General features: G+C 65.3%; 105 protein-coding genes and 3 pseudogenes (1 of these 108 only partly in view). 61 read left to right on the forward strand and 47 right to left on the reverse strand.

Annotated elements, in window-relative coordinates:
• Positions 1-104, forward strand: a pseudogene (locus tag AC3EDY_RS02305) (IS630 family transposase); the annotation flags it as partial.
• Between the two features lie 526 nt (positions 105-630).
• Entirely contained in the window at positions 631-1,356 is a 726-nt protein-coding gene (locus tag AC3EDY_RS02310) for a helix-turn-helix domain-containing protein (RefSeq protein ID WP_488571207.1), read from the forward strand.
• A gap of 151 nt (positions 1,357-1,507) precedes the next feature.
• Here the strand turns inward: AC3EDY_RS02310 and AC3EDY_RS02315 are convergent, their stop codons facing one another.
• The 5 genes from AC3EDY_RS02315 to AC3EDY_RS02335 all read right to left on the reverse strand — a co-directional run bounded on the left by AC3EDY_RS02315 (position 1,508) and on the right by AC3EDY_RS02335 (position 5,256).
• Entirely contained in the window at positions 1,508-2,809 is a 1,302-nt protein-coding gene (locus tag AC3EDY_RS02315; protein WP_488570856.1) for an epoxide hydrolase family protein, read from the reverse strand.
• 63 nt (positions 2,810-2,872) lie between these two features.
• Positions 2,873-3,319 carry a DUF6130 family protein gene (locus AC3EDY_RS02320; RefSeq protein WP_488570857.1) on the reverse strand — a complete coding sequence of 149 codons (447 nt, stop codon included), beginning with the start codon at positions 3,317-3,319 and terminating at the stop codon, positions 2,873-2,875.
• Positions 3,320-3,442: 123 nt separating this feature from the next.
• Positions 3,443-3,859, reverse strand: a complete 417-nt coding sequence (locus tag AC3EDY_RS02325; RefSeq protein ID WP_488570858.1) for an organic hydroperoxide resistance protein — start codon at positions 3,857-3,859, stop codon at positions 3,443-3,445.
• Positions 3,860-3,952: 93 nt separating this feature from the next.
• Entirely contained in the window at positions 3,953-4,591 is a 639-nt protein-coding gene (locus AC3EDY_RS02330; protein WP_488570859.1) for a DUF1109 domain-containing protein, read from the reverse strand.
• Positions 4,592-4,671: 80 nt separating this feature from the next.
• A complete protein-coding gene (locus AC3EDY_RS02335) occupies positions 4,672-5,256 on the reverse strand; it encodes a sigma-70 family RNA polymerase sigma factor (protein ID WP_488570860.1) in 585 nt (194 codons plus the stop codon).
• Positions 5,257-5,602: 346 nt separating this feature from the next.
• Here AC3EDY_RS02335 and AC3EDY_RS02340 point away from each other — a divergent pair.
• Positions 5,603-6,355, forward strand: a pseudogene (locus tag AC3EDY_RS02340) (Tn3 family transposase); the annotation flags it as partial.
• Positions 6,356-6,456: 101 nt separating this feature from the next.
• Here AC3EDY_RS02340 and AC3EDY_RS02345 read toward each other — a convergent pair.
• The 9 genes from AC3EDY_RS02345 to AC3EDY_RS02385 form a co-directional block, all read right to left on the reverse strand.
• Positions 6,457-7,380, reverse strand: coding sequence for an ornithine cyclodeaminase family protein (locus AC3EDY_RS02345; protein WP_488570861.1), 924 nt, complete (start codon positions 7,378-7,380; stop codon positions 6,457-6,459).
• A 9-nt stretch (positions 7,381-7,389) separates the two neighbouring features.
• Positions 7,390-8,514: an alanine racemase gene (locus tag AC3EDY_RS02350; RefSeq protein WP_488570862.1), complete on the reverse strand. Its 1,125-nt coding sequence runs from the start codon at positions 8,512-8,514 to the stop codon at positions 7,390-7,392.
• 17 nt (positions 8,515-8,531) lie between these two features.
• Positions 8,532-10,172, reverse strand: a complete 1,641-nt coding sequence (locus AC3EDY_RS02355) for a class I adenylate-forming enzyme family protein (protein ID WP_488570863.1) — start codon at positions 10,170-10,172, stop codon at positions 8,532-8,534.
• The gene (locus AC3EDY_RS02360; RefSeq protein ID WP_488570864.1) at positions 10,169-10,636 is read right to left on the reverse strand and encodes a MaoC/PaaZ C-terminal domain-containing protein; all 468 of its coding nucleotides are present in this window, start codon (positions 10,634-10,636) and stop codon (positions 10,169-10,171) included. Before AC3EDY_RS02360 ends, AC3EDY_RS02355 begins: the two co-directional genes overlap by 4 nt.
• 58 nt (positions 10,637-10,694) lie before the next feature.
• Positions 10,695-12,044, reverse strand: coding sequence for an MFS transporter (locus tag AC3EDY_RS02365; RefSeq protein ID WP_488571208.1), 1,350 nt, complete (start codon positions 12,042-12,044; stop codon positions 10,695-10,697).
• A complete protein-coding gene (locus AC3EDY_RS02370) occupies positions 12,044-13,912 on the reverse strand; it encodes a serine hydrolase domain-containing protein (RefSeq protein WP_488570865.1) in 1,869 nt (622 codons plus the stop codon). The genes AC3EDY_RS02365 and AC3EDY_RS02370 overlap by 1 nt, the downstream gene beginning before the upstream one ends.
• Positions 13,909-14,934, reverse strand: a complete 1,026-nt coding sequence (locus AC3EDY_RS02375) for a threonine ammonia-lyase (protein WP_488570866.1) — start codon at positions 14,932-14,934, stop codon at positions 13,909-13,911. The genes AC3EDY_RS02370 and AC3EDY_RS02375 overlap by 4 nt, the downstream gene beginning before the upstream one ends.
• A 6-nt stretch (positions 14,935-14,940) precedes the next feature.
• The gene (locus AC3EDY_RS02380; RefSeq protein WP_488570867.1) at positions 14,941-17,292 is read right to left on the reverse strand and encodes a TonB-dependent receptor; all 2,352 of its coding nucleotides are present in this window, start codon (positions 17,290-17,292) and stop codon (positions 14,941-14,943) included.
• Between the two features lie 100 nt (positions 17,293-17,392).
• Positions 17,393-18,169 (reverse strand): TetR/AcrR family transcriptional regulator, encoded by a 777-nt coding sequence (locus tag AC3EDY_RS02385; RefSeq protein ID WP_488570868.1) that lies wholly within the window; start codon positions 18,167-18,169, stop codon positions 17,393-17,395.
• Between the two features lie 137 nt (positions 18,170-18,306).
• On the opposite strand from AC3EDY_RS02385, the gene AC3EDY_RS02390 reads away from it, so the two are divergent.
• The 3 genes from AC3EDY_RS02390 to AC3EDY_RS02400 are packed head-to-tail and all read left to right on the forward strand — an operon-like array spanning position 18,307 to position 20,421.
• The gene (locus tag AC3EDY_RS02390) at positions 18,307-19,536 is read left to right on the forward strand and encodes an alanine racemase (protein WP_488570869.1); all 1,230 of its coding nucleotides are present in this window, start codon (positions 18,307-18,309) and stop codon (positions 19,534-19,536) included.
• A complete protein-coding gene (locus tag AC3EDY_RS02395; protein ID WP_488571223.1) occupies positions 19,533-20,132 on the forward strand; it encodes an EamA family transporter in 600 nt (199 codons plus the stop codon). The genes AC3EDY_RS02390 and AC3EDY_RS02395 overlap by 4 nt, the downstream gene beginning before the upstream one ends.
• Positions 20,041-20,421, forward strand: a complete 381-nt coding sequence (locus AC3EDY_RS02400) for an EamA family transporter (RefSeq protein WP_488570870.1) — start codon at positions 20,041-20,043, stop codon at positions 20,419-20,421. The genes AC3EDY_RS02395 and AC3EDY_RS02400 overlap by 92 nt, the downstream gene beginning before the upstream one ends.
• 33 nt (positions 20,422-20,454) lie before the next feature.
• On the opposite strand, the gene AC3EDY_RS02405 is transcribed toward AC3EDY_RS02400, so the two are convergent.
• The gene (locus AC3EDY_RS02405; protein WP_488570871.1) at positions 20,455-21,354 is read right to left on the reverse strand and encodes a CPBP family intramembrane glutamic endopeptidase; all 900 of its coding nucleotides are present in this window, start codon (positions 21,352-21,354) and stop codon (positions 20,455-20,457) included.
• Between the two features lie 328 nt (positions 21,355-21,682).
• On the opposite strand from AC3EDY_RS02405, the gene AC3EDY_RS02410 reads away from it, so the two are divergent.
• Genes AC3EDY_RS02410 through AC3EDY_RS02420 form a run of 3 tightly spaced genes read left to right on the forward strand, consistent with a single transcriptional unit; the run spans position 21,683 to position 24,449 of the window.
• Positions 21,683-22,900 (forward strand): serine hydrolase domain-containing protein, encoded by a 1,218-nt coding sequence (locus AC3EDY_RS02410; RefSeq protein WP_488570872.1) that lies wholly within the window; start codon positions 21,683-21,685, stop codon positions 22,898-22,900.
• Complete coding sequence (locus AC3EDY_RS02415; RefSeq protein ID WP_488570873.1) at positions 22,897-23,376, forward strand: thiamine pyrophosphate-binding protein; 480 nt, start codon at positions 22,897-22,899, stop codon at positions 23,374-23,376. Before AC3EDY_RS02410 ends, AC3EDY_RS02415 begins: the two co-directional genes overlap by 4 nt.
• Complete coding sequence (locus AC3EDY_RS02420; protein ID WP_488571209.1) at positions 23,334-24,449, forward strand: acetolactate synthase large subunit; 1,116 nt, start codon at positions 23,334-23,336, stop codon at positions 24,447-24,449. Before AC3EDY_RS02415 ends, AC3EDY_RS02420 begins: the two co-directional genes overlap by 43 nt.
• Before the next feature lie 158 nt (positions 24,450-24,607).
• Here AC3EDY_RS02420 and AC3EDY_RS02425 read toward each other — a convergent pair.
• A pseudogene (locus tag AC3EDY_RS02425) lies at positions 24,608-26,143 on the reverse strand (integrase catalytic domain-containing protein).
• 498 nt (positions 26,144-26,641) lie between these two features.
• On the opposite strand from AC3EDY_RS02425, the gene AC3EDY_RS02430 reads away from it, so the two are divergent.
• Genes AC3EDY_RS02430 through AC3EDY_RS02460 form a run of 7 tightly spaced genes read left to right on the forward strand, consistent with a single transcriptional unit; the run spans position 26,642 to position 34,898 of the window.
• Positions 26,642-29,236 carry a TonB-dependent receptor gene (locus AC3EDY_RS02430; RefSeq protein ID WP_488570874.1) on the forward strand — a complete coding sequence of 865 codons (2,595 nt, stop codon included), beginning with the start codon at positions 26,642-26,644 and terminating at the stop codon, positions 29,234-29,236.
• Between the two features lie 24 nt (positions 29,237-29,260).
• Positions 29,261-29,521 carry a hypothetical protein gene (locus AC3EDY_RS02435; protein WP_488570875.1) on the forward strand — a complete coding sequence of 87 codons (261 nt, stop codon included), beginning with the start codon at positions 29,261-29,263 and terminating at the stop codon, positions 29,519-29,521.
• Positions 29,518-30,318 carry a phosphate/phosphite/phosphonate ABC transporter substrate-binding protein gene (locus tag AC3EDY_RS02440; protein WP_488570876.1) on the forward strand — a complete coding sequence of 267 codons (801 nt, stop codon included), beginning with the start codon at positions 29,518-29,520 and terminating at the stop codon, positions 30,316-30,318. Before AC3EDY_RS02435 ends, AC3EDY_RS02440 begins: the two co-directional genes overlap by 4 nt.
• Positions 30,315-31,253, forward strand: a complete 939-nt coding sequence (locus tag AC3EDY_RS02445; RefSeq protein WP_488570877.1) for a fatty acid desaturase — start codon at positions 30,315-30,317, stop codon at positions 31,251-31,253. The genes AC3EDY_RS02440 and AC3EDY_RS02445 overlap by 4 nt, the downstream gene beginning before the upstream one ends.
• Entirely contained in the window at positions 31,250-33,268 is a 2,019-nt protein-coding gene (locus tag AC3EDY_RS02450) for a tetratricopeptide repeat-containing sulfotransferase family protein (protein WP_488570878.1), read from the forward strand. The genes AC3EDY_RS02445 and AC3EDY_RS02450 overlap by 4 nt, the downstream gene beginning before the upstream one ends.
• Positions 33,269-33,303: 35 nt before the next feature.
• Positions 33,304-34,521 (forward strand): SorA family sulfite dehydrogenase catalytic subunit, encoded by a 1,218-nt coding sequence (gene sorA / locus AC3EDY_RS02455; protein ID WP_488571210.1) that lies wholly within the window; start codon positions 33,304-33,306, stop codon positions 34,519-34,521.
• A complete protein-coding gene (locus tag AC3EDY_RS02460) occupies positions 34,521-34,898 on the forward strand; it encodes a cytochrome C (RefSeq protein WP_488570879.1) in 378 nt (125 codons plus the stop codon). The genes sorA and AC3EDY_RS02460 overlap by 1 nt, the downstream gene beginning before the upstream one ends.
• Before the next feature lie 28 nt (positions 34,899-34,926).
• Here the strand turns inward: AC3EDY_RS02460 and AC3EDY_RS02465 are convergent, their stop codons facing one another.
• A complete protein-coding gene (locus AC3EDY_RS02465; RefSeq protein WP_488570880.1) occupies positions 34,927-36,018 on the reverse strand; it encodes a PepSY-associated TM helix domain-containing protein in 1,092 nt (363 codons plus the stop codon).
• Between the two features lie 388 nt (positions 36,019-36,406).
• Positions 36,407-36,787 (reverse strand): hypothetical protein, encoded by a 381-nt coding sequence (locus AC3EDY_RS02470; protein ID WP_488570881.1) that lies wholly within the window; start codon positions 36,785-36,787, stop codon positions 36,407-36,409.
• Positions 36,788-36,929: 142 nt separating this feature from the next.
• Between AC3EDY_RS02470 and AC3EDY_RS02475 the strand changes: the two genes are divergently transcribed.
• From AC3EDY_RS02475 to AC3EDY_RS02485, 3 genes are all read left to right on the forward strand, one after another.
• Positions 36,930-37,466 carry a TetR/AcrR family transcriptional regulator gene (locus AC3EDY_RS02475; protein ID WP_488570882.1) on the forward strand — a complete coding sequence of 179 codons (537 nt, stop codon included), beginning with the start codon at positions 36,930-36,932 and terminating at the stop codon, positions 37,464-37,466.
• A 185-nt stretch (positions 37,467-37,651) separates the two neighbouring features.
• Positions 37,652-38,965: a chromate efflux transporter gene (gene chrA, locus AC3EDY_RS02480; RefSeq protein ID WP_488570883.1), complete on the forward strand. Its 1,314-nt coding sequence runs from the start codon at positions 37,652-37,654 to the stop codon at positions 38,963-38,965.
• A gap of 16 nt (positions 38,966-38,981) precedes the next feature.
• Complete coding sequence (locus AC3EDY_RS02485) at positions 38,982-39,701, forward strand: superoxide dismutase (RefSeq protein ID WP_488570884.1); 720 nt, start codon at positions 38,982-38,984, stop codon at positions 39,699-39,701.
• 2 nt (positions 39,702-39,703) lie between these two features.
• Here AC3EDY_RS02485 and AC3EDY_RS02490 read toward each other — a convergent pair whose 3' ends face one another.
• Positions 39,704-40,678: a GlxA family transcriptional regulator gene (locus tag AC3EDY_RS02490; protein ID WP_488570885.1), complete on the reverse strand. Its 975-nt coding sequence runs from the start codon at positions 40,676-40,678 to the stop codon at positions 39,704-39,706.
• 81 nt (positions 40,679-40,759) lie between these two features.
• On the opposite strand from AC3EDY_RS02490, the gene AC3EDY_RS02495 reads away from it, so the two are divergent.
• The 4 genes from AC3EDY_RS02495 to AC3EDY_RS02510 all read left to right on the forward strand — a co-directional run bounded on the left by AC3EDY_RS02495 (position 40,760) and on the right by AC3EDY_RS02510 (position 44,680).
• Positions 40,760-41,479, forward strand: coding sequence for a DJ-1/PfpI family protein (locus tag AC3EDY_RS02495; protein WP_488570886.1), 720 nt, complete (start codon positions 40,760-40,762; stop codon positions 41,477-41,479).
• A gap of 101 nt (positions 41,480-41,580) precedes the next feature.
• Positions 41,581-42,489 (forward strand): CDP-alcohol phosphatidyltransferase family protein, encoded by a 909-nt coding sequence (locus AC3EDY_RS02500; RefSeq protein ID WP_488570887.1) that lies wholly within the window; start codon positions 41,581-41,583, stop codon positions 42,487-42,489.
• A 296-nt stretch (positions 42,490-42,785) separates the two neighbouring features.
• Positions 42,786-43,886: an inositol-3-phosphate synthase gene (locus AC3EDY_RS02505; RefSeq protein WP_488570888.1), complete on the forward strand. Its 1,101-nt coding sequence runs from the start codon at positions 42,786-42,788 to the stop codon at positions 43,884-43,886.
• 38 nt (positions 43,887-43,924) lie between these two features.
• Positions 43,925-44,680 (forward strand): phosphocholine cytidylyltransferase family protein, encoded by a 756-nt coding sequence (locus AC3EDY_RS02510; protein ID WP_488570889.1) that lies wholly within the window; start codon positions 43,925-43,927, stop codon positions 44,678-44,680.
• A gap of 69 nt (positions 44,681-44,749) precedes the next feature.
• Here the strand turns inward: AC3EDY_RS02510 and AC3EDY_RS02515 are convergent, their stop codons facing one another.
• Positions 44,750-46,018: an HD-GYP domain-containing protein gene (locus AC3EDY_RS02515; RefSeq protein WP_488570890.1), complete on the reverse strand. Its 1,269-nt coding sequence runs from the start codon at positions 46,016-46,018 to the stop codon at positions 44,750-44,752.
• Between the two features lie 617 nt (positions 46,019-46,635).
• Here AC3EDY_RS02515 and AC3EDY_RS02520 point away from each other — a divergent pair.
• From AC3EDY_RS02520 to AC3EDY_RS02620, 21 genes are all read left to right on the forward strand, one after another.
• Positions 46,636-47,046, forward strand: a complete 411-nt coding sequence (locus AC3EDY_RS02520) for a hypothetical protein (RefSeq protein ID WP_488570891.1) — start codon at positions 46,636-46,638, stop codon at positions 47,044-47,046.
• The gene (locus AC3EDY_RS02525; RefSeq protein WP_488570892.1) at positions 47,046-47,495 is read left to right on the forward strand and encodes a terminase small subunit-like protein; all 450 of its coding nucleotides are present in this window, start codon (positions 47,046-47,048) and stop codon (positions 47,493-47,495) included. The genes AC3EDY_RS02520 and AC3EDY_RS02525 overlap by 1 nt, the downstream gene beginning before the upstream one ends.
• Complete coding sequence (locus AC3EDY_RS02530; protein WP_488570893.1) at positions 47,496-49,004, forward strand: terminase; 1,509 nt, start codon at positions 47,496-47,498, stop codon at positions 49,002-49,004.
• A gap of 131 nt (positions 49,005-49,135) precedes the next feature.
• Positions 49,136-49,351, forward strand: a complete 216-nt coding sequence (locus tag AC3EDY_RS02535; RefSeq protein WP_488570894.1) for a hypothetical protein — start codon at positions 49,136-49,138, stop codon at positions 49,349-49,351.
• Positions 49,344-51,017 (forward strand): portal protein, encoded by a 1,674-nt coding sequence (locus AC3EDY_RS02540; protein WP_488570895.1) that lies wholly within the window; start codon positions 49,344-49,346, stop codon positions 51,015-51,017. Before AC3EDY_RS02535 ends, AC3EDY_RS02540 begins: the two co-directional genes overlap by 8 nt.
• Before the next feature lie 2 nt (positions 51,018-51,019).
• The gene (locus tag AC3EDY_RS02545; RefSeq protein ID WP_488570896.1) at positions 51,020-51,433 is read left to right on the forward strand and encodes a hypothetical protein; all 414 of its coding nucleotides are present in this window, start codon (positions 51,020-51,022) and stop codon (positions 51,431-51,433) included.
• A gap of 13 nt (positions 51,434-51,446) precedes the next feature.
• Positions 51,447-51,950 (forward strand): hypothetical protein, encoded by a 504-nt coding sequence (locus tag AC3EDY_RS02550; protein ID WP_488570897.1) that lies wholly within the window; start codon positions 51,447-51,449, stop codon positions 51,948-51,950.
• 12 nt (positions 51,951-51,962) lie between these two features.
• On the forward strand, positions 51,963-52,979 hold the full coding sequence (locus tag AC3EDY_RS02555; protein ID WP_488570898.1) for a major capsid protein: 1,017 nt from the start codon (positions 51,963-51,965) through the stop codon (positions 52,977-52,979).
• Positions 52,980-53,012: 33 nt separating this feature from the next.
• On the forward strand, positions 53,013-53,456 hold the full coding sequence (locus tag AC3EDY_RS02560; RefSeq protein ID WP_488570899.1) for a Bbp16 family capsid cement protein: 444 nt from the start codon (positions 53,013-53,015) through the stop codon (positions 53,454-53,456).
• 88 nt (positions 53,457-53,544) lie between these two features.
• Entirely contained in the window at positions 53,545-54,450 is a 906-nt protein-coding gene (locus AC3EDY_RS02565; RefSeq protein WP_488570900.1) for a hypothetical protein, read from the forward strand.
• Between the two features lie 13 nt (positions 54,451-54,463).
• Complete coding sequence (locus AC3EDY_RS02570; RefSeq protein WP_488570901.1) at positions 54,464-54,631, forward strand: hypothetical protein; 168 nt, start codon at positions 54,464-54,466, stop codon at positions 54,629-54,631.
• A gap of 63 nt (positions 54,632-54,694) precedes the next feature.
• Positions 54,695-55,345 (forward strand): phage connector family protein, encoded by a 651-nt coding sequence (locus AC3EDY_RS02575; protein WP_488570902.1) that lies wholly within the window; start codon positions 54,695-54,697, stop codon positions 55,343-55,345.
• Complete coding sequence (locus tag AC3EDY_RS02580) at positions 55,342-55,992, forward strand: hypothetical protein (RefSeq protein WP_488570903.1); 651 nt, start codon at positions 55,342-55,344, stop codon at positions 55,990-55,992. The genes AC3EDY_RS02575 and AC3EDY_RS02580 overlap by 4 nt, the downstream gene beginning before the upstream one ends.
• Positions 55,992-57,800 (forward strand): phage tail protein, encoded by a 1,809-nt coding sequence (locus tag AC3EDY_RS02585; RefSeq protein ID WP_488570904.1) that lies wholly within the window; start codon positions 55,992-55,994, stop codon positions 57,798-57,800. The genes AC3EDY_RS02580 and AC3EDY_RS02585 overlap by 1 nt, the downstream gene beginning before the upstream one ends.
• Positions 57,797-58,300, forward strand: a complete 504-nt coding sequence (locus AC3EDY_RS02590) for a hypothetical protein (RefSeq protein ID WP_488570905.1) — start codon at positions 57,797-57,799, stop codon at positions 58,298-58,300. Before AC3EDY_RS02585 ends, AC3EDY_RS02590 begins: the two co-directional genes overlap by 4 nt.
• Positions 58,300-58,797 carry a hypothetical protein gene (locus tag AC3EDY_RS02595; RefSeq protein ID WP_488570906.1) on the forward strand — a complete coding sequence of 166 codons (498 nt, stop codon included), beginning with the start codon at positions 58,300-58,302 and terminating at the stop codon, positions 58,795-58,797. The genes AC3EDY_RS02590 and AC3EDY_RS02595 overlap by 1 nt, the downstream gene beginning before the upstream one ends.
• Before the next feature lie 89 nt (positions 58,798-58,886).
• Positions 58,887-61,022 carry a hypothetical protein gene (locus tag AC3EDY_RS02600; RefSeq protein WP_488570907.1) on the forward strand — a complete coding sequence of 712 codons (2,136 nt, stop codon included), beginning with the start codon at positions 58,887-58,889 and terminating at the stop codon, positions 61,020-61,022.
• Positions 61,023-61,076: 54 nt separating this feature from the next.
• Positions 61,077-61,526, forward strand: coding sequence for a hypothetical protein (locus tag AC3EDY_RS02605; protein WP_488570908.1), 450 nt, complete (start codon positions 61,077-61,079; stop codon positions 61,524-61,526).
• The gene (locus AC3EDY_RS02610; protein ID WP_488570909.1) at positions 61,523-61,753 is read left to right on the forward strand and encodes a hypothetical protein; all 231 of its coding nucleotides are present in this window, start codon (positions 61,523-61,525) and stop codon (positions 61,751-61,753) included. The genes AC3EDY_RS02605 and AC3EDY_RS02610 overlap by 4 nt, the downstream gene beginning before the upstream one ends.
• A 15-nt stretch (positions 61,754-61,768) precedes the next feature.
• On the forward strand, positions 61,769-62,383 hold the full coding sequence (locus tag AC3EDY_RS02615) for a glycoside hydrolase family 19 protein (RefSeq protein WP_488570910.1): 615 nt from the start codon (positions 61,769-61,771) through the stop codon (positions 62,381-62,383).
• Positions 62,380-62,640 carry a hypothetical protein gene (locus AC3EDY_RS02620; protein WP_488570911.1) on the forward strand — a complete coding sequence of 87 codons (261 nt, stop codon included), beginning with the start codon at positions 62,380-62,382 and terminating at the stop codon, positions 62,638-62,640. The genes AC3EDY_RS02615 and AC3EDY_RS02620 overlap by 4 nt, the downstream gene beginning before the upstream one ends.
• A 26-nt stretch (positions 62,641-62,666) precedes the next feature.
• Here AC3EDY_RS02620 and AC3EDY_RS02625 read toward each other — a convergent pair whose 3' ends face one another.
• Positions 62,667-63,095 carry a VOC family protein gene (locus AC3EDY_RS02625; RefSeq protein ID WP_488570912.1) on the reverse strand — a complete coding sequence of 143 codons (429 nt, stop codon included), beginning with the start codon at positions 63,093-63,095 and terminating at the stop codon, positions 62,667-62,669.
• A 90-nt stretch (positions 63,096-63,185) separates the two neighbouring features.
• Here AC3EDY_RS02625 and mtgA point away from each other — a divergent pair, with 90 nt between their 5' ends.
• Positions 63,186-63,902 carry a monofunctional biosynthetic peptidoglycan transglycosylase gene (mtgA, locus tag AC3EDY_RS02630; RefSeq protein ID WP_488570913.1) on the forward strand — a complete coding sequence of 239 codons (717 nt, stop codon included), beginning with the start codon at positions 63,186-63,188 and terminating at the stop codon, positions 63,900-63,902.
• Positions 63,903-64,259: 357 nt separating this feature from the next.
• On the opposite strand, the gene AC3EDY_RS02635 is transcribed toward mtgA, so the two are convergent.
• The 5 genes from AC3EDY_RS02635 to AC3EDY_RS02655 all read right to left on the reverse strand — a co-directional run bounded on the left by AC3EDY_RS02635 (position 64,260) and on the right by AC3EDY_RS02655 (position 74,245).
• The gene (locus AC3EDY_RS02635) at positions 64,260-66,884 is read right to left on the reverse strand and encodes a TonB-dependent receptor (RefSeq protein WP_488570914.1); all 2,625 of its coding nucleotides are present in this window, start codon (positions 66,882-66,884) and stop codon (positions 64,260-64,262) included.
• A gap of 421 nt (positions 66,885-67,305) precedes the next feature.
• Positions 67,306-68,109, reverse strand: a complete 804-nt coding sequence (locus tag AC3EDY_RS02640) for a metallophosphoesterase (protein ID WP_488570915.1) — start codon at positions 68,107-68,109, stop codon at positions 67,306-67,308.
• Positions 68,110-68,235: 126 nt separating this feature from the next.
• A complete protein-coding gene (locus AC3EDY_RS02645; RefSeq protein WP_488570916.1) occupies positions 68,236-69,801 on the reverse strand; it encodes an efflux transporter outer membrane subunit in 1,566 nt (521 codons plus the stop codon).
• The gene (locus tag AC3EDY_RS02650; protein ID WP_488570917.1) at positions 69,798-72,977 is read right to left on the reverse strand and encodes an efflux RND transporter permease subunit; all 3,180 of its coding nucleotides are present in this window, start codon (positions 72,975-72,977) and stop codon (positions 69,798-69,800) included. Before AC3EDY_RS02650 ends, AC3EDY_RS02645 begins: the two co-directional genes overlap by 4 nt.
• Positions 72,977-74,245, reverse strand: coding sequence for an efflux RND transporter periplasmic adaptor subunit (locus AC3EDY_RS02655; protein ID WP_488570918.1), 1,269 nt, complete (start codon positions 74,243-74,245; stop codon positions 72,977-72,979). The genes AC3EDY_RS02650 and AC3EDY_RS02655 overlap by 1 nt, the downstream gene beginning before the upstream one ends.
• Positions 74,246-74,522: 277 nt before the next feature.
• Between AC3EDY_RS02655 and AC3EDY_RS02660 the strand changes: the two genes are divergently transcribed.
• Complete coding sequence (locus AC3EDY_RS02660; protein ID WP_488570919.1) at positions 74,523-75,833, forward strand: dicarboxylate/amino acid:cation symporter; 1,311 nt, start codon at positions 74,523-74,525, stop codon at positions 75,831-75,833.
• Between the two features lie 55 nt (positions 75,834-75,888).
• Here the strand turns inward: AC3EDY_RS02660 and AC3EDY_RS02665 are convergent, their stop codons facing one another.
• The 3 genes from AC3EDY_RS02665 to dapB are packed head-to-tail and all read right to left on the reverse strand — an operon-like array spanning position 75,889 to position 77,761.
• Complete coding sequence (locus AC3EDY_RS02665; RefSeq protein ID WP_488570920.1) at positions 75,889-76,302, reverse strand: hypothetical protein; 414 nt, start codon at positions 76,300-76,302, stop codon at positions 75,889-75,891.
• A 29-nt stretch (positions 76,303-76,331) separates the two neighbouring features.
• Positions 76,332-77,021, reverse strand: coding sequence for an endonuclease III (gene nth / locus AC3EDY_RS02670; protein ID WP_488570921.1), 690 nt, complete (start codon positions 77,019-77,021; stop codon positions 76,332-76,334).
• Positions 77,018-77,761 (reverse strand): 4-hydroxy-tetrahydrodipicolinate reductase, encoded by a 744-nt coding sequence (dapB, locus tag AC3EDY_RS02675; protein WP_488570922.1) that lies wholly within the window; start codon positions 77,759-77,761, stop codon positions 77,018-77,020. The genes nth and dapB overlap by 4 nt, the downstream gene beginning before the upstream one ends.
• 137 nt (positions 77,762-77,898) lie before the next feature.
• Between dapB and AC3EDY_RS02680 the strand changes: the two genes are divergently transcribed.
• A complete protein-coding gene (locus AC3EDY_RS02680) occupies positions 77,899-78,630 on the forward strand; it encodes an NAD-dependent deacylase (RefSeq protein WP_488570923.1) in 732 nt (243 codons plus the stop codon).
• Between the two features lie 167 nt (positions 78,631-78,797).
• On the opposite strand, the gene AC3EDY_RS02685 is transcribed toward AC3EDY_RS02680, so the two are convergent.
• Positions 78,798-79,568, reverse strand: coding sequence for a HesA/MoeB/ThiF family protein (locus tag AC3EDY_RS02685; RefSeq protein WP_488570924.1), 771 nt, complete (start codon positions 79,566-79,568; stop codon positions 78,798-78,800).
• 79 nt (positions 79,569-79,647) lie between these two features.
• Here AC3EDY_RS02685 and AC3EDY_RS02690 point away from each other — a divergent pair, with 79 nt between their 5' ends.
• On the forward strand, positions 79,648-79,809 hold the full coding sequence (locus tag AC3EDY_RS02690; RefSeq protein ID WP_488570925.1) for a hypothetical protein: 162 nt from the start codon (positions 79,648-79,650) through the stop codon (positions 79,807-79,809).
• 63 nt (positions 79,810-79,872) lie between these two features.
• On the opposite strand, the gene dnaA is transcribed toward AC3EDY_RS02690, so the two are convergent.
• The 7 genes from dnaA to AC3EDY_RS02725 all read right to left on the reverse strand — a co-directional run bounded on the left by dnaA (position 79,873) and on the right by AC3EDY_RS02725 (position 88,030).
• A complete protein-coding gene (gene dnaA / locus AC3EDY_RS02695) occupies positions 79,873-81,303 on the reverse strand; it encodes a chromosomal replication initiator protein DnaA (RefSeq protein ID WP_488570926.1) in 1,431 nt (476 codons plus the stop codon).
• Positions 81,304-81,990: 687 nt separating this feature from the next.
• Entirely contained in the window at positions 81,991-82,251 is a 261-nt protein-coding gene (rpsT, locus tag AC3EDY_RS02700; RefSeq protein ID WP_488570927.1) for a 30S ribosomal protein S20, read from the reverse strand.
• 193 nt (positions 82,252-82,444) lie between these two features.
• A complete protein-coding gene (locus AC3EDY_RS02705) occupies positions 82,445-83,395 on the reverse strand; it encodes a cytochrome P450 (protein WP_488570928.1) in 951 nt (316 codons plus the stop codon).
• Positions 83,371-83,619, reverse strand: coding sequence for a hypothetical protein (locus AC3EDY_RS02710; protein ID WP_488570929.1), 249 nt, complete (start codon positions 83,617-83,619; stop codon positions 83,371-83,373). Before AC3EDY_RS02710 ends, AC3EDY_RS02705 begins: the two co-directional genes overlap by 25 nt.
• A 37-nt stretch (positions 83,620-83,656) precedes the next feature.
• On the reverse strand, positions 83,657-84,721 hold the full coding sequence (gene hemH, locus AC3EDY_RS02715; RefSeq protein WP_488570930.1) for a ferrochelatase: 1,065 nt from the start codon (positions 84,719-84,721) through the stop codon (positions 83,657-83,659).
• Positions 84,721-87,051, reverse strand: a complete 2,331-nt coding sequence (locus AC3EDY_RS02720; RefSeq protein WP_488570931.1) for a molybdopterin cofactor-binding domain-containing protein — start codon at positions 87,049-87,051, stop codon at positions 84,721-84,723. Before AC3EDY_RS02720 ends, hemH begins: the two co-directional genes overlap by 1 nt.
• A 10-nt stretch (positions 87,052-87,061) precedes the next feature.
• Entirely contained in the window at positions 87,062-88,030 is a 969-nt protein-coding gene (locus tag AC3EDY_RS02725; protein ID WP_488570932.1) for an Mrp/NBP35 family ATP-binding protein, read from the reverse strand.
• Between the two features lie 250 nt (positions 88,031-88,280).
• Between AC3EDY_RS02725 and hflK the strand changes: the two genes are divergently transcribed.
• The 3 genes from hflK to AC3EDY_RS02740 all read left to right on the forward strand — a co-directional run bounded on the left by hflK (position 88,281) and on the right by AC3EDY_RS02740 (position 92,033).
• Positions 88,281-89,522 (forward strand): protease modulator HflK, encoded by a 1,242-nt coding sequence (gene hflK, locus AC3EDY_RS02730; RefSeq protein ID WP_488570933.1) that lies wholly within the window; start codon positions 88,281-88,283, stop codon positions 89,520-89,522.
• Entirely contained in the window at positions 89,522-90,364 is an 843-nt protein-coding gene (gene hflC, locus AC3EDY_RS02735; protein ID WP_488570934.1) for a protease modulator HflC, read from the forward strand. The genes hflK and hflC overlap by 1 nt, the downstream gene beginning before the upstream one ends.
• 118 nt (positions 90,365-90,482) lie before the next feature.
• Complete coding sequence (locus AC3EDY_RS02740) at positions 90,483-92,033, forward strand: Do family serine endopeptidase (RefSeq protein WP_488570935.1); 1,551 nt, start codon at positions 90,483-90,485, stop codon at positions 92,031-92,033.
• Between the two features lie 90 nt (positions 92,034-92,123).
• On the opposite strand, the gene AC3EDY_RS02745 is transcribed toward AC3EDY_RS02740, so the two are convergent.
• From AC3EDY_RS02745 to msrB, 3 genes are all read right to left on the reverse strand, one after another.
• On the reverse strand, positions 92,124-92,351 hold the full coding sequence (locus AC3EDY_RS02745) for a hypothetical protein (RefSeq protein WP_488570936.1): 228 nt from the start codon (positions 92,349-92,351) through the stop codon (positions 92,124-92,126).
• A gap of 132 nt (positions 92,352-92,483) precedes the next feature.
• Complete coding sequence (locus tag AC3EDY_RS02750; protein WP_488570937.1) at positions 92,484-94,703, reverse strand: transglycosylase domain-containing protein; 2,220 nt, start codon at positions 94,701-94,703, stop codon at positions 92,484-92,486.
• A gap of 141 nt (positions 94,704-94,844) precedes the next feature.
• Complete coding sequence (msrB, locus tag AC3EDY_RS02755) at positions 94,845-95,243, reverse strand: peptide-methionine (R)-S-oxide reductase MsrB (RefSeq protein ID WP_488570938.1); 399 nt, start codon at positions 95,241-95,243, stop codon at positions 94,845-94,847.
• A gap of 173 nt (positions 95,244-95,416) precedes the next feature.
• Between msrB and AC3EDY_RS02760 the strand changes: the two genes are divergently transcribed.
• Positions 95,417-95,908, forward strand: a complete 492-nt coding sequence (locus AC3EDY_RS02760) for a winged helix-turn-helix transcriptional regulator (protein ID WP_488570939.1) — start codon at positions 95,417-95,419, stop codon at positions 95,906-95,908.
• Between the two features lie 164 nt (positions 95,909-96,072).
• On the opposite strand, the gene AC3EDY_RS02765 is transcribed toward AC3EDY_RS02760, so the two are convergent.
• Entirely contained in the window at positions 96,073-96,453 is a 381-nt protein-coding gene (locus AC3EDY_RS02765; RefSeq protein ID WP_488570940.1) for a UrcA family protein, read from the reverse strand.
• Between the two features lie 358 nt (positions 96,454-96,811).
• On the opposite strand from AC3EDY_RS02765, the gene AC3EDY_RS02770 reads away from it, so the two are divergent.
• From AC3EDY_RS02770 to AC3EDY_RS02785, 4 genes are all read left to right on the forward strand, one after another.
• Positions 96,812-97,078, forward strand: coding sequence for a hypothetical protein (locus tag AC3EDY_RS02770; protein WP_488570941.1), 267 nt, complete (start codon positions 96,812-96,814; stop codon positions 97,076-97,078).
• 66 nt (positions 97,079-97,144) lie between these two features.
• Positions 97,145-97,999 carry a diacylglycerol kinase family protein gene (locus AC3EDY_RS02775; protein ID WP_488570942.1) on the forward strand — a complete coding sequence of 285 codons (855 nt, stop codon included), beginning with the start codon at positions 97,145-97,147 and terminating at the stop codon, positions 97,997-97,999.
• A 56-nt stretch (positions 98,000-98,055) separates the two neighbouring features.
• On the forward strand, positions 98,056-98,904 hold the full coding sequence (locus AC3EDY_RS02780; RefSeq protein WP_488570943.1) for a metallophosphoesterase family protein: 849 nt from the start codon (positions 98,056-98,058) through the stop codon (positions 98,902-98,904).
• Between the two features lie 513 nt (positions 98,905-99,417).
• Positions 99,418-100,320 (forward strand): LysR substrate-binding domain-containing protein, encoded by a 903-nt coding sequence (locus AC3EDY_RS02785; protein WP_488570944.1) that lies wholly within the window; start codon positions 99,418-99,420, stop codon positions 100,318-100,320.
• Positions 100,321-100,469: 149 nt separating this feature from the next.
• Here the strand turns inward: AC3EDY_RS02785 and AC3EDY_RS02790 are convergent, their stop codons facing one another.
• From AC3EDY_RS02790 to secB, 4 genes are all read right to left on the reverse strand, one after another.
• Positions 100,470-101,147 (reverse strand): DUF4136 domain-containing protein, encoded by a 678-nt coding sequence (locus tag AC3EDY_RS02790; protein WP_488570945.1) that lies wholly within the window; start codon positions 101,145-101,147, stop codon positions 100,470-100,472.
• A 198-nt stretch (positions 101,148-101,345) separates the two neighbouring features.
• A complete protein-coding gene (gene trpS, locus AC3EDY_RS02795; protein WP_488570946.1) occupies positions 101,346-102,362 on the reverse strand; it encodes a tryptophan--tRNA ligase in 1,017 nt (338 codons plus the stop codon).
• 13 nt (positions 102,363-102,375) lie between these two features.
• Positions 102,376-103,962 carry a murein biosynthesis integral membrane protein MurJ gene (murJ, locus tag AC3EDY_RS02800; RefSeq protein WP_488570947.1) on the reverse strand — a complete coding sequence of 529 codons (1,587 nt, stop codon included), beginning with the start codon at positions 103,960-103,962 and terminating at the stop codon, positions 102,376-102,378.
• Positions 103,963-103,996: 34 nt separating this feature from the next.
• On the reverse strand, positions 103,997-104,524 hold the full coding sequence (gene secB, locus AC3EDY_RS02805; protein ID WP_488570948.1) for a protein-export chaperone SecB: 528 nt from the start codon (positions 104,522-104,524) through the stop codon (positions 103,997-103,999).
• Positions 104,525-104,908: 384 nt separating this feature from the next.
• Between secB and AC3EDY_RS02810 the strand changes: the two genes are divergently transcribed.
• The 4 genes from AC3EDY_RS02810 to AC3EDY_RS02825 all read left to right on the forward strand — a co-directional run bounded on the left by AC3EDY_RS02810 (position 104,909) and on the right by AC3EDY_RS02825 (position 111,210).
• The gene (locus tag AC3EDY_RS02810; protein WP_488571211.1) at positions 104,909-105,589 is read left to right on the forward strand and encodes a Tim44/TimA family putative adaptor protein; all 681 of its coding nucleotides are present in this window, start codon (positions 104,909-104,911) and stop codon (positions 105,587-105,589) included.
• 143 nt (positions 105,590-105,732) lie between these two features.
• A complete protein-coding gene (gene mltA, locus AC3EDY_RS02815; protein ID WP_488571212.1) occupies positions 105,733-106,923 on the forward strand; it encodes a murein transglycosylase A in 1,191 nt (396 codons plus the stop codon).
• On the forward strand, positions 106,920-107,540 hold the full coding sequence (locus AC3EDY_RS02820; RefSeq protein ID WP_488570949.1) for a Smr/MutS family protein: 621 nt from the start codon (positions 106,920-106,922) through the stop codon (positions 107,538-107,540). The genes mltA and AC3EDY_RS02820 overlap by 4 nt, the downstream gene beginning before the upstream one ends.
• 289 nt (positions 107,541-107,829) lie before the next feature.
• Positions 107,830-111,210 carry a trifunctional glycoside hydrolase family 18/polysaccharide deacetylase/glycosyltransferase family 2 protein gene (locus tag AC3EDY_RS02825; protein ID WP_488570950.1) on the forward strand — a complete coding sequence of 1,127 codons (3,381 nt, stop codon included), beginning with the start codon at positions 107,830-107,832 and terminating at the stop codon, positions 111,208-111,210.
• A 25-nt stretch (positions 111,211-111,235) separates the two neighbouring features.
• Here the strand turns inward: AC3EDY_RS02825 and AC3EDY_RS02830 are convergent, their stop codons facing one another.
• Both AC3EDY_RS02830 and AC3EDY_RS02835 read right to left on the reverse strand, forming a co-directional pair.
• A complete protein-coding gene (locus AC3EDY_RS02830; RefSeq protein ID WP_488570951.1) occupies positions 111,236-112,558 on the reverse strand; it encodes a HAMP domain-containing sensor histidine kinase in 1,323 nt (440 codons plus the stop codon).
• 44 nt (positions 112,559-112,602) lie between these two features.
• On the reverse strand, positions 112,603-113,289 hold the full coding sequence (locus tag AC3EDY_RS02835; protein WP_488570952.1) for a response regulator transcription factor: 687 nt from the start codon (positions 113,287-113,289) through the stop codon (positions 112,603-112,605).
• 74 nt (positions 113,290-113,363) lie between these two features.
• On the opposite strand from AC3EDY_RS02835, the gene AC3EDY_RS02840 reads away from it, so the two are divergent.
• Positions 113,364-113,922 carry the 5' portion of an AcvB/VirJ family lysyl-phosphatidylglycerol hydrolase gene (locus AC3EDY_RS02840; RefSeq protein ID WP_488570953.1) on the forward strand. The gene runs 182 nt beyond the window's last position, so 559 of the gene's 741 nt are visible here — the first part of the coding sequence; its start codon is at positions 113,364-113,366; its stop codon lies beyond the right edge, outside the window.

The raw sequence follows: 113,922 nt of genomic DNA on the forward strand, positions 1-113,922 counted from the left end.
GGACTGTCCCCGAACTCTGGGATGCCATTCGCGATGCGCTGCCACGCTTCACACCCCACGAATGCACAAATTACTTTATCGCAGCAGGTTATGAGCCAGAGTGATCGGAATCTGCTCTAGGTGGCGTGGACAGATTCCGCAACGCCACGGTTGCCCTGTAAAAGGCCCTGGCGAGGCGCGAGGACGCAGCAAGAGTGGGCCTCTTGCAAAGCCGAGCAACGCGGCCAGGGCCTTTTACAGGGCAACCCCTGCGGGGCTGGACCAGAAACCGCCATTTCCGCGTCGGCTCGGCGCGCCATATTCCCGATATGGCGCTAGCCTCTCCTCCTCGAACTGGCGGTTTCTGCCTCCAGCCGTGGCGCTGAGGAATCTGTCCACGCCGCCTAGCATGACCGCCTGAATTACGGTATTCTAAGCACTTCCCGGGTATAAGTTGGGAGCCGCTTCTTGCGTGAAGGTAGTGACAGCGAGCATGCGGGGTCCGTTCAGGCCATTGCCGCGATGGGGAACGTGCTGGATCAGCCTCCCGCAGTCGTAGGGCACGTCCTGGCCGGCGAAACGCGGCTTACCCAGCGATGGTCGCACGGGGAGATGCATGACAATCTGCCTGCGCTAGACACGCATGTGGTCATGACCTTCTACGGACCTGCTTCGCGAGAGCTTGTCTGGCTTACCGAAGGGCGACGGATGCTTTCGCGGACGAGGCCAGGCACCATTACGCTCATTCCCAGCGGGCATGACGGTTACTGGGACATCGACGGTGGCCTCGAGGTCAGTCATGTCTACCTTCCCGAAGCGCGCATCCAGGCAGCGGTCGAGCAACTCACGTCCGGTCGAACGATCGAATTGTTGGGCCGGGTGGCGTTCGAGGATCCTGTCGCCGCGCGTCTGCTGGAGATGCTGAGCCAGGAAGCAACGCTGGCCGATGCTTCATCACGGCTTTTCGTGGAGCAGGCGATAGACTTGCTGTGCACGCATCTCGTTCGCGGCCATTCGTCGTTCGGATCGCTCAAGGTCGCAACGCCAAATCGAGGGCTTGCCGATTGGCAGGTCAGGAAAGTGGCGGCGTTCATGAAGGAACACCTCGACGAAGAGATCGGCCTCGGCGATCTCGCCAACCTGGTGGCCCTGAGCCGCTTTCACTTTGTCACCGCGTTCCGTCAGGCAACCGGCCGCACCCCTCACGAATGGCTTGTGGGCGAGCGCATCCAGCGAGCCCAGGAGCTGCTGCGCAGCCCCGATCTGCCAGTTACGGAAATAGCTTTGGCGGTGGGATACCAGACGCCGTCCTCATTCGCGGCAGCATTTCGCAAGCTCCTCGGTGTCTCGCCAAGCGAATTTCGCCGCCGCCTTTAGACAATTCCCATCAACCGTGCATGGGCCAGCAGGACGCTGCGCAGGGCCCATCCGGTTCCAGCGCAGCGTCGCGTGCCACGTCAGCCGTGCTGATGCCTGGTACGACTGAAGCGGGTAATCCTTGAAGCAAGGTCCCCTCCACCTGGCCATGCTAGCGGACGGAACGGAATGCGGCCCGGAGTTCCTCGGCAAAGAGCTGCGGCTGTTCCCAAGCCGCGAAATGGCCCCCCTTGGCAGCGTGGTGATAGTAGATCAGCTTCGGGTACGCCCGCCTGGTCCAGCTCAATGGTGCCTCGTACTGTTCGTTGGGGAACACCGTGACGGCGACCGGGATCTTGACGCCCTTTGCGTTGAAGAAGCCGCCCCGATACTCCCAGTACAGCCGTGACGCCGACACGCCTGTGTTCGTCAGCCAGTAGAGCGTGATGTTGTCGAGAATGTCTTCGCGGGTCAGCTCGCCCTTATCGCTCGACGTCCGCGCAAGCCCGGCAAGGACGGCGCCCGCGGGTTGCCCTTCCGCATCATTGTGGTCCAGCAACCATGCCGCCAGCCCCACTGGGGAATCCGCGATCCCGTAAAGCGTCTGAGGCCGGGAGGCCATCAGCCGGGCATAGTCGACCTGCTTGAAGGTGCGGGCCAGCTGATCATATGCCCGCTTCTCGTCCGGAGCCAGATTGTCGGGAGCCGGTGCTCCGGCCCCGAGAGCCCTGTCGAGATCTGCAGGCACCGTCGCCGGCATGTTGGTGTGGATGGCAAGAAGTCCCTCAGGTGCCTGAAGCCCCATCTGATCCACCACGAACGCGCCCCAATCGCCACCTTGAGCGACGTAACGCGTGTAGCCCAGGCGCTTCATCAGTTCCGCCCAGGCGCGAGCCATGTGCTCAGGCCCCCATCCCGTGACCGTGGGTTTGCCCGAGAAACCATAGCCCGGCATGGACGGAATGATGACGTCGAAGGCGTCTTCGGATCTCCCGCCGTGAGCTTCGGGATTGGTCAGAAGGTCGACGAGCTTGATCTGCTCGAGCACGGATCCGGGCCAGCCGTGAGTGATGATGATCGGCAGCGCATTCTTGCGAGGAGAGCGGACCTGAATGAAATGAATGTCCAACCCGTCGATGCTCGTCACGAACTGCGGCAGCGCGTCAAGCTTTCGTTCTGCCCTGCGCCAATCGTAGTCGGTTGCCCAGTAGTGAGCGAGTCCCTGGAGGGTGGCGAGCGGAACGCCTTGAGACGTGTCGGATACCGTTTCCTTTTCAGGCCAGCGGGTGGAAAGAACCCGGCCGCGTAGATCGGCAAGCGCTTCTTCGCTTGCATGAAAATGAAACGGGCGGATAGCCACGTCTGCAGCCTGGCCGGCGCTGCCAGCATTGGCAAGGGCGGTGCCGGAAGAAGTGGCAAGAGCGAGCGCGAGGGTTGCCGACGCCGCGAGGCGCCGTGAACTGCCAGTAATCATGGGGGGTTCTCCGTGCTTGACGCTGTGCGAAGCTCGGGGGTTCGCTCAGCGCAGATTGCATTTCTAATGAGCGTGCGCGGCTATCTGCGGCACTGTGAACGTCACGGTCTGCCCCGTGATCACCTGGTGATCAGGGGTGGCCAGCTCGATCAGGATCTTGTGCTGGCCTGCCGGAAGCCCGACGACGACGACGGTTGCATTGTCCCCGGCATCAGCCCAGTGCCATGGCAAATCGTCGACCGTCACGTGCAAGTGACCCGCTCGCGGCGAAACATCGCGCGCTCCTGGACCAAAGATCGGGAGGATGCGGAAGTTCTCCGTCCGGTAGGGAATGACCGCAGCACCGCGAAGTGCCAGAGGTTCCGCCAAGGGTGGATCGACGTGCAGTTTCGCGGGCGCCTCGTTCGCGATGGGCAGGAAGGGCGTCGCCTTGTACGAAACCGCCTGCGCCGCCGTGCTTTCCTGCGCATTGGCGCTGGTGGCCAGCAGGCCCATGGCCGCCGCCATCATGAGTCGTGAAACCATGAGCCAGTTCCTTCTGTCTGGAAGATCTCGTGCCGCCTGCGACCGAAGCGTCGGCGGCCGATCAGACCCGCCCGCGCCTGAATGCGCGGGCAAGGTCCGGATGCGGGTTCAGACGAGCGTGATCTCGACCGAAATGTTTCCGCGGGTGGCTTTCGAATAGGGGCAAGTCTGATGAGCTGCCTCGACCAACCCCCGTGCCACGTCACGATCCAGACCAGGAAGCGTCACCTTGAGCCGCGCGCCAAGGAGATAGCCGCCTTCATTGGTACCCAGATCGACTTCGGCGTCGACCGCTACGTCCTGCGGCACCGCAATCTTCCGTTCGAAGGCTGCCGCCTGGATGGCCCCGATGAAGCAGGCCGACCAGCCGGCAGCGAACAGCTGCTCGGGGTTCGTGCCGGTGCCTTTGGTGCCGGGGGTCGAGAGCTTGACGTTGAGACGGTCGTCGTCCGTTCGCGACGATCCGTCGCGGCCACCGGTCGTGTGGGTGCGCCCGGTGTAGAGCAGCTTGCTGATCTGGTTCATGTCGAGTTTCCTTCTTTGAAAGGGTCACAGGGTGTGGCCGACATGAAGCTATTCGCCGGTTCTGCGAGGCGGGTTACTTGCTTGCCCCGCAGCTCACCATCTCAGCAGTCGTGGTCCCAGCCATGCACCCGCGACAGAAAATAGAGCGACCGGGACGGTGTAGCGTGTCAGGACGTAGGTTGGTGAAACCTGCTGGCAGTGAAGACAGTAAAGCGTTGCGGCAAATCCACCGGCGGCCAGTCCAGCCGCGGCTCCGGCTGCTCTGAGGCGGGTCGGGGCCAACTTGCGCAGACACCAGACCAGACCCGAGAAAATCGGCAGGCCGAGACCGAGGATCAGCGGCAAGCACGTCCACCCCGGGGCCAGGACGAGGCTGCTGCGATCGTCGGGCAGCGCGTGCCTCAATTCGAAGAGCGAAAGCGACAGCAGTGCCGCGATGGGCAGAACCGGCAACCACCAACCTCTGGTCTTGTCGCTGTCCGGCCTTGCAAGCTGCAAAGCCAGGAAAAGCCCGATGCTTCCAAGGGAACATGTGAAGGCGGCCTTCATCCAGAAGGCAGCCGTTTCTGCCGCCGCCGGCAGATCCGGCCGCGTGCCCAGCATCGTGACGACAACTGCGAACGCAGCGCACGATCCGATTGCCAGGCCAGCAGCAAAACGGCGCTCAAGTTGGCGGCGGCCGACGGGCCGTGCATCCTGCGCAAGCCTTTGAATCAGCAGATCCGTATCCATCCAAAACTCCTCTCGGCCGCTGCATTCGCAACCGACGCCTGATTGGTTACGCCGCAACTTCCTGCTCCGGCAGGACTGGCTTAATGGGAAACTGAGGCCATGAGGCTTTCGCTGAGCCGCTTCATGCCTCGATGTACGGAGATCTTGACGTCAGAGGCACTAATGCCCGCGCGTTCGGCAGCCTCCGAAATGCTCAGGCCCTCGATCTTCGTGTCGCGAATGGCGCGCGCCTGCTTCGGCGAAAGGACCTCGAACAAGCGCTCCACATCCATCGCTGCATCGCTGTTTTCCTGGAAGCCCTCGACGACAAGGATGTCTTCCAGAGATTCGATCGGAAAGTGGCGAACCCACCGGCGGTAGTGATCCACAAGCTTGTGCCGAGCGATGGAAAACAGCCACGGCGTGAAGCGCCGATCACGATCGAAGCTGCCCCGTCGCGTATGCACGGCGATCAGTGCTTCCTGCACAAGGTCTTCTATCTCGCTCCTGTTATCGTGGAGGCGCCGGGCGAAAAAAGCCCTGAGAAGCGGCGCGGAAGCCTGCAGCAGATCCGAGTATGCCTTCGCGTCGCCCTCAAGTCCTGCTAGCATGGCGGACTTCAGCCGTTCTTCCGTGGCGCGACGATTGGCATTGCGTGTGCTGGCACCAGCGGTCGTTGTAGTCATGTTTTGCTCCCATGGCGTTGGTCATGGGCTAAGTTTAGATAGGCTGCCGACTGTCCGCCGTCCGCCGCTTGCGCCGACTGTTCCGAAATTTTGGCGACGTGGGGTTGGGACTGCGAGGCAAGAACATGTCCGCTTCGTCAGATCTGCATTCAGAGTGTTCTAGACCAGCCCTTGTAGCATCGGCCTCCAGATGCTCGGCATCTCAGAATTCGCCAAAAATAGAAATTGGGCTCACCTGCTTGTGAGTCGTGCTCGACGTCTGCCATTGCGCCCACGGTCGATCCAGCCGGCAGCGTACGCCAGAAGCCGACGCTTAAAGTGGGGAAGTGAACGCGCGGGTCTGATCGGCTACGGGATCGAGCCCGCGACACACTACGCCGATACGGGCGGGGCTTCCGATCATGTCTTTGCCCTCGCGCATCTCCTTGGCTTCCGGTTCGTGCCGGGCCTTCGCGACCTGGCCGACCGCAAGCTGGGCGTGTTCGCCGGCATGACCCACCACCAGGCTCTGGCCACGCTGATCAGGCGACCGTTCAACATCGCTGCGATCCGGGAGAGCTGGGAAGAGATCATTCGGCTAGTCGCTTCGGTAAAGGCCGGGTTAGTGCTCCCGTCCGTCATGCTCCGCAAGTTTACCGCCCATCGTCGTCAGAACCGACTCGACTTCGCGCTCCAGGAGCTGGGCCGGATCGTGCGAACCCTGTTCACGCTCGACTGGCTGGAGTCCAAATCGCTCCGCCAGCAGTGTCAGGCGGGGCTGAACAAGGGCGAAGCGCGGCACACGCTCGCCCAGGCCGTGTTCGTCCAAAAGCAGGGGCGGCTGCGCGACCCGCAGTTCGACAACCAAGCGCTCAAAGCCTCCGGGTTGACCCTCATCACCGCCGCAATCGTGTACTGGAACACCCTATATATAGGTCGCGCAGTCGAGTACCTCCGCGCTCACGGCGAGCTCGCGCCTGACGAGCTGCTCGCCCATGTCGCGCCACTCGGGTGGCGGCACATTAGCCTGACCGGCGACTACTTGTGGCAGAACGCCGCGATCGATCTGGACCGCGACGGATACCGCGCGCTCAATCTCGGCCACGAGCCCGGCGTATGATTGGCCCAAAAGCGCCCGTTCCCCAAATGTCCAGCTCACCGCTATCCGTGTAACAAACCTTGAGGTGCCTCCCAGTAGAGCGGATCTCCCAAGCGTCACGATTATCTCGTCTGTGCGGTCTTCGACAGGATGGCGCTCGCCATGTAGAGATCCTGCAAGCAGAGGCCCGAGCTGTCGAAGACCGTTATCTGCTCCGCGGATTGCCGGCCGGGCGCGGCCGCGCGTAGCACGTCTCCGATGGCAACCAGCGGTGCACCGACCGGCGCGTGCTGAAATTCGCCGACGCGCCTTGACTGTGCGGGAAGGTCGCAGAAAAGGAGCGCGTGCTCCAGCAAAGCGGGTGGAAGCTCCTGCTTTCCGGGTGCATCGGACCCCATCGACGACACGTGCGTGCCGGGCTTGACCCAGGACGCGTCGAACAGCGGCTCGGTCGAAGTGGTGACAGTCACCACAATGTCGGCCAGCCGCACCGCCTCTTGCGCCGGCGCAGCCTCGGCAGGCAATCCTTTCTGGCGCAGGGTTTGGATCAGCCTATCCCTGCGTGGCACGTTCCTGCCGACGACGAGCACCCTCGCCAGCGTCCTGACGCGCGCTACCGCTTGGGCTTCGTACAACGCCTGATGACCAGTGCCGATAAGCGCGAGCGTTTCAGCGTCCTGCCTTGCTAAGGCATTGGTGGCCACCGCATCGGCGGCTGCCGTCCGGTAGCAATTGACCTCCGAACCCTCGATCACTGCACCGATCCGTCCGGAACTCTGATCGAGGAGCATGATGGTGGAGGCATGACGCGGGAGGCCCGATATGTCGTTTGACGGAAAGTACGACCCGACTTTCAATCCTGCCATGGCTGGGGCGGTGGCAGACTTTATCGTGAAGCGGTTATCGGGATCGCTGCCGTGTGCCGACACGACGGGAAACGTCTCCGCCTTGCCCTCGCATGCCGTAATGAAGGCCTGGAAAACGGCCTCGAACGCCAGAGCATGACTGACGAGTGCTGAGGACTGTGCTTCGGTTATGATCTGCATCGCTCGCCCCTACCAACCGCTTATCCGCTGCCAGATGGCGAGGGCGGTGTCGTCAACCGGAATCACGTCATAGAGATTGTGCCGCGAGCCTGTCGCGCAGGCGTGATATGGCAGGATGCGCAGCTTCGTGCCGACCGGGAGGAAGGGCAGCGGGCCGCAAGCGTCGGCACTGAGCCCGATGATGCCGTGCTCCTGATCAAGTTGGGCAACGAACAGGTCGGGGAGTCCGATTCCTTCAATGTCGCACACCAGCCCGTAGCCGACGCCTTGGCTGGCACCGCTCGCGGACCGGTCGGAAGACAGCGCACTCCAGCCGGCGTCCACAAGGATCCAGCCCCTGTCAGGCAGATGTCCGATGACCGTCGTCAGCACGGTGGTGGCAATGTCGTCCACCTGACACACGCCGAGCTCCGCCATCTGCAGATCGAAGAAAGCATAGACCCCTGCCCTGACTTCCGTGATCCCCGCGAAATCTCGTGCCACGTGGGCGGTTGGCGTCGAGCCGACGCTCAACACAGCGCAAGGATATCCTGCATCGCCCAGCAGGCGCGCTGCTTGCACGACGCTCTCGTGTTCACGTCTAGCGAAATCGGCATGAACCTCGGGCCCCGCAGCGGTATAGCTTTCTCCTGCGTGGGCCATCACCCCACGGAGCACGCCGCCCTCTGTCAGAATCCTGCCCACTTCGAGCAGCAACGGGTCGGCGAACTTCAGTCCGCCACGATGGCCATCGCAGTCGATCTCGATCAGCGCCGCAATGCCCGCCTTGGCGACAATGTGCGCCTGTTCCACGCTGTCGAGCGTGAGGATCAGGTCGCAACCGGCAGCTTTGAGTGCTTGCGCCCTTGCGATCTTCTGCGGAGCGATGCCGACCGCGTAGAGAAGATCGCTGTATCCTGCGCGAAAGAACGCCTCGGCCTCGGCCAGGGTCGAAACGGTAATCGGACCGGGCCGGCCGCCGGTCAACCGCATGGCCACTTCGATCGACTTGGCCGTCTTGAGATGCGGGCGGAGCGCTACGCCGAACCCTTCAGTCTTGCGCCCAAGCCTGGCGATGTTCCGCATCATCTTCGCTTCGTCGAGAAGCAGGGCGGGCGTGTAGAGGGCATGGAGAGCTTGGAGATCGGGCTGCATCTTGCGTCTTTCCGGCCTCAGGACCCGGCCTGTGCAGCCTTGGCTGCGGCTGTGCGCGCAAGGCTTGCCCGATCGACCTTTCCGATGGGCAGCATCGGCATGGAGCCAACGATTTCTATGGTCTTGGGGCACTTGTAATTGGCCAGATGGGCACGGACATGTGCCTGGAGATCGGCAAGGTCGATTGCCACGCCCTCGCGCGGCATGACAAAGCCATGGCCAACCTCATGGAACAGGGGGTCGCTTGTTGCGACCACGCAGGCGAGGGCAACCGATGGATGTGCTTCGAGCACATCTTCGATTTCGCGCGGATAGACGTTGTAGCCCCCCGATTTGAACATCTCCTTGGATCGCCCCCGCAGCACGTAGTTGCCGTCGGAGCGGCGCGCGGCCAGGTCGCCTGTCCGGAACCAGCCATCCGCCGTGAATGCGCTGCGGGTCGCCTCCGGCGCATTGAGATATTCCAGGAAGATGCCGGGCGACTTTACCTGGATCTCTCCCACATCGCCCGCTTCACAAGGCCGGTTGGTCGACGGATCGGCGATCCTCACGTCATAGCTCGCTTCCGGACGGCCGATGCAGTTGACGGCCGTCTCGAGATCGACGTCGGGATCGGTGAAGCAGATACTGCCGGTCGTCTCGGTCATCCCGTAGAAGTTGTGGACAGGCACTCCGAAGCTCGCCAGCCGCCGGGCAAGCGGCATAGGCATGGGTGCGCCGGACCAGAGCACCCTGCGGATCGTCGAGAAATCGGCATCGGCCGCCGCGGGATGATCCAGCATCATCTGGAACATGGTGGGCACTCCGCCCCAGGTGGCAATGCGTTCTGCGGCAAAGGCCCCGAGCAGAGCTGCCGGGTCGAATCGGGAGGCAAATACCAGCGTCCCACCCGTCACCAGGACGGTAGCGCAGGTATCGCAGATCCAGCCGACGTGGTTGATCGGCAGGGGATTGAGAGTCGCTCCCCCGGCAACGCCGTAATGATGGGCCTGAACCCGCGCCGAGGCAACGAGCCCGGCCTGTGACAGCAACGCTCCCTTGGGCTTGCCCGTGCTCCCCGATGTATAGACGAGCACCGCCGCCCGGGACGTATCGGTAGCCTCACGCTGCGCAGCTACCGCTTGAGCATCGATCTTGCGTCCATCGTCGAGGAAGGAACCGACGTTGTCTTCGCCAGCTTGTGGCTCGATCCACACCAGTGCCGGAAAATCGCCGCCTTCAGCTGCAAGATCCGCAAAATCGCTCGTGTAATCCCGTCCGTCCATCTCGCGGTGTGCGAAAATCAGCTTCGGTCGGGCGTCCTTCAGGATGTGGCGGTACTCGGTGACCGTATAGCGGAGGTTAAGGCCCAGCCAGACGATGCCCAGCCCGGTCGCTCCCAGCAGGCTGGCCCAGGCGAAGGCGGAGGACGGAGCGAGGACGGCTATGGTATCTCCAGGCGCGACGCCGCGTGCAACCAACCCGCCCTGCAGTTCGTGGACCAGGCGTGCGAAGCCGGCATATGTCCAGCGCTGGCCGTCCAGATCGACAGCAGCTTCGCGCGCAGGGTCCTGCTGCGCGTAGTGCGCAACATATGCGTCGAGCGTCGGCAGCGAAGGAACCGCTTCGCGAGCAAGGCGGTGCCAGGCCGGCACTTGCAGGTCTGCCCCCCGTGTCACAGGAAGACCAGCGCCAGCCACTCGGCCGTCATCACCAGTTGCTCTGTTTCGCGTGAGCTAACTTCGACGCCGAAGGTCAGCAGGCACGCGCCTTCCTTGCGCGCCTCGACGCCGTTCAGCGTGAATCTTGCCCGCAGATGATGCCCGACGACCGCCGGCTTGACGAAGCGAACGCGGTTGAAGCCGTAGTTGATATGCTGCCTGAGCTCGATCATCGCCGGCATCGTCGAAATGAAGTGGGTGAGGAGCGAGAGGGTGAGAAACCCCTGCGCAGTCGATACCCCGAACGGCCCGCGCTTTGCCTGCGCCGGATCGATGTGATGAGGATCGAAGTCCAGCGTCACGCCGCCGAACGCGGTCACGCGATCCTGCGTGAGTTCGAACCATGGCGAAGTGCCGATTTCCGTCCCGACGCGCTCGGACAGGGTGCCGATGGAAGACCGTTCTGTTTCCTGTGTGATCACGTGTAAATCCTTGGAGTTCGGTGGAAAGGGATGGTCTGCGACCTGGCTTTGCGGCGGGTCAAGCGACCGCACTGCGCCGACCGGGACGCCATTCCGGCAAGAGCAGCAGGACAAGGAAGCTGAGGCAGTACAGCATCGCGGGATAGACGGTCGCCGTCCTGATCACCGCCTCGATGGCTGCTGGTTCCTGCGGCAAGGGTGCTACTCCTGTCGTCGCGTGGTACCCGGCCTCGCCGAGCGCCAGCCCCAGGCCGAGCGAGCCCAGCGCGAAGCCGATCTTCTCGACCGTCAGCCAGAGCCCTGTCAGAGTTCCGGCCACGATCCGATCCGGGCGGCTGTGGCGATTTGCTAGGTCAGCGATCAGGAAAAACGGAACGAACTGCATTCCTGCTGTGCCGCACCCCATCAGGACCAGCATGGCAATCAGCAGTGACCGGTCGGGCATGCCGGTGCTCAACGCGAATGCGCCAAGACCGCCCACGCTTGCGAGGGTCACTGCGAGAAGATAGCCGGCTGGAAGTCCCAGACCGCGGACGATGCGCGGCCAGAAGGGCAGGGCAATGATCGAGGCGAGCATGGCCGAGCCGAAAATCCACGCGATCGCATGGCTGTCGTGGAGAACATTGTCCGCATAGAAGGCCCAGGTCCCCAGGCCCATGCCGGCGCCGGTCGTCTGCACGATATATGCCAACGCCAGGATGCCGAACCCGCGCGAGGCGACCGTCTGCCGCAGCATGGTGCCGATCGGGCCAACCTGCGGCTGGGAGGCTTGCCCCACGGCCGTTGCGCCCCGCGTGGCGAGCCATGTGACAAGCATCATCGACCCGGCAACGAAGCCCAGTGCAAGCGACAACGCGGCGAAACCGGACCGCCCGCCTCCAAGCATGTCGACCAGCGGTCGGGCGAGCGCGCCGCTGACGAGAATGCCGCCCATGGCAAACGTCATCCTCGCCGCGACCAGTCGCCCGCGGACCGCCGCGTCGTCGCTCAATTCCGCAGTCAGCGCGAGATGGGGCACCGCAAAAAGCCCGCTCGCGAGCACGACAAGGACGTAAAATGCCGCGGTGTAGAGCAGGATGGCAATCGGTCCCGACGTGGCGGGTGCCGCAAACAGGAAGGCCAACGCAAGCGTGCTGGCAAGCGCTCCGCCAAGCATGAAGGGCCGGCGGCCCCAGCATTTGCGTGTCCGGTCCGATGCCAGCCCTAGCAAGGGTGCCACCCCGAATTCGACAAGCTGCGGAATGAACAGCCCGACGCCCGCCATCGCCGGCGGTACGCCTCGCACCTGGGTCAGGTAGTACAGCAGGAGCAGCGGAGGCACAGTGGTCGTGATGCCCACACCGCTCGCCCCTGCAGCAAAGCCGGCAAGGCGCGGAAGCGTAGGAGCAAAAGGCTGCCGGGGCTGCATCAGAAGCGTGGCCCGATCAGGTTCCAATAGGCGAGCCACCCGGCCAGCACCACAGCCGCGACCGACGCGACCAGATGTGCCGCCCGATGTGCCTTGCTCGCCTGCCGGCGCCAGAAGAATGCCGTGGTCACGAGCGATCCCAGGGCCAGAGGCGGTATGAGGTACGCAAGCACAACCGCCAGGCGAACATGCGGCGGGACACCGAACAACCAGGCGGATTGCTCGCTGCCGACCGAAGCGATCGACCCGAGTACGGCAATGGCAAGGACGAGGACGCCCGACGGAAGCAGCAGCGGCCAGCGCGGCGCGGACAGAGCTGACACCTTCCTGCGTGCCCCCGCCGCGGCAAACCCGATCGCGCCAAGCAGCATCAGCAAGGACCCGAGGCCGATTGCGAGCTGCACGGCAGTTCGGTCGATCCAGCGCGCCCGGATGAACGACTGCGTGCCGCGCTGAACGAAGGCCGGCCGCCCATCGACCTCGAACGCCACGAGCGTGCGGCCTCCAACGTCGCTTTCGTACACTCCGGGCGCGCGAGGGCGCCATAGCTCGCCGTCGATCAGCACTCCGTTCCCGGGAGCGGCGTCGACATGGGTTACGGCGTCACCAAGGAGACGGGCGAACCGCCCGAAGTTCTGCACTCCGGTGCGCGTGCCGTGGTACTCTCCGACAGGCAGGGCGGGTTCGGCAGGCGCGGGCCAAGGCGCGGATGATGCCGGAAACCAGGCATCGACGATCCTGTTCTGGAGCGAATTGACGGCCGTGGAGTCGTTGCTGTTGAATGCGTAGAAGACGCCGATCCCGTAGTCCGGGAACAGGATCATGTTCGCGACGCCGCCGATGAGATCGCCGCCATGCCCGACCAGTCTCGTTCCTCTGCGGTTCTCGATCCACAGCACCCAGCCCAGGGCGTTCCCGCAAGGCGCCTCGCGCCAGTGCGGCCTGGTCATGGCCGCGACAATGGCCGGCGTGATCGCGCCCGCGCCGTCCCGACCGGGGTCGAGCAGCGCCTGCATGAACTTCGCCATGTCGGTGGCGGTCGTCGACATCTCGCCGGCGCCTATGCCCCGGCTGAACTCGACCGGTGCGGTCTGCAAGGCACGGAGATTGCCGACATAGCCTGTCGTCACCCGTGCCGCCCTGTCCGCCGGCACCGGCTGCAGGACCGTCGTCGACGTCATGCCGAGCGGCGCGAACAAGTGGCGGTCCAGGTAGGGCGCGTAGCGCTCTCCAGAGGATTGCTCGATCAGGGCTGCGACGAGAGAAAGCCCGAAGTTCGAATAGGCGCGCGTGGTTCCCGGCGCGTAGACCGCTGCTGGTCGAGTCCGGCGCAGAAAGGGCAGCAGCTCCGGCTGGGTCTGGAATGGCCGAGTATCATAGAATTCGAGTCCGCCTTCCTCGAACCCTGCGGTATGGGTGAGGAGGTTCGCAAGCGTGATCGGCCGCCCGCCGGCACCGGTGAAGACGTCAAATCCGGGATAGTCGGAAACGGGACGAGTGAGGGAGAGCTTGCCAGCAGCGACATTTTGCATTGCTGCAATTGTCGTTGCGACCTTGGTGATCGAGCCGATGCGGAAAATCGTGCGTGCCGGGTCCACCCCCGTGCCGCGCGATACATCCGCATGTCCGAACCCCTGCGCGAAGACGAGCCCGCCATCCTTGACTAAGCTGACGACGCCGCCAGGAATGGCGCGCTGATCCATCGTCCGGGCGATTTCCTCGACCAGAAAGCGCTCCATGGCGGAAGAATCCAGAGCCGTCGGCCGTGCCGGGCGAACACCGCAGGCGGGAGCTTGTGCGGAGGACGGGACGGCAAGAAGGCCGACGAGCGCAGCGGCGGCAGCGCACCACCTACGGATCATGGTCATCCCTCCCCCTTGTGCGACAGCACCGAAGCGTAAAGCCCGGCATCCACGTTGCCGCCGGTGAGGATGACTCCGGTCGTGGTTCGGGCAAAGTCCTGCGGGTACGACAGGACCGCCGCCAGAGCCGCTGCTCCGCCGGGCTCGACGACCATGCGCAAGTCTTCGAACGCAAGGATCATCGCTTCGCGGATCTGATCGTCGTTCACCGCATATGCACCCGCAAGAAGCGAGCGGTTTAGCGAAAACGTCATCTCGCCAGGCGTGGCGGTCAGCAAGGCATCCGCGATCGAGCGGTGGCCAAGATCGTTCGCCACGCGCTTTCCGGAACGCAGCGATCGGCCCGTATCGTCGAAGTTCACGGGTTCGGCAGCGAAGTTCGCGATGTGCTGATCCCTTGCCAGCGCCGCAAGTCCGCATCCTGCGATGAGGCCGCCCCCTCCGACGCACACGACGAGCCGCTCCAGCGGAGTGCCGGCCGCGATGGCATCGTCTATCAGTTCAAGCCCGGCGCTCCCGCCGCCGGCGATGACGTGGGGGTCTTCGTAGGGTGGAATGACGATGGCATCCGAAGTCCGCGCGAGTTCAAGTCCGATTGCCTCGCGATCCTCGGTTTGCCGGTCGTAGAAGACGATCTCTGCGCCGTGGCGGCGGGTGCCGGCTATCTTTGCCTGTGGCGCATCGTGCGGCATGATGATCGTTGCTTTGACGCCGAGCTTCAGTCCAGCCCAGGCGAGCGCCTGGGCATGATTGCCGGCCGACCACGCAACGACGCCCCGCTTCCGTTCGCCCGGGGAAAGCGCCAGCATCCGGTTGAAGGCACCGCGCGCCTTGAACGATCCGGTGATCTGGAGACATTCCGGCTTGATCAGGATGCGACCGCCGATCCGTTCGTTCAGCCGCGCGCTTTCGATCGTTGCAGTCCGCCTTATCCACGGCGCGATGCGCAGCGCTGCACTTGCGACGTCATCCGGAGTCGGCAGATCATGCCGCTGCCGGCTGCTCCCGCTCGGTTCGGGAACCGTCATCTCGCGTCAGTATCCGAGCGTGAAGCGCACGCCGACGGTGCGCGGCTTGTTTCGCGAAATGCCGAAAGCGCTCGTCCCACCGAGTTGCGCCACGACATCAAACAGGTTGTTGGCGAAAGCCTGGACCGACCAGCTGTTCTTTTCGAGGCCGAGGCGCAGGTTGGTTTCGACATAGCCATCAAGCCTCTGGAAGAGGCCGCCAGTGTCGGTGTCCGGCCGCGTCGTGTTGGCGAGCGCATCGCTTGCGTGATTGACGTCCGCGTGCGCCACGAAGCTCAAGCTGTCCCGCAGCGGCCGGCGCCAATCGACGAAGGCGCTGACGGAATAGTTGCGTGCGATCGGCAGACGCTGTCCGGCATTGATCAGGTTGATTCCCGGGGCGATCGGCAGCGCGTCGCGCGTAAACTTCGCGGACAGGACCGATAGGGTCGTGCCAAACTCGAACCTGGGCGAAGGTCGCACCGTGACTTCCAGTTCACCGCCCGTCACCCGCGCGGTCGCGGCATTGCGGATCACGTTGAACGAAAGATCGCGAGGGTCGAGGAACTGCGCGTTCTTAAGGTTGGTACGGTAGAGCGCCAGGTTCACGGTCAGAGCGCGGTCAAGCCACCGCGTCTTCGCACCGATCTCGTACGTCGTCGCCTCGTCCGATCCGAATGCGCGGGGAGATTCGGCATCGCTGACATTGGGGTTGAAGCGGGGGTTCACCCCGCCCGGCCGTGTGCCCTGCGCAGCATTTGCGTAGAGCAGCACGTTCTCGTCGGCCTTGTATGAAGCTCCGAACTTCCACAGCAACCGACGCTGCGTCGTTACCAGCGTGGGCAGGTTGAAATTGGTGAGCGTGCCGAAAGTGGGCAACGGGAAGCCGGTTTCGTCGGTTCCGAAATCGGCCGTGGCGATGGTCTGGCGCCCCGTGACCCGCTCGTCAAACCAGCGCAAGCCGGCGGTGATGTCGAACCCCGTGAACAGGCTGTATGTCGCTTCGCCGAAGACCGCGAATTGCCGGAAGGTTTCGCTGTCGAAGGCGACCTGCAACGTTCCGCCATCGCCGTAATTCGGGTTGAAGATGCTCACCAGTGGAACGATGTCTATCGCCCTGGCAACGGAGAGGTTGCTGATCTTGCGGTTGCGGAAGTACCCGCCGATCGTCCACCGCAGGCGCGTGTCCCCGTTCGAGACGAGGCGCAGTTCCTGGGCAATGGTCTGCCGGTCGCCGGTGAACGTGACGGCGGTGCCGTTGTTCAGGAAGAACGGGCCGATGCCGAGCGCGTCGGCAATCGGCGCAAAGCCTGCTTCCACCGCGCGCGATGTGTTTGCCTCGTCGTTGAGCTGGTCGAAATTGCGCTTGTAGTAGGATGTAGCGGACGTCAGCGTCGCAAAGTCTATGTCATAGGCGACAACGACACTGGCGATAAACAGCTCGTCGCTGATGCGGCCCCTGACCTGCCGATACCCGACATCGCCGCCAAAGCGCGTGAGCAGCGGTGGGCTGAAACCGGGCACGTCGGACAGGAAGACAACGGGCTCTTCTCCTCCGTTCAGCTTCTGGTACGTGCCGGAGACCGTCACTGCCAGCGAGTCGCTCGGCTTGAGCAGCAGCGTCGCTCGACCGCCATAACGATCGTAGGCGTCCGCGTCCTTCCGGCCGAGCGCGACGTTGTCCACGAAACCGCCGTCGCGCTCGTAATATCCGACCAGTCGCAACCCGGCCGCGTCCTTGGCGATCGGCAGGTTGGCGACGGCATAGCCGCGATAGTTGGTGCCGCCATTGCGGGTGGCCGAGACCTCCCCGCCACCTGACAGACTGATTCCCGAAAGGTTGGGCTTCGCAGTGATGTAGCGGACCGTCCCGCCCATCGAGCCTTCGCCATAGAGCGTACCTTGCGGCCCGCGCAGGACCTCGATCCGTTCCAGATCGATCAGGCCGATGTCGGGCGCGCTGTTATCCGAGATGGGCACCTCATCAAGGTACAGCCCGACCATCGGATATTCGGAATCGGTGCCAGCGAGGCTGGTCAGGCCGCGAATGGAGATGCGGTTTTGCGATGGCCCCCGCCTGGAAAAGGCAAGGCCTGGCGCCTGCGCAGCAAAGTCACTGAGATCGAGCGCGCCTGATGCGGCAAGCCTTGCTCCCGATATTGCGGTGATTGCTTGCGGAACGCTCTGAATGTTCTCAGTCCGCTTCGATGCCGTCACGACGATTTCGGGGACGTCACCGCCGGCTTGCGCGTCAGGGGTGGCTTGGGGAGAATTTTGCGCCTGTGCGGCCACCGGCACGATCAATGCGGCGAAGCTTGCCAGCAGCACTTGCGCACGCAGCCGCGAATGGAACGCTCCTTCGTGTGATGCCTTGATCATCCCGGTCCCTTCCTCGACAGCTTTCCCCATTTAAGAAACCGACGTTAGGTACGGTTTTTTAGGAAGTCAACAGGCGTCGTGCCGAGCCGAAACTTTGCAATCATCCAATCAGGTTGCGGGCCTCGAGCCGCGTCGTCTCGGCTGGGTCCTTGCCCATCATTATGCGATACCAGGCCAACGACAGCGCCTCTGCTATCTCGGCGTCGTCGCCGTAGAGAGCTGCTGTGGTCGCAACCACATTGTCATCCTGAGTGATCAGCAGGGCGCGAAGAAACTCGTCGACCATCCCGCCGGCAAGGATGGCCTTGAAGACGAGCGCGCTGTTCGTTTCACGGGCGCCGCGCTTGGCCATGCGGCGGGCGGCACGTTCGTACCAGCGGTGGCTGAATGCGCGCCAGAGACGCATCATGTCGTCGGTCTCTGCCACCGTTTCCAAAAAGCAGCGGAAAAGACCGGTGTTTGTTCTGGCCAGCCGGATGGTCGCCAGGTTGGACAGGAATATCGACGGGTAAGGGTCCTGGGAACCATGGCCGTACTCGACAAGCTTGTGCAGTCCGGGATCGTCGATCGACAGCATGAACGTGGTGAAGTCCTGCAGCACGACCTGGCAGGCCTCGAGCTTGTCGGAGAAATACTGGTAGAACGTCGCCACGCCGATGTCGGCGCTCTGACAGATGTCGGTCTGCCTCAGAGTGCGAAAGCCGCTGTCGTTGAGGAGCCGCGCCGTCACCGCCAGGATCCGCAATCGTGTCCGTTCCCCTTTGCGGCGGGTTCCGGGGTTGGCAACCAGTCGTTCGAGGTGCGCAACAAAGGAGTAGATGTCCGCAGGCGGCGGCGTCATTGGATCAACAGGATCTGCGTGCTTGAAATCACTCACTGCTGACCTCTTATTGACACTGCACCAGCGTGCGGGGTTCACTGCTCGCAGCGATCATCGAAATCAATAGTCACGACGGCCGACAGCCGCAACACTTTCCAGAACCCGACATCTGATTTATATCAGAACCGGATTAAATGGTCCGCGAGGCGCCGTCCGCCGCGTCATCAAACGGGGTTACATTCATGCTCGTTCTCGATTCCTTGGCTTTGGCCGACTTCCGGCCCAAGGCAACCCCTGCACTCGTCATCGATCTTGCGCGGCTTGACGCCAACATCGCAGCGCTCCAGGCTCTTTGCGATGCCGCCGGGGTAGCCTTGCGCCCGCATGGCAAGATGCACAAGTGCTCGACACTGGCAAAGCGCCAGATTGCTGCCGGCGCCTGCGGCATCTGCTGCCAGACTGCGCAAGAGGCCGGCGCCTTTGCGGCCGCCGGGATCCGTGACTTGCTCGTCACATCACCGCCGGCACCGTGGGCGCACGATCTGCTCGCCACGATCGCGAAGGACAACATCTGCATGTCGGTAGTGGCCGATGACGAGACGCAGCTGCGTTCGATCGCCGGCGCCGCTTGCAGACATGCGACGACGATCGGGGTGCTGATCGACGTCGACCTTGGCAGTCATCGGACAGGCGCCGCCCCCTCCGACGTTGCCGGACTTGCACGTTTGGCCGACAGCCTTGAGGGCATCGAGTATTGCGGCATTCAGGCCTATGCAGGGGATCTCCAGCACATTCCGGACTTCGAGCAGCGCAAGCGGGATTGCCTCGCCGCGACCGATACGGTGCGATCGGTCGTCGCTGCTCTGTCAGACGCCGGCCTACCCGCGCGGGTGGTGACCGGCGGCGGAACGGGCACATTCGGTTTCGATCTGGACAACGGGGTCTACACCGAGATCCAGGCGGGCTCGTACGCGTTCATGGATGCCGAGTACACGGCCTGCGATCCTCCATCGGCGGGCACGTGGCCCTTCACTGCGGCCGCATTCGTCGCCAGCTCGGTCATATCCACCCGACATGAAAGCCACGTCACCTGCGACGCGGGACTCAAGGCTCTTGCTGTCGATGGCGCTCGCCCCGAAGTGGCCGGCGGGGCTGCCAAAGGCAGTCTGTGGCACCCCATGGGGGACGAGCATGGCGTCATCGTGGGGCCCGGCTTTCAGCAAGGGTGGCAAGCCCGCGAAGGTAGCCACCGCGCGACGTCTGACCATGATCATCCCCTGTCCGAAGCCCTCGTCTGGCTGCAGCCCGGCCATATCGATCCGACAGTCAACCTCTACGACGCCCTTCACGTCGTAGCGCCCGATGGATCGGTGGCGGTCTGGCCGGTCGACGCGCGCCGTTCGACAAGGGTCGCGGGGTGGTGAGCCCGGGGCGCACGCAGCTTCACGCGCTGGCCGGAAATCATCCGCTGGCGCCCAGTGCCGGGGTCGTTGTGTCGATGCTGTCGTTTCAGCTCGGTGCGGTTTTCGCCAAGAGCCTGTTCGGCCCTCTCGGCGCCGCAGGCACCGCGGCTTTCAGGCTTCTTGCCGCAGCAATCATTCTTGGGCTGCTTTTCCGATCGTCGCTGGAGGAAATCCGGCGCCACTCTCTCGCACCACTGATGATCTATGGTGCTTCGCTTGCCGGAATGAACGTCTTTTTCTACCTCGCCTTGCAGACCATACCGCTGGGCGTCGCCGTGGCATTGGAGTTTTGCGGGCCACTCGCTGTCGCTGTCGCGGGCTCCCGGCGCGCCGTGGACCTGCTATGGGCAGCGCTCGGTATCGGCGGGCTGATCTGCCTTCTGCCGGGAACGACACCCGGGGGCGATCGACCCGGCGGGCGCTGCGCTTGCACTTGCTGCGGGTTCGAGCTGGGCAGCCTATATCGTGTTCGGCCGGAAAGCCGGGCTTGCCCACGGATCATCGGCAACCGTGGCGGGCATGATCATCGGCGCCCTAGCTTTGCCTTTCGCACTTGACCGCAGCGCCGTGCTGATCGAGCGGCCGGCGCTGCTGCTCAATGTCGTGTTCCTCGGCCTGCTCGCGAGCGCACTGCCCTACACGCTTGAGATGTTTGCACTTGTGCGAATGCGCGCTGCAACCTTTGGCGTGTTGATGAGCCTTGAACCAGCACTGGCGGCGCTGGTCGCCATGATCTTCCTGCGCGAGACTCCAGGCCCTGTCCAGTTCCTCGGGATCGCGGCGATAGCACTGGCCACTCTCGGCACGGTTACGACGATGAGGAAGGATGCTGCGGCGACGCCATAGGAATGCAGGAGTGTGCTCAGGTTCTAAGGGCGTTCAGTCAGCGGGCGGCAAATTCGCCACCCTTGCCAGACCCTTCTCTTTCCCGCTGAAGCACATCGCACGGTCCAGGTCGCTTCCTCTGAAGATGATGATCGCGGCCGCGAGCACAAGCGATCCAAGGCCGTAAATCGGATCGACACTGCCAACCCCCGACATCACGCCCGCATTGACCGCAGCATGAGGCACGACGCCTGCGATGACCCAGTTCCCTCCCGTGCGCAAGAACAGCCAGGTGGAGATGATCGACGCTCCCATCCAGTTTCCTACCATGAACAGGAAATTGAGTGAGTCCTGCGACAAGCCTGACGCATAAAACGCCGGAAGGTGCCAGACGGCCCAGATCAGCGCGACGATGAGGCTCGCACGGATCGGGTCGGTCAGGTGAAGCAGGCGGGGCAGAAGATAGCCGCGCCAGCCAAGTTCCTCGCCGATCGGTCCGGCGTCGGTGAAGATGTAACTTGTACCCAGAACCAGGCCGGGCAGCAGCAGGAGCTTGCCGGCATTGGTCGTGCCTGCACTTGGTGGCGCGAGCCCGATGCGCGACATCGCATCTGCGAAAAGCCATGAGAGAGGCACCGCGAGGAAGGCGACGATGACCCAGAGAACCCATGACACGGGCCGGCGCGGCGCGATGATTCCGCTCCAGACGTGCGCGGCTCCCGAGGCCAGGCCCCGTTCGTGGCAGATCATGGCGAGTGCCGTGATGCTGGGTGCGAAGACTGCTGTGAAGAAGAGCACGTTGGAACGCGTGCTTCCCATGCCTTCCGGCCCCAATGTCCATTGGGGAAGAAGAAACGCACCAGCAGCTATTCCCCAGGTAATGGCAAACGTCACCGCCACGAAGATCATCACCTGCCTGCGCAGGAAACCCGGATCGATTGCGGACAGATTCATCTGGATTGGTCTCCCGTTCTGGCCCACCTCACATACAGGACGAAGCAGGGATACGAAAGCGAAATCGTATTCGGTTATATCTTTGCGAGGGTGATCGGGCGTTGGCCGACAGTCGCCTCGGACGAGCCAATCCTACGATTGATCCCCGAGATGCTCGCTCTTGGTGTCTCGCCAAGCCTCTTCCGCCTTCGACGAGCAAAACGTGCACAACGCAAATCCGTTCGAAACAGGTTTGTCTCCTGTCGAGCTGGCTTGCAAGAAGCGACAAAGAGCCATAAGAAAAAAACCGACGTCGTATTCGTTTATCGGATGGCGAGAGGAAAGAAGGATGACTTTGTCGCAGATGTATCGGACGCTCTTCACGCGTCGTCGTGGCACGCCATGCCAGCTGCTTTCCTTGTGCGGCGCCTTGTCCATCGCCGCTACGAATCTTGCCGGCGCCGCCCACGCGAATGCCCTGGACCACAAGAAGCTCGAGGCGGATCTGGCAGCGGAGATTGCGCGAAGCGTGGCTGCCGACTCGAGCGTTCCCGGCATCATCGTCACGATCCAGGCCCCCAGGCTCGGCCTGCTCTGGTCCGGCGCCTCCGGCGTCGTCAGTCGAGGAGATGCGGCGAGGCTTACCCCCGACCGGGCGTTCCGGATCGCAAGCGTCACCAAAGTCTACACCGCCGCGGCGGCGATGCGCCTCGTCGAATTGGGCAAGCTCGATCTGTTCGCACCGATCGGTCCCATGCTTTCGCCGGGGACAAGGAGCGCCCTCGTCGCCGCAGGATACGACGTGCAGGCGATAACTCTTCACCACCTCCTGACCCACACGAGTGGCATCTTCGACTACGCGGAATCGGAGTCCTACCGGCAGGCCGTGGCGCAGGATCCCGGCCGGCACTGGACGCGCGACGAACAGATCGCGGTTGCCATGAAAGCCGGCAAGCCCGTCAGCTCCCCCGGGGAGCGATACAGCTATTCCGACACCGGCTACATCATCGCCGCGGAACTGATCGAGCGTGCGAGCGGAAAGCCCCTTGCGCGAGCGGCCCGCGACTTGCTCGGGTTCGGCAAGCTGGGGCTGCGCCAGACGCATTTCGAACTGCTCGAACCCACTCCTCCCGGGCAGAAACGCGCGGGGCAGTACTTCGGCGACGTCGACGTTGCCGGAATAAGCCCCACCGTGGACCTCTATGGCGGAGGAGGCCTCGTTTCCACGACAAGTGAAGTGACGCGGTTCTTTGCTGCCCTGTTCAAGGGACAAGTGTTCCAGAAGAGTGGAACGTTAGCGGCTGCCCTGATGGTCCCGACACCGGCAGTCCATGGGCCGGAGGAATATTCCTATTCCTCGCTCATGGGGACACGGCGTTATGATGGCGAACTATGCTGGATGCACGGGGGCTTTTGGGGGGTCGTGGGCGCGTACTGCCCGGCGAGCGATGTGACATTCACCATGACCTACGGCCAGGTCGCGCCAAGCTCCGCTACCTTCAACACGACGGGGCAGCCTGGCGTCGCGGATCGGCTGATGCGCATCGTCCACCGGGCCATGAAGTGAAAACGGAAATAAACGGCGCAAATGTCCTGATCTCCACCCTGCTTGCGAACGACGTTTCGGTATGCTTCGCAAATCCGGGCACGAGCGAGATGCACTTCGTCGCCGCGTTCGACAGCAATCCAGGCATGCGTCCGGTACTCTGCCAGTTCGAGGGCGTGGCGACCGGTGCTGCCGATGGCTACGGCAGAATGGCAGAACGCCCTGCCTGCAACCTGCTCCACCTTGGCCCCAGCTATGCCGACGGCATCGCCAATCTGCACAATGCGCGGCGGGCGTTCACTCCCATCGTCAATATCGTCGGCGATCATGCAAGCTATCACCGCAAACACGATGCACCACTCCATTCTGACATCGTTCGTATGGCGACGCCGAATTCCGTCTGGACGAGTCCGTCGAGGACGCGGACGACATCGCCACACCGGCGAGCGAGGCGATCGCGCGAAGTTTCGGACCTCCCGGCGCACCCGCGACACTGATCTTCCCGGCGGACTTCGCCTGGTCGCCTGCTTCGGTACAGGGCACCGCCGTCAGACGCCAGCACCGGACAGCGCCGTCCGCCGACGTGGTCGATTCCGTTGCCAGGGCCCTGCGTGACGCAAAGCGGCCCGCGGTGCTGATCGGCCGCCAGGCAGCCAGCGCCGCCGGAATGGCCCAGGCGGCCAGGATCGAGGCCACCGGGGCCAAGGTTCTGATCGATACATTCCAGGCGCGCGAGCCGCGCGGTGCCGGCGTCTTCGCTCCTGCCCAAGTGCCTTACTTTCCCGAGCAGGCTGCCGAGGTGCTCGGCGCTTTCGACGTCCTTGTTCTGGCCGGCACTGTCGTCCCTGTCGCCTTTTTCGCGTATCCCCATCGTCCGAACCGACTCATCCCGGAGCACTGCCGGACCGTCACTCTGGCGGCCCCGGCGGACGACTCGATCCTGGCACTGGAAATGCTCGCCGACGCTCTCGCAGCGCCTGCATCCGGACCCGCACAGCCGTTGAGGTTGCCGGACGCCGGACCACAAGGCGCCCTCACGCCGCTGACGGCGGGACAATCGATCGCCCGGCTCTTGCCCGAAAATGCCGTGATCTGCGACGATGCCGTCACATCTGGTCCGTCAGTGGCTGCCGCCCTGATGACCGCCCGCCCGCATGATGCGCTCGGCCTGACAGGCGGTTCGATCGGGATCGGCTTGCCGCTCGCAGTGGGAGCGGCGATCGGTGCGCCCGGCAGAAAGATCGTCAGCCTGAATGACGATGGATCTGCCATGTACACGATCCAGGCGTTATGGACGATGAGCCGCGACAAACTGGACGTTGCGGCGGTAATCTTCGTCAATCGTGCATATCGCATCCTCGACATCGAAATGGGCCGCACCGGCGCCACCGTTCACGGGGCCGCGGCACGCACGCTGCTCGATCTGAGTGATCCCGCAATCGACTGGGTCGGGCTCGCCGAGGGCCTTGGCGTGGAGGCGGTAGAGTGCTCGGACGCCGGGCACTTCGACGCAACCTTTGCCCATGCCATGAAGAACGAAGGGCCCTTTCTGATCGCAGTCATGATCTGAGAGTAGCAGGATCGCCGGGGGGCCAAGAACAGGCCCGATCCCGTTCATGCTCGATTCCGCACGTAAATGCTCCCTACGGGACATAGTGCGTCATGGCCATGGTTTGCGTGACGGGTTGCCGTGCAGCCGAGCCATAGGCGAGGCGGAGCGGCAACCCGTCACGCAACGCTCATTATGGCCGTCACGTCCGCTCTACTTTCGCTGACCGGAGCGAGGGTATCGCTGAACACGAGGGCGCGTGCTTTTGCAGTGCGCCAGACTTTGAGCCGGCGCTGGACCGTCCGCAGCAGGCCATCCGGATAAGTTCCCGGTTGCTCGACCTGGAGCCTTTCCAACAACTCCCGTCCAGTGCGCCATGGTTCTTCCTCGAACCAGTTTTTCAACTGGTCGGCAACCAGAGCCAGCGGATCTGGTCGACGCCGCTCTCGTTTCTGCGGCGGTTTGGCGGTCGCTATGGGCCGCGCCCCGCCGTCCTTCCATAATGTTTTCAGGCTCGACAAGAACGCGTCCAACGGGGGTGGCGACGTCTCCGCCGGTGCCGCCAAAGCAACTGCATCAGCGAGGATCACCAGTTTCTGCTGCGTCGTCCGGATGTCGCGCAGCAGCCGAACTGGATCCAACCCGACGGGGATGTCCCGTAGCTGTTGACGTGTCTGCTCGCTGGTTCGGGGATCGTCCGTCAAGCGCTGGAACGGCGTCGCCGGAGCATGGTAGCGTTTGTACACTCTGGCTCCGTCCCGCTGCTTTTCGGCCAGCTTAAACAAGGGCTGGAAGAAGTTCACAAAAAGACGGGATGCGGCGTACAACTCCGCCAGTGACCTTGCCGCCTCCAGCCCCTCGAACCGACGATATCCCACCAAGCGACGCACAACAGAGCCATTCTTTTGCTCGACCCAGGCCTGATCGTTCTTCCGATAGGGCGGGCAGCGGGTAAAGGTAACCCCAGTCGCGGCACAGTCGTCGCGCACGGTTTCATTGATGAACACACTGTCATTGTCGGAATCGAACCCCAGCAACGCGAACGGCATCAGCTTGCGCAGTTCGGAAAGTACCGCAACCAACCGCGTTTGCTCGCGAACCAGTAGCGGCGCGCACTCGGTCCAACCTGTCGCGATGTCGGTTAACGTAAGCGTCCAGGCCCAGCTCCCCCTCGCTATCGGACCGCTGTGTGACACAAGGTCTGCTTCCATATGCCCCGGAGCCGGGTCTCCCCAGTCGCCGAATGTCCGGATCGGAACGCTGCGCCTCAGTTCGGATCCGGCCACACCCCGCCGCCGCGGCTTCGGGCTGTTTTTCCTCACGGTTTGCAAAGCCCGATCAATCGTTGCCGCACTCATCTGCAACAACTTCGCCTTGATCGCCGGATCCAGTTCAAGATGGCCGTGGCTTTCCATGGCCTCGATCAAAATCGGCATGAGTGGCCGCAACCGCTTACCGCATAGCCGATCGCTCGCCTCCTACAACACGATCAGCGCGGTCCGCACCGCCTCGGTATAAATCCTGCGCTCGGGACGCGCCATCTGCCGCGACGGAGCTTTCTGTCGCAAAATCCGCATCGCATGCTTGCAGTGCAATCCAGTGACCGCGACGAATTCGTCGAGAACCTTGCCCTTGCTCGCGCGGTCTGCTGCACGATACCGCTCGCCAACTGCTTCAACCAGTTCTCTTCGCGTCGCCATGCTCACCTTCCTCATCATTTCCTCCCAGCCACCGCCGGGAGCATCTTAGATGAGGCAACAGCACACCGCTCGGGAGCAATTCAGGGGAGGCAATGCGGGTGACAATGCAATCTTCGGGCCGCTATCTCGGCGCATGCACCAGCCGGTAGACGCCCATACTCTCAGCCCATTCATGTCAGTGCGCCCGGGTGGCAGGGACACGCTTCAGAGCTCCGGGGTTGACGTTGCCCGTGCAATTTGAGCCTCCAATCCCACGGAAGCTGCCTGCCAATGAGCCCGACAGCTTGCTTTGCCTGGAAAGAGGCGTGCTTTTCCTGCACCTTTGCCCTGAACCAGGAACCACAAGCCTTGCGCTGTTGACAGCCCAATCTCTACTTGCTTAATAGAGTTTCGAGAATGAGCCGAAGCGACAACGCATGGCCATTGCAAGCCGCAGCCGCAGGGCTGTTCAAGATCGCCGGATAGAGTTCAAACGGTTGGGGCGCGATGACGAAATTCACACAAGGAACACGCTTGTCACTGGCATGCACGGCTGCAGCAGCCGGGTTGATGGCGCCGTTCACGGCAATGGCCCAGGACAGGGCCACCGATGCATCGTCAGCGCCCACGCCGGCCGAGACGGCAGGGACGGCCGACATCGTGGTGACGGCGCAACGCCGCGACCAGTCGATCCAGGACGTGCCGATGACTTTGCAGGCGCTTTCCGGCGAAAGCCTTGCGCGGCTTAACGTCAACACGTTCAACGATCTCATCAAATATACGCCCAATGTCACGCTCGGGGCCAACGGGCCGGGCCAGGGCATCATATTCATTCGCGGGCTGTCCGGGGGTGTCGCCGCGACGCAGGGTTCGGCCGGCATCTCGACCTTTCCCAACGTCGCCCTTTATCTCGACGATCAGTCGATGCAGTTTCCGGGGCGCAACGTCGACCTCTATGCCGCCGATCTGGAGCGCATCGAGGTGCTCGAGGGTCCGCAGGGTACGCTGTTCGGCGGGGGCGCACAGGCCGGTGCGGTGCGCTATATCACCAACAAGCCCGTCATCGGGCAGTTTTCGGGCCGTATGGAAGGCAGCGTGGGCGGCACGGTGGGCGGCGCGGCCAATGGATCGTTCACTGCCACGCTCAATCTGCCAATCGTCAGCGACAAGATCGCCATTCGCGCAACCTTCTACCAGAATCGCGAAGGCGGCTATATCGACAATGTCGCGAGCGCTTTCACGCGCCGGGCGACGGATCCCGGTTCACGGGCATACAACTTCGTGCCCGGGCCGGCCAACCAGTCGAACGGCGGTGCCTATAACAATAACGCGTTGGCCGAGGAGAACTATAACCCCGTCGATTACACTGGCGGCCGTATCCAGGCGCGCTGGCAGATCGATGACGACTGGGACGTGCTGATTGCCGAAAGCTATCAAAAGCTGGATTCCCGTGGCACTTTCTCCACGCTTCCGGTCGGGTCCGACTTCCAGACGCTGGGGAAGCTTCAAACCACGACGTTCGTGCCGAACTATAACAAGGACAGTTTCTGGAACACGGCCTGGACCGTGACCGGCAAGATTGCCGACTGGAAACTGGTCTACACGGGCGCCTACATGACACGCCATGTGGAACAACAGCAGGACTATTCCAATTACTCGCGCACCGCGGGTGGCATGTATTATCAGTGCACCGGCAGTGCCACCGGCTTCGGCACTGGCGATACTTATTGCTATTCCCCGATCGCCTATTGGCACGACAGGATCCGCAACACGCATCACAGCGAGGAAGTGCGCCTCTCCTCTCCGGACGACAAGCGCCTGCGGCTGCTCGCGGGCGCCTTTTACGAGAATTTCAAGATCCAGGACGTGCAGCGCTATTATTACAGCAGCATTCCGACCTGCACGTCCGACCTGATCGCCGGCGGAACCGGATGCGTCGGCCGGACCATCATCCCGTCGAGCGCGGTCACCAGAGAAGCGAAGCTGCAACCGCCCGGCGCCGCGTTCGGCAACGACCTGCAGCGCGGCTATCGGCAGTTTGCCTTCTTCGGCTCGATCGACTGGGACGTGACGCCGACGCTGACGCTGACCGGCGGCACCCGCTATTACAACTACCGGCAATATCAGGTCGGTGGCCAGTTCGGCACTTCGCCCAGCGCCTGCTTCAACGTGCTGGTCTGCACGCTGCCAGGCTATTCGGCCGATCTTGGCGCCAACAACAACCGCGAAATCTACCACGGCTTCAGAAGCCGCGGCGTGATCACCTGGAAACCCAGGCCGGGAACCATGGTCTATGGGCTGTTCAGCCAGGGTTTCCGTCCAGGCGGCTTCAACCGCGGCTCGGCGCCGCTGCTGCCGGACGCCAATGGCGTTGCCCAATACATCCGCCCGAAAAGCTATGCGCCCGACACCCTGACCAATTGGGAAGTCGGCCTCAAGACCGACCTTCTGAACCGCAAACTGACGTTCAACCTGTCGGGCTATTTCATGATCTGGGAGAACATGCAGCTGCAGTTCTTCAACCCCGAAGGGTTCGGAAACCTTGCGTTCGTTACGAACGGCGCCAATTTTCATGTCAAAGGCGTGGAACTGCAGGTTTCAGCGCAGCCCGTCGCCGGCCTTTCGATTCAGGCCGGCGCCACTTACAACGACAGCAAGCAGGTCACCACGCCTTGCTTCGTGTCCAATAACCCGGGCTCTTCCACCTTTGGCAACTGCATCCAGACGACTGTCAGCCCGTTCGGCACGCGGGGTTCGCCACTGCCCTTCAGTCCGGCGTTTCAGGGCAATCTGAGAGCCCGGTACGACGGGCAGACGCGCAGCGGGCTGGGCTGGTTCGTTTCGGGCGGCGTCACCTATACCGGCCCGATGTGGAGCCAGCCATCGACCTATCCTTCCGGGGACGGCGTCGCAATCCCGACGACGGCGCTGCTGCGCTATCGCATGGCGGGCTATGCGCTGGCCGATGCCAGCCTTGGCATCGCGCGCGACAACTGGACCCTGTCCCTGTTCGGCGAGAATCTCACCAACAGCGATGCCAGCACGTTCACCTCGTCGACCCAGCGCATAAGGCAGGAAACCCCTGTCCGGCCGCTCACTTATGGCGTGAGGGCCGGCGTCAGCTTCTGATCCTTTATTGCAGGTGATCCGCCGATGATCGTGGCACAGGCTTGCGAGGCCGGCCGATGGATGGCGCGGCGCGGCCGATTTCTGGGTTGGGCCGTCGTCATGGCGCTGGCCTGGCTGACGGCACCGACGCATGACATGCGCGAAGCGCCGCGGCCCGAGTCTTACATCGCGATGATGCGGGATGGGCAGATCGAGCCGGCAGCCTCGCCCGGCACGCTCGTTACCGTGCCGGCATCCGATTATCTGACCCGGTTCGTGGTCCCAGCAGGCGGTCCGGCGCGATGATCGCCTACCTTAGCTTTTACGATCCGCCCTTTGCGCATGCCGCACATGATGCGCTGTGGGAAAACCTGCGCGATCACGCGCGTGCCCTGGGGCTTGCTGCGCCGGCCCGGTTGGACCGAAGCACGCCCTATCGCGCGATCTGGAACGATCCGGAGCTTGCCTTTGCCCAGACGTGCGGGCTGCCGTTCGTCACGTTCCTTGCCGGTCGCGTCAGGCTGCTGGCCACGCCGGTCTATGATTTTCCGGGATGCGACGGCCCGCACTACAGCAGCGTCCTTGTGGTGCGTGCCGGCGCCCCGTTTGGCAGGATCGCCGATCTCAAGGGCAGCCGTGTCGCGATCAACGCGCGCGACAGCCAGTCCGGCCATGTCGCCCTTCGGCACAGCGTCGCCGCCGTGGCGGACGCATCTGCCTTCTTCGCCGGCGAGCTCGCGACAGGCAGCCATCTTGCCAGTCTGCGCGCCGTGCAGGAAGGGCACGCCGACATCTGCGCCTGCGATTGCGTGACGTTCGGCCTGGTTGCGCGCCACAGACCGGAATGGCTGGACGGGCTGCGCGTGATCGGCCGAACGGCGGCAACGCCCGCGCCCCCGTTCATTACCCGTGGCGACGCGACCGATACGGACGTTGCGCGCTGGCAAGAGGCGCTGCGCCGCACGTTCGACGATCTCCGCTCGGCCGATGCCCGCGCCTTGCTCGGGCTTCGCGCGATCGAATTCCTGCCACCGGACGCCTATGACCGCATTGCGGCGATGGCACAGGCAGTTCGGGGCGATCAACACGAGGTCCTGCCATGATTGCCGGTTTGCGGGCATGGGCGCGGCACATCGAATGGCCGACAGTGATTCTTGCGCTCGCCATCCATGCCGGGTGGGTGTTGCTGACGTTCTTCTGGAACCGCTTGCCGTTCTGGCTCATCCTGCCACTTGGCGCCTGGTTCGGCGCGTGGCACATGTCATTGCAGCACGAGGTGATCCATCGCCATCCGACGCCCGACCAGCGGATCAACGACGCGATCGGCTTCCTGCCCCTTTCCCTGTGGATCCCTTATCTGCGCTACAAGGACACCCATCTGCGCCATCATCGCAACGAATGGCTGACCGACCCGGTGGAAGACCCCGAAAGCGCCTATCTGACGCCGGCGGCCTGGCGCCGCATGGCCCCCGCGGCGCGCTGGCTGCACCTTGCGGGAACGACCGCGATCGGCCGCCTGCTGGTGACGCCGTGGTACGGCATGGTGCGGTTCTGGCTGTGCGACTGGGCCAAAGTGCGTGCCGGGAACCAGGCCGTGGTGCGGGCCTGGGCGGGGCACGGTGTCGCGGCAAGCTTCATACTCGTGTGGCTGATTGCGGTCTGCCGGATCAATCCGGGGTCCTATGTCTTGCTGTTCATATGGCCGGCTTATGCCCTGTCGCTGTTCCGCTCGTTCGCTGAGCATATCAAGGCCGAACGTTGGCAGGATCGGACTGCCGTGGTGGAACATGGCGGCCCGCTGGCAATCCTGTTCCTTTTCAACAATCTCCATGTTGTCCATCACGCCAGGCCAAATCTTGCCTGGTACAGGCTGCCCGCCGCGTGGCACGCCGACAGGGACGCGTTCCTGTCCGAAAACAACGGACCGCTCTATCGCAGCTATGGCGAGGTTCTCTCGCGCTATGCCTGGACGCCGCGAACCTGCGACGTCACGATGGAGACGTCCGGCGAGACGTCCGACGAGATGTGCGGCGCATGACCCGGCAAGAGACGATCGAGCACGTGCGCGCGCTTCAGCGGCAGGGGGAACATCGCCTGGCCGCCGAACGCGCCGGCCAATGGCTAGCGCGCTGTCCCGATGACGGCGCGCTGCTGCTGATCCTGGCCGAGAGCCTGCGTTTTCTCGGCCAGGTCGACGCGGCACTGGCGGCGCTCGACCGCGTTGCGGCGCAACGCCCCGGCTTCAGCCTGATGCATCAGGAGCGCGGCCTGTGCCACGTCGTCCGCCGGGACGCGCCCCGGGCCATCGCCGCGTTCAAGACGGCGGTGGGCATCAACCCGGCGCTGGCGCAGAGCTGGCACATGCTGGCCCGCCTTTCGACAATGACAGGCGATGCCACCGGCGCGGCCGACGCACAGGCACAGCTCGCCGCGCTCAAGGCGCTGCCGCTTCCCGTCGTCGAGGCGACGTCGCTTCTTGCCGACGGCGACTGGATGAGAGCGGAAGCACTGGTCCGTCGGTTCCTTCTCGAACAGGGCGACCATCCCGAGGCGATGCGCCTGCTGGCCCGCATCGGCCTGTCGCAAGGCATACTGGACGATGCCGAAACGCTCTATGCGGCGGTGATGGCGCTGGTGCCCGGCCACAGGTCCGCCCGCCACGAATATGTCCAGACTCTGCTCGCACGCCATAAGTTCATCGAGGCCCACGCCGCGCTCGCGCCCCTGCTGGCGGAGGATGGCGATCGGCCGGCGTTCCTGGAACTGGCGGCCACGATCGCTGTCGGCCTGGGCCGGACGGAAGAGGCGATCGCCCTTTACGATCGCATCCGCGCCGCCCTTCCGGCGGACCCTGGCGAGAATGTGGGCTTGCGACAGCATCTGGCCGATGTCGAACTGTGGCGCGGCCATGCGTTGAAGACGATCGGGCGAGTGCCCGATGCCATCGCCGCCTATCGGACGGCCGTAACGTTGCGTCCGGACTTTGGCGACGGCTGGTGGAGCCTGGCCAATCTCAAGACCTATCGTTTCGATGCTGCCCAGATCGACCGGATGCGCGGGGCCGAAGCAGCGCCGGATACGGGCGCTCTCGACCGTATCCATCTGAACTTCGCACTGGGCAAAGCGTTGGAGGACGCCGGCGATTTTGCCCGTGCCTGGGAGCACTACGCACGCGGCAATGCCCTGCAGCGCGCCGCAAGCCAGTATCGGGCGGAGATCATCGAAACCAATACGGCCGAGCAGAAGCGCATCTGCACCCCGGCCTTTTTTGCGGAGAGGGCAGATTATGGCGCACCGGGCGCAGACCCGATCTTCGTCGTCGGCCTGCCACGATCGGGCAGCACGCTGATCGAACAGATTCTTGCCAGCCACCCCCTTGTCGAAGGGACGCAGGAACTGCCCTATATCCAGGGCCTGGTGCACGAACTGCAGGGCCGCGACCCCGATTTCGATCATCCGCGTTATCCCGCCAATCTGATCGAACTGGACCGCGAACAGGCGCTGCGCCTGGGAAAGCGGTATCTGGCCGGCGCACGCGCGCACCGGGTGACCGACCGTCCCCATTTCGTCGACAAGATGCCGAATAATTTCCGTCATCTCGGGCTGATCCGCCTGATCCTGCCGAATGCGAAGATCATCGACGTTCGCCGGCATCCGATGGCCTGCTGCTTTTCCAATCTCAAGCAGCTTTTCACCCGGGGGCAGGAGTTCACTTATTCGGTAGCCGACATTGCGCGCTATTACCTGACGTATCTGGACATGATGCGCCATTGGGACGTTGCCCTGCCGGGACAGGTGCTGCGCGTCATTCACGAGGACGTTATCGACGACCTGGAAACGCAGGTGCGCCGCCTGCTAGACTATTGCGGCCTTGCATTCGCGCCCGCCTGCCTGAATTTCCACCAGAACCCCAGGGCGGTGCGCACGCCGAGCAGCGAGCAGGTGCGTCGCCCGATCTACCGTGACGGGGCCGATCAGTGGCGTGCATTTCAACCCTGGCTGGGCGACCTTGCGGCAGCGCTCGGCCCGGCTGGCGAGGACTGGCGGCATTGAGTGGCGCGCGCAGCCCGGGCGATGGCCGCAGCGGCATCATGACGGGGCCGGCGACGAACGTCGGCGATCGCCGTCATTTCCTGACCACCGCCGGCTTGTCCCTAGCCGCAACATCCACGCCGGCCTTGGCGCGCCGGATCGCCCTGCCCTTCGGCAATGGAATACGGCCGCTGGTCCGCCTGCCGCAGAAGCGGCCGATGATTCTGCTGACCACGCGCCCACCACAGCTCGAAACGCCGTTCGACGTGTTCGACCAGGGGTTGATTACACCCAACGACGCCTTCTTTGTAAGGTATCATCTTTCCGGCCTGCCCGATGTTATCGATCCGGCGACATTTCGGCTGCTGATCGGTGGGCATGTCGGCACGCCTCTTGCGCTTTCCCTGGCCAGTCTGAAGCGCGATTTCCCGGTGCGGGAGATTGTGGCCGTCAACCAGTGTTCGGGCAACAGCCGCGGTTTCGTGGAGCCGCGCGTGGGCGGCGGGCAACTGGGAAACGGCGCTATGGGCAATGCGCGCTGGCGGGGTGTGCCGCTCAAGGCGCTGCTCGACAAGGCGGGCGTGCGCGAAGGTGCGCGGCAGGTAGCGTTCAATGGGCTGGATAATCCGCCGACCGACACCGTCCCCGATTTCGTCAAGGCGCTCGACATCGATCATGCGCGCGACGGCGAAGTCATGGTAGCCTTCGCAATGAACGGTCAGGATCTGCCGTTCCTGAACGGCTATCCATTGCGCCTGGTCGTGCCGGGATACTACGGTACCTATTGGGTCAAGCATCTCAACGAGATCAAGGTGATTGACGCCCGGTTCGATGGCTATTGGATGAAAACGGCCTATCGCGTTCCGGACAACGACTGCAATTGCCTGATCCCCGGCCAGCCGGCCGACAGGACAAAGCCGATCGGCCGGTTCAACGTGCGCTCGTTCGTCACCAGCCACGCCCAGGGTGCAAAGATAGCCGGTGCAGGCACCGTCGAGCTGCGCGGCATTGCTTTTGCCGGCGGCGCGCGGATCGCACGGGTTCTGCTATCGGCCGACGATGGCCGAACCTGGCAGGACACGCGTTTGGGCGATGACCTTGGTCGCTATTCCTTCCGCCCCTGGCGCCTGGGGCTAATGCTGCCCAAAGGAGTGCATCGCATCCGCGTGCGCGCTTTTACCACGGACGGAGAAACGCAGCCGATGGAGCCGCGCTGGCAGCCCGCAGGCTACATGCGCAATGTGGTGGAAACGATCGATCTGGACGTGATGTGATGCAAAAGCCCGTGCTGCTGCTTGCCGCCGCATCGCTATCGCTTGCTTCGCGCGCCATAATCGCCAGGCCGGTGGCGTTCGCGGCCCTGGAAGAGCGCGTGCCTGCGGACCTTGCCGATGCGGAAAGCGAAGTGGTGGTGAACAACTGTTCGGCCTGCCACTCGCTTGATTACATCGTAACGCAGCCGCGCGGAAAGGGTGCGCGGTTCTGGCAGGATTCCGTGGCCAAGATGGTCAATGTCTACAAAGCGCCGATCGAGCCAGGTGACGCCGACAGGATCGCTGCCGTGCTGGCAAGGAAATTCGGCCAGGCTTCCCCATGGCAGGGCGCCGCCGGCCGGTTCGAGGCCGCCGCGGCCCGGCAGCGGCGGCCATGATGTTGCTGCCGGGCCAGGTTCTGGCTGCTTATGCCCCGCGCTTCTGCCGCTTGCGCAGACGGGCTTTCTTGCGGTTGATCACCAGACCCGACGTTGCGAGCAGGACCAGGCCGAGGGCAAGCGCATAATAGATCGTGCGCAACCATTCGGGCAGCAAGGTGCCGCGGTGGAGCGGGAGCATCCAGTCCAGCACACGGTGCGTGGCAGGCACGTCGGCCGGGCTGTAGCGTTCCGTAATACCGCCGCTTGCCGAAACGCGGACCACCGCCATGCGGCCATAGGCATCGGAAAACACGAAGGAATGGACCGGATTGAGCCGCGATAGCGGGAGGACGGACCGCAATTCATTGCCGCTCATCGTCGGCTTTGCCACGGCATAGGCCTGATCCAGCGAGATGGCATTGGCGGGCACCGGCACGCTTCCGCTCGGCGCGCCTTCGAGCTTGGGGAACCGATCGGCCGGCTGGCTTACCAGGGGCTCGAGAAAAGGCCGGCCGACCAGCATGGCCCCGGTGGCGCCGAGCCACAGGAACAGCACGGCGAGCACCGCCCCGAACACGCTATGCCATTGCCATAGCGTCGCGCCCAGCGAGCCGGCCCAGCGCAGCCTGAGCGAGCGGCGGATCTTGCCCACGCCCGGCCACCAGCGCAGGAAGCCCGTTACGCTCAGAACCACCAGCGAAAGCCCTGTCAGCATCAGGATCGCCCGGCCCACGTTTCCGGAACCGAGCTCTCCATGCAGCAGGTTGGCGATTACCACCGGATTGCTCAGGACCGGCTTGCGGCTGATGACCGCGCCGGTGCCAGGGTTGATCGTGACCATTTCCGGCAGGGCGCGTTCCTGCGGCACCACGACCGCCAAGGCCGGGGAAGTCGGGCTTTCGGGCATCACGATCGAAGCGACCGCCTGCCCCGGCGCGACGATAGCCGATCGCGCGATCACTTCGAGCGGGACCTGGGTCGTTACCGGCTCTTTTAGAAGATAGGAGGCCGGATCGAGCCATTGCACTGTGCGCTCGTTATTGACGATCAATATACCGGTAATGGCTTGGATCAGCAGGAAGAACAGCGCGAAAAGGCCGAACCACTTGTGGATCGTGTCGAGCAATGATCTTTGCATGCGTCCTCTCCCACGTTCGTCACCAGATCGGCCTGGCCCTGCGGCACGCTCCCCGACCAGATAAGTCGAAAGCAAGCTTGCTGCAATTGCAATTACGTTGCATTTTACTGGCCCGCAAGAGCCGGTGCCGGACGTGCGCCGGCGAGGCGCCTTGTCCCCCGCCCAACGGGAGCGGATCAGGCTCGGCGGCGGGGAATTACACGACGCCGCTGCCGTTCGCCTTGGTCGCTCGCGGGTCTACCGCTCCCGTACCGCGCGGCTGGCAACACCCGGGGTGCTGACATGGCGCAGTGGCGTGCGCTTGATCACGCTCACACAACCAGCATTCCGTGGGAGCGGGCAATGTCGGTGCCATTCTCCCGGCGCGTTGGTCGCCAACGTCGCGCGATCAGGGGCGCTGTCGTTGCCCGGCAACGAACGCGGTCATCAGAATGGCTGCAACGCCCCACAGCAGCAGCGCACCGACCGCAATGCCGTCGCGCGCGGCGGGCTCGTAAAGCGTGGTCCATGCCAGAGCGATGCTGTCGCACAGCATGGCCAGCGCACAAGCGAGCGCGCAGCCCGCCATGACCTGTTCCGGCGACAGGCCGGCGAGCCGGCGGACCAGCCAGACGGACAGCAGGGCATTGGGCCAGGCAGCGGCGAACAGGGCTATCGTCCATAGCCCGCGATCGAACAGCATGGTGGGCGTCAGCCGGATGGCCAGAGCGAACGCCAGCCAGAGCGCAAAGCCGACAGCGGCGGCCGACGCCGTTTGCTTTGCCGTCAAACGGGACGCGGATAAACGCCTCCCGACAGACCGGGAGCGCGCTTGAACAGGATCGGAAGCAGGATCGGTAGCACGCATGGCGACTCTCCTTGTAGCAGCCGCTACATAGCATCCTTGCCGGGCGGGTGCTACAGACATGCGCATGACGGATAGGAAAATTCGCGGCGAGCGTCGCGAAGCGGCGATCGAGCTTATGGCCGACCATCTTCTTGCCCACGGGTTGCCGGGCGCAAGCTTGCGCCCGCTGGCCGCCGCGGCAGGCACCAGCGACCGCATGCTGCTCTACTATTTCGCCAACAAGGGCGAGATAATCGCCGCGACGCTCGGCCGCATCGCCGAGCGTCTCCGCCTCCGTCTCGACGGTGCGCTGCCGTTCGAAGCCCGGCAGACACCCGATGGCTTGTTGCGGACCCTGTGGGGCGCCGCCCGCGCGCCCGAACTGGCGCCGTATATGCATCTCTGGTTCGAACTGGCCGCAGCCGCCGCCCGCAAGCGCGAACCCGAGCGTGGCATTGCCGGAAGCATCGTGGATGGCTTCGTGTCCTGGCTGGCGGCGCGAGTCGAGGCAGAAGCCGGGTCTGAACACAGCCAGGCGGCCGCAATCCTGGCCAAGCTGGAAGGTCTGCTGCTTCTAGACGCGGTCGGGCGGGGAGACTTGGCAAACAGTGCCTTTGGCTGACCGCCAAACCCCGCCTGCACACTCGCGCTGGCCCTGTGCAGAACGCGCTGCATGTCTTGCGCACGCGCCCCAACGTCCTTAAGCATCGTGCAACCGGGGCAAAGCAACCCCCCGGTCAGGCGGATGCCCAAGCGTTGCCTTTCTTCGGTCCGCATTCCCGGCGGATAGAAAGGTGTATCCTCGTGGTGGAAAGCGGCATCTCCACACCCAGTTTTTCCGAACTTGTCAGGGTATCGGCGCGCATCGGCTGCCTGAGCTTCGGCGGGCCGGTCGGCCAGATCGCGTTGATGCATCGCGAGCTTGTCGACGAGCGACGATGGATCACCGAGGAGCAGTATCTCCACGCCCTGAATTTCTGCCATCTTCTGCCCGGGCCGGAAGCACAGCAACTGGCAACCTGGATCGGCTGGAAACTGCATGGCTTCAAAGGCGGGCTGGCGGCCGGCCTGCTGTTCGTGGTGCCCGGGGCGCTGGTCATTCTCGCCCTGTCCGTGCTTTACGGTTATGCCGCACATCTTGCCTGGTTCGCCGCGCTGTTCCTGGGAATCAAGGCCGCGGTGCTGGCCATCGTGGTGCAGGCCCTGCTGCGGGTGGCGGGCCGGGCGCTCAACACCGCGTTCAAGCGCGGCATCGCCCTGATCGCTTTCGTCACCTTGTTCTTCATCAATCTGCCCTTTCCCCTGGCCGTCCTGGGCGCCGGCCTGGCAGGTACTGTCGCAGCCGCCGCGCGCCCGGAATGGCTGGCGCTCAAACCAGCCGGACAGGCGCCGCCGCGCGCGCCGCGCCCCTGGGGCAAGAGCCTGCGCGCCGCGTCGATCGGGGCCCTGGTCTGGGCCGCGCCCATGGCCGCGGTGTTCGCCCTGCTCGGCCGCGATCACGTCCTCTGGCAGATCGGTTTGTTCTTTTCCAAGCTTGCGGTCGTCACGTTCGGCGGGGCCTATGCCGTCCTCGCCTATATGGCGCAGCAGGCGGTGCAAGGCTTCGGCTGGCTCAATGCCAGGGAAATGGCCGATGGCCTGGGCCTTGCCGAAACGACACCGGGGCCATTGATCATGGTCACACAGTTCGTCGGATACCTGGCCGCTTTCCGCGCGCCCGATCCGTTCAGCCCGCTCGCGGCCGGGATCATCGGTGCCCTGCTGACCACCTGGGTCACTTTTGCGCCGTGCTTCCTGTGGATTTTCACGTTCGCGCCGTGGATCGAGCGGCTCGAACATGCGCAGAAACTCAAGGGTGGCCTTGCCGCCGTCACGGCCTCGATCGTCGGCGTGATCGCCAATCTCAGCCTGTGGTTTGCCCTGCACGTCCTTTTCACGCGCGTGGCCCCGCGCGATCTGGGGCCGTTTGCCCTCTTGGTACCGGAATTGACGAGTTTCGACTGGCGCGCGGCAGTGCTCGCCGCGGCGTCCGCGATCCTGATCTTTCGCTTCAAGTGGAACGTCATTCGGGTTCTGGCGCTGAGCGCGGCCGGCGGCCTCTTTCTCGGCCAGATCGGATAAGCAGGAGTTTGATACCATGACCGATATTTCACGCCGTCATGCCTTGGGCGGCCTGGCAGCGGGCCTTGCGGCCGCGGCAACGCCGGTTGCCAGCGCTGCGGCCACGGCGGCCGGAAACGCGCCGGAACCAGTGCCGGCATTCGCCGGCCGTCACGCGGCGAAACCGCTCGGCTTCGATCCCGCGAAGCTCGACGGGCTGTCCGAAAAGCTGGTTCGTTCCCATTGGGAAAACAACTATCAGGGGTCGATCAAAACCTTGAACCTGATCGAAGCCAGGCTGGCGACGAGCATGGCTGACAAGGACCTGCCGCCCGCCATCTATGGCGGCCTCAAGCGCGAGGAGCTTCACCGGACTGGCTCGGTCCTTCTGCACGAGCTCTATTTCGAACAGCTGGGCGGAAACGGCCAGCCTTCGGCCCGGATGCGCGACGTGCTGGCCGCAGGCTTCGGCTCGTTCGACGCGTGGAACGCCGAATTCCGCCGTACCGCACTCTCGCTTGCAGGCGGGTCTGGCTGGGCGGTTCTGGCGTGGAACCGGCACCTGCGCGCATTGCACAACTATTGGGCATGGGACCATACCAACAGCGCCGTGGGGGCCGAGCCTTTGCTCGTGCTCGATATGTACGAGCATGCATTTCACCTGGATTATGGCGCCGCCGCGGCAAAATATGTCGATGCCTATATGCGCAACGTGGACTGGAGCGTGGTGGAACGGCGCTTTGTCGCTGCCGCCTGACGTCAGGGCAGCGCTGGTCCGACGGCCGGGCGCGCGCCGCGCGCGATGCGGCGCATTGCCTGGGGAGGTTGCCCAAATGCCCGCAGAAATGCGCGGCGCATGCGCTCCGGGTCATGAAATCCCAGCGTTGGGGCAATCTGCTCGATCGGTGCGGCACTGTTTTCGACGCGCTCACGGGCCAGCTCCAGTCGCAAGCGCTCCACGGCCTTGGCCGGGCTTACGCCCATTTCGCGGGTGAACGCGCGCGAAAAGTTGCGCGGGCTCATCGCCACCTGGGCGGCCAGGATCTCGACCGTAAGCCGTTGATCGAGCCGGGCGCGCATCCAATCGAGCAGCGGCGCGAACGGCGTGGTTTCCCCGCCAAGCCCGGCCAGCGCCGAGAATTGCGATTGGCCGCCCGGCCGCCGATAGTAGACGACCATTTCATGCGCGACCTGGCGTGCCACGCCCTCGCCCAGATCTTGCGCGATCAGCGCGAGCGCCAGATCGATGCCGGCGCTGATGCCCGCCGATGTCCAGACCTGCCCGTCGCGGATATGAATGCGATCAGGCTCCACTTTCACGTCTGGAAACAGCCGTGCCAGTTGATCGGCCCGGCGCCAGTGGGTCGTTGCGCGCCGTCCATCGAGCAAGCCGGCGGCCGCCAGCAGGAAAGCGCCCGAACACACGCTGCACAGCCGCCGCACCCTGCCGGCCGCCTCGCGCAGGAACGCGATCGCCGCCGGATCGCGCATGGCTTGCCGGCTGCCGTCGCCGCCCGCCACGATAAGCGTATCGATCCTGCCGGCTTCCCGGGCCGGAACCGTTGTCATTTCGACACCGGCGGAACTGCAAACAGGGCCGCCTTCGGCCGACAGCATGACGAGCCGATATGCACTCTCTGCGAAACGACCCGCGATTTCGAAGCCGGCGATCGGCCCACTTGCATCGAGAAGCTGGAAATCCTCGTAAAGGTAAATGCCGATAGCGCGGATCATGGCTTGAAGTGAGGGATCATTGTCATTCCGTCAAGGCGCATTGTAAGCGATGAAGAGCATGCTCAACAAAAGGGATCCGGCATGACCCGACGCGCCTTTCGCATTGTCTTCGCGACGTTTCCCGACATGACGCAGCTCGATTTCACCGGCCCGCACCAGTTCCTGTCGCGCATGCCCGGCAGTGAAACGATCGTCGCGAGCCGCGACGGGGGCGATGTCGCGGCCGAAGGGCTGGTCTTTGCCGGCACGCGCCGTCTTGCCGAAATCGAGGCCTGCGATCTGCTCTGCGTGCCCGGCGGCATGGCAGCCACCCGGATCGCGCTGGATCCGGTTTTTGTCGGCGAGGTGCGCCGTCTTGGCCTGGGTGCGCGCTATCTGACATCGGTATGCACGGGGTCATTGATCCTGGGCGCCGCGGGGCTGTTGCAGGGCCGATGCGCTGCGTGCCATTGGGCCTGGCGCCATTTCCTGCCGCTGTTCGGTGCGATACCCGATGCCGGGCGCGTTGTGCGCGATGGCAACGTCATCACCGGCGGCGGCGTCACGGCAGGGATCGATTTCGCGCTGGTCGTCCTGGCCGAACTTGGGGGCGATCGGCTGGCCCAGACTTTACAACTCGGCCTCGAATACGCGCCCGCGCCGCCATTTGCCGCCGGAACCCCGGAAACGGCACCAGCCGAAATCGTTGCGGCCTACAACCGGCGCATGGCCGAAGCCCTGCCAATCCGCGAGGCCGAAGCCCGCGAAGCGGCCGCCCGCCTGGCCCGTCACGAATATCCGGGTAATACCGAGCGGCCGTGATCGGGGCAGTCAACCTCTCTTCTTTGCAATTGGCGCGGCCTGTTCTGGCGTCTAGGGTACCGTGAATGAGCCCGACGCGACGTCCGCCACCATCCGAAACCATGACCGGCACGCCGGATGCAACTGCAAACGAGGCGCGACACCATCGCCCGCCCCGCCCGTTGCGCCCGCATGAATTGCAGGATTGGCTTAACCGCCGCATCTATCATCCTTTGTCCTGGCGCATGGCCTGGGCGCTTTCGCCAACGCCGATAACGCCCAATATGGTTTCGCTGTTCGGTGCGGCGCTGGTGGTGGCGGCGGGCGTGATCTATTGCCAGCCGGCATGGCCCTGGACCGCGCTGCTCGGGCTTTTGCTGCACCTGGCCTGGCATGTGGTGGATGGCGCCGATGGCGATCTGGCCCGGCTGACCGGCCGCAGCGGCCCGAACGGGGAAATGGTGGATGGGCTATGCGATTATGGCAGCCATACCGCCTTGTACCTGATGCTGGGCTGGTGGCTGCAGCATCATGTCGGCGCGTGGTGCTGGATCGCGGTGATCGGCGCGGGATTGAGCCGGATCGTCCAAGCCAACCATTACGAGGTGCAAAGGCGGCAGTATCAGTGGTGGGCTTATGGCACGCCGTGGCTGCGGCAGGACACGGTGCCCGTCACCGGCCCCGGCACGGCGCTGGCCCGGCTCTACCTGTTGCTGGCCCGCGCCATGGCCCCCGGAGGACCCCAGGCGGACGCGGCGTTCGAGGAACTGGTAGCGGCTGAGCGTGGACCGCAGGCCGCGCGCGATATCACCCGCGCCCGTTCCGCCGATCTTCTGCCGGGATGGCGCATTCTGGGCGCGAACAGCCGCACGATCCTCCTCGGCCTGGCAATGCTCGCAGGATCGCCGCTTTACTATTTCCTGTTCGAAGCTGGCGTGCTCAACCTCGTGCTGCTCGCCTCTATCGTGCATGCACGGGCCGCAACAGGACGGCTTGCGTACGCGTTCATCGCCATGCGCGCCGAGATGTGAGCGATCAACACGCGCCGAAACGTTTTGCATGAACGACGAACGGTGTGCGCGTTTGCAACACGAGTGCAGCATTAGAGCGATATTGTAACAAGCCGGTCAGCGTCCATTGCCACACCCTGAGGATTGCTCTATTCTGATTGCTCCGGTCTGGACCGTCCGGGTTCCACCCATTCGGCCTTGCATGCGAGGCAGGGTGGGCAGCACCGCGAAAAAGGCAGTTTCGTTTGAGTGTCAGGCTGGCGAACGGCTGAAAATCAGCTTGTTCTGCCGGCTCGGCCGCAGGAGAATTACCTAAAATGCCATCGATCAAAGTCGCGGTTATTGGCGTCGGCAACTGCGCCAGTTCACTGGTTCAGGGTGTTTTCTATTATAAGAACAACAACTCTTCCCAAGGCCTGATCCACGAGACCATCGGCGATTATGTGCCAGGTGACGTGGAATTCGTTCTGGGAATCGACGTTGACGCCCGCAAGGTGGGCAAGGATCTGGGCGAGGCGATCTTTTCAGCCCCCAACAACACCACCGTGTTCTATAAGGACGTGCCGACCATCGGCGCCAAAGTGATCCGCGGGCGCGTGCTCGACGGCGTGGCCGATCACATGACGGTGGCGGGCGAGCGGGGCTTCATCGTGGCCGAGGGCGAAGATCCCAGCCAGGCCGAGATCGTCGCCGCGCTTAAGGCGTCGGGTGCGGAAATCCTGCTGAACTTCCTGCCGGTGGGTTCGCAGAAAGCCAGCGAATTCTATATGGAATGCGCGCTGGAGGCCGGCGTTGCCGTGGTCAACTGCATTCCCGTGTTCATTGCGAGCAACCCGCAGTGGGAAGCGCGTTTCCGCGCCAAGGGCCTGCCGATCGTGGGTGACGACATCAAGGCACAGGTGGGCGCCACTATCGTACACCGGACGCTATCCACGCTGTTTTCGGCGCGCGGCGTGACCACCGAGCGTACCTACCAGCTCAATACCGGCGGCAACACAGACTTCCTCAACATGCTCGATCGCCATCGCCTGTCGAGCAAGAAGGAATCCAAGACCGAAGCGGTGCAGGCCATGCTGGCGCAGCGCCTGGCAGAGGAAAACATCCTGATCGGCCCGTCGGAGTACGTGCCGTGGCAGAAGGATAACAAGATCTGCTTCCTGCGCATGGAAGGCGTGCAGTGGGGCAATGTTCCAGTGAATCTGGAATTGCGCCTGTCGGTTGAAGACAGCCCCAATGCCGCAGCTTGCGTGATGGATGCCATCCGGTGCTGCAAGGTCGCGCTGGAGCGTGGCGAAGGTGGCGCACTGATCGGGCCATCGGCCTATTTCTGCAAGCATCCGCCCCAGCAGTTTGTTGACGATGTGGCGCTGCGCATGGTGGACGATTATATCGCGGCCGTGCCGCAGGCTGCCGAGTAACGATGCACGATGCTGCGGGTTTGCCGCCCTTTCCGGGCGTGCCCGTGCCCAGGCATGCGGTTATTCTGGCAGCTGGACTGGGATCGCGCCTGCGCGATCTCAGCCAATCCAAGCCATTGACCCCGGTTTGCGGCTTTACCCTGCTGGAACTGGGCATGCGCCAGGCTGCGGCGGCCGGCATTTCCCGTATCGTGGTGGTGACTGGGCACGAAGCGGAGCGCGTGGAAGCTGTCCTGCCGCAACTGGCCGCGCGCAGCGGTGTGGAAGTGGAAGCCGCCCGCGTGGCGGACTGGACCTTGCCCAACGGCTATTCGGTAATGGCCGGTGCCGCGCGGGTGGACGGGCCGTTCCTGCTGATGATGGCCGACCACATTTTTTCGGCCGGAATCCTGCAGCGCCTGATCCACGAAGGCAGCCCCTCACGCGACGTGATTCTGGCCATCGACCGCCGGCTCGACAATCCACTGGTTGACCCGGACGACGCCACATGGGTGCGGATGCGACCGGATGGCACGATCATGGCGATCGGCAAGACCATTGTACCTTACGATGCGGTCGATTGCGGGGCGTTTCTGGCTACGGCCGCCCTGCCCGCAGCCATTGCGCAGGCGGTTGCCACGGGCCGTCCGGGTTCGCTTTCCGACGGGATGCAGGTACTGGCCGACGCCGGCCGTGCCGCAACCATGGACATCGCGGACGCCTGGTGGATCGATGTGGACGACCCGCGTGCCCATGCCATGGCCGAGGCCGAACTGCCGCGCGCCATTCCGGCGCTGTTCAGCCCGGTGCTGTAACGCAGCCGGGCTGCCAGGTCATGGTGGCGATGCCCCATGGCGAGCGGCACGCCACCCATAACGTGCTGGTCAGGCCGGCAGCGCATCCGGCCGGCCGTGCCACAATTGCTGGCGCAACTGATCCCATGCCGGCACGCCCCAATCGACGGGGCAGGCATGGCCGACGACGCTGTCGAGCGGATTTGCATCGTCCAGCACCATATCTTGCGGGGGAATCACTTCCCGTTCACGCGTGCAGAAAAAAGCGGTGATCCGGCTGCCGGTGTCATGGCGGTCGCCCGGCTGGACGAGACCTAGCCTGTTGCTGCGCAAGCGCACCACCATGCCGGGCGGAAAAACGCCGATGCTCTGCATGAACACGAACAGCAACGCACGGTCGAAATGGCCTTCCCAACTCCACATCGCGGCAAGCGCCTGCGGCGGGGACCAGGCTTCCTTGTAGCTGCGATGCGACGTGAGCGCATCATAGCAATCACAGATGCCACCGAGCGCAGCGGGGCGGCTGATCCCGCCGGCGGCAAGGCCGTGGGGATAGCCGGTACCGTCCTGGCGCTCGTGATGATGGTGGCATACGTCGAGCGCCATTTCGCATACGTCGCCGGATGTTTCCAGCAGGCGGCAGCCATGTTCGGGATGATCGCGTATCAGCGCGAATTCCTCTGGCGTCAGCGCGGCCGGCTTGTTGAGCACATCGGTCGGGATGCAGATCTTGCCGAGATCGTGCAACAGCCCAGCCTGGCCATAATCGCTTATCTCCTGCTGGCTGAGGCCAAGGAATTCCGCCACGTTGATCATCAACGTGCAGACGGCCACCGAGTGGGCGAACGTGTATTCGTCCCGGGATTTGAGGCGCACGATATCGAGCACGGTGCGGGGGCTGTGCGCCACTGCGCAGGCGATATCATCCACCAGTTTGCGCGTATCGGCGAGCCGCACTGCCCGGCCCATGCGGGCATCGTCGAACAGATCGCGCATGGTGTGCTTGGCATGCCTGACCATCATCTGGACCTGGCGCCGACGTTGGCGGACCAAGGTCTGCGTCATCGCGTCGGCGCGGTCGGGCGCAGCAAGCGGCATGGGGCGGCGGGGGACATGCACACGCGCCGTTCCGGAACGCGTCGTCAGCGGGCGATCCGGAAGCGCGACCGCGTCCGGCTCGCAGCCCCGCGTTACATCGATGACCACGAACGGAACGTCCGCCGCACGGACCTTGTCCAGATCGCTCTGGCTGGAAATGACGAAACGAGTGCGCCAGAACGGGTGATCGAACCACGATCCGCCGAACCCGCATATAAACATGCCGATCTTGACCTGTCCGGGAGGAATCTGGCGCAGCATTTCAGTAACATGCCCGGGGCCGGCTTCCGACAGACCTAAATCGCCGATCGGGAAAACACCCAGTGCTTTGATTAACCGGACGGCAAGTTATGCCTTTTTGCGACACGGCCTGCGCCCTAGGCGGCGTGGACCGACAGGCCTGGAGCCAGGAAACGCCCGTCCGGCCCGGCGCGGGCGGGAGACCAGATGGCCCATGCGCGCGCGCGCAATGCCAGAGGACAACTGTCCGAAGGGTAAGCAAAACGATGATGCCGTCCATCGGGCAAGGACGCGCGGAACCAGATCCAGCCGGGCTGCAGGCCAAGCGTGGATGCCTGAGCAGACGGCCGATGATGATGAGCCATGTTTCCCCAGGACGATACGACGTGTTGCGCGTCGTTTGAAAAGGATTTTTCCTTTTATTGAATCGCGACTTGGCAATTTTACTGCGGTTTTGGCGTAATCTCGGCTAGATGTTTAGGATTTTTCCTATATTCAGTCGTCATCATCCGCTCGCCGTTGCATGGACCGGCCAGCCACCTGCTTCGGTGGCAACGACGCGCGCTGCTTTGCGCTGATACTTGTCCGTCAGAGCCAGCAGGATGCCTCGTATCGACCGTCAAAAAGGAAAAATCTTGATGACAGAGAGTGCTGTCGTGCCCGCTGTGCCTGTGAGCGTTGCGCTGGCCGGACTGACCTGGACCGAACGAACCACCTATCGCGCTTTGGCCGAAGCAGCACGCCATGGACTGCCCTGCCCTACCAACATCGATATCGAGATGCTGTGCGGCTACAATTCGTGCTCGATGGGACCGGTCATGGTCAGGCGCCTGGAGCGCAGGGGCCTGATCCGCGTGGAGCGGTACCAGCGCTTTCGCATCGTGGAGATCGTGGCGACGGGCGAGTGCACTGCGCGCGCGACCAACATGCGGGCCGATGCGCCGCACGTGCCCAAAGGGACGCATACCCCCGCCATGCGCTTGCCGACCAGCGCCGCGCCGCGCCCCAGTGATCGCAAACCTTACAAGGCTGGAAAGGCTTTCGGCTGATGGCGCGGACACGCAAGGCCCCGCGCGATTCCGCGATGGAAGAGCTGCTGCTGTCGGGCCTGGCTGAAGGAACCACCTTGCGCAAGCTGTGCCGACGCCACCATCTCGCGCCCAGCCTGGTGCAGCGCTGGCGGCTGGAGGACAAGGACTTTGCCCGCCGCTTTGCCCTGGCGCGCGAGGCGGGCTTTGAAGCCATTGCCGAGGAAGCCCTGGAAATTGCCGATGACGATGCCGGGGACGTGACCCGGACGGAAAAGCCGGATGGCACCATATCGGCCAGCAAGAACCCGGACAACGTGGCGCGAGCGCGGTTGCGCGTGGAGACGCGATTGAAACTGCTCTCGAAATGGGCACCGGGGAAATACGGCGAAAGCGCCGGCTCATCCGACGCCCAGGACTGGAGCGAACGGCTGGCGGCCGCGCGGGCCCGGGTCTTGAAAGGGCGGTAAATGGGAGACAGGGCAAAACGGCTGACGGATCTGGCCGAGGCGATCGGGACGTTTACGCACGATCCGCTGGGGCATGCGCTGTTCGTCTATCCCTGGGGGCAAGGACCGCTGGCCGGGATCACTGGCCCGCGGCGCTGGCAGCGCGCGGTGATGGAAGAGATCGGTGCCCACCTGGCCGACCCGGCAACCCGCCACACGCCGCTTCGCCTGGCCCGGGCATCGGGCCATGGCATCGGCAAATCGGCACTGGTGGCCATGATCGTGAAATGGGCAATCGATACCTGCCCCGACGCACGCGTGCTGGTAACGGCCAATACCGAAAGCCAACTCGATACCAAGACCGCGCCCGAAATCGGCAAGTGGGCCGGGATGGCCCTGACCGCACCCTGGTTTTCCCAGACCCGTCGCGCCCTTGCCGCGACGGCGCCGGGACGCGGCACGTCGTGGCGGGCGGATCTCGTCACCTGGAGCGAACACAATACCGAAGCCTTTGCCGGCCTGCACAACATGGGCCAGCGGATCGTGCTGATTTTCGACGAGGCCTCAGGCATTGCCGACAAAGTATGGGAAGTGGCTCTCGGCGCGCTGACCGACGCAGATACCGAGCTGATCTGGCTGGCATTCGGCAATCCCACGCAGAACACCGGTGCATTTCGCGAATGCTTCGGCAGGCATCGCAGCCTGTGGCGCACGGCCCAGATCGACGCGCGCGAGGTGGAAGGCGTCAACACCCAATACCTTGACGAACTGGTCGCCGCATATGGCGCGGACAGCGACGTGGTGCGAGTGCGGGTGCGCGGCCAGTTTCCATCAAGCAGCGCCATGCAGTTCATCCCGCAGGACCTGGCCGAGGCGGCGCGCGTGCGCCCTGTGCCCGATGGCCTGCGCAGCGATCCGGTGATCTTTGGCGTGGACTGCGCGCGGTTCGGCGATGACGAAAGCGTGCTGGCGATCCGCTGTGGCCGCGACGCGCGCAGCAGGCCGTGGAAAAGCTGGCGCGGCGTGGATGCCATGCAACTGGCGGGCGACATTGCCCTGGAAGCGGCGCGGCACCGGCCAGACGCGATTTTCGTCGACGCCGGCAACGTGGGCGCCGCCGTGGTCGACAGGTTGCGCCAGCTGCTGGGTGAAGTGCCGGTGATCGAAGTGTGGTTCGGCGCCAAAGGACGCGAGGCCGAACTGGAGCCCGGCGTGGCCGTGCCGACAGCCAACAAGCGCGCGGAAATCTGGACCCGCATGCGTGCCTGGCTGGCCCAGGCCGCAATTCCCGAGAACGACCGCCTGCGCGACGATCTGATCGGACCGACCTATTCCTTCGCCGCCGACGATACCCGTGTGCAGTTGGAACGGAAGCCGGACATGAAGCGGCGCGGGCTGCCCAGCCCCGATTGGGCAGACGCGCTGGCCTGCACTTTTGCCGAAACAGTCGGCCCGCGCGCTGAACCCGCCTGGCTTGCGCCGCAAACGCCGACAGATGACGGCGCAGGGCGCTATGGCGAGCTGGGATAAAATATTTTCTTTATAATATTTTACCGCACTCTTGTGCTGTTGGCCGTGAATTTTTTGCATCATCGCGGGCCAGCGATTCAATGCAGCCGCGCCCCGCCATAGAACCCCTTTCAATCCATGGAGGTGCCTAGATGTGCAGCACGCCCACCGTTCCGACCATGCCCGAGCGGCAAAGCCTGAAACTGCCCGACCAGGGCGCCCCGGCCAGCGCCACCGACAATAGCCGCTGGCGCCGCGCGATCCTTGCGGGGATGGTCACTTCGCCCCTGGGCCTTGCGGGCAGCGCGCGGGTTTCATCGACCGCGCTCGGCTCGATCCCTCTCGGTTCGGGAGGCACGCTTGGTTGATCCCAAATCGATCCGCGCCCATTGCGAGGCGCGCCTGGCCGTGATGAAATCGGTACGCCAGGACTATGAGGCCGAAGCAGAGCAGATCGCCCGCTTCGCCCAGCCGGCGCGATCGCGTTTTCTGGCCGGCGGCAAGGACCGTTCCGGCGCGCGCCGCCGGCAGTGGAACCGCACCCTGTTCGATCCGCACGGCATCGAGGCGTTCCGCACGCTGACCAACGGGATGACCTCGGGCCTTTCCAGCGCGTCGCGCCCATGGTTCACGCTCAAGACGGCCGATGCCGATCTGATGGATGCCGAAGGCGTGCGCGCCTGGCTTTCGGTGGTGGAACGACGCATCTATGCCTTTCTGGCGTCGACCAATTTCTATGGCGCGGCCAAGGCCGGCTACGGCGAGATGGGGCTGTTCGGCACCGAGGCCTGCGTGATGGTGGAACACCCCCATGCGGGCGCGGTATGCCATTCGCTGACGTTTGGCGAATACTGGGTCGCGCTGTCGGACGCGCTTGTTCCCGATACCCTCTATCGCGTTTGCCCGATGAGCGTGAAGCAGGCGGTGGAGACCTTCGGTGAGGCCGTCTCTCCTGCAGTGCGCGGGCTTTATGACCGCAGCCAGTATGAAACGGTAGTCGAGGTGTTTCAGGCGATCGAGCCCGATCCCGGCCACGATCCGCACCGCTTCGGTTCGAAAGCCTGGCGAAGCGTCTATTGGGAAGCAGGCGCGCGTGGCGATACGCTGCTCAAGCTTGCCGGATACAACGAGCAGCCGTTCTGGGCGCCGCGCTGGGACGTGGTGGGCGGCGATACCTATGGGCATTCGCCCGGGATGGAAGCGCTGCCGGCGCTGCGCGAATTGCAGATGCAGGCCAAGCGCCGTAACGAGGCCATCGACCAGATGGTCAAACCCGAGAAGATCGTGCCGCCCGGGGTGCGCCTGACCGGTGAGCCGGGCCGCACGGTGACAGCATCGGGCCTGGACCGCGAAGCGGTACTGATCCCCTATCAGATGCCCTATCAGGCGGTGGCCGCGATCGGCGAGGAAATGGACAAGTGCCGGCGCCAGATCGACGCCCTGAGCTTTGCCGACCTGTTCAACGCGATCACCAACATGCGCGGGGTGCAACCCCGCAACGTGGAAGAAATTGCCAGCCGCAATGACGAAAAGCTGACCCAGCTGGGCCCGGTTATCGAGCGCGTGGCCAACGAGAAACTGCAGGTGGCGATCGACCGGACTTTTGCAATCATGAGCCGCGGTGCAATGCTGCCGCCGCCGCCACCGGCCCTGCAGGGACGTGGCGTGCGCGTGGAATTCGTGAGCATCCTGCAGCAGATGCAGCGGATGGTCGGCATCGGTCAGATCGAGCGGGTGCTGGGCTTTGCCGGCAATCTGGCCGGCGCCCACCCGGAAGCGCTGGACAAGATCGATTTCGACCAGGCACTCGATGAATACGCCTGGCGGGCCGGAACCCCCGCGCGGATCATGCGGCCAGCCGCGCAAGTGGCCCAGTTGCGGGCGCAACGGGCCGAGGCGGCGCATGCCGCGCAGACGGCTGCCCAGATCGGCCAGATGGTGCCCGCGATGAAAGACGCGGCAGCGGCGGCCGAGCTGCTTTCGCGGGCCGACGTGGACGGACAGAACCTGCTCAAGCGGCTGATCCGGCCGTGAGCATGGCCGAAGACGATGCCGCGTTCCTGATCGGCCGCCCAGAGTTCCGGCGCTTTCTGCACGCAGCGATTCAAGGTGCCGGCCTGCTGGGGCAACAAGGGCTGGCCGGTGGATCGGACAATTCCATGCTCGCTTTTCTGGAAGGACGGCGCAGCCTGGGGTTCGACCTGATCGCGCTGGCCCATCGCGGCCAGGATCAAGCCATCCGCATCCGGGATCCACTGGGCCTGACGACCATGCAGGCCGTGCTCGATGCCGCCCTCAGTGCAAAGGACAACCGCCTTGAGCGAAACCACCCCCGCACCCGATACGACGAGCTTCCCGACTCCGACGAACCCGACGGCAATCCTGGCACCGGCTCCGGCACCGGCCGAACCGGCGACAGCCGCTTTGGCCGCCCGCCCGGGCACGGTTGACCCCGCCACTGCCGTGGCCGGGCAGCCCGGCATTCCCGAACGCTATGAACTGGCTATGGAAGGCATGGCCGTGGACGCAGGGCTTTTGCAAAGCGCCGATCCTGTTCTGCGCGAGCTGGGCCTTTCCAACGAGCAGGCCGGCAAATTGCTGCCCCTGGCCCAGGACGTGATGCAGCGGACGCAGGAAAATCTGCTGTCCCACTTTGCCGATGCCGCAGCCGCGCAAAAGCGCATCTGGGCCGAAGATTTCGCCGCGGACCCCGAAATCGGCGGCGCGCGGCGCGCCGAGAGCGAACACCTGGCCGCAAAGGGGCTGGATGCGCTGGGTTTCGGCGACGGGCATCCGTTCCGCCAGGCCCTGGCCGACAGCGGCTTCGGCAATCACCCCGACATGATCCGCGCATTCCGCCGCCTGGGCCAGCTGCTCAGCGAGGACAGCGGTTTTGCCCGTGCCCATGCCGGCAGCGCCAGCCAGCGCCCCGTCTGGGAACGTCTCTACCCCCAAGAAGCGAATTAAGGAGATAGCTTCATGGCCATTCTCGGCTCGAGTTACTGGAACCTGATCGATGTGCTCAAAGCCGGCGGCGACGGCCTGGGCGACGTGGTGGAGGCGCTGACCCAGCTGACGCCATTCATGAAGGATGCCAACGTGATCGCCTGCAACAGCGGGACCGAGCATCGTTCGACCATCCGCACCGGCCTGCCACAGGTTTCGTGGGGGGCGCTTTACCAGGGCATCGCCCAGTCCAAGGGAAATTACACGGAAGTGAAGGACACCACCGGCTTTGTCGAAGGCCTGTCTTCGGTGGACGAGCGCCTGCTCAACCTCAAGCCCGCCGAAGCGGCCAAGCTGCGGCTGGTGGAAGGCCAGGGCTTTCTGGAGTCGATTGCCCAGACGGTGGAAAGCGCGATCTGGTATTCGGACGTGAAAGTGAACGGGAAGCAGTTCCACGGCCTGGCGCCGCGGTACAACTCGCTGTCCAACGCCAATGTCGTGAACGGTGGCGGGGCTCAGACCGACAATGCCTCGATCTGGTTCGTCACCCATGGCGACATGCAGACCAGCGTGATCGTGCCCGACGCGGTGCCGGCCGGGGTGCAGCGCGAAGACATGGGCCGCCAGCGCGTGCTGGATGGCGGTGGCAATCCCTATTACGTCAAGGAAGAGAAGTTCACGCAGCACATGGGTCTGTGCGTGAAAGACTGGCGCTTCAACGGACGCATCGCCAACATCGACGTGTCCGACGTGATTGCCGGGACCGTGGCGCTCAATCCGCTGCTGCGCAAGCTTTACTACAAGCTCCAGGGCCGGCGCGCCTATCGCATGGAACGCGAAGGCCAGGTGAGCCCGGGCCGCACGGTGATCTATATGAACCGCGTGCTTCTCGAAGCGCTGGATGCAGAAACCAGCAACGGCCGCAGCGGCGTCGACAACTTCGTGCGGCTGACGCCGATGGAAATCCAGGGCGAGGAAGTGATGACCTGGCGCGGCATCCCGATCCGCGAGACCGACTCGCTCGTCACCAACGAAGCGCTGGTGGCCTGAGCCTGCATCGCTGTTCAATTCGGAGAATTCGCCATGATCTTGGATAACTCGCTGCTGCTGAGCGATGCCCAGGCGGTCACCGCCTCGGCCGCTTCGGCCAATGTCATCGACCTGGGCACGACCGGAACGCCGTTCGGCGCCAATGCCGCGATGGTACGCGACCTGGGCCGCGGCCAGGAAGTGGACCTGGCGGTGACCGTCACCCAGACTTTTGCCGGCCTGACCAATCTGCAGGTAAGCGTGCAGGTTTCTGCCGACAATAGCAGCTGGACCACGGTTTCCAGCGGCGCTGTCGTGCCGGCGGCAAGCCTGGTCGCCGGATACCAGTTCAGGGTGCCCGGCAGCCTCGAGGAAGGCATCAACACCCGATACCTGCGCTTTTATTACACCGTGGGAGGCAGCAATGCCACGGCGGGCAGGATCACGGCCGCTGTCGTGGCCAGCCGCCAGACCAACCTGGGCGTGGGCGGACAGTGAAGGCAGCCGGAAAGCCGCCGCGCGCCCGGCGATGGCGGCTTTCCGGCCTTTCTGCCCGATCCGTTGACTGTTTTCCAAGGAGACCAAGATGCCAGCCGCCTCTCAGAGCAGCTTTGCCGCCACCGGCACCTGGCAAGACATTGCCGCCACGCTTCCTGCCGCCGCGAATGCCGATGTGCTGATGCAGAATATCGGCGCGCAGCCGGTGAAGGTGTGCTTTGGCGGCGCCACGGCTCCATCCAGCGACCTGGCCGGGGTCACGCTCAACCGACAGGGCTCGATCGCGGGAAATGCCGCGAACGTGTGGGTGCGTTCGCCGGGTGGAACGACGCTGGCGATTACCGTCGGCCATTCCGCCGGCGTTTCGGGGAACGTCGCCAGCCAGGGGAACGTTGCGGCAGGCACAGCCGATAACGGCAACCCCGTGAAGATCGGCGGGCTTTACAGCGCGACGCTGCCGACGCTTGCCGATGGCCAGCGCGGAAATATCCAGCTGACCAACAAGGGGACGCTTGCCGCCACCATGTTCTCGGCTGCGGGCAGCGCCATTGCCGCCATCGCCCCGGGCAACGGCACCGCCAACCCCAGCGCGTCTCTGGCGGTAGCCGCGTTCGGCATGCTGAACAACGGTACGACCTGGGACATGGCGAGAAAGCCGGCGACGACCGCGCGCCTGCTTTCGGCTGCGGCAACCACGAATGCAACCAGCGTAAAGACGGCAGCGGCGGACCTGTTCCGGATTCGTGGTCACAACGCCAGCACATCGCCGCGTTATCTCAAGCTTTACAACAAGGCATCCGCGCCAACGGTGGGCACGGATACGCCGGTGGCTACCTATTATCTGCCAGCATCGGCGCCGTTCGAGCTGGTGTTCGATACGCCGCTCTATTTCAGCGCAGGCCTGGCTTATGCCCTTACCGGCGCCGCGGCCGACAGCGACACCACCGCGCTGGTTGCGGGCGATATCCTGTGCCTCAACATCCATTACGCCTGAAGGAGACCGGCGCATGGCGATCTGGCGGCGCGACGACGACACCACTGGGGACATGTTCGACGATGGCCTGGATCTGAAACCGGGCGACGAGGGCTTTACCCGCGTCCGGGCCGAAGAGCATTTCGGCACCGATGCCTTCAGCTATGCGGGCACGCCCACCTGGCATGGCGGGGCCGCTTGAAGATCGTTTCCCCTTCCCGGGGCGGGAGGGGGCACCTTCCCGCCCGGCAGCAAGGACAAGTCCATGGCCCAACTGATCGATATCTGTAACCGTGCCCTGGCGCAGATCGCCGCCGGGCAGATCGCAGACTTTGCCGAAGGCACGCTCGAGGCCCGCGAAGCCAGCCGCTTTGCCAAGCCGTTGCTGGCCGAAGTGGCGGAATGGGCGCCCTGGCCCTGGGCACGCGCCCGCGTGGTGCTGGCCGAAGTTGCCAACGACCGTCCGGCCGAATGGCTGCACGCCTATGCCGCGCCTGCCAATCTCAGCCAGCCCATCGCCTTGCGCGCGCCGCAGGACGATGCCACCTCGCTGCCAGCGGGCGGCCCCTTTCCCTTCCCGGCCCAGGATGCTGCGCCGCTGGCATATCTGTACGAGGCGGGACGCATTTATGCCAACGTGGCCAACGCCACGCTGGTCTACGTGCGCAGCAACGTGAACGCGGCCGATCTGCCGCCGCTGGTTGCCCGCGCGTTCGAGCTGGAGCTGGCCGCGCGCATGGCGTTGCCGGTAAAGAAGGATGCAGCGGCCGCTCAGACCCTGACCCGCGCGGCCGAAATCGCCCGGGCGCGGGCGATCGCCGATGAAGAAAACAAGCGTGGCGAGCGCCCGGCCCGCTATGTCAGCGAGGCGGAAATGGCCCGCGCGGGCATTGCCTTTGCGGGAGACGCGGCATGATCAGCACCCGCATGGCGCAGGCCAATTTCTGCCGTGGCGAACTGGGCCCCCAGCTTTACGGCCGTTTCGACAGCGATGCCTGGGGCTCAGCGCTGCGCAAGGCACGCAACGTCGTCGTGCTCAAGTACGGCGGCGTGACCAAACGCCCGGGCACGGAACTGGTGGCCGAAGTGCTTGACCCGACGCAACCCGTGCGGCTGGTGCCGTTCCAGTTTTCGCTGACCCAGACCTATGCCCTGGAAATGGGACAGGGTTACATGAGCCCCTGCGCGAGTGGCGGCCGCATTCTGGAAGAGGAACTGGCCATCACCGGGATCAGCAATGCGGCACAGGCGCTGGTCGAGGTGGCCTATCATGGCTTCGCCGTGGGCGACCGCTTCTATATCACAGGCTGTGCGGGCGAAATGGGCACGCTGCTGAATGGGCGGGCATGGAACGTGGTGGCCGTATCCGATGCCAGCCATTTCCGCATCGATGCCGACACCCGCGGCATTGCCGCCTTTGCCGGATGCGTCGGCGGCTCGACCCGCAGCACGCCTCCCGTCGTGCCGACAGCGCCGGTGGTGCCACCCGTAACCCCGGCGCCTGCCCAGCCGGCAATCTATTTCGGCGGTTCGGGCCAATTTGGCGGAAGGGTTTGGTACTGATGGGCGGCGCACGCATCTACAAGGTAGGTTCGCCCTATAACGGGGTGGAACTGGCCGAGCTCGATTTCGAGCAGACCGCCGATACGATGTATCTGGCGCACATCGACCACGCGCCCGCAAAACTGGTGCGCTCGGGCCATACCGACTGGTCGTTCCGCGGCGTCGCTTTTGCGCCCACGGTGGCGGCACCGGCCAATTGCAATGCCGCGGCGACTGTGGCCAATACCGACAGCAGCAACGGCAACGCGGCCTATTTCCCGCAACCTGCCAGTTATTGCGTGACGGCGGTCAACGATGACACGGGCATGGAAAGCCGCGCCAGTGCCACGTCGACAGCCACGAACGACCTGACGCTGAAACGCAATTTCAATACTATCAACTGGGACGCGGTGGCCGGCGCCACGCGCTATAATGTCTACAAGGCCGACAATTCCCAGTTCTTCGGCTATGTCGGCACCACGCAGGGCACGACGTTCCGCGACGACAATATCGCGCCCGGGCTCGATCGTGCACCGCCGCAGGCCACCAATCCCTTTGCCGGACCCGACGATTATCCTTCCACCGTCACATTGTTCGAACAGCGCGCTGTATGGGCGCGCACGCGCAACGTGCCGCACGGCATCTGGACGACGCGGAGCGGACAGCTGGAGAACATGGATCGATCACGCCCGTTGCGGGCCGACGATTCCATGGCGTTCACGATCGTGGCCGGGCGCGCCAATTCGATCAATCAGCTGGTCACCACGACGAGCCTGCTGGCGCTGACGTCGGACAGCGTGTTCTATATCGACGGGGATGGATCGGGCGGCGTGCTGGATGCCACGCGTGCACCGGCCACGCGCCGCCAGATCGGGCGGGGTTCGTCGCGGCTTTCGCCGCTGGTGATCGACAACGTGGTTTTCTATCAACCCAGCGTGGGCCGTGCCGTGCGCACGATCGGCTATGACTTCACGATCGACGGTTTGAAATCGAACGACGTTTCGATCTTTTCGCCGCACTTCTTCGAAGGCATGAGCATCGTCTCGTGGTGCTATGCACAAGAGCCGCACAGCGTGATCTGGGCGGTACGGGACGATGGCAAACTGGTCTGCTTCACCTGGGAGCAGGAGCAGAACGTGTGGGGCTGGACCCTGTGCGAAACCCAAGGCAAAGTTCTTTCCGTATGCGCGATCGCCGAAGACGGGGAAGATCGCGTCTATCTGGTGGTGGAACGCACGATCGCCGGCGTCGCCCGCCGCTTTGTCGAGCGGATGGCCAGCCATGCGTGGAACGATGCGAGCGAGGCATGCTATCTCGATTGCGCGGTCAAGGGCGCGTTCGACGAACCGCGCACCAGCTTTACCGGGCTCTGGCACCTGGAAGGGCGCACCGATATCGCCGGGCTGGTGGATGGCGTGGCCATTTCCGGGCTAGCCGTCAGCAATGGCACGATCACCTTGCCCCAGGGCATGGGCGGCGCGACCCGGGTCATATTCGGCATTCCCTATCGCGTGGACGTGGAAACCCTGCCGCTGCGCCTGTCGACGGCATCGGGCGCAAGCGTGGGCCGCATGTGCCAGCCGGGCCAGGCCGTGCTGACTCTGGCCAAGACCCGCCAGATCGAGGCCGGGGCCGATGCCGACCACCTTTTCCCGGTCAAATCCCGCAAGAACGAAGCATGGAACGCGCCCGACGCGCTGATGAACGGGGCATATCTGGTCAACCTGGACAACCGCGCCCGTGACGAATGCGCGATATGGATACGGCAGGATGCACCGTTGCCGTTCACGCTTTTGGGAATAGCGATCGACCCGGTTTTGGGCGGATGAGCCCGCGCGACGCCGGCACGGTGCGGATCGTTCCTGCCAGAACACGCCATATCGGGTTTCTGGCAAGGCACATGCGGGCGATCGATCAGGCCGAATGTCGCGCCATGGGGCGCGAACCAGGCGCCGCGTTGCGCCACGGCCTGATCGCGTCATCCCGTTGCTGGACGGCACTGGTCGCCGGGCAACCCCATGCGATGTTCGGCGTGGTGGTGGAATCGGCCGTGGCCGGACTGGGAATTCCCTGGTTTCTGGGCACGGACGAAGTGTGGCGTCATGGCCGCAGCCTTTTGCGCCTGGGGCCTTCGATCCTTGCAACAATGCACGATTCAAGCGCGGTGCTGGCCAATCTAGTGTCAGCCGACAACATGCGGGCCATTCGCCTGCTGGAAAAATGGGGTTTTGCCGTCGACCCGGAAAGCGTGCCCGTGGGCCAGACGGCGTTTCGCCGGTTTGCGCGGCGGCGCCCGATCCCTTCAACCCTGCAACAGGAGAAAACCTGATGTGTGGCCCTGCCCTTCCCATCCTGGCCAACGGTCTTGCCGTAGCCGGCCAAGGTATCAGCACGATCAGTGCCATGCGACAGGCGCAATACCAGCGCGATGCCGCCCTGCGTCAGGCCGAGCTGGAACGCAGCGCAGCGCGCGACGCGCAGGATGACACGACCCGCGCGATCCGGGACCAGTATCGCCAGCTGGCTGCCGACGAAGGCCGCCAGCGCGTGGCTGCCGCCGCCGGCGGCGTTGGCGTGGATTTCGGCACGGCGGCCGATGCTGTGGACAGCACCCGGCTGATCGGAACGGCGCGCGTTGCGGATATGGCCGCACAGGGCGCGCGCGCCGTGCGCCAGGGCGATGCTGGCGCGGCTTTTGCCATGGGCCGGGCCAGTGCCGCCTCGGCCCAGCGCCAGACCGCGCTGCTCAGCGGCCTGGTCGACATGGGCCAATCGGTGCTTTCGGGCGCGCGACAATATGGCGCCATGCGCGCGCGCATCGGCTGAACGCCTCCTTCACCGCTTCCTTTTCGTCTGCGTGCCTACCCGCCTTGGTGCGGAACGGCTTTTCGCGCCTTGCAGGGACACCTCATTCCATGGCCGTTTCCACTACCAACGCTTATGACGGACCATTCAGCGCCAATGGCGTCACGCAATCCTTTCCCTTCACATTCACCGCGCAGACGATTGCCGACGTGGCCGTGCTGCTTGACGACCAGCCGATCACCAGCGGCTATACGGTCGAGCTTTACGAAGGGGGCGGGGGCACCGTGACCTTTGCCGCCGCGCCCGGCCCGGGACGCCTGGTGATATGGCTCGATCCCGATTTCACCCAAACCACGGCATTTGAGAACGGCTCTGCCTGGCTGGCGGCGCCGGTCAATCTGGCCAATGACCGCGCCGCGTTGCGCGATCAGGCGCTATCGCGCGATCTGCAGCGCTGCATGCGCATTCCCCTGGGCGAAAATGCCGGAACCCTGCCCGAAGCAGCGGCGCGCAAGGGCAAGTTCATGGCTTTTTCGCCGATCGACGGCAGCGCGACCTTGGCCGAGGGGGTCGGCGGGGATTCGCTGTTGCGCGCCGATATCGGCAGCACCGCGACCAACAAGGGCGCCACGCTGGTGGGCATGCCCGGCGGCGGCACTCTGCAGGACGTGATCGTGCCGGTGGCCACCCGCGGCGCGCTGGCCACCCGCGCCAACCGGGCGACCATGGCCTATCTGCTGGAAAGCGGGCGCCAGGGCTATTTCTACTGGTCTTCCAGCAACTTGTCTTCGGCGGTGGCGGCCGATACGGCGCAGGCCTTTTATGTTCCTTCCAGCACCGACGGCACCGGCGCCGGCGGCGCCTGGGTGCGGGCGGCCACCCAGGCGGGGGTGGCCAATCTCACCTGGTTCGGCGCCAAAGGCACGGGCGCCGACGATACCGCCGCGCTTCAGGCTGCATTCGCCTGGCTTAACGCGGTGCAAGGACGAACGCTGCAAGTGCCAGTCGGCACATTTGCATTTAACGCCGACTTGCGCATCACGCAATCCAGCACACGCATTCAAGGGCTTGGCGGCGGCCAGGGCGGTCTGTGCCGCCTGATGGGGACCAACAACGCGCGGATCATCGTTGGCCAGGCGATCGCCGGTGCGGCCGACGGCAACGGGGTCATTTCGAAACTGGGCACGAAAGTGCAGGATTGCACACTTTCGGCCGTGGCCATCCAGCCTGCCGGCAACCACGCTGGCGAATGCATACTGCTCGACTATGCCGACAACACACTGATCGAATTGTGCACGATCGGGCCATACACCAACGATGGCAGCACGGTGACCCATGGCATAAAGACCAACTGGGTGCAGTGGGTCTATATCGACAAGAACCAGATCAACGTGAACGGCGTCTGCATCTGGATCCGGCGCCCGACCACCCAGATCCAGAACGAAGACCATTATCACATCACCCGCAACCAGCTGTACAACGGCAAAACGCCGCCCACCAACGGCTTCACCCCGGCCAACCTGGTGATCGAGGGCGATCCGGCCTGCAGTTATTCGCTGTTCGAATTCGAGTTGCGCGGCAACCACATCGGCAAGTTCATGTCGGGCAGCACGGCGGCCACCACGATGACCGGCGGCCTGCGGCTGGTCGGCACCGATACCAGCGGCGATTTCCGCGCCTTCCACATCGCAACGATCCGCGACAACTTTTTCGAATACGTCAATTATCCGATCGATTTCAAGCGCGGCCTATCCGGCAGCTTTGACACCAGCTCGATCGATTTTTCGGGCAACGCCGTACTTTCGGCCAACGTGGTACTGCATGGCACCAGCGTGAACAAGAACGCCGCCTCGCTGGAGGCGAACTATTACTTGCAGTGCACGACACTGGTGGATGGATTCAAGTGCTTTTTCAACGGATACAACCGTTGCAGCTCGATCCAGACACTCTCGGTCCAGTCCTTCAGCAGCCATCGTTTCGCCCATAAGCAAGCGACCGGAGGTTCCGTGCCCGGGGTCTACCTGGAAGCGCGGGGCACCGCGACGGCAACGGCGGGCACCACCTATCTCGACATCACGCACAACCTTTCGGCGACGCCAACCGATTTCACCGTGGTGCCGACCAGTTCGGGGTGGACCCCGGGTTTCTGGATCAGCAACGTCAGCGCCACCACGTTCCGCGTCAATTTTGCCGATCCCGGTGCATCCAAGACGTTTCGATGGACCGCCAGCGTGGCCGACGGCTGAGCCAGCCTTGGCATCTCCGGTTTTCGCCGCCGCCCCTATTCAGGAGCCTTGATCATGATCATAGAAAACCCCGGCTTGCTGCCCTGCATCACCGCGATCCATGCCGCGGTGCGGGCCGATCCCGCTTTCTCAGATGACAATGCGGGCTTCTATGTGCCCAAGCGCCTGGTGATGGGAGGCGAGGAGCTGACCTTTTTCGAGCTGCTGCCCCCCGACCAGATCGACTGGACCAACCAGGCCGTATACGAGATGCGCCGCCGCCTGGTTGCCGCCGGCTATGGCCCGGCCGGCCTGCTGATCGCGCTGGCCACGCTGCCCGACGGCAACCACCATCCCGTGCTCACGGCCGACGTTTCCACGCTGGCCGCGCCGCTGACCTATGTGCTCGACACCCGCAGCGCCACGGTCCTGCGCTGGGATGATCTGCCCGCAATCCAGTACCGCGAATGCGCCGACGGCAATAGCTGGACCTTGGTCAACCCGGCGCCGGCCGGTGCGGCATGAACGGGGCGGAAGATCTGCACCGCGATATCGGGCGCATGGAAGGAAGGCTCGATGCCATGGAAGACAGTCTTGATCGCATGGCCACCGCACTGGAACGGATCGATGCCCGGTTGGCCAAGATCGAGGCGCGCGAAAGCGTGCGGCGCGGTGCCTTTGCCGCGCTCACGGCGCTTGCCGGCGGGCTTTCGGCCTTCATCGCCTGGGCGGTGAGCACGTTTTCGCGCTGAAAAGGACAGACCTGCATGATCGACGTGACCAGGCTGCAACGCCGGCTGCTGGCGACCGGCTATGACATCGGCACGGCAGACGGCCAGATCGGGGCGCGCACCATGGCGGCGCTGATGACCGCCGTGGCCGGACGGCCGATGGCCGCCCTGCGCCCGTTGGCCGCCGCAGCGGCTGTTCACCTGCCGCCTTCGGGCCTGCTCGATACTGCGAGCCGCCTGGCCAATTTCCTGGGCCAGGCGGCCCACGAAAGCGGCGGTTTTCGCACTCTGGTGGAAATCTGGGGGCCGACACCGACCCAGGCCCGCTATGAAACCCGCGCCGATCTGGGCAACACCGCACCGGGCGATGGCTTTGCCTATCGCGGACGCGGCCTGTTCCAGATCACCGGGCGCGCCGTCTATCGGGCGATGGGCACAGCGCTGGGCCTGCCGTTGGAAGAACAGCCGGATCTTGCGGCCGCGCCCGAAACGGCGGTGCGCACGGCCTGCGCGTTCTGGGCCGCGCGCCGCCTTTCCGATCTGGCCGACGCCGGCCGCGAAGACGCCATCACCCATCGCATCAACGGCGGCAGCAACGGTATCGATGCCCGCCGCCGGCTGGTTGCCCGTGCCAAAGGATTGCTGCTGTGACACAAGAGGTTCCGCTTGAAATCGCCGCCTCCCCGCTGCCCGGCCAGTTGGCCCTGCTCGCACGCCAGGCCTTGCCCCCGCTGGTGGCCTTTGCCGTGGGACGCGGCTGGCTGGCCAACGACAGCGCCACATTGATCGCCGCGCTGACCGGGATCTTGCTGCCGATCATCGATGGGCAGCGCCGCGGCCTGCGCCGCAGCCGCGCGCTGGCCCGTCTCGGCGCGATCGTGCCCGATGCCGTTGCCGTCGTGCGATAGCGCCCGCAGCAGAATCCCTCGTGCGTTTACCAGGTGCCGGTATTCGGCATGCTGACCCAGGGTTCTGCCGGATCGAGGCGCCCGTTCTGCAGCAATTCGATAGAGATGCCATCCGGCGTCTTGACGAAAGCCATGTGCCCGTCGCGCGGTGGGCGGTTGATCGTCACGCCGGCCTCCGTCAGCGCCTGGCAGGTGGCATAGATATCGTCCACCTGGAACGCCAGGTGCCCGAAACTGCGCCCGCCCGAATAACGTTCGGCGGCACCGTCTTCGCCGGGCCAGTTGTACGTCAGTTCCACTTCGTAATCCTGCCCCGGTGCGGCCAGATAGATAAGCGTGAAACGGCCCTGCTCGCTGGAAAAGCGGCGCGTTTCCTCAAGGCCCAGCAGCTTGAAAAAGGCGATCGTCCGATCCGGATCGGTCACGCGGATCATGGTATGAAGAAACCTGGTCACTGCTGGCGCTCCGTTTTCAAAAGCGCGCCGGCCATGGTGATCGCGCGGGCGCGGATTGATTGCCGTTTCACCCCGCGGCATATAGCGGCCATGCTCGAACGCGCCAAGCCTGCCCGCCGCCTTACGCCCAAACGCGCCCTGCCATGGCGGCTGGCCTGGTGGCTGGGCCAGGCGATCGTCATCTTTCTGGTCGGCAGCGTGTTGTGGGTGCTGATCTACAAGTGGGTGCCGGTGCCGGTCACGGCGACCATGCTGATGGACGGCAATGGCATCACCAAAGACTGGACGCCGCTCAGGCGGATCGATCGCACGATGGTCGACGCGGCCATCGCGGGCGAGGATTCCCGTTTCTGCAGCCATCACGGTTTCGACCAGGAAGCGATGCTCAAGGCGTTCGAGCGCAACCAGCGGGGCGGCCGCATCCGCGGCGGCTCGACGATCAGCCAGCAGACCGCAAAGAACGTGTTCCTGTGGCAGGGCGGCGGCTATTTCCGCAAGGCGCTGGAAGCCTGGTTCACCGTGCTGATAGAGCAGATCTGGGGCAAGCGGCGGATCATGGAAGTTTATCTCAACGTCGCGGAAACCGGCATCGGCACTTATGGCGTGGAGGCCGGCGCGCAGCGCTATTACAACAAGGGGGCGCTGCACCTTTCGCGGATCGAAGCGGCGCGTATCGCCGCTGCCTTTCCCCAGCCCAAAGTGCGCGAAGTGACCGGCGTCAGCGGTTTCGTCCGGCGCCATGGCAACGCCATCGCCGCCCGTTCGACCGTGGTACGCGGGCAATACGATACCTGCGTCTATCAATAGCACGCCATGACGGCCCATGAAACGGCGAAGGGCTGCTTGCCAGTGCCAGCAAGCAGCCCCCTCCAGCGTGTAAGCCGAGCCGCCGGAAATCGCCTCGGGACAATCGGGATCTGCCCGTTCATGCCCGTCCCGATGCAACGAACCGTACTGTCATGTTGCATCGCACAACGAACGGGTAATGCTTTTGCTCCCGCCGCCCGGTTCAGGCAGCAGCATGGCGCAATGACGATACCGGTGCATAGTGCATTGCAGCACTGCTGACCGCAGCCTTGGCCCGGCCCGGCGCAGAAAGGCCGCAAGGAAAAACCCGCCGCCACCGGATGGTGGCAGCGGGCATTTCACACGCGATCGCTGAAATCAGAAGCCGAAGCTGATCGAACCCATGATCGTGCGCGGCGGGCTGATCTGGGCAAAGGTGCCCGGCGATGACGTAAGTTGCTGGCTGTTCGATGTGGTGCCGAACGCACCGACATAGGTTTCGTCGAACAGGTTGGTCACGTTCAACTGCACGAACGTGCGGTTGTTGAACGCAGAGCTGACCTTGTCGAGGCTCAACCGCGCATCGAGATCGACCACGGTAAAGGCCGGAGCCTTGGCAGGGAAGATTTCCTGACGAACGCCGGCTGTGCTGGTGCCGACGTTGATGTAAAGTGGCAGGTTCTGGTCGTTCACATAACGCGGGCCGGTGCGCTTGGCCTGAACGCCCAGCGAAACCGGGCCAACGGTGCCATCGATGCGGCCGCCGAACGTGTAGACCGGGGCGCCCGATTCGCGCTTGCCGGCCGTTTGCAGGAAGGCAGCGCCCGAATTGGACGTGCAACCAAGCATCTGGAGCTGGGCATTCAAGGCCGTGCAATTGCCAGCCTCGACATTGTCGCGGATCTTGGAGTGCAGGTACGAACCGTAGAGGTAGATCGCCAGGTTGCGCACCGGGGTGTACGAGATCGAGCCATCGATGCCGTATTTGTCCACCCGGCCAAGGTTCCGGTAGATGTTAACGTCAAGATCACGATCGTACGACGACGCCAGGCGGTTCTGATAGATCGTGTACCAGCCCGAAACCTGGGCCATGATCTGGCTCGACCGATAGCGCACGCCCAGATCGAAGTTGTCGGTCGTTTCCGGGTTGGGGCGGGCATCGGCACTCGACGTCGGGAAGTAAAACGAATTGTACAGGTTGTCCGTACCCGGAACCTGCAAACCTCTCGAGTAGTTGAAGAACAGGCTGGCACTCTGGTTCAGCGCAAACGTTGCGCCAATTTGCGGCAGGGGCTTGCTATAAGTAAAAATGCGCTGCTGTGGCGTTGCAGGGCCACTGTTGCTGGCCGGGAGGCCTGTAGCGCTGTTTACGACATAGGGATTGGCCGCCGCATACGCGTCGTTGGCCGCCTGGTTGCCAAAGCAGGCATAGCCGCCGGTGCGGTTGGTGAAGCAGTACTGGTTGAGATTGCGCTTGAAGAACGGCGCGCGAACCCCGGCGTTCACGGTCAGAGGGCCGAACTGGCCGCGGTATTCACCCGAAATCTGGTGCAGGACCGCATAGGACAGACGATTGCGGCGCTGCATCGCATTGCCGCTGGCATCGGTGATCGGATCGTTCACCGGGAAGAACGTGCCCGCCGTACCGTTGGAATTGTAATAGCCGAACTCGGCAGTCTGCCGGTGGCGGCCACGGTCATACGAATAAGCCAGGCGGACGGTGTTGTTGGCATTGATATCGTATCGCAGCGAAGCGATCAGGCCCAGGCGCACCGTCTTGGTCTGGCTCGGCGCAATCAGGCGCACGGTGTCCAGCGTATCGCCATCGCCGTTGAGGTCCTTGCCGAAGAAGTAGTTGCTGCCGTTATAGCCGGTCAAGCCCGACACGCCGTTGATCGTCGTGGTCCCTTCGTTCGAGACATAGCCCAGCGTGCCGCCGTTGGCGCTGGTCCACTGGATCGACGGATCGACCGTCAGCACCAGGCCGTCGGCCAGCGTGAAGCGCGAGGCGATGCGGATGTTGGCAGTATCGGACGGGTTGATGCGATAGTCGAAATCCGAACCGCACGAACTGGCGGTGTCGGCAACGCCCGACCGCGCGGGCGCGATCGTGCAGCGCGCGGTCTGGTAGAAGCGCTCGTCGCCATCGACCGGATAACGGTTGTTGTTACCCGTGCCGACCGTGCGCGAACCGTAGTTTTCGGTCCACAGCGGCACCGAGGCCGAGGGATTGTTGCGGTTGCGGTTGTAATGCCCGGCGATCGAGATGAAATCGCCGTTGGCACCCAGCGGCTGATAGAGCTTGGCGTTGTACTGCTGCTTCTGGATCTGGCCGATCCCGCCATAGACCGCCTCGTTGCGCGCGCTCGATGCGGTAACATAACCCCGGAGGCCGCCCGCGGTCAGATTGCCGGTGTCGATTTCGCCGAAAATGCGCATATAGCCATATTCACCGGCCGAGCCGATGATGCGGGCGTGGAAATCCTCGGTGGGATTGCGCGAGCGGTAGTTGACGGTCGAACCCGTGGCAGCCGCCGTCGGCGCGTCGACATCGGTGGTGCCGAGGTTGACGTTGACGTTGTCGATGATTTCGGGATCGAGCTGCTGGTTCGAATAGAGCGCATAGTTGCCGGTATCGTTGAGGGGGATACCGTCAAAGGTCTGCGAGATGCGGCTGTTGTCGAAGCCGCGGATATAGAGCGTACCACCCGAGGAGCCGTAGGGATCGTTGTTCACGAAGCTGACGCCCGGAACCAGGTTGATGATTTCGTTGATCGTCTGGCCCGGCGCCTGGCGCCCGATGATCGCCTGGTCGAGAACCTGCTTGGCCTTGGGCGTATCCGGCAACTGGATGCCATTCACCGATTTGGCGGTGCGGGCGCTGACCACGATGGATTGCTGTTCGAAATCCACCGCGCCGGTGGATTGGGCAAAAGCGGGCGTTGCGGCAAGAGCCAGGCCCAATGCCAGCGTGGAGCTGGCGAGAAGGTGCGAGCGGTGCATTGATGTCCCCGTTTTGTATTTTCATCTCTGCTGCAATGCAGCGACTCAAAAGCGTTCTCCCCCGCCACTGCCGGTCGATCCAGCATGCCGGGAAAGTCCGTCGCGCCGTTGCGCGATCAGTGAGTCACCCCTGACCGGTTTCATGTGACACTGAAATGACAAAATTTTTGTAACATTTACTTACATTTGGAAACAAAGTTACGTTGCATCGCATTCGCGGCTGGTCATTTGATGTTTATGTGGTTCTTTAGGCCTCAAACGTAACTATCTTGCGCAATGTGGCTTGCTCGCAACAACAGCAAAGATTTATGCAGTTGCGAAACAACAATAATGTCATAATGCCAGCTGGCTGCTTGACCCGGCGAGATTGCCCTTAAGGGCAATCATTGCCACCGGCGGTGCGCTGGTCCGCGCGGTCGGCTCAACCGGCCGCTGCGAGCATCGACTCGTCGTGCGCCACAAGCAGCCAGCGGTCAGTGCTTTCCAGGCCGACCGCAGTCAGGCGGCCCGAAGCATAAGCACCGGTGTCGATCCCCAGGCGCCAGGGCGAAAGCTCGGGCTCGTCCACGATCGTGTGGCCATGGACGACGGCGAAATCGCGCGGGCCGCGGTCCGCAATGAACTCCCCGCGAATCCAGCGCATGTCGCCTGGGGTCTGTTCTTCCAAAGGCACGCCCGGCCGGATACCGGCATGCACGAACACATAATCGCCAATGCGGATCTGGTCTTCCAGCCCGCGCAGGAACGCCAGGTCTGCCTGGGGCACGAAGTTCGGCATGGCCGCCCGCAGTTCCTCCAGCGTCATGCGCGCATAGTCGTCGGGATCGATGGGATAGCTGAGCAGCGTTTCGCGTCCGCCATGGCGCAGGAAGTGGCGCAGCGTTTCGTCGCGTTCAAACGCCCCCAGGAACATTTCCTCATGATTGCCAGCCAGAATGCGCACCTGCCGCCGTCGGGCCCAGGCCCGGGCTGCGGCAACCACGCCGGCGCTGTCGGGGCCGCGATCGATCAGGTCGCCCAGCAATATCACCGTGGTCTTTGCGGGCGTAGCGCTCTGGCGCGCGCCGTCGTCGCGTTCGATCAGATCGATCATCCGTTCGAACAGATCGAGCCGCCCGTGAATATCGCCCACGGCATAGACGCGCTCGCCCGCCGGGATTCGCGTCGGCATCGCTGCCGGCTCGCCGCGGGTGCCGGCGACAAGCGACTTGAAAAGCTTCAGCATGCACCAGCCATAAACACCATCGTGCCACCTATATGGTGCCCGCGGGGTTTGAGACAAGCAGCAGAAAGCGGGCGCCCGGCAAAAGCGGCATGCGCTCCCGCGCCGCATCGGCGGCGCGGGACATGATCAGGGACGCGGCGCGGGTCCTCCGGCAAAGGCTTGGGCCGGCGCCTGGACGCCGCCACCGAGCGCGGTGAACAGGCCGACCGTATCCGACAGCCGCGCCGCACGCGCGACGACGTATTGCGCCCGCGCGGTCTGGGCCGTGGTGCCGGCATTGAGGACCTGGAAGATGCCCACGCTGCCCAGTTGCAACTGGCGCTTGGTAAATCCGAGATTGGCCGCCGCCGCCGCATCGCCCCGCTGCGCGATGGCCAGCGCCGTGGCATCGGCCGAAAGCGTGGTCAACGCGTTGCTGACATCGGCAAAGGCCTGAAGCGCCGTACCAAGATAACCGGCCTTGGCCGCGTCGAGTGCGCGTTCGGCAGCCTGTTGCTGGCGCTTGAGCGTGCCGCCCCGGAAAAGCGGTGCCGTCAGGCCCCCCAGCAACTGCCAGAACGGATTGCCATCGACGAACATGCGGCCGAAATCCTCGGCCGTGCCGCCCGCGCTAGCCGCCAGGTTGATCTGCGGCAGGCGCGCCGCGATCGCCACTTTCACATCGGCCGCCGCCCCTTCCAGCGATGCGGCCGCGGCCGCCACGTCGGGCCGGGCCTTGAGCAGGTCTGCCGGCAGAATCAGCGGCAGATTGTCGGGCAGGCGCAAATCGTCGAGCGCGGGCAGCGCCGTGCCGGAACCGAGCAACGGCATGCCCGGCGCTTTGGCGAGGAGCACGCTCAGCGCGGCCTGATTCATGCCGCTGGCGCGCACCAGGCTCGGCAACGTCCCTTCCAGCGCGGCCAGAACCGCTTCTTGCGCCACAACGTCAGACCGGCCCACGCCGCCCAGCTTTTCGCGCTGCCGCAGGATATCCAGCATCTGGCGGCCATTGGCGATCGCATCGCTGTTGGCCGCGATTTCCGCATCGAGCGCCGCGTTCTGGATCACCGCCAGCACCACGTTGGCGGCCACCATCATGCGCACGCCATTGGCCTGTGCCGCAGCGACCGCAGCACTGGCCTTGGCAGACCGCACCCGTGCCGCCCCGCCGAACACATCGGGTGCATAGCTGATACTCAACTGCGCGGTATGGAGAGAGAAAACCTGCTGCGTCGGATCGGCAAGCGGGGTCGAGAGCGTGCGCGAAAGGCGCTGGCGCTCGCTGGTAAGGCCTGCATCCACCTGGGGCAGCAAAGTCCCCCGCGTGGCCCCGACCAGCGCCTGGGCCTGGGCCATGCGGGCCTGGGCCACGGCGACATCGGTATTGGCCGCCAGCGCCTGGGCGACCAGCGTATTGATGACCGGGCTGCCGAAGGCCAGCCACCAGTCCGGCGCCACCGCCTGCCCCGGGCGGATCGACTGGGCCGGCGCGTCGCCGGCCGTGATCGGCTGGTCGAGCAGAACGCCCGGCGCGGTGCCGGTGGGGCTGGGCGGCATCGGCACGTTGACCGTGGCGGTGATCGGCGGGGATTTGGCCATCGCCGCCGGGACCAACGTGGTGGTGCCCAGCAGGGCCGCGCCGGCCAAGGCGTTGACAGCCAAGATGTTGACGGCCAAGATATTGGCGGGTCGGCGGGTCGGCAAACGGATCATGCCGGCTCTCCTTCTGGCAGCATTGCGGTATCTCCGGCATCGGCATCTTTGCGCTTGCGCGGCCCGGCGACCCGGCTGGAGAAGCGGTTGATAAGCAGCGGCAACACCAGCAGGATCAGGACCGGGGCAAGCGTCATGCCGCCCACCACCACCAGTGCCAGCGGCTTTTGCACCTGGCTGCCGATGCCCGTGGCCACCGCCGCCGGGGCCAGGCCGATCGCCGCCACAAGGCAGGTCATCAGCACCGGGCGCAGCGAATTGGTCGTGGCGTGGCGCAGCGCATCGAGCCGCGCCATGCCTTCATCCATCGCCTGGTTGAAGCTGGTCACCACCAGAATGCCATCCATCACGGCAATGCCGAACAGCGCGACGAAGCCGATCGCCGCCGAGATCGAGAACGGCGTGCCGGTAAGCATCAGGCCCAGCACCCCGCCGACCACGGCCATCGGGATCACCGAAAAGGCCAGCAGCGTGTCGCGCAGCGAGCGGAAGTTGGCATAGAGCAGGCCCAGCATCAGCAAGAGGCTGATCGGCACGACGATTTCCAGTCGTTCCACCGCGTTCTTGAGATTGCTCATCTCGCCTGCCCACTCCAGGCTGTAGCCGGCGGGCAGCATCACGTTCTTGGCGATGCGCGCCTGCGCTTCCTCCACCGCACTGCCCAGGTCACGGTCGCGGACCGAGAACTTGATCGGGATGTAGCGCTCCTGGTGCTCGCGATAGATGAAGCTGGCGCCCGTCGTCAGGCGGATGTCCGCCAGTTCCGACAGCGGCACAGAGATCGCCGTGCCGTCGGGCGCATTGGCCCCCACGGTGATACGCTTGACCGCTTCGAGGCTGTCGCGCTGGTCCGCCTGGAGGCGCACCATGATCGGGAAATGGCGGTCAGTATGCGGCTCGTAGAGATCGCCCGGCGATGTGCCGCCGATCGCGGCCTGCACCGTCTGGTTGACGTCGTCCACGCTCAGGCCATAGCGGGCGGCCTTTTCGCGATCGACGTCGATCCGCACCGTCGGCTGGCCCAGCGACTGGAAGATGCCCAGGTCGGTGATCCCGCGCACTTTGGCCATCTGGTCGCGCATCTGGCCCGCCAGGCGTTCCAGCGTGACCAAGTCAGGCCCGAACAGCTTGACCGAGTTGGCGCCTTTCACGCCCGATGCGGCCTCTTCGACATTGTCTTCGATGATCTGCGAAAACGAGAAGTCGACTCCCGGATAGCGGGACTGCAGCTTGGCCGAAAGATCGGCAACCAGCTTTTCCTTGTCCATCCCCTTGGGCCATTCGTCGAACGGCTTGAGCGGGACGAAGTATTCCACGTTGAAGAAGCCGGTGGCATCGGTGCCGTCGTCCGGGCGGCCGTGGGCAGACAGAACCGCGGTCACTTCGGGATAGGCCATGATGTCGCGGCGGATCGCCCGGGCCACCGGCTCACCCGCATCGAGCGAGATCGCCGCGGGCAGCGTGGCGCGAATGTACATGTTGCCCTCTTCCAGGTGCGGCAGGAACTCCACCCCCAGCGAACGCACGCCGACGAACGCGCCGATCACCATGGCCGCGCCCATGCCGATCGCCAAGATCTGGTTGCGGAAGCAGAAAGCGGCGACCGGCTCGTAGATCTTGCGGATGCGCGAAACCAGCCAGGTTTCCGCCTCGTCAAGCTTGTCGGGCAGCATCATCGCCGAAAGCACCGGCGCCACGGTGAACGTGGCGATCAGCCCGCCGACGATGGCATAGGCATAGGTCTTGGCCATGGGGCCGAAGATGTGCCCTTCCACCCCGGTCAGCGTGAACAGCGGCAGGAAGCTGGTGATGATGATCGCGGCGGCGAAGAAGATGCCGCGGCTCACTTCGTTGCTGGCCGCCAGAACCGAGCCGATCCGGCTGGCAAAGGTATAGCGGCCCTCTTCGTGCGTTTCGATGTGATGGGATCGTTCGGCCATGTGGCGGAAAATGTTTTCCACCATGATCACGGTCGCATCCACCACCAGGCCGAAGTCCAGCGCCCCCACCGACAGCAGGTTGGCGCTTTCGCCCTGCACCGTCAGGATCAGCACCGCGAAGGCCAGCGCAAAGGGGATCGTCGCCGCCACGATCAGCGCGCTGCGCAGATTGCCCAGGAACGCCCATTGCAGGAAGAAGATCAGCAGGATCCCGGCAACCAGGTTTTCCATCACGGTGCGGGTCGTCACGCCGATCAGGTCCGACCGGTCGTAGATGCGTTCCAGGTGGACGCCGGGCGGCAGCACGCCACTGCTGTTGATCTTTTCCACCTCGGCTTTCACCGCCTGGATCGTGGGCATGGATTGCGCGCCGCGGCGCATCAGCACGATGCCCTGCACGATGTCGTCATCGGCATTCAGCCCGGCGATGCCGTTGCGCGGCATGTTGCCGATCTTCACCGTCGCGACGTCGCGCACCAGCACCGGCGTGTTGCCGTCGCGGCCCACCGGGGTCGTTTCCAGCGCCTCGACCGACTGGATGAGGCCGATGCCGCGCACGATCGCGCTTTGCGCGCCAAAGTTGATAGTCTGGCCGCCGACGTTGTCATTGGCCTTGCCGAGCGCGGAGATCACCTGCCCCACGGTCAGATGGTGGGCCTGAAGGCGGCTGTTATCGACCACCACGTCATAGCTGCGCAGCTTGCCGCCCCAGCCCGTCACGTCCACCACGCCGGGAATGGCGCGGAACCGGCGTTGCAGCACCCAGTCCTGCAAGGTCTTGAGGTCTTCGACCGAATAGCCCTTGGGCGCTGCGATGCGATAGCGATAGATTTCGCCGACCGGGCTGGTCGGCGAAATCGTCGGCACGGCGCCCCCGGGCAGTTGGGGCAGCTGCGCCAGGCGGTTGATCACCTGCTGTTGGGCCTGCTCGTAATTGAAATCATAGGTGAACTGGATCTTCACGTCGGAAAGGCCGAACAGCGAGATCGCGCGGATCGCCGTCATGTGCGGCAGGCCCGACATCTGCACCTCGATCGGAATCGTGATGCTGCGCTCCATCTCCTCGGCCGAAAGGCCCGAAGACTGCGTCACGATTTCCACCATCGGTGGCACCGGGTCGGGATAGGCTTCGATGTTGAGGTTGTAGAAGGCAATCCCGCCCGCCACCAGCATCAGCACGAAAAAGGCGACGATCGTGAGGCGCTGTCCCAGCGCATAGCGTACCAGCTTGACCATCAGTCGAGCCCCGCTTCGTTGACGAAGATGGCGCCTTGGGTCACCACTTTCTCGCCGGGTTTGAGGCCGGAAAGGATCGTCACGCGGCCATCGTGGCTTTCGCCGGTCACGACGTCACGCGCTTTGACGCGGCCCCTGCCCAGCCACACCCAAACCCGGGCGCTGTCACCTTCGTGGATGACGCCTTCATCCGGCAGGCTCAACAGTTGCTGGGTTGCCGGGGCCTGCGTCGGGTTCGGCGTAGGCGTCGGGGCCGGGTTGACGTCCTTTTCCGGCGTTTCGATCGTGAAGTTGGCGAACATCTGCGGCTTGAGCGCGCCATCGGGATTGAGGATCGTGGCGCGGACCTGCAGGCGGTGGGAAACCGGATCGATCTGGGCGCCGATGTTGTCGATTGTGGCGTCGAACGTGCGGCCCGGGAATGCCGTTGCCGTTACTACCACCTTGTCACCCAGATGCACGCGCGAAGCATCGCTTTCGGCCACCTGAGCAACCAGCCAGACCCGGGAAAGATCGGCGATCAGGAACGCGGGCGGGTTGCCGGCCGCACCGGCGCCGCCGGTCACGTACTCCCCTTGCGAGATCGAGCGGGTGACCACCACGCCGGCGATGGGCGCGCGCAGCACGGCGTTGCTGCCGGCGCCGGATCCGGCGCCGAACACGCCCAACTTGGCCTGCGCCGCTGTCACTGCGGCATTGGCGATTCCCACTTGCGACTGCGCGGCAACCAGATCACTGCGCGCCTGCTGCAGATCCTTGAGCGCGCCGCCGGCGGTGCGATAGATCTCTTCGGCGCGCTGGGCGTTTTCGGTGGCCACCCGCACCTGCGCCGCGGCGGCGGTGCGCTGGGCCAGGGCGGAGGCCAGCGCATTGCGGGCATCGGCGATGTCGGTCGTATGCACCGAAAGCAGCGGGCTGCCGGCCTGAACGCGATCGCCGTTCTGCACGAAGACCTGCTGCACCTGGCCCGAATAGGGCAGGAACACCGGGGTGGAGCGGGTTTCGTCCACCGCGATCTGGCCACTGGCGCCGGTGCGGGCAAAGCCGTCGTCGGCACCTGCCGTTTCGATCTTGAGGCTGGCGACCTGGCTTGCGGTCAATTGCACTTCGCCGGCCGGCAAAGGCGTGGGCACCGGATCGGGCTGGCGCAGCCAGGCATGCACGACGGTGGCCCCGGTTATGACCAGGGCCGCAGCGGCAACCGAAAGGGCAAGGACCCTGATCTGCTTGGTGCGGGACATCTGCGGCACGGCGTGTTCAAAGTTCATGGGGCACGGTCTTCTTTTCGGTCCGAAGAATGGCGGCCCGTCCATGAACCGTTGCCGGTGCGGGACAGACCGATGAGGCTCCCATTGGCCCAGCGCACCTGTCCGCGTGCCTAGCGGGCACGTTAAATTCCCGTAATGGTGGCCCGCGGCGCGCTGGCCCATGGCGCCCGTGTCTGCCCGAACGCGGTAAACAGCCCGCGCAATCAAAGAGTGCAATTGCCTGCTTTCCTGCCTAGGTTCGCCGCCAAAGCCATCGGAACAACCTGCGGAGCATCACTTGGCCCGGCGCCTTACGCTTTATATCGTCATCGCCATGATTCTGGGCATCGCCACGGGCTATGCACTCAACCGCGCGTTCCCGGCAGACAGCGCCGCACTGGCCACGGCCGCGCGGACGCTTCAGTTGCTGCCCGACGTTTTCCTGCGGCTGATCAAGATGATCATCGCCCCGCTGATCCTGGCGACGCTGGTTTCCGGCATTGCCGGCATGGGCGACAGCGCGGCCCTCGGTCGCATCGGCGGGCGGGCGCTGGCCTGGTTCGTCACCGCCAGCCTGATCTCGATCAGCCTGGGGCTGGTCCTGGTCAATCTGTTCCGCCCCGGCCACGGCCTGCAGTTCGGTGCCCCGGCCCGGGTAGGCGATCTCGCCACGGCCGATTTCACCGTGCATCATTTCGTGCTGCAGATCGTGCCGACCAGCCTGATCGATGCCATGGCACAGAACAACGTTCTGCAGATCCTGGTTTTTTCCCTGTTTGCCGGCCTTGCCCTTTCCGCGATCGGCGAAAAAGGCGCACCGCTTGTGCGGGGAAGCGAGGCTCTGGCCAGCCTGATGCTGACGATGACCGACTATGTGATGAAAGCCGCGCCGCTTGCCGTTTTCGGCGCGCTTGCGGCGGTCGTCGCCACCAGGGGGCTGGGCATCATCGTGACCTATGGCGTGTTCGTGTCCGAATTCTATTTCGCGCTGGCGCTGCTGTGGGGCCTGCTGCTGGGATTGGGGGCGATTTTCCTGGGGCGGCGCGTTCTCGTTCTGGCGCGCTACATCCGCGAACCCGTGCTTCTGGCGTTCTCTACCGCCAGTTCGGAAAGCGCACTGCCGCGCCTGTTCGAAAAGCTTGACCGGTTCGGCGTGCCCCGGCGCATCTCGGGCTTTGTCCTGCCGCTCGGCTATTCGTTCAACCTCGACGGCTCGATGATGTACACCAGCTTTGCGACACTGTTCATCGCGCAGGCCTATAACATCCCGCTGTCCTGGCAGCAGCAGGTGGCCATGCTCCTTACTTTGATGGTCACGTCCAAGGGCATTGCCGGCGTGCCGCGCGCCAGCCTGGTGGTGATCGCCGCCACGCTCACCCAGTTCGGCCTGCCGGTGGAAGGCATTGCCCTGCTTCTGGGCGTGGACACGTTTCTCGACATGGGCCGCACGGCTACCAACGTGGTCGGCAATGCCGTTGCCACGGCGGTGATCACCCGCTGGGAGGGGATGTTGCAACCGCCGCTCGATCCCGATGCTCCCGCGCCCGTGCCGCCCCACGATACGCCCGAACACGGGCGCCGCGGGCTGAACCTGGACCCCGGGCAATAACCTCTTCCGCCGGCCCGTTTCGCCCGGCTTTCTTGCGGGCTCATTTCTTATCGGCTCATTTCGTACCGACTGGGCGAACCAGCGTCACCGGCTGGAACTGGCCCAGCCCGCACGATCCGCGCCAGCCGCCGCCGGGACCCACCTGGATCACCGTGATGATATCGACGTTGCACAGCTGCGACAGGCTGGTGGCATAGGTAAAAGTGCGGTTGAAGGCCAGGCCGTTGCAGCGATTGGGCAGGACATTGCGATACCAGCGCCTCCCCACGCGGAAATCGATAGTCCAGTCGTCGCGCACGCGGCTTTCTCTGATCTGGCCGAGCGGGATGCAGCTCTGCGGCGGTCCTGCCGGCAACGCGGCGGGAATACGCATGGCATGCCCGTCTGCGCTCATCGCTCTGGGGCCGTTGTCGGGCGCGCAGGCCCCCAGGGCTAGCAGGCCGGCGACAATCGCGGTTGCACGGATCATGGCATCCACTCCATCAGCATCCCGCGCGCTCAGGCGCTTTTCGTGCGCGGCACCCTTTTCCCGGTAACTGGCAACCTGGCACCCCGCTCCAGAAGCTTACCCTTGAAGCCGCACAGGTCAACCACCGGACAGCGCCAGCATTCGGGCGCCCGCGCCTTGCAGACATAGCGTCCGTGCAGGATCAGCCAGTGGTGCGCCCCCAGGCGGAAGGGCGCCGGTACTTTCTTGTCCAGGCCCGCCTCCACCGCTTCGGGCGTCTTGCCTCTGGCAAGGCCCGTCCGGTTGCCGACGCGGAAGATATGCGTATCCACCGCAAAGGTTTCGCGGCCGAACGCGGTGTTGAGCACGACATTGGCCGTCTTGCGCCCGACACCGGGCAGCGCGGTCAACGCGTCGCGATCGGCTGGAACCTCGCCGCCATGATCGCGCAGCAGGATTTTCGAAAGGGCGATCACGTTTCTGGCCTTCATGTTGAACAGGCCGATGGACTTGATGTGATCCTTGAGGCCCGCCTCGCCCAGCGCCACCATCTGCGCCGGCGTCTTGACCGTTTCGAACAGCTGACGGGTGGCCTTGTTCACCCCCACGTCGGTGGCCTGGGCCGAAATGGTCACCGCCACCAGCAGCTGGAACGTGTTGCCATAGGCCAGTTCCGTTTCCGGGGCGGGATTGGCTTCGGCAAGACGGCGGAAGAATTCGAAGATCTGGTCCTTTTTCAAGCGCGCTCGCCTCCCAGGCCCAGCACTTGCGGCATGGCATAGCGGCCCGGGCCTTGCGCCATCAGCCATTGTGCGGCGCGGATCGCCCCCTTGGCGAAAATGCCCCGGTTCTCGGCCAGGTGCGACAGGCTCAATCGTTCGCTGTCGGTCAGGAAATGGACCGCGTGATCGCCCGCGACGCTGCCGCCGCGCAGCGCGGCAAAGCCGATCGTGCCGCCCTCGCGCGCGCCGGTCATGCCGTCGCGCCCGCGGATGGCCACGTCCTTGAGCGCCACGCGGCGGCCGCGCGCCGCCGCTTCGCCCAGCAGCAGGGCCGTGCCCGAGGGCGCATCCACTTTCATCCGGTGATGGGTTTCGACGATCTCGATGTCCCACTCCTCGCCCAGCCGCGCCGCCGCTTCCTGCACCAGGTGCGCCAGCAGCGTCACGCCAAGCGAGGTATTGCCAGTCTGCAGCACGGGAATCGATACGGCCGCAGCATCGATCAGCCAGTGGTGCCGCTCTTCCAGGCCCGTCGTGCCCACCACGATCGGCGTGGCCGCGCCGATGGCGGCGTCGAGATTGAACTCCAGTGCTGCGGGCGCCGAAAAATCGATCAGCACGTCGCTCTGCGCCGCCAGCGCGGCTGCGTCGCCACCGCGATCGATTCCGCCCGCCAACGTGTGCCCGGCCACGGACACCGCCGCCTGCAAGGCCTGCCCCATGCGCCCTGCGCTGCCGATGATGCCGATGCGTGCCATGGTCCCGTCGCGTCCTTTGCCTCGTCGCGCCCCTTTACGGCCTTTCCCGGTCCCGGGTCGAGCCTCAATGCGCGGGCCGCGCGCGGCGGCGATCATGCCGGTTGGCACCGCCGCGCCGATCCGGCATGATCGCCGGCATGACTTTGCCCCGGCATATCGTGATCCTCACCGGCGCGGGCGTTTCGGCCGAAAGCGGGATCGACACCTTTCGCGGTGCCAACGACGGGCGCGGCGGGCTGTGGGAACAGCACCGCATCGAGGATGTCGCCACGCCCGAAGCCTTTGTCCGCGCGCCCGATCTGGTCCTGCGTTTCTATGACATGCGCCGTGCCGCCATTCAGGAAAAGGTGCCCAACGCCGCCCATCGCGCGCTTGCCCGGCTGGAGCGCGAGTGGCCCGGCAAAGTGCCCGGTGGCGCGGTCACGCTGGTCACCCAGAACGTCGACGACCTGCACCTGCGCGCCGGTTCGCGCAATCTCATCGCCATGCACGGGCAGCACCTTTCCGCCTGGTGCACCGCCTGCGACGCGCGCCACGCCTGGACCGGGCCATTGATCGACCGGCCGCCCTGCCCCTCGTGCGAGACGCGGGCGCTACGCCCGGATATCGTGTGGTTCGGCGAAGTGCCTTATCGCATGGACGATATTCACGCCGCCATGGAACGGGCCGATCTGTTCGTCTCGATCGGTACGTCCGGCGCGGTCTATCCGGCGGCGGGCTTTGTGCGGCTTGCGCGCGAAATCGGGATCGAAACGCTCGAACTCAATCTCGAGCGCAGCCAGGGCTCCGCCTGGTTTCACGATACGCGGCTGGGGCCGGCCACGCAGGTCGTGCCAGACTGGGTGGACGAACTGCTCAAGCTGCCGTGATTGCCGCGGCGCGTTCGCGCGCGAAAAAGCCCGGCCGAGCTTCCAGGGAGTCTCGGGCCGGGCCAGGTTCAGGTTTGCAGCGAGCGCTGCGCCCCTCGGATCGCAATGCAGGGCTAGCCTGTTCCCGGCCCGCTGCCATCCCTCAAATGCGGTATGCTTCGTTCTTGTCAGGCGCCGGTTGCCGCACAGGCGGCGCAGGCCGGATCCTTGGTGACTCGCAGCGTGCGCAACCCGGGCTTGAGCCCGTCGATCACGTGCAAGTGGCCCCACTGGGGATCGCCCAACGATGCCGCGCCGTCCAGCAGCACGCGCAGCGCCGCCATCGCTCCGAACGTGCCGACCATGCCGACCATGGCCCCCAGCACGCCCTGATCGGCGCAGCTATCGCAATCCTGCGCATCGAACGCATCGCCCACCAGGCAGCGATAGCAGGCCTGATCCTTGCGGTGCCCGGCAAAGTTGCCCACCTGGCCCTGAAACCGCCCCAGCGCCGCGCTGGTCAGCGGCAGGCCTGCCGCCACGCAGGCGTCCGAAACGGCAAGACGCGTGGCGAAGTTGTCCGATCCGTCGAGCACGACATCGGCCCCGGCCAGCAGGGCGGCGGCATTATCGCGCCCGATCCGCGCGGCATGCACGGTCACGGCCAGGGCCGGATCGAACCGCGCCACCCATTCGCCGGCCGCCGCCGCCTTGGGCCGGCCCACGTCGGCGGGCGTGAAAATCGTCTGGCGCTGAAGATTGGATGGCTCAACCACGTCATCATCGATCAATGTCAGGCGCCCCACGCCCGCGCCCGCCAGATATTGCAGCACCGGGGCGCCGATGCCGCCGATGCCGACCAGCACTGCATGGGCTTGGACGAGGCGCGCCTGCCCCGCCCCACCCACTTCGGGCAAAACGATATGGCGGGCAAAACGATCGAGGCGGTCGGGCGTCATGGGTTGGCGGTAAGGCCAAGCCGGCAAAAAGACCAGACGGCCGTTTGCCAAGGGGCCGCCCCGGGGCCACAAGGGCGGCATGAGGGAACGCATCTGGATCGCGCTGATCCTGGGCCTGCTGCTGGGCCTGGCGATCGGCTGGTGGGGCAAGGGGCGCTGGGCGCAGGGAGAATGCACGCGCCGGGGCGGTACGTGGTTCGAAACGGCCAGCGCCTGTGGAAAAACCAGTGTAAAACCCTGAGGGCAACCGGTGCACGGCGACGGGACAACCCGCGCCGCGCCCAGCGCTGGCCCAATGGCGCGATCAGTCTTCCAGCTGGCGCAGCAGCGTGCGTACGTCACCGTCCATGTCGGCGTCGCGGCTGCGCAGATCCTCGATCAGGCGCACCGCGTGAATCACCGTCGAATGGTCCCGCCCGCCGAACTTGCGGCCGATTTCGGGATAGGACCGGGGCGTCAGCACTTTGGCCAGGTACATCGCCACCTGGCGCGGCCGCACCACGGCGCGGGCCCGGCGCTTTGAGGCCATTTCCGAACGATCGACGCGATAGAACTGGCACACCGTCCGCTGGATTTCATCGATGGTGATGCGGCGGCGATTGGCCGAGAGAATGTCGGTCAGCTGCTCTTCGGCCAATTGCAGGCTCACCTGCTGGCCGGTCAACTGGGCAAAGGCGATCAGCTTGTTGAGGCCGCCGACCAGTTCGCGCACGTTGCGGTTGATCGTGCGGGCAAGGAATTCGACCACATCCTGCGGCACCTGGGCGCTGGTGAAGCGCGACAAGCGGTGCTCCAGGATCTGACGTCGCAGTTCGATGTCCGCGGGCAGGATATCGGCCACGAGACCCATCGAAAGGCGCGAGAGCAGGCGCTGTTCCACCCCGTCGAGCGCCTGGGGCGCGCGGTCGGCGGCCACCACCAGGCGCTTGCCGGCGCTGAGCAGGGCATCGATCGTGTGCAGGAATTCCTCCTGGGTGCTGGCCTTGCCGATGATGAACTGGATATCGTCCACCAGCAGCATGTCGAAGCTGCGCAGGCGGGACTTGAACTCGATCATCTCGTTCTGGCGCATGGCCTGGACGAATTCGATCATGAACCGCTCGGCCGAACAATAGAAAACCCGCGCGCCCGGCCGCGCCGCCAGAAAGCCGTTGGCGATGGCATGCAGCAGATGGGTCTTGCCCTGGCCGGTGGAGCCCTTGAGGTACAGCGGCGAAAACTGCGGCGTTTCGGCGGCGGCCATGCGCTGCGCGGCATTGAGCGCCAGAACGTTGGCGCTGCCGGCGACGAATTCGGCAAAAGTCAGCGAGGGATCGATGCCCGATGCGGCCAGATCGAAGCCGGCCAGGGCCGGTGCCGCTGCCCTGCTCATCGGGGGCAGCGTCGGCGCGCCTTCGTTGGCAGCGGGCACGCGCAGATCGGCCGCGGTACGGCCGCCCACGCGCAGTTCGGGCATGGTCCGCCGGCGCGGATGCACGGTGATACGCACCTGGCGCACTTCGGCCCGGGCGATCTTCCATGCCAGCGAAAGCCGGTCGGCAAAACGGTCGGCAACCCAGTTGGCGGAAAATTCGGTGGGCAGGAACAGGTCGAGCGTGCCCGTTTCCTTGCAGAAGCTGCCCAGCTGGATCGGCTTGATCCACTGCGCATGCAGCTGCGGCCCCAGATCTTTCTTCAGGCCTTGGCTGATATCGGCCCAATCGGCCGCCAGGTCGAGTGCTTCCTGGTCTTCCATCCCCCCGTCACGTCCTTTCCGTGGTGCCGTGGCCTGGCCGGCCGCGCGCCCACCGCCTGTTGCAGGGGAAGCGGTCCCGTCGTCAGGGCCTGCTCCACCGCGGGAACCGACTGCGGCCATCCCGTTCGTGCCGCCGCTCGTACCGCCAAACTGATCCATCTTCACGTTTCGCCGCCCCACGTCCTTGCCCGGCTTGTCGCCGGAAGCCCCCCAAAAAACCTGCCGTGCCCCGGTGCGGCGTACAAAGCACCAAGGCCAGCCACCGCCATTCCGCAGACACGGCTCCCCGCCCGCCCCGTGCCATGACAGACACGGCGGATGCCGTCTCGAGCGATGTTTCGTGATACCGTGCGCCGGTCGATCTGCATCACAGCAAACCGGCCAACGCACCGCGCGTTCCCTGTCTATGAGGCACGGCATGGGCCGCGCAACCCCACTGGCAGCAAAATTTCTGAAATAATTAGCCTTGACACGTCAACTGCGCGATATTCGCATAAGCTATTGATCGGAAATGGATTAATAAAATCAGTATCGCGCGAATCGCCACAAATCCGTCACTTACCTTTCAGCACGTGTCATCGAAACGTAGCACAAATTGCCATAAAAAATGGCCGGCGTTCACCACGCCGGCCATGCCATGCTGTTCTACGGCCCGGTCGCTGTCCGAAAAGGACAGCCAATGCCGAATCAGAGTGCGGCGACTCGCTTGCTCAGGCGCGAGAACTTGCGCGCGGCGGTGTTCTTGTGGACCACGCCCCGGGCCACGCCGCGTGCCAGCTCCGGCTGGGCGGCCTTGAGCGCTTCGACCGCAATGGCCTTGTCGCCACCGGCAATGGCGGTTTCCACCTTCTTCACGAACGTACGAATGCGCGAAAGACGATTGCCGTTGATTTCGGCGCGGCGTTCGTTGCGACGGATGCGCTTGCGGGCTTGCGGCGTATTGGCCATGTCTGTCCTGTTTCTGTCCTCTGGCGGGCCGCCCGGTGGCGGACCGGAAAATTCCGATGGTGTGTTCGACTTGGTCGTTTCGACAAGGCAGGCAAGCCCGCCGGAAAGCGGCGCCCTTACCGGGCCCTGGGCGAATCGTCAAGGCGATGCTTGCGCCGCGCAGGCATGGGGCGCCTTGCACTGCCCTCCGAACTCAGGCGCTCGGCCGCAGCAGCAGCTTGCCCGTTTCGCCCGCCGCGGTTAGCGCAAAGCGGTTTATCAGGTCGGCGATGGCCAGGCGCACCGCGCCGGTAACGACCCTGCCCACGGCTGCTGGCAGCACCTCGAACGCGATCCAGGCGCCGGCCGGGCGCGCAGCGGCACGCGTGTGCACGAAGCGCAGGGGATCGAAACGCTGCGGATCGTGCCAGAGTGCCGGATCGGCATGGGTCGCCGCCGGGCTGATCGCCACGCGCGTGCCTGCTTCCAGCCAGTGATCGTGAAAGGCGAGCGGCACTGCCAGACAGCGTTCCACCAGCAGTGGCGCGGGCATCAGGCGCATGGCTTCGCACGTGGCCATGTCGACAAGCTCCAGCGGCCGTGCCACGGCGCCGGCCGGGCCGGCAGAGGCCGTGCAGGGGCTGCGCAGTTCGGCGCGCAGAGTATCCTGCCAATCGGGCACGGCTGCCAGATGGCGGGCCAGCGTACCCAGCACGCGCAGGCAGGTGGCATGGCTGGCCTGCAGCACGGCCACGACGCCGGGATCGCCCTGCCCGGCCTGGGCCAGCCCATGGGCCAGCGCCTGGCGCGCGCCTTCGGGCGAAGAGGGCAATCCGCGCGGCATGGCCCGGCGCAGCAGGCTGCCGCTGTCGTTCAGCGTGGCAAGCGCCGCCGCCAGCCGTTCGGCCGCACCGGCTTCATGCGGCAGACCCGTTGCCGCCGTCACCAGGGCCCGCGCGAGCGCCATGGCCATAGCGGGCTGAAAACGCACCGTGCCAGGGCGCCATCGCGCCAGCTCGGCATGCATTGCCCCAGCCAGCAGATCGTTGTCGAAGGGCAGATCGGTTTCGGCCGCCGGCGCAGCGAACAGCAGGCCCGCATCATCCAGCATCAGGCGATTGAGCACCGGATCGAGCAGGATCACCCGCCCGCCGCGGCGGAACACCGGCCCCAGCCGCGCCCGCTCGCGCAGCAGCAGCGCGGCCTCGTCGCCCCAGGCCAGGGCCGGCTGGCGGGTACCGCGCGCCAGGACATCGCGGTCGCATGGGCCTGCGGCATCACCGGCGCCGCGGCGGCATCGAGGTTCTGCAAGGGAATGGCCGGTGTCAGCATGCTCTCTCCATCGGCCAGACCTGTTCCCGGTCCTCCTCCACCGGCGAACGATGCCACGTCGGGCCGGCGTGTCAAATGCCGGCTGGTTTGTGCCTCATGGCCTTATCCAGCCAGCCAGCTCGCGCCGGATCAGCGCTTCGAGCAGATCGATACCCGCTGGCGAAACGTTGAGGCACGAGAGGACGGCAAAGTCGCTGCCGCCGGACGCCAGGAAATCGTCCCGCCCGCGCAAGGCCAGCTCTTCCAGCGTTTCCAGGCAATCGGCCGAAAAGCCGGGCGCCGCGACCGCCACTTTGCGCACGCCGTCGCGGGCAAGGTTCACCAGCGTGGCGTCGGTTGCCGGCTCAAGCCACTTGGCGCTGCCGAAACGCGATTGAAAGCTGGTCATCACTTTCATTCCCGGATGGCTTTGCGCCAGCGCCGCCTCCAGCAGGCGCGACATCTTGCGGCAGTGGCAGTGATAGGGATCCCCCCGGTGCAGCGTGCGCACGGGCATGCCGTGATAGCTCAGCAGGAGCACCTCGGGCACGAAGGCCAGATCCGCGATCTGCCGGGTCAGATCGGCATGGAGCGCGGCGATCGTCATGGCGTCGTCGTGATAGGGTGGCAGCGTGCGCAAGGCCGGCAGGCGGCGGCGCGCTTTCACCCAGTCGGCCAAGGCATCGAGCGCGCTTGCCGTGGTGGCGGCACAATATTGCGGATAGAGCGGCGCCACCAGGATGCGTTCGCACCCCGCGGCCAGCAGCGCGTCGAGCGCGGGGGCCATGGCCGGGTTCTGATAGCGCATGGCATGGCGCACGATCGCCGCATCGCCCAGCCTGGCCTGCAACGCGCGCGCCTGGCCGGCGGTGATCGCCGCCAGAGGCGATCCATCCGGACCCCACACCTGGGCATAGGCGTGGGCCGATTTGCGCGGCCGCACGCGCAGGATGATGCCGCGCAGGATGGGCTGCCACAGCACGGCGGGCAGCTCCACCACGCGCCGGTCTGACAGGAACTGCGCCAGATAGCGGCGTACGGCGCCCGGTTCCGGCGCATCGGGGGTGCCAAGGTTCACCAGCAGCACGCCGATCCGCCCGGTCGCCACCGGCGGATGATCGGCCGGCAGGTGGGCGGGACAGGCATGGGGCGGGGCGGCAGCGACTATCACAGCGGGCATCACAGGCCTTCAGACAAGAGCGGCAGGCGGCGCAAGCGCAGCCCGGTGGCCGAAAACAGCGCATTGGCAATGGCCGGGGCCACCGCGACAACCCCCAGATCGCCGGGATCGAAGGGCTGCGCGCTGCTATCGACAAAGACAACATCGACCTTGGGGCAATCGGCCAGCACCGGCAGGCCCAGCTGGCTGAAATGCCCGGACTGCGGCCGCCCGGTGGCATAGCCGGTGCTGCCGCCCACCGCCAGGCCCAGGCCGAAAATCAGCCCACCTTCGATCTGTTGCCGCGCCAGATCCATGTTGATCACGCGGCCGATATCGACGCAGGCGCTCAGCCTGTCGACGCGGATCGCGCCGTCGGCCTGGCGCGCCGTGGCCACCACCGCGATATGGCCCTGGCGCGGCCCCTCCGCCCCCTCGATCGTCATGGCGTGGCAGGCGATCCCCTGGCCCGAAGCGTCGGCCCCGCCCCCCCACATCGCCAGGCGGGCCACCCCTTGCAGGCAAGCGGCCAGGCGCGGCTGCCTGCCCAGCATCGCCATGCGGAACGAAAGCGGCTCGTTGCCGCCGAAATGGGCGCACTCGTCGATGAAGCATTCGTTGAGGAACGCCATCATCGCGGCGCCGCCGCCCCGCATCCGCGCCGTGGCCAGCGGCAAGGCTACCGGCACGTGATCCACAGCGCATTCGGGAATGGCATAGGGCGGCATGGCCCCCTCCAGCGCGAGCGGATCGGCGTTGCCCTGCCAGCGGCGCGCGCTGGCCGCGCTTTCACCGTCCAGCGCGCGCGCGGCGGTTTCGCGCAAACTGGCGGGCGTGGCGATGCGGCTGCGCCAGCCGAGCAGCATCTGCCTGTCGGGGCTCATGCCCGCTTCGAGCAGGGCGGAGACAGGCGCACGCGGCAGACCGGCCAGCGACTCCTGCCAGCGTGACCAGGTGAGTTGCACCGGCTTGCCCGTCGCGCGCGCCAGCGCCGCCGCCTCGGCCGCGATCCGCGCGTCGAGCCGCGCATCGAAACTGCCGCCGGCCGCGAGGGGATAGACAACGACATCGGCCTGGGCGAGGCCGGCCGCGCGGGCCGCCTCGCGCCGGGCCGCCTGGGGCGCCTGCGTCGCCAGCCAAAGCTCCAGCCGCCCATGCTCGATCCGGGCGGTGCAACTGGCCGGTTCGAGCGGCGCGTGCAATGCCGGCTCTATATCGTATCGGGCCGCAAGGCTCGGCGTTTCGAGCAAAGCCGTGGGATCGCCCCGTGCCCACAGGCGCCTGCCAGGCTTGCCTTTGCGTAGCGCGTCGTCCAGCGCCGTCTCGATGGCCGTGCTGTCGGCCACGGCACCGCGCGGGCGAAAGCGCGGCTCCATCGCGGCCACCGCGCGGTCGGCCGCATGCCAGGTCACGCCGATCGCCGCCAGCCAGCCCCGGGCATGGACCACGCCCAGGCAGCCGGGCACCCGCGCCGCCGCCTGCGCGTCCCAGCTCGACAGCACGCAATCGCCCTGCGGTCCGTGGGCAATGGCGGCATGAACCATGCCCGGCAGGCGCACGTCGGCAGCAAAGACAAAGCTGCCATCCACCTTGGCCGGCACGTCCAGCCGGGGATAGGCCGGCCTGCTGCCCGCAGGAAAGCGACCGGGCGCTTCGCGCGCAGGATCGGCGCGCAATGGCGCATCGGCCGGCGGATCGCTTTCGAGCGCGGCTTCCACCAGCCGGCCGAACGGCAGGCGCCGGTTGCCGCGGCGCGCCGTCACGGCATGGCCTCGCGTGTCGAGATCTTCGGCCGCCATGCCCCACTGCCGGGCGGCGGCGGCCACCAGCTGTGCGCGCAAGGCTGCCGCCGCTTCGCGCAGCGGCTGTTCGAACGCCGCAAGGCCGGTCCCCGCGACGGTCAGCATCATCGGCCCCCGTTCGGCTTTCAGGCGAGTAAGACCATTGGCCGGATCGGCCAGCACATCGGGCAGGACGGGCAGCCAGGTCGGCAGCCACAACGGCGCCCAATGCGCGGCCAGCACGGCATCGGCATAGGCCGGGCTCAGCGGCGCGGGTTCCACTGCCACCTGCGCCCAATCGGCGCCGAGTTCCACCGCCACGATCTGGGCCAGCAGCGTCGTCACCCCCTGGCCCATTTCGCATGCGGGCACGGCCACGGTCAGTGTGCCGTCGCGCGCCAGCTTGAGAAAGGCGTTGACCACCCGGCCGTCCTTGCCCGCGGCCAGCGGCGGCGCATAGTGACGCGGCACCAAGGCAAAGGCCGCGATCAGCGCGCCGCCCGCCCCCGCCCCGATCAGCACGCCGCGCCGGGTCGGCTTCAATCCGTGCAAAGCGGGCGGCAGGGCCATGGCGCGCGAATCAGGCGGTCTGGTCCAGCGCCGCCAGCACGGCGCGCGCGATGGCGGCAAAGGCCTGGGCCTGCGGGCCTTCGCCGGCCGCCGGCGGCTCGCCGGCGTCGCTTTGCCGGCGGATCGCGATGTCGAGCGGCACCCGGCCCAGAAACGGAATGCCCATTTCCCGGGCCGTCCGTTCCGCCCCGCCGTGGCCGAACGGGTCGCTCACCTGGCCGCAATGGGGGCAGAGATAGCCCGCCATGTTCTCCACAAGGCCCAGCACCGGCACTTTGCCCTGATCGAACAGGCTGATCGCGCGGGTGGCATCGATCAAGGCGAGATCCTGCGGCGTCGAAACGATCACCGCGCCTGTCGGCTTGTGCTTTTGCAGCATGGTCAGCTGCACGTCGCCCGTGCCGGGCGGCAGATCCACCACCAGGATTTCCGCGTCGCCCCAATCGGCATCGATCAGCTGGCCCAGCGCGCTGCCGGCCATCGGGCCGCGCCAGGCAATGGCCTGGCCGGGCTGCACCAGGTGCCCCATCGACAGCATCGGGACGCCCCAGGGGCTGGGCACGGGAATCATGGTCTTGTCGCGGGATTCGGGCTTGCGCCCTTCGGTTGCCAGCAGGCGCGGCTGCGACGGACCATAGATATCGGCATCGACCAGGCCCACCTTGCGCCCCTGCCGGGCCATGGCCACGGCCAGATTGGCCGACAGCGTGGATTTGCCCACGCCCCCTTTGCCCGATCCCACCGCCAGGATCCGGCGCATCCGCTTTTCCGCCGTCAGCGCCACGCGCAGTTCGGCAAGGCCGGCGGCGGCGGCGGCATCGCGGGCGGCCCGTTCCAGCGCGCCGCGCGCATCGGCGTCAAGCCCGCCGGCATCGATCACCGCCGTCCCGCTGGTGCCGGTTATGCGCAGCGCGTGGAGCCGCGCGGTGCCCACGGCATCGGCAATGGCCCGGCGCACGGCCGCTTCGTCGATCGTCACTGCTTTTGTCCAGTCCCTTGCGCCGCCGCCAGGCCCGGCGGGCGCCGCCCGAATGCCCTAGGCGGCGCGGACGGATTCCGCAACGCCACGGTTGCCCTTGCGAGGCTGCGCAATTGGTCCACGCCGCCTGGCAGACGAATTTTGGGAACGAGACACTGTTTTTCGCGCAATCGCTTCCTATAACATCGAACATGATTGCTTTTGGTGGATTGGCCCTGCGCGCTCTGGCGCCTTTTTCGGAAACCCGGTCATGACCGACCGCAAGAGCCCTTGGGGCCGGAACGACGGGGACGGCCGCGCTGGCCACGAGGATGGCGCTACACCGGCGGAAAGCGGCGACGGCGCGGCGCCGGGCGACTCTTCGGCGGATGCGCCCGGGTCCGATTCTTCGGGAGCAGACGCGTCCGGCAGCGATGGAGCAAAGCCGCCGACCCCCGGCAACCGGCCCAGATCCGACGGTCCGCGCAACCCCTGGTTGCCACCCGGAAGCGACGGGCGCCGCCCGCCCAGCATCGAAGACATCTTTCGCGCCCGCGCCGGCAGGCCCGGCGGAGGCGGCAATGGCAGCGGCGGTCTGGGCGGCGGCAGGGGCGGCAGTCCCTTGCTCGGTGGTCGCGCCCCAAACTGGCGCCTTCCGCCCCGCCCGGACGGCAAGTCATGGTGGCCGCTGGGCGTCGCCGCCGTTGCCCTGCTATGGCTGGGCGGATCGTCCATGCATCGCCTGGCGCCGCAGGAACAAGGCGTCGTCACCACGTTCGGCGCCTATTCCCGCACGCTCGGCCCGGGCGTTTCCTTTACCCTGCCCTGGCCGATCCAGTCGGTGCAGACGCGCGATGTCACGTCGATCCAGCGCGAAACCATACCCGAGGGCGATGGCGAGCGCCTGATGCTGACCAGCGACCAGAACCTGGTCAATCTCAATTACCTGGTGCGCTGGAACATCAAGGATCTCAAGCTCTATACTTTTCAGCTCGCCGATCCCGACCAGACCGTGCGCGAAGTGGCCGAAGCCGCGATGCGCGCCACCGTTGCCGAAGTGAATTTCAACGAGGCAATGGGCACGGGTCGCGCCATGGTGGAACAGAGCGTGCGCGAACGCATGCAGCGCGTGCTCGATGCCTATCGTTCGGGCGTCAAGATTCAGGGGGTCGAGATCACCAAGATCGATCCCCCGGCAAAAGTGGTCGATGCGTTCAAGGCCGTTCTCGCCGCCCAGCAGAAAGCGCAGGGTGACGTGAACGAGGCGCAGGGCTGGGCCCAGAAGAAACTGGCCACTGCCCAGGGCGAGGCCGCCGCCTTCGATAAGGTGTACGAGCAGTACAAGCTGGCCCCGGACGTGACCAAGCGGCGGATGTATTACGAAACGATGGAGCGCGTCCTGGCGCAGACCGACAAGGTGATCGTCGAGGCACCGGGCACCGTGCCCTATCTGCCGCTGCCGGCGCTGCGCAGCAGCCTGCCCGATAGCACCCGCCAGGGGGAGCAACGCTGATGCCCGAGCGCTTCCTTCATGACAAGCGCCTGCTGATCGCCCTGGTCGTGGCGATCGTTGCGCTGCTTTCCTGCGTGATCGTGGTGCCCGAAACGCAGCAGGTGGTGATCGTGCGGCTGGGCCAGCCGATGCGCGTGGTCAACCGCTTTGCCCCCAATGCCGATTTCGGCCATTCGGGCGCGGGGCTGGTCTGGCGGCTGCCGTTCGTCGAACAGGCCGTGCGCATCGATCGTCGCGTGCTCGACGTGGACATGGAAAGCCAGCAGGTCACTTCGCTCGATCAGCGGCGGCTGGAGGTCGATGCCTATGCCCGCTTCCGGGTGATCGACCCGATCCGCATGTACGAAACCGCCGGATCGGTGGACCGCGTGGCGCAGCAGCTTCAGCCCATTCTCAATTCGGTGCTGCGCCAGGAACTGGGCAAGCGCACGTTCGCCTCGCTGCTCACGCCCGAGCGCGGCCAGGCGATGGCCCGCATCCGCGAGGGGCTCGACCGCCAGGCGCGCGAATATGGCGCGCAGGTGATCGACGTGCGGATCAAGCGCGCCGATCTGCCCGACGGCACGCCGCTGGAATCGGCCTTCGCCCGCATGGCCACCGCCCGCGCGCAGGAGGCGGCCACCATCCAGGCCCAGGGCCAGAAGAACGCGCAGATCATCCGCGCCCAGGCCGAGGCGGAAGCGGCACGCATCTATGCCGCAAGCTTCGGCAAGGACCCGGACTTCTATGATTTTTACCGCGCCATGCAGAGCTATGATTACACGTTTACCCGAAAAGACAGCAATACCAGCGTCATCCTTTCGCCAGACAATCGCTATCTGAAGCGGTTCAAGGGCGAATAGCGGGAAACTGTTCCATTCAAAGTCCGTTCATGCGACGAAGCGTGAAACGGCACTCTCGGAACGGGCACAATTTCCCCACATCTGCGTCAAGCAACAAGCGAATAAAGGACCAACCCTCGTGCGATACGCTTATGGAGTGACTTCGGCGCTGCTTCTCGCCGGCAGCGCGCTCACGCTGGCAACGGGATTTCCCGCCGGCGCCCAGGTAGCGCAGAACGACAGTTCGCAGATCCAGGCCATCACCCCGCGTCAGGGCGCGCCCGCCAGCTTTGCCGATCTGACGGCCCAGTTGCAGCCGGCCGTGGTCAACATTTCCACGCGGCAACGCGTCAAGGTCCAGAACAACAATCCTTTTGCCGGGACCCCGTTCGGCGATCTGTTCGGTGGCGGCCAAGGCGGCGGCGGCGGCACGCGCGAGGCGCAGTCGCTGGGTTCGGGCTTCATCATTTCGGCCGATGGCTATGTCGTCACCAACAACCACGTGATCACCGCCGATGGCCAGGGTGAAGTGGAATCGATTTCGGTCACCACGCCGGATGGCACCGAATACCCTGCCAAGCTGATCGGCAAGGATGCCGCCTCCGATCTGGCCGTGCTCAAGATTTCGGCGCCTCGGCCCTTCCCCTTTGTCAAGTTCGGCGATTCGCGGCGCGCGCGGGTGGGCGACTGGGTGATTGCCATCGGCAATCCCTTCGGTCTGGGCGGCACGGTGACCCAGGGCATCATTTCGGCCGTCTATCGCGCCACCGGGTCGGGCAGCGCCTATGACCGCTATCTGCAGACCGATGCCTCGATCAACCGGGGCAACTCGGGCGGCCCGATGTTCGACATGGCCGGCAACGTGATCGGCATCAACAACGCGATTTTCTCGCCCACTGGCGGCAGCGTCGGCATCGGCTTTGCCATTCCGGCCGAAATCGCGGCGCCGATCGTCGAGAAGCTCAAGAACGGTCAGGCGATCGAACGGGGCTATCTGGGCGTGCGCATCCAGCCGGTCACCGACGATCTTGCCGCTTCGCTCGGCCTGCCCAAGAACCGCGGCGAATTCGTCCAGTCGGTCGAACCGGGTGGTGGTGCGGCCAAGGCCGGTCTTCAGGCGGGCGACGTGGTCGTTCGCGTTGACGGCAAGGAAGTCAAGCCTGACCAGACGCTGTCGTTCATCGTGGCCAACACTCCGCCGGGCAAAAGCGTGGCGATCGACCTGGTGCGCAATGGCCGGCCGATGACGGTCAATGCACTGGTGGGCAAGCGTCCGAGCGACGAGGAGCTGGCCAGCCAGGCGTTCGACCCCGATCAGCAGGACGACAACGGGTTTGGCGACGGCAACGACAACCAACCGCCGCAGCGCCAGGCGCCGGCCGGCGGCCTGATCCAGAAATCGCTTGGGCTGGCGGCCGTGCCGTTGACTCCGCAGATCGCGCGGCAGCTGGGCGTCAGCGAAACGACCCGCGGCCTGGTGATCACGGGTGTCGACAGTTCGTCTGATGCCGGGGTCAAGGGACTGCAGCGCCGCGACATCATTTTGTCGGCAGACTATCGCGCCATCACGACTCTGGCCGAGCTGGAAGCCATCGTGCGCCAGTTCAAGCAGAGCAACCGCGAAGCGCTGCTGTTGCTGGTACAGCGCGCGGGCCAGCCGCCGATCTATCTGCCCGTCCGCCTGCGCTGATTTCCGGCGCCGCGTAAAACACGCGCGGATCCATGGAAAAAAGGCCGGTGCCCATCGGGCGCCGGCCTTTTCCGTTGTGCGGGCACGGCGTCAATACGTGGCAGCCGGGTCGCTCGCGGGAAAGCTTTCGTCCACCACGTCGTCCTGCTTGTCCCACTTGGGAGACTTCGAACGCATGCCGTCTTCGCCGGCCGAACGGACTTTAGAGAAATTCTCGCCCGGTGCATCGCCCGTGGCAAAGGCGGCGGGCTCGTCCCGCTCGTTCTTTTTCTGCACGGCGCGGTAGATCACGTATCCGGCCGCCGTCGCGGCGGCCAAGCGCAAAATGCCCATTTTTCCAGTTCCTCGTTCTTCAAGCCCGGCAGCCGGAACGGCCGCCGGTCACCTGCTGGAAACGAGCAAGCGTGCAAATGGTTCGCGCCCGCGCCATTTTCATCGGCGGGGCTGCTTTCAATATTCCTGCAGATCCTGCGCACGGCGGTCTGCCGGCGGCCGGGGCGAAGGCTTTGCCCCCGGCTGCACCGGGCGCGGCGCGGTGCGGGCGCGGCCCGTGGCCCGGTCGAGCAAGTCGTCGCTGACGGCCGGCTGAGCGTTGCGGGGGGCCTGCCGTGCCGGGGCAGCGGGGCCGTTGCCCAGGCCATCCTGGTCGACGGGAACGGCATCGTCGGGTGCACGGCCCTGCGGAGCTCCGGGTGCGCCGCGGGCGTCTTCCAGACCATCGCCCTGCTGGCGGTTCACGGTATTCCCGTTCTCGTCGGTATAGTAATAATCGTTGGGATTGTTGAGCAGCGCCTCGTCATCGGGTTCGAGCTGCCATTCGGGCAGCTTGAGCTGATTGTCGAACTGTTCGACCGGCCGCTTGGCCGTGGCCACGCGCATGTATTGGGCAAAGGCCCGCGCCGGTGCCGTGCCCCCCTGAAGCCCGGGCACCGGACGGGCATCGTCGCGCCCCATCCACACGCCGGTGGTGACGCCGCTGGAAAAGCCCAGGAACCAGCCATCCTTGTTGGAACTGGTGGTGCCGGTCTTGCCGGCCACCGGGCGGCCGATCTGCGCGGCGCGGCCAGTGCCGATGTTCACGGCGGTCTGCAACAGATCGGTGATCTGGGCGGCGACGTAATCGGGTACCAGCTGCGCCTGCGCTTCGGGGCGATGGCTGTACAGCACTTCGCCGTCGGTCGTGGTCACTTTGCGAATGCCATAGGGCGTCACCAGCCGGCCCTTGGCTTCCACCGAGGCAAAGGCGCGTACCATGTCGATCACCCGCACGTCGCTGGTGCCCAGCACCATCGACGGCATGGTGTTGATCGGCGTGGTTATGCCAAAGCGGCGGGCCATGTTGGCCACGGCGCCAAAGCCCACTTCGTTGCCCAGCTGGGCCGCCACGGTGTTCTTGGAATAGGCGAAAGCCGTGCGCACGTCGATCTGCCCGGCATAAGTGCCGCCGGAATTGCGCGGGCTCCACCCGTCGATCGTCACCGGCTCGTCAACCACCCGGTCTTCCGGGCGATAGCCGCGCTCCAGCGCAGCGAGATAGACAAACAGCTTCCACGCCGAGCCGGGCTGGCGCACCGCATTGGTCGCGCGGTTATAGTTGGATGTCACGTAATCCGTGCCGCCCACCATGGCCAGCACCGCCCCGTCACGATCCAGGCTGACCAGCGCGCCCTGGGCGCCCTTGGGCACCTGGCTGGCGATGGCATCGGTGGCAGCGCGCTGGGCCGCCGGATCGAGCGTGGTCCAGACCTCGATCGGCTGATCGTTGTCGGGCACCAGGACGTCAAGCTGCGGCAGCACCCAGTCGGTAAAGTAGCGAGCCGAATTCTGCCCCTGCTCGGCCGCCAGATGAATGGCCTTGAGGTCCACCGCCGCCGCCTCCGACGGGGTCAGGGTTCCCGCATCGACCATGGTTTCCAGCACCACCTTGGCGCGGTCCACCGCGGCCTGCGCATCGGCTGTGGGGGAATAGTGCGACGGCGCCTTGACCAGACCGGCGATGATCGCCGCCTCGCCCAGCGAAAGCTCTTCGCCCGAATGGCCGAAGAACTTGCGCGCGGCCGAATCCACGCCATAGGCGCCGCCGCCGAAATAGACCTTGTTGAGATAAAGCTCGAGAATCTCGTTCTTGGAAAACTTGCTTTCCAGGGCCATCGACAGGATCGCCTCGCGGATCTTGCGATCGAACGTGCGGCTGTTGTTGAGAAAGATGTTGCGGGCCAGTTGCTGGGTGATGGTCGAACCGCCCTGCCGCCAGTGGCCGCTTTGCGCCCGCACCATCAGCGAGCGGACGATGCCCACCGGATCGATGCCCCAATGTTCGCGAAAGCGGCGGTCTTCCACCGATACCAGTGCATCCTTCATCGGCTGTGGTATGCGGTTGTAAGGAATCCACCTGCCGTAACTGGGCCCGAGCGTGACGATTTCCGAACCGTCGTTGGCGCGCACGACGATCATCTGGCCGGCCTGGCTGGATTTAAGCCGGTCATAGCTCGGCAGCGAACGCGCCGTCACCAGCACCGCGCCGGCCAGGCCCAGGCCCATCAGCAGCACCAGGCCGGCCCCCCATATCACCAGCCGGCGCAACCAGCGCCCCAGCGTGGAAGGGGCGCGGCTACGCCGCGCGGGGTCTTCGCCGTCTTTTCCGCGGCGGGGCACGTCCCGTCTGGCCATCAGTGGTTACCGGTTTCCTCGAAAGCGCCGAAATGCGCGTTATTGCGAGCCTTTGGCCGCCCTTGCACGGGCGATCCGTAACGCAGGGTTAATGAAGACGGCAACCCCGCGCGCGGCTTTCAGGACCCGCTCCCTAACCGATCATTCCTCCGGCGTGAAGTCGAGCGCGGCAGAGTTCATGCAATAGCGCAGGCCCGTCGGCGCCGGTCCGTCGGGGAAAACGTGGCCCAAGTGCCCCTCGCAGCGGGCGCAGCGCACTTCGGTACGGATCATCCCGTGCGAGGTGTCGCGCAGTTCCTCCACCGCGGTTTCCTCCACCGGGCGAGTGAAGCTGGGCCAGCCGCATCCACTGTCGAACTTGGCGGCCGAGGTGAACAGCGGTTGGCCGCAGCCGGCGCAGGTATAGTCGCCGCGCGCCTTGTTCTTGTCGTACTTGCCGGTGAAGGCCCGCTCGGTCCCGGCCTGGCGCAGGACGTGATACTGTTCAGGGGTCAGCCGCTCGCGCCATTCCGCTTCGGTCAGGGTCAGCTTGTCGGTCATCGATGGGATCTCCTTGCGGCGCAGACGTTGCGCTGCGCAAAACCGCCACGCCGTCGCGCCAATATGGATGCGACGCCGTGGCCTAGCAATGGGCCTGCCGCGGAACATTGCGCGTGCCCGGTTCGTTCTTTCCTTCCCACATCGTTTGAAAAATGCGCTATGACGGCTTTGTGATGGAAAACCTGCAAAATCCCCCGGCCGATGTTGCCCAGTGCACCCTTCCCGCAGCGTTGGAGGTGATGGGCGAACGCTGGTCGTTCATGATCCTGCGCGCCGCATTCAACGGCACGTCGCATTTCGAGGCGTTCCTGAGCGAACTGGGCATTGCCCGCAACATCCTGTCCAACCGCCTGTCGCGGCTGGTGGATCACGACATTCTGGCCCGCATTCCCTGTTGCGACGATCGTCGACGCGTCGAATACCGGCTCACCCCGCGGGGCTTCGATCTGCTGCCGGCGATGTTGGCGCTGCGCCAATGGGGCGAAAAATGGGGCAAGGGCGTGTCGTGCAATCCGGTGCTGTGCGATGCCCGCGATGGCCAGCCCATTGCCCCGATCGCCCTGCGCGCGCACGATGGCCGGCTGCTCGGCCCGTCCGACCTGATCTGGCGCCGGCGGGAAGAGATCGCCGCGCACGTCCCGGTCACGGAGACAGAGACGGTCTGAACGTTTTCGGGGCAGGGTCGCCGGTGGAAACGGCGACCCTGCCCCGCTAACCGCACGGGGGACTGCGCGTGCGGCAAGTCTCTTGTTGAACCCTGCTGGATGAATGCAGGCAGAACGGTTTCGCTCGGCTCAATGCGTCCAGCGATCATTACGCAGTCTGGCAATCAACGGCTGGCAAGGACCTGCTGATGCGCCAGCGCGAGTTGCATTCTGGCCTGGCGCAAGGCGGCGTCGAAGCAGAGGCGTTGATCCTGGGCTTCTTCGGTCGTCACGCGGCCGGCGCCGATGGCACAGGCCTGGCGCGCAGCGGTGCGCAGGCGGCGGTCCGCCGCGGACCGGCCGGAAACCGAGGAGAGATCCAGATCGCCAATGGCCACCGGCACGCGGGTAACCGTCATGCCGATTTCGGTAGCCCTGCCCGATGACCGATCGGGCGCGGCCTTGGCCGAAGCCGCCGTGCCGCTGGCGGCAAGCATGGCAGTGGCCGCGAGTGAGATGAGCATCGGGCGCAAGGCAAGGGTGGGGACGGGGGCGGGTGCGAACATCGGTCTAATCCTTTTGCGTGGTGGAACAAGAACACGGGATCAAAAGAGCAGAGCCTGGTGGCGGCAGCGCCGCCGGACCATTCCGACCCTGGGATATGCCGATGGTGTATGACGCGCTTGGCCCTTGCGCACGGCCAGCTCGACAAGGCACCGCGTTCCACCGACAAGGGCCGCCTGTCCCCGACGAACGGTCAAATGCCATCGGCAGACGACAGAGTCAGACGAGAGGGGCAAACGAGAGGGCTCGGCAAAGCCGGCACGGCACCCCGCGCCGGCATGCTGTCGTTTCGTCGGCAAGGGTGCCTCGTTGCGCAGCAAAACCTTTGCCCTGGGCGCTGCGCCGGTGCAGTGACCCGCCATGGTCGTGGCGATCATCTTCGTGCTGGGCATCGTCAATTTCGCGCTCAACCGCGCGGTGATGGCGTGCAACCATCCGCTGCTGCGCCAGTTGCCGCCGGTGCTCAAGATGATGAACCAGCGTTTTTCGCTGTTGATCGAATACATGATGCTGCTGGCCGGCCTGCTGCTGGCCGCGCAAGGCTGGGCCTGGGGCGCGATCGGCTATGGCCTCTACAGCATGATGAACGGCTTTTCCGCCTGGCTGATCCTCACCGGCCGGGTCTGACCCGCGGGAACGGCGGGAACTGTCGCTAGGGGCTGCGCATTGGCGCCTAGGGAGGATTCCTTGCCCATGACCACCGTTCCCCTCTGGCTCGTCGTCAACCCGGCCAGCGGCAGCAATTCAGACGCTGCCGTGGCCGCGCTCGTCACCGCGCTGACCGAAGGCGGCCATGCGCCCTCGCGAGTTCTGCGCCTGCCGACCGATTCCCTGCCCACCCGCGCCGCACTCGAAGCGGCCGGTGTCGGCGCTCTGGCGATCTTTACCGGCGATGGCACGGTCAATGCCCAGGTCGCTCTGCTGCATGACTGGGCCGGCGCAGTGCTGGTTCTGCCCGGCGGCACGCAGAATCTTCTGGCCAAGGCGTTGCACGGCGATGTCGATGCGGCAACCATCGTCAGGCGCCTTGCCGCGGGTGACCTGCGCCGCACCCGCCGCCGTGCGGTGGAAACCTCGGCGGGCAATGCCCTGGTCGAAGTTCTGGCCGGCCCGGGGGCAACCTGGGCCGACGTGCGCGAAGGCGTGCGCGACATGGACCTTGCCACCATTGTCAGCGCTCTGGGCGAAGCGGTCCGCAGCACGACGACCGAAGGCGCCGCCGTCCGCGTGTGCGAGCCGCCGCTGGGCAAGCGGGAGGGTTATCGCGCCGTGCGCATCGACGCGCACGATGGCACGCTTACGCTTGATGGATACGATGCGCAGGAATGGGCGGATTTCGTCGCACATGGCATCTCGATGCTGGTCAAGCGCGATTTCCGCCAGGGTCCGCATGACGAACTTGGCCAGGCCGACGTCGTCGTCTGCACCAGCGCCAAGCCGATCGCCCTGATGATCGACGGCGAGCGCCGCGACGGAACCCTGCGCGAAACGTTTCGCTGCATCACGCTTCCGGTCGAATTTCTGGCCAGCATGCCCGCGCCCTCTTGACCACGCGCGGATGCGCGGGAAAGGCCATACGACCGCCCCCAAGGGATCCGCCCGGCATGACGCGTATCTTTCATATCAGCGACATTCACTTCGGCCTTGAAGATCCCGGCGCTCTTGCATGGCTGGTCGATTGCGTGGCGCGCGAACGGCCCGATGCCGTGGCGATCACCGGCGATCTGACGATGCGCGCCCGGCATCATGAATTTGCCGCCGCCTGCCGCTGGATCAGCGCGCTCGATGTGCCGGTGACAGTGGAGGTAGGCAATCACGACCTGCCCTACTTCAATCTGGCCGAGCGGTTTTTCACGCCCTATCGCCGCTTTCGCGCGATCGAGAACCTGCTGGAGCGCCCGCTCGATCTGCCCGACGTCGCGATCGTGCCGCTCAAGACCACGGCCCGTGCGCAGTGGCGTTTCAACTGGTCCAAGGGCCATGTCGGCCGCAAGGCGCTGGCTGATTGTCTGGCGCGGATAGACGCGCTGCACCCCGGCAAGCGCGCGCTGGTGACCTGCCATCATCCCTTGGTCGAAGCCGGCACGCGCGGCAATGCGATGACCCGCCACGGCGGCCGCGCTCTGGCCGAACTCGCCCGCCGCGGCGTGCTTGCCGTGCTGTCGGGCCACGTGCACGATGCGTTCGATCTCGTTTACCCGACGCCGAACGGCCCGGTGCGCATGATCGGCGCCGGCACGCTGTCGCTGCGCACCCGGTCCACCCCGCCCAGCTTCAACGATCTCCTGCTGCAGGATGGCGACATCGCTCTCACCGTGCGCAATCTGGAAGCCGTTCCCACCCCCGCAATGCTGATCGCGGACGTGCCCGAAAACGCCTTGCCCCCGCGCCAGCCCGGCGAACCGGTCGCCCCGGTTGCCGCTGTTCCACCGGTCGATCCGCCGGTTCATTAAGGCCGCGAAAGCGCGCGTCTGGCGAACGCGCCCGACCGCGCCGACACCGCTGCCTCGGTGGAAGCAACAGTGGAAGCAACGGTGGGCAAAGCGGTGTCGCGGGCGCCGTGCGGCGGCGATCTGGACACGATGGTCCGAATTGGTCTGGCGGCACGTCGCGGCAGGCAAGCCACCTCGTACCGCCAGTGCTCCACGTCCCTCGGCACACCGCTTCCGGAAGCGGGCCGTATCAGGCCGTGGCGTGCTGCGCGCCCGGAAAACGCGACAAGATGGCGCGCAGCGCGTTCGAAACTGGTGGGGGCGGCGCAAACCGAAGCGCGCCGCCCCGGCAAGGCGAGAGACGATGGCCGCCGTTCTGCGCAAGAGGGGGGACATCCTCTGGCAAACTGTCGGGGATCGGCCATCGGTGGGGCATCCTCTCGTTTCTTGCCCAGCCTTGGTGCCAAAGGAACCCGCTTGCGTCCAATCGAAAGAAGGGACAAAAACCAATAGAAATTTTCTATCGAGAACCGCATGCCCACCGTTCGCCAGCTCGAATATTTCCTCGCCGTTGCCGAGCATCGACACTTCGGCCGCGCCGCCCAGATCTGCAACATCTCGCAACCCACGCTCAGCCATCAGTTGCGCGCGCTGGAAGACCGCCTTGGCGCTGTGCTGATCGATCGCACGGCATCCAATGTGGAACTGACCCCGATCGGGCGCGAGATCGTCGAGCGGGCCAAGCGGGTGATGATCGAAATCCGCGATATCCGCACCGTGGCCGCCCGTTCCTCCAAGCAGCTTTCGGGCATTATCCGCTTCGGCATCACGCCCACGCTCGGCCCCTATCTGATGCCGGCTCTCATCGGCGCACTCACGGCCGATCTGCCCAACCTGCGCTTTTATATCCGCGAGGGCATTCCCGCCGATCAGGCGCGCGACCTGTCGTCGGGCCGGCTCGATCTGATGGTCGGTCCCGCGCCGGTGATCGGCGAGGATCTGGAAGTCATGCCGCTGTTCGAGGAGCCGATGAGCATCGTCGCCTCGCGTAACCACCGGCTGGCCGGGGCGCCGCCTCTCGATCGCCGCGATCTGGCCGGAGAGCGCTTTCTCACGCTCGATCATCGTCATCATTATCACCAGCTCGTCCAGCGCACCTGCGCCGAGCTGGGGGCGGAACTGCTGCGCGATTACGAAGGCACCAGTCTGGACAGCATTCACCAGATGGTGGGCAGCGGCGTGGGCCTTGCCATCCTGCCCGAAATCTATCTGCGTTCGGAAGTCGGCGGTGATGCGCTGGTTGTGCGCCTGCCAGTGCGGAACTGGCAATGCAGCCGCGCGATCGTCGCCGCCTGGCGCGCAAGATCGGCCAACGCGGCCGACTATCGCGCGCTCTCGGCCCGCATCCGCGAAAATGCCGAAACTTTGCTGGCATAACATCCGGCATCGGTGCCGGCGCCGCTTCGGCAAGCACGCCGGTGGCCGCCCGGCGCGATGCAACGGCGCGTTCCTACGAAAACCCCCGCCTGCTGCCAGGCGGGGGCTTCGTCAGATGACATGCCACGCGGTGGCAATCAGGGGCGCAGTCACTTCTTCTTTTCGGGTGCCACCGAAATGCGCACCGTTTCCCCATTGTGGCCGGGGAAATCGGTAAACATCGCATCGACCAGGTTGGGCACGAGGTATGGGAGGCGGTTCGAGGTCGAAGCGGCTTCGGCCCGTCCTTCGAACACGCGCTTGCCGTCGCTGCGTCGTTCGATCTTCAGATCGATGCCGCTGGTGTACATCGTGATCGTATCGACCCCGCCGAAGCCCGGGCCCCAGAACGGATCATACCAGCCAAAGCCCCAGCCGCGGCCGCCCCAGAAGCCTGGATGACCAAATCCGCCGGCGCCCCAGCCGCCCCAGCCGCCCCAGCCGCCGCCCCATCCGGGGCCAAAGCCACCGACCGAACGCAGGTGCTGGCGTCCGCGGTCGACGCCAAAGCTGAATTTCACGACAAGGTCCGAAGTCTGCGGATCGCCCTGGACATAGCCCAGCTTGGCCATCCGCGCGGCCACCACGCCGGCATACTGCGCGAATTCCAGACCACCGTTGTCGCGCGGGTCTTCCGCCACGACGGCGAATGTCTGTCCCGCGGGCGCCGGCAATTCGCGCTGGAAACGGGATACGTCGGCTCGAAAGTTCGTGGCGCAACCCGACAGCGCCAGAACGAGGGGAGCAGCCAGCAGGGCAAGTCGGCCAGCCCGAAGCATCTTGGTCATTTATTTCGACTCCTTATGCGCACCGGTGGTCCCCACTCGCCGGCGCCGGACATGCATTTAGCACGACGAAACGATGGCTGCGAGGGGCTGAACGGAGATTGAATGACCAACGCCCGGCGCCATGAAATGCTCCGCAATCCTGACCTCTGCACCAAAGTGCGCACGGGGCGTTTGCCGCGCGTGCCCGGCAAGGCGTGTTCAGCGCACCAGGCCAAGCGCGGCATAGGCCGCATTCAGAGTCGGCGCCGCCAGGGCACGGGCCTTGTCGGCGCCGCGCGCCAGGATCGCGTCGAGCGACTCGCGGTCATCGCGCAGTTCGCGATAGCGTGCGGCCATCGGCGCCAGTTTGTCGACCAGCAGATCGCCCAGGGCAGATTTGAACTGACCAAAGCCCTGTCCGCCGAACTGGGCCAGAACGCTGCCGGCATCGGTGCCGGACATGGTGGCATAGATGCCGACCAGATTGCGCGCCTCGGGCCGGCCTTCAAGCCCCTGCGGCTCGCCCGGCAGCGGCTCGGGATCGGTCCGCGCCTTCTTCACCTTCTGCATGATGGTATCGGCATCGTCGACCAGGTTGATCCGGCTCATGTCGGAAGGATCGGACTTGCTCATCTTGGCGGTGCCGTCGCGCAGGCTCATGATGCGCGCCGCTTCGGGCGGGACAATCGGATCGGGCAACGTGAAGACCGGCGCATCCGCGCTGGCGAAATCGTTGTTGAATTTCTGCGCGATGTCGCGCGCCAGTTCCAGGTGCTGTTTCTGATCCTCGCCCACGGGCACATGGGTGGCCTGGTACAGCAGCACGTCGGCGGCCTGCAGAACCGGGTAGCCGAACAGGGCCACCGAGGCGCCCTCGCGATTCTTGCCGGCCTTGTCCTTCCACTGCGTCATCCGGTTAAGCCAGCCCATCCGCGCCGTGCCGTTGAGCAGCCACTGCAATTCGGCATGGGCCGGGATCTGCGCCTGGTTGAACAGGATCGAACGGTCGGGATCGATCCCGCAGGAAACCAGCGCGGCAACCATCTCGCGCGTGTTGGCCGAAAGTTGCGCGGGATCGTGCGGCATCGAAATGGCATGGAGATCGGCCAGGAAGTAAAGGCAGGTGGCGCCTTTGCCGGTCCATTCGTCCTGCATCGTCACCCAGTTGCGAATCGCCCCCAGATAATTGCCGAGATGAAGATTGCCGGTGGGCTGAATGCCGGAAACGATACGCATGAAACGCCTTGCCTTAAGAGTCGTTGGCCGATGCCGGTTTGCGGCGGCGGGTCAGCAATGCCAGATCCGCGCGCGTGAATGCCCCCATGACGAGGGTGGCGAGGCCATAAACGACGACGCCGGCGATGACCAGCACGGCTAGCGCCGCGATCCGCATCGCCCAGGCACCGTGCACATAGGGCATGAGCAGGCCCTGCCCGGCCCACAAGACCAGCCCCATGGCCAGCGCCGCCAGCGCCAGGCGCGGTGCACGCCGCTTCAACCGGGCATCGGGCGTGAAATGGCCACGCTTGCGCAGCGTGTGATAGAGCATGACGACATTGACGGTAGAGGCGATCGCGGTGGCGAGCGGCGGGCCCATATGCTGCAACGGCACGATCAGCAGCAGGTTGCCCGCCAGGTTCACCGCCATAGAAATCATGGCATAGCGTACCGGGGTCTTGGTATCGTGCCGCGCATAAAAACCCGGCGTCAGCACTTTGACCAGGATATAGCTGGGCAGGCCGATCGAAAAGGCCGCCAGTGCCTGCGCGGTGAAATGAGTATCGGTGGCGGTATAGCGGCCATAGCCGAACAATGCCGCGGCAATCGGTTCGCCGCACAGCACCAGCGCCATGGTGGCCGGGAGAGTCAGCAGCAGGGCCAGTTCCATGCCGCGGTTCTGTGTTTCCTGCGCTGCCGCGTCTTCACCCGCACCCAGCTGGCGCGAGATCGTCGGCAGCAGCACGGTGCCAAGGCCGATGCCGATCAGCCCCAGCGGCAACTGGTTGAGGCGATCCGCCATGTAGATATAGGTCACGCTGCCATGGGTCAGCAGCTTTGCGGCAAGGGCGGTGGATATCACCAGGTTGATCTGCACCGCGCCGGCGCCGGCGGCCGCCGGCCAGATCAGCCCGATCAGCGTCCTGACCTCGGGATCGAGGCGCGGCCGCCGGAGTTTCAGGCTCACCCCGTTGCGGCGGCAGGCCCAGGCCAGCCAGGCCAGTTGCAGCGCGCCCGAAACCGAGACCGCGATCGCCTGGTTGCGGGCCGTCACCAGCGGATCGGCACTGTGAAAGCCCAGCAGCGCGGCGATCAGCGTAAGATTCAGAAGGATCGGCGCCGCGGCGTTGACCCAGAACTTGTTCAGCGAATTGAGTATCCCGCCGAACAGCGAAACCAGGCTGATCAGCATCAGATAGGGGATGGTCATTCGCGAAAGCGAGACGGCAAAGGCGAACTGTTGCGCCGAAATGCCGTTGAACCCGCCGGACAGCAGCAGAGTGACCGGCCAGGCCAGCACTTCCAGCACCACCGTCATCACGATCAGCACCGGGAGCAGAACCGCGAGAGCTTCTTCGGCAAAGCGCAGGCCATCGGGCAGGCCGCGCCCCTGCGGATCGGCCACCTTCCTGTTGAACATCGGAATGAAAGCCGAGGAAAAAGCCCCTTCGGCAAACAGCGCGCGGAACATGTTGGGCAGACGGAACGCGATCAGGAACGCGTCCGACGCGAAGCCTGCGCCCACATAGCGGGCAAACAGGCTGTCACGGACCAGGCCGAGCACGCGGCTGGCCAAAGTCAGGCCACCGATAGTGCCGGTCGCCTTGAAAAGGTTCATGCGCTCTCCCTGGGCGACCGGGCGAATCGACGAATCAGGCGTGACCCGCCGGTTCGGCCGTGGCCGTCTGCTGCGCCTGCTCCAGTTGGGCCAGATAGAGCCCGTTGAAATCGATCGGATCGAGCAGCAGCGGCGGATAGCCGGCATCGCGCACGGCGTCGGCCACGATGCGCCGGGCAAAGGGGAAGACCAGGCGCGGGCCTTCGGCGAAGAGGAATGGATGGGCCTGCTCGTCGGTCACGTTGCGCATGCCGATCAGCGCGCCATAGGCCAGTTCGACGATGAACGCGGTGCCTTGCGCGCCCTTGGACGTCACGTTGATTTTCAGTTCGATCTCGTGAACCTCGGGCGCCAGATTGCGCGCGGCGATATTGAAATCGACGTGGATTTCGGGCGCCTCGGTCCATTGATAGCTTTCCGGGGCGTTGGGGTTCTCGACCGAGAGGTCCTTGATATATTGCGAAATCAAGCCGATCGCGGGCGAATTGTCTTCGCCGTTGGCCGGCGTGCCTTCACCGCTGTCGAGGGAAAGGTTGCTGATGATGTTGCCTTCGTCGGCCATGGTCGCATGCTTTCGTTCGGGTGGGGCGCGCGGGCGCCGTATCGACGTGCCCGGCGCCTAGGCCCCGGCGCCTAGCATTGTGCGCATCGACGGGCAACCGACTGCAGCGGCAGCGGCATGCCAGCGGTGTCGACACCGGCCGTTGCACCGGCCAGCGCCGTTGCCGGGTTTGCCCCAAAGGACGGGAACCGCAGGCAGGGCGGCGGTATTGCGCAAATTATACAATGCTGTCGCTCGCAGCGGCATGGCGCGGAAATCCGCCATCATGTCGTCCACGCGTTGTTCATTTGTAATTCGTACCTATTTGAGGCACGATCCGCTGTCAGCCGGCCGAGCGGCGCAAGCGGATCGGTTTGGCAGGCTTCCTTTGCGGGACATGTGCGTGTGATTGTTGAGATCGTCATCCTGGCCATGATCGCGGCCTTTCTGGGCCTGAGGCTCTATTCCGTTCTCGGCCGCCGGCCTGAACAGAACGAAGAGCCGGTCCGCCGCCGCATCGAGCAACCCGATCCGCAGGGCGCGCCGCGCCCCCTGGCGCCCCGCCTGCCAGAGGCGGCAGCCGCGCCAGCCAATCGGCTTTCCCCGCCCATTCCCGAGACACGCGATTTCGAGCCGGCGGCCGAAGCCGGCATCCGGGCGATCATCGCTGCCGATCGCCGGTTCGACGTGAGCCTGTTCATGGTCGGGGCGAAAAGCGCCTATGGCATGGTGCTCGACGCATTCTGGCGTGGCAACCGCCAGGAACTGGAAGCGCTGTGCGATACCGACGTGTTTGCCGGTTTTGCAGCGGCGATCGATGCACGCGAAGCGGCTGGCGAAACGCTCGATGCCCGCCTGATCCGGATCGAAGAGGCCCGGATCGTCGCGGCGGAATTGACTGGCACGGTTGCCCGCGTGAGCGTGCGGTTCGTTGCCGATATCGCCACGATAACCCGCAATGCACAGGGCCAGGTGGTGGCGGGCTCGCTGCACGATGCCATCGAAAGCCGCGATCTGTGGACGTTTTCGCGCGACCTTACCTCGCGCGATCCCGATTGGCTGCTTGACGAAACCGATGAGGCCTGAGACCGATGGGCCTGAAACCGATGGAGCTGGGGGCCGGTGATGCCTGAGTTCCGGTCGCGGGCGATTACGGTCGCGGTCGCTGCCAGGGGCTGAGCGGCTTGGCCAGACGTTCCGCGGTCCGCGCTCCCATCCAGCGCTTTCCGATCTTTCATTCATCGTGGGCCGGTCTCGTACTGGTCCTTTCGCTGCTGGCGGGTTGCGTCCCCACGGTCGCGCCGCCGGGCAGGCCGCCAGGTGCCCGGGTCGTGCGGCCCCCCGTTGCCGTCAATGCCCGCGCGGCCGGCCTGGCCCGGGGGCCGGTGCCTGCGGCTCTTGGCATGACGCCGGCCAATGCCAGCGCCGCACTCGATGCCTTTGCCCTGTCCTGCCCCGGCCTGATGCGCCGCAACGACGGCAGCGGGCTGACCCAGCCGCAGGATTGGGCCTTGGCCTGCGCGGCCGCGCGCAACTGGCCCCGCGACAAGGCCGCCGCCTTTTTCGACGGCTATTTCGAAACCGCCCGGGTGGGCGATGGCGCCACGTTCGTGACCGGCTATTTCGAGCCCGAAATTGCCGGCGTACGCCTGCGGCAGCCGGGTTTCGACGTGCCGGTCTATGGCATTCCGCCCGATCTGGTCCGGGCGCAGCCCGGCGATGCGCCGCCTTTGCCCGATGGGCGCCAGCCGCTTGGCCGTTATGACGAGACCGGGCGTTTCGTGCCCTATTTCGATCGGGGCCAGATTGCCGACGGCGCACTGGCCGGCAAGGGGCTGGAAATCGCCTGGGCCGCTGATCCGGCGGAATTGTTCTTTCTGCAGGTGCAGGGCTCGGGCCGGCTGCGCGCGCCCGATGGCAGCGTGATCCGGCTGGGCTACGGTGCCGTCAACGGTTGGGACTATACCGGGATCGGCACGATCATGGCCCAGCAGGGCCTGATCGGCACCGGGCCGGGCCAGTATCCCGGGTCGATGCAGGGCATTCTGCGCTATATCCACGATCATCCCGCGCAGGGCGAAGCCTTGATGCGGCAGAACCGCAGCTATGTGTTCTTTCGCGAAAATCCGCAGGCCAGCGCGGTGGGCGCCATGGGCGTTCCGGTCAGCGCGCGAACCACGGTGGCGGCCGATCCCGCGTTCGTGCCGCTGGGCGCGCCGGTCTGGCTTCAGGTGGACCGCACGCCGGTGAGCGGGCTGTGGGTGGCGCAGGATACGGGCGGCGCGATCAAGGGGCCGAACCGGTTTGACAGCTTCTGGGGCACCGGCGCCGATGCGCGGCTGATCGCCGGCGGGATGAGCGCGCGCGGACAGGCGCTGGTGCTTCTGCCAAAAGGCGCGCTGGCCCGGCTCGGGCTATGAAACGCGCACCGCGCGGCCTGAGCGCCGAGGAACTGGCGCTGTGGCGCAAGGTGGCCGAAACGGTCACACCACTCCATTCCGCCACCCGGCGCGCTGCCAAGGCCAAGACAGCGGCAGCGGCAGCAGCCGTGCCAGATGCGGCGGCCACCCCCGGCCTTGCCGCCGAAGCGCAGGGTACGCCTGGCCACAAGGTGAAAGGCAGAGTGCCCCCGCTCCGCGCGGCGCCTGCCCCGCCGCCACCGCCACCCCGGCCGCTTCAGGCCGATGGCCGCGGCCTCGACTCGAGCTGGGACCGCAAGCTGGCGCGCGGCACGGTTTCACCCGACATCGCAATCGATCTGCACGGCCTCAATCTCGACATGGCGCATGGCCGGCTGCTGGCAAGCCTGGGCCAGGCCCTGGCGATGGGCGCCCGGGTGATCCTGCTGGTGACGGGCAAGCCGCGCCCGCACGGCGATCACGATCTGCGCGGTGAACGACGCGGGGCGATCCGGGCCAAACTGCTCGATTGGCTGGCCGCGAGCCCTTATGCCGACCGGATTGCCGCTGTCCGCCCTGCCCAGCCGCGTCATGGCGGCGCGGGCGCGGTCTATATCGTGCTGCGCCGCCAACGCTGAGGCGCGCCGCGCTTTATACGCCGTCGGCGGCGGGCCGGCCGGAAACGTCACCATGGCCAAACCGTAATGTTTTGATCACGCCGCAGGGGGGTGCGGCCGCCTATACCGTCTTTCGACAGCGAGCGGCCCCGGATCCGTGACGTGACGGTCCCCTGTTCCGGTTCCCCCCTTGGGCTGCTCGCTGTCACCCGCCGGACCGATGCCGGCCTCGCTTTCCCGGTCGATCATGCGCCGAAGGCCCGCGCCCTTTCCGGCGTTTCGCCCCCCTCGCAGTTCGGAAAAACCGGCCGTGTCACGCCCCATCTTCTTTGATCCCACAGGTCGGCGACGCCGTTGGACGCGGCGGCTGGTCTTTGCCTTGCTGGCCCTGCTGGTGGGCATGTGCGCGATTTTCGCCACGACCCTGGCCACGGTTTCGCCGCGCGAGCCGTTGGCCTTTGCGCAGGAACACTTGGCGCCGCTGCCGCTCAAGACTCAGGTCAGCCGCCTGTCGCACGGCTTCGCTGCCCTGTTCGGCCGGCACCCCGCCGCCGTCGCGCGGCAGCAGGGCACGCCGATCACCATCGGTTTCTATCAGGCGCAAAGCGACGAAAGCGCGGGTGACCTGCAACGCCATATCGGCCAGCTCGACTGGGTGGCCCCCACGCTGATGACGATCGACCACGCCGGTAATCTGAACGCGGTCGACGATATGCCGATGCGGCGGATCATCGCCGGTTCGCTGCGCCGTCCGCTGGTCGTTCCGGTGGTGCAGAACGTCAGCGAAGCAGCCGGATGGGACGGCACCGGCACAGCCTCCATTCTGGCCAACCCCGCCCGCCGCCTGGCCCTGGCGGGCGCGATCGACGCCGCGCTCGACAAGTCGGGCGATGCGGGCGTGATGATCGATTTCGAAAACCTGCCGGCCGCCGGGCTGGGTGCCTTGCACCAGTTTGCCGCAGACCTGCACGCGCGGCTGGCGCCCAAGCATCGCCTGCTGGCCGTCACCATGCCGGTGGACGATCCCGCCTGGCACCCGCGCGCCTTTGCCGGCGTTGCCGACAAGATCGTGCTGATGGCCTATGACGAGCACTGGGACGGCGGAACGCCGGGTCCGATCGCTTCGAATTCCTGGTTCGTCGGCCACCTCGCCGATACGCTCAAAGGCGTTGCGCCGGGCAAAGTCGTCGTGGCGCTGGGTAGTTATGGCTATGACTGGCACGATGGCCATGCCGATGCGCTGACCGTCGAGGAAGCCTGGCTGGCTGCGCACGACAGCGGCACGGCCCCGGGCTGGGACAAGGCCAGCGGCAATGCCGGCTTTGCCTTTGACGATGATGCCGCTACCGGCGATGGCAAGCCCGCCGTGCGCCACGACGTCTGGCTGCTCGATGCGGCTACCAGCTGGAACCAATTGCTGATGCTGCGCCAGCTGGGCGTCGGCTCGGTGGCGCTGTGGCGTTTGGGCTCGGAAGATCCGGGCTTCTGGAACGTGCTGCACGCCTGGCACGGCGGGGCGCGGACCCTGCCCGATATCGCGCGCATCACGCAAAGCAGCAATGTCGACGTCGAAGGCAATGGCGAAATCCTGCGCATCGATGCCACGCCCACGCCCGGCACGCGCACGCTGACAACCGATCCCAGGCTTGGGCTGGTGACCGGCGAGAAGTATGTCTCGCTGCCCACCCCCTACGTCGTGCAGCGCACCGGCGACCGGCCCAAGCTGGTGGCGCTGACTTTCGACGATGGCCCCGATCCCACCTGGACGCCGCAGATCCTTTCGATCCTGGAAAGATACCATGTGCCTGGTACGTTCTTCGTCATCGGCGAGAATGGCGTCGCCCACCGCGGCCTGCTGCAACGCATGGTGGCCGACGGGGACGAGATCGGCAATCACAGCTATACCCATCCCAACATGGCCAACAGCACGCCGGCCGGAATCAAGCTCGAACTCAATGCCACGCAGCGTCTGATCGAGGCTTATACCGGGCGTTCCACCCGCCTGTTCCGCGCGCCTTATTTCGGTGACGCCGAACCGACCACGGCCGATGAACTCAATCCCGCGCTCGTCGCGCAGAACCAGGGCTATACCATCGTCGGCCTCCATGCCGATCCGGGGGACTGGATGCGCCGGCCGGCCGACGAAGTGGTGCAATTGACGGTCGGCGCCGTGAATGCCGGCACGGCCGACCGGTCGGCCAATGTCATCCTGCTCCATGACGGCGGGGGCAACCGCCTGCAGACCGTGGCCGCTCTCCCCCGGATCATCGAACAGCTGCAGGCCCAGGGCTATCGCTTCGTGCCGGTATCCACGCTTGCCGGCCTCAGGCGGGATGACGTCATGCCCGCGGTCAAGGGTTGGGATCTGGTCGCGGTGCGGCTCGACATCGGCATCTTCGCGGTGCTGGCGGCAGCGCTCGCCACACTCAACTGGACATTTTTCTTTGCCATCGCGCTCGGCACGCTGCGCGCGGTGGGCCTTACCGGGCTGGCGCTGTTTCCGCAGCGGCGGGTGGGCCTGCCGTGGCGCGACCGGGCGGCCGGCCTGCCGCCCTACACGCCCCGCGTCACGGTGATCATCCCGGCCTACAACGAAGAGCGGGTGATCGAGGCCTCGGTCCACCGCATCCTCGCCAGCACTTATCCCGCGCTCGACGTGATCGTGGCGGACGACGGATCGAAGGATGCGACCAGCCGGATCGTGGCCGCGGCTTTTGGCAGCGAGCCCCGCGTGCGGCTGATGACGCTGACCAATGGCGGCAAGGCCAGCGCGCTCAACCGTGCCCTGGCCGCCGCCGATGGCGAGATCATCGTGGCTCTCGATGCCGATACCCAGTTCGAGCCGCAGACTATCGACAAGCTGGTGCGCTGGTTCGAGAAGCCCGAGATCGGCGCCGTCGCCGGCAATGCCAAGGTAGGCAATCGCGTCAACCTCGTCACGCGCTGGCAGGCCGTCGAATATGTCACGGCCCAGAACATCGAACGCCGCGCGCTGACCCGTTTCGACGCGATCATGGTCGTGCCCGGCGCAGTGGGTGCCTGGCGCCGCCAGGCCCTTAACGACGTGGGCGGCTATCCCGAGGATACTTTGGCCGAGGACCAGGACCTGACCATCGCCATCCAGCGGCACGGATGGAAAGTGGCCTATGACGAAGACGCCGTGGCCTGGACGGAAGCGCCCGAAACGTTGCGCGCGCTGGGCAAGCAGCGCTTCCGCTGGGCATTCGGCACGCTGCAATGCCTGTGGAAGCATCGCGCGGTCGTGGTGCAACAGCGTCCGTCGGGCCTGGCTTTCGTGGGCATTCCGCAGGCCTGGCTGTTCCAGATCGCTTTCGCCATCGCCTCGCCGCTGATCGATCTGGCGCTCGCCATCTCGATCGCCGGCACGGCCCTGCGGGTGATCCAGCATGGCTGGGCGCAGACCGAAACCGACGTACTGCGGATGGGCGCCTACTGGCTGGGCTTTACCCTGATCGATCTGGTTTGCGGACTCGTCGCCTTCCGGCTCGACGTGCGGGAAAAGCGCTTGCCGCCGCTGCTTCTGCTCAGCCAGCGCTTCGTCTATCGGCAGCTAATGTACGGCGTCGTCATTCGCGCGGTCGGCGCGGCACTGGCCGGGCTGGGTATCGGCTGGGGCAAGCTGGAACGCACCGGGCGCGTCAGCACGCCGGCCACGCAGCCGGCTCACTGACGCGAGCCGCACAGGGCATCGGGCGCTAGGCCGGCAGGTAGAGCCTCGTCACCAGCCCGCCGCCGGGTGCCTCGTCCAGTTCCAGCCGGCCCCGGTGCAGGCGCGCGACGGCATTGACCATCGACAGGCCCAGCCCCCCGCCCGGCTTGGTGCGCGCATTGTCCAGCCGCACGAAGCGTTCCACCACGCGGGAGCGATCTTCCGGCGCAATGCCCGGCCCGTTGTCCGCAACGTCCAACACCGCTTCGCCATCGACAACACGGGTGCGCAGCGTCACCGCATCGCCACCGTATTTCAGGGCGTTGTCGATGGCATTGGCCAGCGCGCGCGAGATCAGCTCGCGGTCGGCCATGACCCGCGCGGGGGCAAGGTCAAGGGCCAAGGTCACGCCCGATTGTTCGGCCAGCGGCTCATAGAGTTCTGCCATATCCGCCGCCACCGCCGCGAGATCCAGCGCGGCGCGCCGGTCTTGCACTGCACCTCCCTCCAGACGACTGATCTCCAAGGCGTTTTCCAGCATTGCCCGCAAGCCGTCGGCATCGGCGCGGGCCGCTGTCAAAGCTTCGATCGCGCCTGGCTCGTCCACCCGCGCCAGGGCCGTGTCGATCGCCGCCGAAAGCCGCGTGACGGGCGAGCGCAGGTCGTGCGCGAGCGCGCCCGAGACCGCGCCCAGTTCCGCCACCAGGCTGGCAATGCGTTCGGCCATGCGGTTCATCTGCAGGCGCAAGTGGTCGAACCCGTCGCCGCTTTCCCCCTCGACCAGGCGCATGCCGAAGTTGCCCGCCGCCAGTTCCTCCGCGGCCTTGGCGATCTCGTGCGTACGGCTGCTGACCGCCAGACCCAGCACCACGGCGCTGACCAGTGCCAGGGCCACCGCCACCGCGATCGTCAGCCCGATCGCCGCGGCAAACGCCAGATTGAAGCGACGCTCGCTCGCGCCCATCAGCCCCAGGGTCAGCCGCGCACCGTCGGGCAGCGTGCTCGCCAGGACCAGCGCTTCCTGATCGCTAACGCTGTCGCCGCGCCGCACCAGCATCGGTTGCGGGCGGGGGCTGGCGGCAATCGCGGGCACCACATCGATATTGCTGGTAACCGTCGGGCCGCCCCCGCCCGACAGCGTGACGAACACCCCCGGATCGGCCGCGCTGCCGCGCTGGTTGCGGATGAAATCCTCCAGCGCCTCGCGCCCGCCGCTATAGAATGCGGCCAGCAGATCGTCGCGCACGTCGATCACCTGCTCCTCGCGATCGGCGCGCACCACGTCCAGCATCTGCGTGCGCAGAAAAAAGATCGCCGCCGCGCTCGACAGCAACTGCAGCACGAAAACCGCCAGAACCAGCCGTAGCATCGTTGGCGAAAGCCGGCGCTGGCGCATCGCGCGGGCCAGCACGCTCAGTCGGCCGCCAGGCGATAGCCCGCGCCGCGCACGGTGTGGAACAACGGGCGCTCCTCGCCATCGTCGATCTTGCGGCGCAGGCGGCTGATGTGCACGTCGATCACGTTGGTGCCGGGGTCGAAGTGATAGTCCCACACCGCTTCGAGCAGCATCGTGCGGGTCACCACTTCGCCCTGGTGCAACAGCATGTATTCCAGCAGGCGGAACTCGCGCGGTTGCAAGGTGATCTTGCGCGGCCCGCGCCTGACCTGGCGGGTCAGGCGGTCAAGCTCCAGCTCGGCACAGCGCAGCACGGTGTCCTTGGCCTTCTGCCGCCCGTTGCCGCGCCGGGTCAACGCCTGCACCCGCGCCATCAGTTCGGCAAAGGAAAACGGCTTGCCCAGGTAATCGTCGGCCCCGGCAGTGAGGCCGGCCACGCGATCGTCTGTGCTGCCCAGCGCCGAGAGCACGATGACCGGCGTTTCGACATCGGCCGCGCGCAAGGCCTTGAGCACGGCCAGGCCATCCATGCCCGGCAGCATGCGATCGAGCACGACCACGTCGAACTGGCTGTCGGTGGCCAGGAACAGCCCGTCGCGCCCGTTGTCGGCACGATCCACGGTGAAACCCTCTTCGGCAAAGCCGCGCGCGATATAGTCACCGATCCGGGGATCGTCTTCAACCAGCAGAATGCGTCCGGCCACAACCACTTTCCATGACAACGAGTTAATCTTGCCCTCACCGCACGGACAGGCCGCAAAGATCATGCCGGTCCATCATGGCTACTGACTATCCCGGTCGCAAGCTGTTTGCCCTTGCCGCCGCGCCGCTGGCGCTGGGATGCGGCATGATTGTTGCGGCTTCTGTCGCGGCCGGGTACTTCGATCGGCAGGCCACGGTCTATCGCCCCGCGATCGGTCCGGCCCGGCACGATCTGGTGATCGTCTATTTTTCCGGCGACATGGGGTTTTCGCTCGGCGCCGCACGCGCCACGATCGACGCGCTGCGCCAGCGGGGGCTTGCCGTGCTGACGGTCAATTCCCCGGCGCTGTTCCGGCAGGCGCGCGACCGCGCTTTCGTGGATGCGCTGGTGGCCGATACCATGCGCCAGGCGCTGTTACGCAGCCATGCCGTGCGCGTCGCCCTGATCGGCAACGCCTTCGGCGCCGGCGTGATCGATACCGGGCTGGGGGCCGTGCCGGCAGACCTGCGCGCGCGGATCGCGTCGGTCGTGCTGGTGGCGCCGGCCACCCGCGTCTTTTTCCGGGTCAGCCCCGGCGGCCTGTTCCACCCACCCGCGCCCGACAGCGACCCACGCCGCACCGCACGTCTGCTGC

It is taken from the genome of Novosphingobium sp. DS6-6, from assembly GCF_057784975.1.

What these genes read in the sequence shown, in the direction of transcription:
- AC3EDY_RS02310 (WP_488571207.1), top strand. Translation starts at nt 631, where the DNA reads ATGACCTTCTACGGACCTGCTTCGCGAGAGCTTGTCTGGCTTACCGAA.
- AC3EDY_RS02315 (WP_488570856.1), bottom strand. Translation starts at nt 2,809, where the DNA reads ATGATTACTGGCAGTTCACGGCGCCTCGCGGCGTCGGCAACCCTCGCG.
- AC3EDY_RS02320 (WP_488570857.1), bottom strand. Translation starts at nt 3,319, where the DNA reads ATGATGGCGGCGGCCATGGGCCTGCTGGCCACCAGCGCCAATGCGCAG.
- AC3EDY_RS02325 (WP_488570858.1), bottom strand. Translation starts at nt 3,859, where the DNA reads ATGAACCAGATCAGCAAGCTGCTCTACACCGGGCGCACCCACACGACC.
- AC3EDY_RS02330 (WP_488570859.1), bottom strand. Translation starts at nt 4,591, where the DNA reads ATGGATACGGATCTGCTGATTCAAAGGCTTGCGCAGGATGCACGGCCC.
- AC3EDY_RS02335 (WP_488570860.1), bottom strand. Translation starts at nt 5,256, where the DNA reads ATGACTACAACGACCGCTGGTGCCAGCACACGCAATGCCAATCGTCGC.
- AC3EDY_RS02345 (WP_488570861.1), bottom strand. Translation starts at nt 7,380, where the DNA reads ATGCAGATCATAACCGAAGCACAGTCCTCAGCACTCGTCAGTCATGCT.
- AC3EDY_RS02350 (WP_488570862.1), bottom strand. Translation starts at nt 8,514, where the DNA reads ATGCAGCCCGATCTCCAAGCTCTCCATGCCCTCTACACGCCCGCCCTG.
- AC3EDY_RS02365 (WP_488571208.1), bottom strand. Translation starts at nt 12,044, where the DNA reads ATGCAGCCCCGGCAGCCTTTTGCTCCTACGCTTCCGCGCCTTGCCGGC.
- AC3EDY_RS02370 (WP_488570865.1), bottom strand. Translation starts at nt 13,912, where the DNA reads ATGACCATGATCCGTAGGTGGTGCGCTGCCGCCGCTGCGCTCGTCGGC.
- AC3EDY_RS02375 (WP_488570866.1), bottom strand. Translation starts at nt 14,934, where the DNA reads ATGACGGTTCCCGAACCGAGCGGGAGCAGCCGGCAGCGGCATGATCTG.
- AC3EDY_RS02380 (WP_488570867.1), bottom strand. Translation starts at nt 17,292, where the DNA reads ATGATCAAGGCATCACACGAAGGAGCGTTCCATTCGCGGCTGCGTGCG.
- AC3EDY_RS02390 (WP_488570869.1), top strand. Translation starts at nt 18,307, where the DNA reads ATGGTCCGCGAGGCGCCGTCCGCCGCGTCATCAAACGGGGTTACATTC.
- AC3EDY_RS02405 (WP_488570871.1), bottom strand. Translation starts at nt 21,354, where the DNA reads ATGAATCTGTCCGCAATCGATCCGGGTTTCCTGCGCAGGCAGGTGATG.
- AC3EDY_RS02410 (WP_488570872.1), top strand. Translation starts at nt 21,683, where the DNA reads ATGACTTTGTCGCAGATGTATCGGACGCTCTTCACGCGTCGTCGTGGC.
- AC3EDY_RS02435 (WP_488570875.1), top strand. Translation starts at nt 29,261, where the DNA reads ATGATCGTGGCACAGGCTTGCGAGGCCGGCCGATGGATGGCGCGGCGC.
- AC3EDY_RS02440 (WP_488570876.1), top strand. Translation starts at nt 29,518, where the DNA reads ATGATCGCCTACCTTAGCTTTTACGATCCGCCCTTTGCGCATGCCGCA.
- AC3EDY_RS02445 (WP_488570877.1), top strand. Translation starts at nt 30,315, where the DNA reads ATGATTGCCGGTTTGCGGGCATGGGCGCGGCACATCGAATGGCCGACA.
- AC3EDY_RS02450 (WP_488570878.1), top strand. Translation starts at nt 31,250, where the DNA reads ATGACCCGGCAAGAGACGATCGAGCACGTGCGCGCGCTTCAGCGGCAG.
- AC3EDY_RS02460 (WP_488570879.1), top strand. Translation starts at nt 34,521, where the DNA reads ATGCAAAAGCCCGTGCTGCTGCTTGCCGCCGCATCGCTATCGCTTGCT.
- AC3EDY_RS02465 (WP_488570880.1), bottom strand. Translation starts at nt 36,018, where the DNA reads ATGCAAAGATCATTGCTCGACACGATCCACAAGTGGTTCGGCCTTTTC.
- AC3EDY_RS02475 (WP_488570882.1), top strand. Translation starts at nt 36,930, where the DNA reads ATGACGGATAGGAAAATTCGCGGCGAGCGTCGCGAAGCGGCGATCGAG.
- AC3EDY_RS02485 (WP_488570884.1), top strand. Translation starts at nt 38,982, where the DNA reads ATGACCGATATTTCACGCCGTCATGCCTTGGGCGGCCTGGCAGCGGGC.
- AC3EDY_RS02490 (WP_488570885.1), bottom strand. Translation starts at nt 40,678, where the DNA reads ATGATCCGCGCTATCGGCATTTACCTTTACGAGGATTTCCAGCTTCTC.
- AC3EDY_RS02495 (WP_488570886.1), top strand. Translation starts at nt 40,760, where the DNA reads ATGACCCGACGCGCCTTTCGCATTGTCTTCGCGACGTTTCCCGACATG.
- AC3EDY_RS02500 (WP_488570887.1), top strand. Translation starts at nt 41,581, where the DNA reads ATGACCGGCACGCCGGATGCAACTGCAAACGAGGCGCGACACCATCGC.
- AC3EDY_RS02505 (WP_488570888.1), top strand. Translation starts at nt 42,786, where the DNA reads ATGCCATCGATCAAAGTCGCGGTTATTGGCGTCGGCAACTGCGCCAGT.
- AC3EDY_RS02515 (WP_488570890.1), bottom strand. Translation starts at nt 46,018, where the DNA reads ATGCTGCGCCAGATTCCTCCCGGACAGGTCAAGATCGGCATGTTTATA.
- AC3EDY_RS02520 (WP_488570891.1), top strand. Translation starts at nt 46,636, where the DNA reads ATGACAGAGAGTGCTGTCGTGCCCGCTGTGCCTGTGAGCGTTGCGCTG.
- AC3EDY_RS02525 (WP_488570892.1), top strand. Translation starts at nt 47,046, where the DNA reads ATGGCGCGGACACGCAAGGCCCCGCGCGATTCCGCGATGGAAGAGCTG.
- AC3EDY_RS02530 (WP_488570893.1), top strand. Translation starts at nt 47,496, where the DNA reads ATGGGAGACAGGGCAAAACGGCTGACGGATCTGGCCGAGGCGATCGGG.
- AC3EDY_RS02535 (WP_488570894.1), top strand. Translation starts at nt 49,136, where the DNA reads ATGTGCAGCACGCCCACCGTTCCGACCATGCCCGAGCGGCAAAGCCTG.
- AC3EDY_RS02545 (WP_488570896.1), top strand. Translation starts at nt 51,020, where the DNA reads ATGGCCGAAGACGATGCCGCGTTCCTGATCGGCCGCCCAGAGTTCCGG.
- AC3EDY_RS02555 (WP_488570898.1), top strand. Translation starts at nt 51,963, where the DNA reads ATGGCCATTCTCGGCTCGAGTTACTGGAACCTGATCGATGTGCTCAAA.
- AC3EDY_RS02560 (WP_488570899.1), top strand. Translation starts at nt 53,013, where the DNA reads ATGATCTTGGATAACTCGCTGCTGCTGAGCGATGCCCAGGCGGTCACC.
- AC3EDY_RS02565 (WP_488570900.1), top strand. Translation starts at nt 53,545, where the DNA reads ATGCCAGCCGCCTCTCAGAGCAGCTTTGCCGCCACCGGCACCTGGCAA.
- AC3EDY_RS02570 (WP_488570901.1), top strand. Translation starts at nt 54,464, where the DNA reads ATGGCGATCTGGCGGCGCGACGACGACACCACTGGGGACATGTTCGAC.
- AC3EDY_RS02575 (WP_488570902.1), top strand. Translation starts at nt 54,695, where the DNA reads ATGGCCCAACTGATCGATATCTGTAACCGTGCCCTGGCGCAGATCGCC.
- AC3EDY_RS02580 (WP_488570903.1), top strand. Translation starts at nt 55,342, where the DNA reads ATGATCAGCACCCGCATGGCGCAGGCCAATTTCTGCCGTGGCGAACTG.
- AC3EDY_RS02585 (WP_488570904.1), top strand. Translation starts at nt 55,992, where the DNA reads ATGGGCGGCGCACGCATCTACAAGGTAGGTTCGCCCTATAACGGGGTG.
- AC3EDY_RS02590 (WP_488570905.1), top strand. Translation starts at nt 57,797, where the DNA reads ATGAGCCCGCGCGACGCCGGCACGGTGCGGATCGTTCCTGCCAGAACA.
- AC3EDY_RS02595 (WP_488570906.1), top strand. Translation starts at nt 58,300, where the DNA reads ATGTGTGGCCCTGCCCTTCCCATCCTGGCCAACGGTCTTGCCGTAGCC.
- AC3EDY_RS02600 (WP_488570907.1), top strand. Translation starts at nt 58,887, where the DNA reads ATGGCCGTTTCCACTACCAACGCTTATGACGGACCATTCAGCGCCAAT.
- AC3EDY_RS02605 (WP_488570908.1), top strand. Translation starts at nt 61,077, where the DNA reads ATGATCATAGAAAACCCCGGCTTGCTGCCCTGCATCACCGCGATCCAT.
- AC3EDY_RS02610 (WP_488570909.1), top strand. Translation starts at nt 61,523, where the DNA reads ATGAACGGGGCGGAAGATCTGCACCGCGATATCGGGCGCATGGAAGGA.
- AC3EDY_RS02615 (WP_488570910.1), top strand. Translation starts at nt 61,769, where the DNA reads ATGATCGACGTGACCAGGCTGCAACGCCGGCTGCTGGCGACCGGCTAT.
- mtgA (WP_488570913.1), top strand. Translation starts at nt 63,186, where the DNA reads ATGCTCGAACGCGCCAAGCCTGCCCGCCGCCTTACGCCCAAACGCGCC.
- AC3EDY_RS02635 (WP_488570914.1), bottom strand. Translation starts at nt 66,884, where the DNA reads ATGCACCGCTCGCACCTTCTCGCCAGCTCCACGCTGGCATTGGGCCTG.
- AC3EDY_RS02640 (WP_488570915.1), bottom strand. Translation starts at nt 68,109, where the DNA reads ATGCTGAAGCTTTTCAAGTCGCTTGTCGCCGGCACCCGCGGCGAGCCG.
- AC3EDY_RS02645 (WP_488570916.1), bottom strand. Translation starts at nt 69,801, where the DNA reads ATGATCCGTTTGCCGACCCGCCGACCCGCCAATATCTTGGCCGTCAAC.
- AC3EDY_RS02650 (WP_488570917.1), bottom strand. Translation starts at nt 72,977, where the DNA reads ATGGTCAAGCTGGTACGCTATGCGCTGGGACAGCGCCTCACGATCGTC.
- AC3EDY_RS02655 (WP_488570918.1), bottom strand. Translation starts at nt 74,245, where the DNA reads ATGAACTTTGAACACGCCGTGCCGCAGATGTCCCGCACCAAGCAGATC.
- AC3EDY_RS02665 (WP_488570920.1), bottom strand. Translation starts at nt 76,302, where the DNA reads ATGATCCGTGCAACCGCGATTGTCGCCGGCCTGCTAGCCCTGGGGGCC.
- dapB (WP_488570922.1), bottom strand. Translation starts at nt 77,761, where the DNA reads ATGGCACGCATCGGCATCATCGGCAGCGCAGGGCGCATGGGGCAGGCC.
- AC3EDY_RS02680 (WP_488570923.1), top strand. Translation starts at nt 77,899, where the DNA reads ATGACTTTGCCCCGGCATATCGTGATCCTCACCGGCGCGGGCGTTTCG.
- AC3EDY_RS02685 (WP_488570924.1), bottom strand. Translation starts at nt 79,568, where the DNA reads ATGACGCCCGACCGCCTCGATCGTTTTGCCCGCCATATCGTTTTGCCC.
- AC3EDY_RS02690 (WP_488570925.1), top strand. Translation starts at nt 79,648, where the DNA reads ATGAGGGAACGCATCTGGATCGCGCTGATCCTGGGCCTGCTGCTGGGC.
- dnaA (WP_488570926.1), bottom strand. Translation starts at nt 81,303, where the DNA reads ATGGAAGACCAGGAAGCACTCGACCTGGCGGCCGATTGGGCCGATATC.
- rpsT (WP_488570927.1), bottom strand. Translation starts at nt 82,251, where the DNA reads ATGGCCAATACGCCGCAAGCCCGCAAGCGCATCCGTCGCAACGAACGC.
- hemH (WP_488570930.1), bottom strand. Translation starts at nt 84,721, where the DNA reads ATGCCCGCTGTGATAGTCGCTGCCGCCCCGCCCCATGCCTGTCCCGCC.
- AC3EDY_RS02720 (WP_488570931.1), bottom strand. Translation starts at nt 87,051, where the DNA reads ATGGCCCTGCCGCCCGCTTTGCACGGATTGAAGCCGACCCGGCGCGGC.
- hflK (WP_488570933.1), top strand. Translation starts at nt 88,281, where the DNA reads ATGACCGACCGCAAGAGCCCTTGGGGCCGGAACGACGGGGACGGCCGC.
- hflC (WP_488570934.1), top strand. Translation starts at nt 89,522, where the DNA reads ATGCCCGAGCGCTTCCTTCATGACAAGCGCCTGCTGATCGCCCTGGTC.
- AC3EDY_RS02750 (WP_488570937.1), bottom strand. Translation starts at nt 94,703, where the DNA reads ATGGCCAGACGGGACGTGCCCCGCCGCGGAAAAGACGGCGAAGACCCC.
- msrB (WP_488570938.1), bottom strand. Translation starts at nt 95,243, where the DNA reads ATGACCGACAAGCTGACCCTGACCGAAGCGGAATGGCGCGAGCGGCTG.
- AC3EDY_RS02760 (WP_488570939.1), top strand. Translation starts at nt 95,417, where the DNA reads ATGGAAAACCTGCAAAATCCCCCGGCCGATGTTGCCCAGTGCACCCTT.
- AC3EDY_RS02765 (WP_488570940.1), bottom strand. Translation starts at nt 96,453, where the DNA reads ATGTTCGCACCCGCCCCCGTCCCCACCCTTGCCTTGCGCCCGATGCTC.
- AC3EDY_RS02770 (WP_488570941.1), top strand. Translation starts at nt 96,812, where the DNA reads ATGGTCGTGGCGATCATCTTCGTGCTGGGCATCGTCAATTTCGCGCTC.
- AC3EDY_RS02775 (WP_488570942.1), top strand. Translation starts at nt 97,145, where the DNA reads ATGACCACCGTTCCCCTCTGGCTCGTCGTCAACCCGGCCAGCGGCAGC.
- AC3EDY_RS02780 (WP_488570943.1), top strand. Translation starts at nt 98,056, where the DNA reads ATGACGCGTATCTTTCATATCAGCGACATTCACTTCGGCCTTGAAGAT.
- AC3EDY_RS02785 (WP_488570944.1), top strand. Translation starts at nt 99,418, where the DNA reads ATGCCCACCGTTCGCCAGCTCGAATATTTCCTCGCCGTTGCCGAGCAT.
- AC3EDY_RS02790 (WP_488570945.1), bottom strand. Translation starts at nt 101,147, where the DNA reads ATGACCAAGATGCTTCGGGCTGGCCGACTTGCCCTGCTGGCTGCTCCC.
- trpS (WP_488570946.1), bottom strand. Translation starts at nt 102,362, where the DNA reads ATGCGTATCGTTTCCGGCATTCAGCCCACCGGCAATCTTCATCTCGGC.
- murJ (WP_488570947.1), bottom strand. Translation starts at nt 103,962, where the DNA reads ATGAACCTTTTCAAGGCGACCGGCACTATCGGTGGCCTGACTTTGGCC.
- secB (WP_488570948.1), bottom strand. Translation starts at nt 104,524, where the DNA reads ATGGCCGACGAAGGCAACATCATCAGCAACCTTTCCCTCGACAGCGGT.
- AC3EDY_RS02820 (WP_488570949.1), top strand. Translation starts at nt 106,920, where the DNA reads ATGAAACGCGCACCGCGCGGCCTGAGCGCCGAGGAACTGGCGCTGTGG.
- AC3EDY_RS02830 (WP_488570951.1), bottom strand. Translation starts at nt 112,558, where the DNA reads ATGCTACGGCTGGTTCTGGCGGTTTTCGTGCTGCAGTTGCTGTCGAGC.